This is a genomic window from Nocardia wallacei (assembly GCF_014466955.1).
GTDB lineage: Bacteria > Actinomycetota > Actinomycetes > Mycobacteriales > Mycobacteriaceae > Nocardia > Nocardia wallacei.
Map to the genome: position 1 here is coordinate 1,984,359 of NZ_AP023396.1, position 112,821 is coordinate 2,097,179.

107 protein-coding genes and 1 pseudogene (2 of these 108 running past the window's edge) are annotated in these 112,821 nt (G+C 69.9%); 59 read left to right on the forward strand and 49 right to left on the reverse strand.

Translation table 11 applies throughout. The annotated features are described in order from the left end of the window. A protein-coding gene (locus NWFMUON74_RS08920; protein WP_187687362.1) for a TetR/AcrR family transcriptional regulator crosses the window boundary here: on the forward strand, positions 1-248 show its 3' end. It extends 376 nt beyond the left edge of the window; the window shows 248 of its 624 coding nt (coding positions 377-624); its start codon lies off the left edge, out of view; its stop codon occupies positions 246-248. On the opposite strand, the gene NWFMUON74_RS08925 is transcribed toward NWFMUON74_RS08920, so the two are convergent. Continuing rightward, positions 249-800 (reverse strand): hypothetical protein, encoded by a 552-nt coding sequence (locus tag NWFMUON74_RS08925; protein WP_187687363.1) that lies wholly within the window; start codon positions 798-800, stop codon positions 249-251. A gap of 134 nt (positions 801-934) precedes the next feature. On the opposite strand from NWFMUON74_RS08925, the gene NWFMUON74_RS08930 reads away from it, so the two are divergent. From NWFMUON74_RS08930 to NWFMUON74_RS08940, 3 genes are all read left to right on the forward strand, one after another. Continuing rightward, the gene (locus tag NWFMUON74_RS08930) at positions 935-1,867 is read left to right on the forward strand and encodes a D-alanyl-D-alanine carboxypeptidase family protein (protein WP_187687364.1); all 933 of its coding nucleotides are present in this window, start codon (positions 935-937) and stop codon (positions 1,865-1,867) included. A 4-nt stretch (positions 1,868-1,871) separates the two neighbouring features. Beyond that, positions 1,872-3,236 carry an NAD(P)/FAD-dependent oxidoreductase gene (locus tag NWFMUON74_RS08935; RefSeq protein WP_187687365.1) on the forward strand — a complete coding sequence of 455 codons (1,365 nt, stop codon included), beginning with the start codon at positions 1,872-1,874 and terminating at the stop codon, positions 3,234-3,236. 105 nt (positions 3,237-3,341) lie between these two features. Beyond that, complete coding sequence (locus NWFMUON74_RS08940; protein WP_187687366.1) at positions 3,342-3,926, forward strand: hypothetical protein; 585 nt, start codon at positions 3,342-3,344, stop codon at positions 3,924-3,926. Between the two features lie 7 nt (positions 3,927-3,933). Here the strand turns inward: NWFMUON74_RS08940 and NWFMUON74_RS08945 are convergent, their stop codons facing one another. Continuing rightward, complete coding sequence (locus NWFMUON74_RS08945) at positions 3,934-4,605, reverse strand: TetR/AcrR family transcriptional regulator (protein WP_187687367.1); 672 nt, start codon at positions 4,603-4,605, stop codon at positions 3,934-3,936. Positions 4,606-4,892: 287 nt separating this feature from the next. On the opposite strand from NWFMUON74_RS08945, the gene NWFMUON74_RS08950 reads away from it, so the two are divergent. Then, positions 4,893-5,999, forward strand: coding sequence for a baeRF11 domain-containing protein (locus tag NWFMUON74_RS08950; RefSeq protein WP_187687368.1), 1,107 nt, complete (start codon positions 4,893-4,895; stop codon positions 5,997-5,999). A gap of 47 nt (positions 6,000-6,046) precedes the next feature. On the opposite strand, the gene NWFMUON74_RS35940 is transcribed toward NWFMUON74_RS08950, so the two are convergent. After that, on the reverse strand, positions 6,047-6,436 hold the full coding sequence (locus tag NWFMUON74_RS35940; protein WP_187687369.1) for a hypothetical protein: 390 nt from the start codon (positions 6,434-6,436) through the stop codon (positions 6,047-6,049). Positions 6,437-6,520: 84 nt separating this feature from the next. On the opposite strand from NWFMUON74_RS35940, the gene NWFMUON74_RS08960 reads away from it, so the two are divergent. From NWFMUON74_RS08960 to NWFMUON74_RS08970, 4 genes are all read left to right on the forward strand, one after another. Further along, a complete protein-coding gene (locus NWFMUON74_RS08960) occupies positions 6,521-7,102 on the forward strand; it encodes a hypothetical protein (protein ID WP_232110919.1) in 582 nt (193 codons plus the stop codon). A gap of 3 nt (positions 7,103-7,105) precedes the next feature. Next, the gene (locus NWFMUON74_RS35945; RefSeq protein ID WP_232111131.1) at positions 7,106-7,369 is read left to right on the forward strand and encodes a helix-turn-helix domain-containing protein; all 264 of its coding nucleotides are present in this window, start codon (positions 7,106-7,108) and stop codon (positions 7,367-7,369) included. A 132-nt stretch (positions 7,370-7,501) separates the two neighbouring features. After that, the gene (locus NWFMUON74_RS08965; RefSeq protein WP_197986992.1) at positions 7,502-9,313 is read left to right on the forward strand and encodes an ABC transporter ATP-binding protein; all 1,812 of its coding nucleotides are present in this window, start codon (positions 7,502-7,504) and stop codon (positions 9,311-9,313) included. Continuing rightward, a complete protein-coding gene (locus NWFMUON74_RS08970; protein WP_187687370.1) occupies positions 9,310-11,025 on the forward strand; it encodes an ABC transporter ATP-binding protein in 1,716 nt (571 codons plus the stop codon). Before NWFMUON74_RS08965 ends, NWFMUON74_RS08970 begins: the two co-directional genes overlap by 4 nt. A 31-nt stretch (positions 11,026-11,056) precedes the next feature. On the opposite strand, the gene NWFMUON74_RS08975 is transcribed toward NWFMUON74_RS08970, so the two are convergent. Beyond that, a complete protein-coding gene (locus NWFMUON74_RS08975; RefSeq protein WP_187687371.1) occupies positions 11,057-11,851 on the reverse strand; it encodes an SDR family oxidoreductase in 795 nt (264 codons plus the stop codon). Positions 11,852-12,174: 323 nt separating this feature from the next. On the opposite strand from NWFMUON74_RS08975, the gene NWFMUON74_RS35950 reads away from it, so the two are divergent. From NWFMUON74_RS35950 to NWFMUON74_RS08990, 4 genes are all read left to right on the forward strand, one after another. Then, on the forward strand, positions 12,175-12,423 hold the full coding sequence (locus tag NWFMUON74_RS35950; protein ID WP_232110920.1) for a hypothetical protein: 249 nt from the start codon (positions 12,175-12,177) through the stop codon (positions 12,421-12,423). A 63-nt stretch (positions 12,424-12,486) separates the two neighbouring features. Continuing rightward, a complete protein-coding gene (locus NWFMUON74_RS35955) occupies positions 12,487-12,945 on the forward strand; it encodes a hotdog family protein (RefSeq protein ID WP_232110921.1) in 459 nt (152 codons plus the stop codon). A 289-nt stretch (positions 12,946-13,234) separates the two neighbouring features. After that, positions 13,235-14,011 (forward strand): PRC and DUF2382 domain-containing protein, encoded by a 777-nt coding sequence (locus tag NWFMUON74_RS08985; protein ID WP_187687372.1) that lies wholly within the window; start codon positions 13,235-13,237, stop codon positions 14,009-14,011. A gap of 132 nt (positions 14,012-14,143) precedes the next feature. Next, a complete protein-coding gene (locus NWFMUON74_RS08990; RefSeq protein ID WP_232110922.1) occupies positions 14,144-15,217 on the forward strand; it encodes an alpha/beta hydrolase in 1,074 nt (357 codons plus the stop codon). 10 nt (positions 15,218-15,227) lie between these two features. On the opposite strand, the gene NWFMUON74_RS08995 is transcribed toward NWFMUON74_RS08990, so the two are convergent. Next, complete coding sequence (locus NWFMUON74_RS08995; protein ID WP_187689029.1) at positions 15,228-16,385, reverse strand: alpha/beta hydrolase; 1,158 nt, start codon at positions 16,383-16,385, stop codon at positions 15,228-15,230. Between the two features lie 178 nt (positions 16,386-16,563). Here NWFMUON74_RS08995 and NWFMUON74_RS09000 point away from each other — a divergent pair, with 178 nt between their 5' ends. Continuing rightward, positions 16,564-17,067 (forward strand): hypothetical protein, encoded by a 504-nt coding sequence (locus tag NWFMUON74_RS09000; protein ID WP_187687373.1) that lies wholly within the window; start codon positions 16,564-16,566, stop codon positions 17,065-17,067. Here NWFMUON74_RS09000 and NWFMUON74_RS09005 read toward each other — a convergent pair. Further along, positions 17,048-18,328 carry a glycosyltransferase 87 family protein gene (locus NWFMUON74_RS09005; protein ID WP_232110924.1) on the reverse strand — a complete coding sequence of 427 codons (1,281 nt, stop codon included), beginning with the start codon at positions 18,326-18,328 and terminating at the stop codon, positions 17,048-17,050. The genes NWFMUON74_RS09000 and NWFMUON74_RS09005 overlap by 20 nt on opposite strands. Positions 18,329-18,456: 128 nt before the next feature. Next, a complete protein-coding gene (locus NWFMUON74_RS09010; protein ID WP_187687374.1) occupies positions 18,457-19,038 on the reverse strand; it encodes a TetR/AcrR family transcriptional regulator in 582 nt (193 codons plus the stop codon). 71 nt (positions 19,039-19,109) lie between these two features. On the opposite strand from NWFMUON74_RS09010, the gene NWFMUON74_RS09015 reads away from it, so the two are divergent. From NWFMUON74_RS09015 to NWFMUON74_RS09045, 7 genes are all read left to right on the forward strand, one after another. Beyond that, positions 19,110-19,937, forward strand: coding sequence for a class I SAM-dependent methyltransferase (locus NWFMUON74_RS09015; RefSeq protein WP_187687375.1), 828 nt, complete (start codon positions 19,110-19,112; stop codon positions 19,935-19,937). 88 nt (positions 19,938-20,025) lie between these two features. Next, a complete protein-coding gene (locus tag NWFMUON74_RS09020; RefSeq protein WP_187687376.1) occupies positions 20,026-21,021 on the forward strand; it encodes an alpha/beta hydrolase in 996 nt (331 codons plus the stop codon). A gap of 2 nt (positions 21,022-21,023) precedes the next feature. Further along, positions 21,024-21,932, forward strand: coding sequence for an SDR family NAD(P)-dependent oxidoreductase (locus tag NWFMUON74_RS09025; RefSeq protein WP_187687377.1), 909 nt, complete (start codon positions 21,024-21,026; stop codon positions 21,930-21,932). 1 nt (position 21,933) lies between these two features. Further along, positions 21,934-22,854 (forward strand): ferritin family protein, encoded by a 921-nt coding sequence (locus tag NWFMUON74_RS09030; RefSeq protein ID WP_187687378.1) that lies wholly within the window; start codon positions 21,934-21,936, stop codon positions 22,852-22,854. Beyond that, entirely contained in the window at positions 22,851-24,374 is a 1,524-nt protein-coding gene (locus NWFMUON74_RS09035; protein WP_187687379.1) for a flavin-containing monooxygenase, read from the forward strand. The genes NWFMUON74_RS09030 and NWFMUON74_RS09035 overlap by 4 nt, the downstream gene beginning before the upstream one ends. Further along, positions 24,374-25,252 carry a MerR family transcriptional regulator gene (locus NWFMUON74_RS09040; RefSeq protein ID WP_342212935.1) on the forward strand — a complete coding sequence of 293 codons (879 nt, stop codon included), beginning with the start codon at positions 24,374-24,376 and terminating at the stop codon, positions 25,250-25,252. The genes NWFMUON74_RS09035 and NWFMUON74_RS09040 overlap by 1 nt, the downstream gene beginning before the upstream one ends. Before the next feature lie 56 nt (positions 25,253-25,308). Next, positions 25,309-26,991, forward strand: a complete 1,683-nt coding sequence (locus NWFMUON74_RS09045) for an ABC-F family ATP-binding cassette domain-containing protein (protein ID WP_187687380.1) — start codon at positions 25,309-25,311, stop codon at positions 26,989-26,991. Between the two features lie 52 nt (positions 26,992-27,043). Here NWFMUON74_RS09045 and NWFMUON74_RS09050 read toward each other — a convergent pair whose 3' ends face one another. From NWFMUON74_RS09050 to NWFMUON74_RS09070, 5 genes are all read right to left on the reverse strand, one after another. Further along, positions 27,044-27,385 (reverse strand): hypothetical protein, encoded by a 342-nt coding sequence (locus tag NWFMUON74_RS09050; RefSeq protein ID WP_187687381.1) that lies wholly within the window; start codon positions 27,383-27,385, stop codon positions 27,044-27,046. Continuing rightward, positions 27,376-28,011, reverse strand: a complete 636-nt coding sequence (locus NWFMUON74_RS09055) for an MspA family porin (RefSeq protein WP_232110925.1) — start codon at positions 28,009-28,011, stop codon at positions 27,376-27,378. The genes NWFMUON74_RS09050 and NWFMUON74_RS09055 overlap by 10 nt, the downstream gene beginning before the upstream one ends. Before the next feature lie 114 nt (positions 28,012-28,125). Beyond that, positions 28,126-29,496, reverse strand: coding sequence for a dihydrolipoyl dehydrogenase family protein (locus tag NWFMUON74_RS09060; RefSeq protein ID WP_187687382.1), 1,371 nt, complete (start codon positions 29,494-29,496; stop codon positions 28,126-28,128). A gap of 279 nt (positions 29,497-29,775) precedes the next feature. Further along, positions 29,776-30,951 (reverse strand): Cmx/CmrA family chloramphenicol efflux MFS transporter, encoded by a 1,176-nt coding sequence (locus NWFMUON74_RS09065; RefSeq protein ID WP_187687383.1) that lies wholly within the window; start codon positions 30,949-30,951, stop codon positions 29,776-29,778. Between the two features lie 239 nt (positions 30,952-31,190). Next, on the reverse strand, positions 31,191-33,521 hold the full coding sequence (locus tag NWFMUON74_RS09070; RefSeq protein WP_187687384.1) for a galactose oxidase-like domain-containing protein: 2,331 nt from the start codon (positions 33,519-33,521) through the stop codon (positions 31,191-31,193). A 187-nt stretch (positions 33,522-33,708) separates the two neighbouring features. Between NWFMUON74_RS09070 and NWFMUON74_RS09075 the strand changes: the two genes are divergently transcribed. Continuing rightward, positions 33,709-34,932 carry a cytochrome P450 family protein gene (locus NWFMUON74_RS09075; RefSeq protein WP_187687385.1) on the forward strand — a complete coding sequence of 408 codons (1,224 nt, stop codon included), beginning with the start codon at positions 33,709-33,711 and terminating at the stop codon, positions 34,930-34,932. Between the two features lie 101 nt (positions 34,933-35,033). Further along, positions 35,034-36,530 (forward strand): carboxylesterase/lipase family protein, encoded by a 1,497-nt coding sequence (locus tag NWFMUON74_RS09080; protein WP_187687386.1) that lies wholly within the window; start codon positions 35,034-35,036, stop codon positions 36,528-36,530. Positions 36,531-36,661: 131 nt separating this feature from the next. Here NWFMUON74_RS09080 and NWFMUON74_RS09085 read toward each other — a convergent pair whose 3' ends face one another. Further along, positions 36,662-38,188 (reverse strand): bifunctional phosphatase PAP2/diacylglycerol kinase family protein, encoded by a 1,527-nt coding sequence (locus NWFMUON74_RS09085; RefSeq protein WP_232110926.1) that lies wholly within the window; start codon positions 38,186-38,188, stop codon positions 36,662-36,664. A 222-nt stretch (positions 38,189-38,410) separates the two neighbouring features. On the opposite strand from NWFMUON74_RS09085, the gene NWFMUON74_RS09090 reads away from it, so the two are divergent. From NWFMUON74_RS09090 to NWFMUON74_RS09105, 4 genes are all read left to right on the forward strand, one after another. Beyond that, positions 38,411-39,994, forward strand: a complete 1,584-nt coding sequence (locus tag NWFMUON74_RS09090; protein WP_187687388.1) for an alkaline phosphatase D family protein — start codon at positions 38,411-38,413, stop codon at positions 39,992-39,994. A gap of 132 nt (positions 39,995-40,126) precedes the next feature. Beyond that, on the forward strand, positions 40,127-40,528 hold the full coding sequence (locus NWFMUON74_RS09095; protein ID WP_187687389.1) for a hypothetical protein: 402 nt from the start codon (positions 40,127-40,129) through the stop codon (positions 40,526-40,528). A gap of 111 nt (positions 40,529-40,639) precedes the next feature. Continuing rightward, a complete protein-coding gene (locus tag NWFMUON74_RS09100; RefSeq protein ID WP_187687390.1) occupies positions 40,640-40,990 on the forward strand; it encodes a hypothetical protein in 351 nt (116 codons plus the stop codon). 220 nt (positions 40,991-41,210) lie between these two features. Next, a complete protein-coding gene (locus tag NWFMUON74_RS09105; protein ID WP_187687391.1) occupies positions 41,211-42,428 on the forward strand; it encodes a hypothetical protein in 1,218 nt (405 codons plus the stop codon). Between the two features lie 36 nt (positions 42,429-42,464). Here NWFMUON74_RS09105 and NWFMUON74_RS09110 read toward each other — a convergent pair whose 3' ends face one another. The 7 genes from NWFMUON74_RS09110 to NWFMUON74_RS09140 form a co-directional block, all read right to left on the reverse strand. Continuing rightward, the gene (locus NWFMUON74_RS09110) at positions 42,465-43,508 is read right to left on the reverse strand and encodes a fused (3R)-hydroxyacyl-ACP dehydratase subunits HadA/HadB (protein ID WP_187687392.1); all 1,044 of its coding nucleotides are present in this window, start codon (positions 43,506-43,508) and stop codon (positions 42,465-42,467) included. Positions 43,509-43,515: 7 nt separating this feature from the next. Further along, positions 43,516-43,743, reverse strand: a complete 228-nt coding sequence (locus NWFMUON74_RS09115) for a hypothetical protein (protein ID WP_187687393.1) — start codon at positions 43,741-43,743, stop codon at positions 43,516-43,518. A 158-nt stretch (positions 43,744-43,901) separates the two neighbouring features. Further along, positions 43,902-44,714: an MBL fold metallo-hydrolase gene (locus NWFMUON74_RS09120; protein WP_187687394.1), complete on the reverse strand. Its 813-nt coding sequence runs from the start codon at positions 44,712-44,714 to the stop codon at positions 43,902-43,904. A 13-nt stretch (positions 44,715-44,727) separates the two neighbouring features. Continuing rightward, entirely contained in the window at positions 44,728-45,627 is a 900-nt protein-coding gene (gene murQ, locus NWFMUON74_RS09125; RefSeq protein ID WP_232110927.1) for an N-acetylmuramic acid 6-phosphate etherase, read from the reverse strand. Positions 45,628-45,652: 25 nt separating this feature from the next. Beyond that, the gene (locus NWFMUON74_RS09130) at positions 45,653-46,519 is read right to left on the reverse strand and encodes a MurR/RpiR family transcriptional regulator (protein WP_187687396.1); all 867 of its coding nucleotides are present in this window, start codon (positions 46,517-46,519) and stop codon (positions 45,653-45,655) included. 121 nt (positions 46,520-46,640) lie between these two features. Next, complete coding sequence (locus NWFMUON74_RS09135; RefSeq protein WP_187687397.1) at positions 46,641-48,173, reverse strand: sodium:solute symporter; 1,533 nt, start codon at positions 48,171-48,173, stop codon at positions 46,641-46,643. A gap of 72 nt (positions 48,174-48,245) precedes the next feature. Next, positions 48,246-49,169: an N-acetylglucosamine kinase gene (locus NWFMUON74_RS09140; protein WP_187687398.1), complete on the reverse strand. Its 924-nt coding sequence runs from the start codon at positions 49,167-49,169 to the stop codon at positions 48,246-48,248. Between the two features lie 132 nt (positions 49,170-49,301). Here NWFMUON74_RS09140 and NWFMUON74_RS09145 point away from each other — a divergent pair, with 132 nt between their 5' ends. Together NWFMUON74_RS09145 and NWFMUON74_RS09150 are read left to right on the forward strand one after the other, a co-directional pair. Further along, positions 49,302-50,366, forward strand: coding sequence for a CHAP domain-containing protein (locus NWFMUON74_RS09145; protein WP_187687399.1), 1,065 nt, complete (start codon positions 49,302-49,304; stop codon positions 50,364-50,366). A 154-nt stretch (positions 50,367-50,520) separates the two neighbouring features. Further along, positions 50,521-51,570 carry an MCE family protein gene (locus NWFMUON74_RS09150; RefSeq protein ID WP_187687400.1) on the forward strand — a complete coding sequence of 350 codons (1,050 nt, stop codon included), beginning with the start codon at positions 50,521-50,523 and terminating at the stop codon, positions 51,568-51,570. Between the two features lie 41 nt (positions 51,571-51,611). Here NWFMUON74_RS09150 and NWFMUON74_RS09155 read toward each other — a convergent pair whose 3' ends face one another. Both NWFMUON74_RS09155 and NWFMUON74_RS09160 read right to left on the reverse strand, forming a co-directional pair. After that, on the reverse strand, positions 51,612-53,885 hold the full coding sequence (locus NWFMUON74_RS09155; protein WP_187687401.1) for an ATP-binding protein: 2,274 nt from the start codon (positions 53,883-53,885) through the stop codon (positions 51,612-51,614). Positions 53,886-53,898: 13 nt separating this feature from the next. After that, positions 53,899-55,278, reverse strand: coding sequence for a cytochrome P450 (locus NWFMUON74_RS09160; protein WP_187687402.1), 1,380 nt, complete (start codon positions 55,276-55,278; stop codon positions 53,899-53,901). Between the two features lie 318 nt (positions 55,279-55,596). On the opposite strand from NWFMUON74_RS09160, the gene NWFMUON74_RS09165 reads away from it, so the two are divergent. Both NWFMUON74_RS09165 and NWFMUON74_RS09170 read left to right on the forward strand, forming a co-directional pair. Then, complete coding sequence (locus NWFMUON74_RS09165) at positions 55,597-57,054, forward strand: hypothetical protein (protein ID WP_232110928.1); 1,458 nt, start codon at positions 55,597-55,599, stop codon at positions 57,052-57,054. After that, positions 57,054-57,671, forward strand: coding sequence for a TetR family transcriptional regulator (locus tag NWFMUON74_RS09170; RefSeq protein ID WP_232111132.1), 618 nt, complete (start codon positions 57,054-57,056; stop codon positions 57,669-57,671). The genes NWFMUON74_RS09165 and NWFMUON74_RS09170 overlap by 1 nt, the downstream gene beginning before the upstream one ends. Positions 57,672-57,753: 82 nt before the next feature. Here the strand turns inward: NWFMUON74_RS09170 and NWFMUON74_RS09175 are convergent, their stop codons facing one another. Then, positions 57,754-58,344 carry an HdeD family acid-resistance protein gene (locus NWFMUON74_RS09175; protein ID WP_187687404.1) on the reverse strand — a complete coding sequence of 197 codons (591 nt, stop codon included), beginning with the start codon at positions 58,342-58,344 and terminating at the stop codon, positions 57,754-57,756. Between the two features lie 65 nt (positions 58,345-58,409). Continuing rightward, positions 58,410-59,441 (reverse strand): AraC family transcriptional regulator, encoded by a 1,032-nt coding sequence (locus NWFMUON74_RS09180; protein WP_187687405.1) that lies wholly within the window; start codon positions 59,439-59,441, stop codon positions 58,410-58,412. A gap of 259 nt (positions 59,442-59,700) precedes the next feature. Between NWFMUON74_RS09180 and NWFMUON74_RS09185 the strand changes: the two are divergent. Beyond that, positions 59,701-60,989: pseudogene (locus NWFMUON74_RS09185) on the forward strand (aldehyde dehydrogenase family protein). A gap of 103 nt (positions 60,990-61,092) precedes the next feature. Next, positions 61,093-61,413, forward strand: coding sequence for a hypothetical protein (locus tag NWFMUON74_RS09195; protein ID WP_187687408.1), 321 nt, complete (start codon positions 61,093-61,095; stop codon positions 61,411-61,413). A 10-nt stretch (positions 61,414-61,423) separates the two neighbouring features. On the opposite strand, the gene NWFMUON74_RS09200 is transcribed toward NWFMUON74_RS09195, so the two are convergent. After that, on the reverse strand, positions 61,424-61,807 hold the full coding sequence (locus NWFMUON74_RS09200) for an ArsR/SmtB family transcription factor (RefSeq protein ID WP_187687409.1): 384 nt from the start codon (positions 61,805-61,807) through the stop codon (positions 61,424-61,426). Between the two features lie 87 nt (positions 61,808-61,894). On the opposite strand from NWFMUON74_RS09200, the gene NWFMUON74_RS09205 reads away from it, so the two are divergent. Together NWFMUON74_RS09205 and NWFMUON74_RS09210 are read left to right on the forward strand one after the other, a co-directional pair. Next, positions 61,895-63,109, forward strand: a complete 1,215-nt coding sequence (locus NWFMUON74_RS09205; protein ID WP_187687410.1) for an MFS transporter — start codon at positions 61,895-61,897, stop codon at positions 63,107-63,109. Between the two features lie 489 nt (positions 63,110-63,598). Continuing rightward, positions 63,599-64,771 (forward strand): permease, encoded by a 1,173-nt coding sequence (locus NWFMUON74_RS09210; RefSeq protein WP_187687411.1) that lies wholly within the window; start codon positions 63,599-63,601, stop codon positions 64,769-64,771. A 69-nt stretch (positions 64,772-64,840) separates the two neighbouring features. Here the strand turns inward: NWFMUON74_RS09210 and NWFMUON74_RS09215 are convergent, their stop codons facing one another. Continuing rightward, positions 64,841-65,548, reverse strand: a complete 708-nt coding sequence (locus NWFMUON74_RS09215; RefSeq protein WP_187687412.1) for a TIGR04282 family arsenosugar biosynthesis glycosyltransferase — start codon at positions 65,546-65,548, stop codon at positions 64,841-64,843. Continuing rightward, positions 65,545-66,210 carry a glycosyltransferase family 2 protein gene (locus NWFMUON74_RS09220; RefSeq protein ID WP_232110929.1) on the reverse strand — a complete coding sequence of 222 codons (666 nt, stop codon included), beginning with the start codon at positions 66,208-66,210 and terminating at the stop codon, positions 65,545-65,547. Before NWFMUON74_RS09220 ends, NWFMUON74_RS09215 begins: the two co-directional genes overlap by 4 nt. A 124-nt stretch (positions 66,211-66,334) precedes the next feature. Between NWFMUON74_RS09220 and NWFMUON74_RS09225 the strand changes: the two genes are divergently transcribed. From NWFMUON74_RS09225 to NWFMUON74_RS09235, 3 genes are read left to right on the forward strand one after another with little or no spacing between them, the layout of a single operon-like run. Next, positions 66,335-67,792, forward strand: a complete 1,458-nt coding sequence (locus NWFMUON74_RS09225) for a hypothetical protein (protein ID WP_187687414.1) — start codon at positions 66,335-66,337, stop codon at positions 67,790-67,792. A gap of 5 nt (positions 67,793-67,797) precedes the next feature. Further along, the gene (locus tag NWFMUON74_RS09230; protein ID WP_187687415.1) at positions 67,798-68,490 is read left to right on the forward strand and encodes a response regulator transcription factor; all 693 of its coding nucleotides are present in this window, start codon (positions 67,798-67,800) and stop codon (positions 68,488-68,490) included. Continuing rightward, positions 68,480-69,511: a sensor histidine kinase gene (locus tag NWFMUON74_RS09235; RefSeq protein WP_187687416.1), complete on the forward strand. Its 1,032-nt coding sequence runs from the start codon at positions 68,480-68,482 to the stop codon at positions 69,509-69,511. Before NWFMUON74_RS09230 ends, NWFMUON74_RS09235 begins: the two co-directional genes overlap by 11 nt. Positions 69,512-69,756: 245 nt before the next feature. Here the strand turns inward: NWFMUON74_RS09235 and NWFMUON74_RS09240 are convergent, their stop codons facing one another. The 8 genes from NWFMUON74_RS09240 to NWFMUON74_RS09275 form a co-directional block, all read right to left on the reverse strand. Next, the gene (locus NWFMUON74_RS09240; RefSeq protein ID WP_187687417.1) at positions 69,757-70,818 is read right to left on the reverse strand and encodes an NAD-dependent epimerase/dehydratase family protein; all 1,062 of its coding nucleotides are present in this window, start codon (positions 70,816-70,818) and stop codon (positions 69,757-69,759) included. A 135-nt stretch (positions 70,819-70,953) separates the two neighbouring features. Further along, entirely contained in the window at positions 70,954-71,355 is a 402-nt protein-coding gene (locus tag NWFMUON74_RS09245; RefSeq protein WP_187687418.1) for a PaaI family thioesterase, read from the reverse strand. A 59-nt stretch (positions 71,356-71,414) separates the two neighbouring features. Next, positions 71,415-72,086 (reverse strand): hypothetical protein, encoded by a 672-nt coding sequence (locus tag NWFMUON74_RS09250; protein WP_187687419.1) that lies wholly within the window; start codon positions 72,084-72,086, stop codon positions 71,415-71,417. Between the two features lie 84 nt (positions 72,087-72,170). Further along, a complete protein-coding gene (locus NWFMUON74_RS09255; RefSeq protein ID WP_187687420.1) occupies positions 72,171-72,920 on the reverse strand; it encodes an SDR family oxidoreductase in 750 nt (249 codons plus the stop codon). A 39-nt stretch (positions 72,921-72,959) separates the two neighbouring features. Then, positions 72,960-73,190 (reverse strand): DUF397 domain-containing protein, encoded by a 231-nt coding sequence (locus NWFMUON74_RS09260; RefSeq protein ID WP_187687421.1) that lies wholly within the window; start codon positions 73,188-73,190, stop codon positions 72,960-72,962. A gap of 496 nt (positions 73,191-73,686) precedes the next feature. Further along, complete coding sequence (gene galK, locus NWFMUON74_RS09265; protein ID WP_187687422.1) at positions 73,687-74,805, reverse strand: galactokinase; 1,119 nt, start codon at positions 74,803-74,805, stop codon at positions 73,687-73,689. After that, positions 74,802-75,872 carry a galactose-1-phosphate uridylyltransferase gene (galT, locus tag NWFMUON74_RS09270; protein ID WP_187689034.1) on the reverse strand — a complete coding sequence of 357 codons (1,071 nt, stop codon included), beginning with the start codon at positions 75,870-75,872 and terminating at the stop codon, positions 74,802-74,804. Before galT ends, galK begins: the two co-directional genes overlap by 4 nt. Positions 75,873-76,059: 187 nt before the next feature. Then, complete coding sequence (locus NWFMUON74_RS09275) at positions 76,060-76,461, reverse strand: Rv1352/Rv1906c domain-containing protein (RefSeq protein ID WP_187687423.1); 402 nt, start codon at positions 76,459-76,461, stop codon at positions 76,060-76,062. A gap of 214 nt (positions 76,462-76,675) precedes the next feature. Here NWFMUON74_RS09275 and NWFMUON74_RS09280 point away from each other — a divergent pair, with 214 nt between their 5' ends. After that, complete coding sequence (locus NWFMUON74_RS09280; RefSeq protein ID WP_187687424.1) at positions 76,676-77,245, forward strand: sigma-70 family RNA polymerase sigma factor; 570 nt, start codon at positions 76,676-76,678, stop codon at positions 77,243-77,245. Between the two features lie 126 nt (positions 77,246-77,371). Then, positions 77,372-79,387, forward strand: a complete 2,016-nt coding sequence (locus tag NWFMUON74_RS36710) for an N-acetylmuramoyl-L-alanine amidase (RefSeq protein ID WP_187687425.1) — start codon at positions 77,372-77,374, stop codon at positions 79,385-79,387. Positions 79,388-79,592: 205 nt separating this feature from the next. Here the strand turns inward: NWFMUON74_RS36710 and NWFMUON74_RS09290 are convergent, their stop codons facing one another. After that, positions 79,593-80,072: an ankyrin repeat domain-containing protein gene (locus NWFMUON74_RS09290; protein WP_187687426.1), complete on the reverse strand. Its 480-nt coding sequence runs from the start codon at positions 80,070-80,072 to the stop codon at positions 79,593-79,595. Positions 80,073-80,202: 130 nt separating this feature from the next. On the opposite strand from NWFMUON74_RS09290, the gene NWFMUON74_RS09295 reads away from it, so the two are divergent. After that, the gene (locus NWFMUON74_RS09295) at positions 80,203-81,324 is read left to right on the forward strand and encodes a CobW family GTP-binding protein (RefSeq protein ID WP_187689035.1); all 1,122 of its coding nucleotides are present in this window, start codon (positions 80,203-80,205) and stop codon (positions 81,322-81,324) included. A gap of 49 nt (positions 81,325-81,373) precedes the next feature. On the opposite strand, the gene pucL is transcribed toward NWFMUON74_RS09295, so the two are convergent. From pucL to NWFMUON74_RS09320, 5 genes are all read right to left on the reverse strand, one after another. After that, positions 81,374-82,294: a factor-independent urate hydroxylase gene (pucL, locus tag NWFMUON74_RS09300; RefSeq protein ID WP_187687427.1), complete on the reverse strand. Its 921-nt coding sequence runs from the start codon at positions 82,292-82,294 to the stop codon at positions 81,374-81,376. An 86-nt stretch (positions 82,295-82,380) separates the two neighbouring features. Next, the gene (locus NWFMUON74_RS09305; protein ID WP_187687428.1) at positions 82,381-82,812 is read right to left on the reverse strand and encodes a Clp protease N-terminal domain-containing protein; all 432 of its coding nucleotides are present in this window, start codon (positions 82,810-82,812) and stop codon (positions 82,381-82,383) included. A 48-nt stretch (positions 82,813-82,860) separates the two neighbouring features. Beyond that, positions 82,861-83,286: a molybdenum cofactor biosynthesis protein MoaE gene (locus NWFMUON74_RS09310; protein WP_187687429.1), complete on the reverse strand. Its 426-nt coding sequence runs from the start codon at positions 83,284-83,286 to the stop codon at positions 82,861-82,863. Further along, positions 83,279-84,400, reverse strand: coding sequence for a bifunctional molybdenum cofactor biosynthesis protein MoaC/MoaB (gene moaCB, locus NWFMUON74_RS09315; protein WP_187687430.1), 1,122 nt, complete (start codon positions 84,398-84,400; stop codon positions 83,279-83,281). Before moaCB ends, NWFMUON74_RS09310 begins: the two co-directional genes overlap by 8 nt. Next, complete coding sequence (locus tag NWFMUON74_RS09320; protein WP_187687431.1) at positions 84,397-85,602, reverse strand: molybdopterin molybdotransferase MoeA; 1,206 nt, start codon at positions 85,600-85,602, stop codon at positions 84,397-84,399. The genes moaCB and NWFMUON74_RS09320 overlap by 4 nt, the downstream gene beginning before the upstream one ends. A gap of 214 nt (positions 85,603-85,816) precedes the next feature. Here NWFMUON74_RS09320 and moaA point away from each other — a divergent pair, with 214 nt between their 5' ends. From moaA to NWFMUON74_RS09345, 5 genes are all read left to right on the forward strand, one after another. After that, a complete protein-coding gene (gene moaA, locus NWFMUON74_RS09325; RefSeq protein ID WP_187687432.1) occupies positions 85,817-86,875 on the forward strand; it encodes a GTP 3',8-cyclase MoaA in 1,059 nt (352 codons plus the stop codon). After that, complete coding sequence (locus NWFMUON74_RS09330) at positions 86,868-87,110, forward strand: MoaD/ThiS family protein (RefSeq protein WP_187687433.1); 243 nt, start codon at positions 86,868-86,870, stop codon at positions 87,108-87,110. The genes moaA and NWFMUON74_RS09330 overlap by 8 nt, the downstream gene beginning before the upstream one ends. An 84-nt stretch (positions 87,111-87,194) precedes the next feature. Further along, positions 87,195-87,632, forward strand: a complete 438-nt coding sequence (locus tag NWFMUON74_RS09335; protein WP_187687434.1) for a Uma2 family endonuclease — start codon at positions 87,195-87,197, stop codon at positions 87,630-87,632. A 97-nt stretch (positions 87,633-87,729) separates the two neighbouring features. Continuing rightward, positions 87,730-88,437, forward strand: a complete 708-nt coding sequence (locus NWFMUON74_RS09340) for a YciI family protein (protein WP_342212950.1) — start codon at positions 87,730-87,732, stop codon at positions 88,435-88,437. 5 nt (positions 88,438-88,442) lie between these two features. Next, complete coding sequence (locus NWFMUON74_RS09345; RefSeq protein ID WP_187687435.1) at positions 88,443-89,678, forward strand: RNA polymerase sigma factor; 1,236 nt, start codon at positions 88,443-88,445, stop codon at positions 89,676-89,678. A gap of 4 nt (positions 89,679-89,682) precedes the next feature. Here the strand turns inward: NWFMUON74_RS09345 and nadE are convergent, their stop codons facing one another. Together nadE and NWFMUON74_RS09355 are read right to left on the reverse strand one after the other, a co-directional pair. Further along, positions 89,683-90,525, reverse strand: coding sequence for an ammonia-dependent NAD(+) synthetase (gene nadE / locus NWFMUON74_RS09350; protein ID WP_187687436.1), 843 nt, complete (start codon positions 90,523-90,525; stop codon positions 89,683-89,685). Positions 90,526-90,535: 10 nt separating this feature from the next. After that, complete coding sequence (locus NWFMUON74_RS09355; protein ID WP_187689037.1) at positions 90,536-91,153, reverse strand: TetR/AcrR family transcriptional regulator; 618 nt, start codon at positions 91,151-91,153, stop codon at positions 90,536-90,538. 168 nt (positions 91,154-91,321) lie between these two features. On the opposite strand from NWFMUON74_RS09355, the gene NWFMUON74_RS09360 reads away from it, so the two are divergent. The 9 genes from NWFMUON74_RS09360 (at position 91,322) to mgtE (ending at position 100,095) form a co-directional block, all read left to right on the forward strand. Next, entirely contained in the window at positions 91,322-91,888 is a 567-nt protein-coding gene (locus tag NWFMUON74_RS09360) for an NAD(P)H-dependent oxidoreductase (RefSeq protein ID WP_187687437.1), read from the forward strand. A 60-nt stretch (positions 91,889-91,948) separates the two neighbouring features. Further along, complete coding sequence (gene ykgO, locus NWFMUON74_RS09365; RefSeq protein ID WP_036504093.1) at positions 91,949-92,071, forward strand: type B 50S ribosomal protein L36; 123 nt, start codon at positions 91,949-91,951, stop codon at positions 92,069-92,071. Positions 92,072-92,494: 423 nt separating this feature from the next. Next, positions 92,495-92,728 (forward strand): redoxin NrdH, encoded by a 234-nt coding sequence (locus NWFMUON74_RS09370; RefSeq protein ID WP_187687438.1) that lies wholly within the window; start codon positions 92,495-92,497, stop codon positions 92,726-92,728. Positions 92,729-92,742: 14 nt separating this feature from the next. After that, positions 92,743-93,192, forward strand: a complete 450-nt coding sequence (gene nrdI, locus NWFMUON74_RS09375) for a class Ib ribonucleoside-diphosphate reductase assembly flavoprotein NrdI (protein ID WP_187687439.1) — start codon at positions 92,743-92,745, stop codon at positions 93,190-93,192. Between the two features lie 8 nt (positions 93,193-93,200). Next, on the forward strand, positions 93,201-95,333 hold the full coding sequence (gene nrdE / locus NWFMUON74_RS09380) for a class 1b ribonucleoside-diphosphate reductase subunit alpha (protein WP_187687440.1): 2,133 nt from the start codon (positions 93,201-93,203) through the stop codon (positions 95,331-95,333). Positions 95,334-95,343: 10 nt separating this feature from the next. Continuing rightward, positions 95,344-96,111 carry a PIG-L deacetylase family protein gene (locus NWFMUON74_RS09385; protein WP_187687441.1) on the forward strand — a complete coding sequence of 256 codons (768 nt, stop codon included), beginning with the start codon at positions 95,344-95,346 and terminating at the stop codon, positions 96,109-96,111. 5 nt (positions 96,112-96,116) lie between these two features. Beyond that, a complete protein-coding gene (locus NWFMUON74_RS09390; RefSeq protein ID WP_187687442.1) occupies positions 96,117-96,950 on the forward strand; it encodes an alpha/beta fold hydrolase in 834 nt (277 codons plus the stop codon). A gap of 154 nt (positions 96,951-97,104) precedes the next feature. Further along, positions 97,105-98,325, forward strand: coding sequence for an FAD-dependent monooxygenase (locus NWFMUON74_RS09395; RefSeq protein WP_187687443.1), 1,221 nt, complete (start codon positions 97,105-97,107; stop codon positions 98,323-98,325). A gap of 366 nt (positions 98,326-98,691) precedes the next feature. Beyond that, entirely contained in the window at positions 98,692-100,095 is a 1,404-nt protein-coding gene (gene mgtE / locus NWFMUON74_RS09400) for a magnesium transporter (RefSeq protein WP_187687444.1), read from the forward strand. A gap of 14 nt (positions 100,096-100,109) precedes the next feature. Here the strand turns inward: mgtE and NWFMUON74_RS09405 are convergent, their stop codons facing one another. Further along, entirely contained in the window at positions 100,110-101,393 is a 1,284-nt protein-coding gene (locus NWFMUON74_RS09405; protein ID WP_187687445.1) for a beta-ketoacyl [acyl carrier protein] synthase domain-containing protein, read from the reverse strand. Positions 101,394-101,851: 458 nt separating this feature from the next. Between NWFMUON74_RS09405 and nrdF the strand changes: the two genes are divergently transcribed. Further along, complete coding sequence (nrdF, locus tag NWFMUON74_RS09410; RefSeq protein ID WP_187689038.1) at positions 101,852-102,814, forward strand: class 1b ribonucleoside-diphosphate reductase subunit beta; 963 nt, start codon at positions 101,852-101,854, stop codon at positions 102,812-102,814. 1 nt (position 102,815) lies between these two features. Here the strand turns inward: nrdF and NWFMUON74_RS09415 are convergent, their stop codons facing one another. The 4 genes from NWFMUON74_RS09415 to NWFMUON74_RS09430 form a co-directional block, all read right to left on the reverse strand. Further along, entirely contained in the window at positions 102,816-105,311 is a 2,496-nt protein-coding gene (locus NWFMUON74_RS09415; protein ID WP_425301967.1) for a GNAT family N-acetyltransferase, read from the reverse strand. A gap of 454 nt (positions 105,312-105,765) precedes the next feature. After that, positions 105,766-107,040, reverse strand: coding sequence for a WXG100 family type VII secretion target (locus NWFMUON74_RS09420; protein WP_187687447.1), 1,275 nt, complete (start codon positions 107,038-107,040; stop codon positions 105,766-105,768). A 12-nt stretch (positions 107,041-107,052) separates the two neighbouring features. Further along, the gene (locus tag NWFMUON74_RS09425; RefSeq protein ID WP_187687448.1) at positions 107,053-107,493 is read right to left on the reverse strand and encodes a YbaB/EbfC family nucleoid-associated protein; all 441 of its coding nucleotides are present in this window, start codon (positions 107,491-107,493) and stop codon (positions 107,053-107,055) included. Between the two features lie 104 nt (positions 107,494-107,597). Further along, complete coding sequence (locus tag NWFMUON74_RS09430) at positions 107,598-109,157, reverse strand: alkaline phosphatase D family protein (protein ID WP_187687449.1); 1,560 nt, start codon at positions 109,155-109,157, stop codon at positions 107,598-107,600. 99 nt (positions 109,158-109,256) lie between these two features. Between NWFMUON74_RS09430 and NWFMUON74_RS09435 the strand changes: the two genes are divergently transcribed. Beyond that, the gene (locus tag NWFMUON74_RS09435; protein WP_187687450.1) at positions 109,257-110,408 is read left to right on the forward strand and encodes a damage-control phosphatase ARMT1 family protein; all 1,152 of its coding nucleotides are present in this window, start codon (positions 109,257-109,259) and stop codon (positions 110,406-110,408) included. A 76-nt stretch (positions 110,409-110,484) separates the two neighbouring features. Continuing rightward, positions 110,485-110,862, forward strand: a complete 378-nt coding sequence (locus NWFMUON74_RS09440) for a hypothetical protein (protein WP_187687451.1) — start codon at positions 110,485-110,487, stop codon at positions 110,860-110,862. A gap of 3 nt (positions 110,863-110,865) precedes the next feature. Here the strand turns inward: NWFMUON74_RS09440 and NWFMUON74_RS09445 are convergent, their stop codons facing one another. After that, positions 110,866-111,951 (reverse strand): ABC transporter substrate-binding protein, encoded by a 1,086-nt coding sequence (locus NWFMUON74_RS09445; RefSeq protein WP_187687452.1) that lies wholly within the window; start codon positions 111,949-111,951, stop codon positions 110,866-110,868. Between the two features lie 171 nt (positions 111,952-112,122). Here NWFMUON74_RS09445 and ctaD point away from each other — a divergent pair, with 171 nt between their 5' ends. Next, positions 112,123-112,821, forward strand: the beginning of a protein-coding gene (ctaD, locus tag NWFMUON74_RS09450; RefSeq protein WP_187687453.1) for an aa3-type cytochrome oxidase subunit I. The gene runs 1,038 nt beyond the window's last position; the window shows 699 of its 1,737 coding nt (coding positions 1-699); it begins with the start codon at positions 112,123-112,125; its stop codon lies beyond the right edge, outside the window.

Here is a 112,821-nt window from a genome sequence, read left to right on the forward strand (position 1 = left end):
AGGCCGCGACCATCTGCACCGACACCCTCGAGCAGGCGCTGGCGCCGTATCGGCTGCCGCGCGCCGAGCAGGGCTGGCTGATCACGACGGAGTTGGTGGCGATCGCGCAGTCGTGTGCGCGGGACTGGGTGGTCACCGGTAAGGCACTGCCCAAACACGAGGCCGTGGCCACGACGGCCGGGCTGTGCTGGACCGGCCTGGCCGGTGTCAGGTTGGCGCCGCGCGCTCGCCTGGACCGGATGCCGTAGTCAGAACGCGATACCGCCGCCGATCGAGTGCAGCGGTGACCAGTCGTCCTGGCGTGGTCGATGCGCGTGGATCCGGTGCAGCGTGCCGGCGGCGGTCGACAGGAACGGCGCCAGCCGATCGCCGGTGCACACCGGAAAGGTGCCGGGGTGCTCGGCGTAGAGGGTGACCACGCCTTCGATGTCGGTGTCGGTGTCGGTGTCCGGGATCAGCGGGTGGCAGTACAGCGACCGCACGCCCAGCATCAGCATCTCGTCTCGGTATGCGGCGTCCCACTGCGATTCCAGGGCCAGGTCGGCGACCAGCACGGGACGACGGTGCGCGGCCACGTCGTGCCCGGGGCTGCGGAGGTGGACCAGCTGTACTTCTTCGAGCAGGTGAGCACGGTGACTGGAGGCCACGGCCGCGTACAGGATGCCGCCCTCGATCGAGGCGATCCCCACCATCGGCTGCCCCGGCACGGTGTCGCAGACCGCCGCGGCCAGTCGCAGGCACACGCCGCACAGCTCGGGGTGGGAGTCCGGCGAGCCTTCGGGATGCATGGTGTTCGACATCGGACACGCTCCGTGGGACGGTTACGGGGACGCCGCGCCGGTCACATAGTTCATGACCCACCCCACGATAACACCGACCGGTCGGCATGCCGGAAATCCCGCCGGTCGGCCGATCGCGGCGGCACAATGTCGCGATGCGAATATTTGCCCGGGTGTTGCAGGCTGTCGTTGCCGGTGTGCTGGTGGTGGCCGGTGGCCACGCCGCCGCCGTGGCCGTGCCGATCACGAGCGTCGCGAGTAGTGGACTGCCTTCCTGGTCGGCGCCCGAGCCGGAGGGGGTACAAGCGGCGGGGGCGGCGTTGGCCGACGGGTTCACCGGGGCGATGCGGTGGTCGCGGGAGGTGCACACCCCGGCGCCGATCGGCAGCATCGCGAAGGTGATGACGGCGTTGGTGGTGATCGACTCCGGCGACCTCGAGCGCCCCGTCGAGGTGCCGGAGGGAATCATCCCCTACGACAACAAGTTCGGGGCGAGTACGGCGGATCTGGTTCCGGGCGAGACGCTCTCGGCGCGGCAGCTGCTGTACGCACTGATGTTGCCCTCCGGTTGCGACGCCGCTTACGCGCTGGCCGAGGCGTACGGTCCCGGGCAGGCGGCGTTCGTCGACAGGATGAACGACAAGGCGCGGCAATTGGGCTTGGGTGGTACGCATTTCAGCGATCCCAGCGGGCTGCCGTACCCGACCGGCCACTCCACCTTCGCCACTCCGGCGGATCTGATCAGGCTCGGCATGCACGCGATGACGCTGCCCGTGTTCCGCGAGATCGTCGGGTCCGCGACCTACCACGTTCCGGCCGGGCCGGACAACCGCGAGCACTTCTGGGAGACAACCAATCTGCTGTTGGGTGACTACCCCGGCACCGTCGGCATCAAGACCGGCTCCACCGACGCCGCGGGGACGTGCCTGCTGTTCGAGGCGGTCCGCGCCGGAGTGCCGTTGATAGGTGTGGTGCTGCACAGCTCGCCCGACAGTGCGGCGGCCGCGGCGGAGGACGCCGAGCGAATGTTGAACTGGGGCTACGGGCCGATCGCGGGTGCGCTGCCGTTCAGTTGGTCGCTAGGGTGATGCCATGGGTCCCGCGAAGATCGTGATCGTCGGCGGTGGTTTCTCGGGTGTCGAGTGCGCCCGCTATCTGGAACGTCATCTGCGTCCGGAAGAAGCGTTCGTCCAGCTCGTCACCCCCGATGCCGGTCTGCTCTATCTGCCGCTGCTACCGCAGGTCGCGTCGGGGGTGCTCAATCCGCGGTCGATCTCGGTGTCGTTGCGGCGGGTGCTGCGCCGCACCGAGGTGGTGCCCGGCATGGCGATCGGGGTGGATGCGCGGAAACGGCAGGTCGTGGTGCGGCGCTCGGCGGGCGCCGAATGTGCGCTGGACTACGACCATCTGGTGCTGGTGCCGGGCAGTATCACGCGGGTGCTCGATGTGCCCGGATTGCACGAGCACGGCTTCGGCATGAAGACCCTCGCGCAGGCGATGTTCCTGCGGGACCACGTATTACAGCAGTTGGATGTGGCGGCGATGCGCGGCGAGGAGGACGAGGACCGCGAACGGCTGCACTTCGTCACCATCGGCGCGGGCTACGCCGGCACCGAGACCACCGCGGTGCTCAACAAGGTCACGCAGGCCGCCGCGCGCCGCTACTTCCCGAAACTCGAATCCGGCATGGTGCGCTGGCATCTGGTCACTCGCGGCGACCGGATCATGCCCGAACTCGGTGAGCGGCTCGGCGAGGAGGTCAAGCAGAACCTGGCCGAGCGCGGCGTCGAACTGATCTGCGGCGCCTCCGCGAAAGAGGTTACGGCGCACGGGGTCCGGCTCACCAACGGACGATTCATCCCGTCGCGCACGGTGTTGTGGACGGCCGGGGTCGAACCCAGCCCGCTCGCAGGGCATTTGGGTGCGGCCACCGACAAGGGCCGCATCGTCGCGGCCGCCGATCTCACCGTGCCGGGCCTCACCGGCGTGTGGGCGTGCGGGGACGCGGCCGCGGTACCCGACCTGACCGCCGAGGACGGCGCCATCTGCGCGCCCACCGCCCAGCACGCCATGCGACAGGGCCGCCACCTGGGCAAGAATCTGGTGACCGAGCTCCGCGGCCGGGGGCGCACGCCGTACCGGCATCCGGATCTCGGCCTGGTCGTCGACCTCGGGGGCAAGGACGCGGTGGCGCGGCCGCTGAAGATCGGATTGCACGGTATTCCCGCGCAGGCGGTGACCCGCGGCTACCACCTGTTGGCGCTGCGCACCATCGTCGCGCGTGCCCGGGTGGCCTTCGACTGGACCGTCCACGGCCTCAGCGGGGACGACTTCCTGCGAATCGGCTACGGCGACTACGACACTCACACCATCCGGGGCTTCGAGCAGACCGACTGCTATCTGCCCGCCGAGGAGATTCCGGCGGCGCTGGAGGCACTCGGGGACGCGGCCAACTGAGCGTTAAGTTTCTCGTAAGCCCCGCTGGATACAAGTATGAGGCGGTACGGGCGTGGGATCGCTCCGGCCTCAACAGTCTTGTGACACCGGAGAGAACAGGAAATCATGTCGTACCCGTACCACCAGCAGGGGCACTATCCTCAGGTGCCGCCGGGCGGCCATCCCCAGCACTACGGTTATCCGCCTGCGCCATATGGTTATCCGTCCCCGCCTCCCGGATATCCGCAACCCGTCGCCAGCGCGGTGCCCGCGGTGTGCGCCGGCCTGCTGTTCGGGCTGTGCTCGGTGCTGTGCTTCGTGTTCGCGGTTCCCGGATTCGACGGTGCCAAGGTCAGCAGTATGACCCGACTGATGGCGCTCATCGGTCAGGCGTTCTCCGAACATACGACGCGCAATATCGATTTCGGCGTTTCCGTGACGATGACGATCGGTGGCATAACGGCCCTGCTGGCGGTGCTGTTGATGTGCAGACTCGGCTTCGCTCGCTGGTTGCTGATCGTGCTGAGCGTCCTGGTCGCCGCGTACTACATCTACGCGCTGGTGCGGCTGGCCGACCTGGGCGCGCCGTCGAAGTTCTACACCTGGATCGTGGTGGCCCTGATCGGCTGGACCTCGGCCGGAATTCTCGCCGCCCTGCCCGCCACCGGCCGCGCCATGCGCGGCTATCGCCCGCCCGTCGCCCGGTGGTGATCGAAGGTCAGGCGCGGGCCTCGCGGGTGCGCTCGGTCCGCCGCGCCCCGATCCGCCGACTCGCGTGCTCGAGAATGCAGTCGAGGCCGTACTCGAAATCGTGATCGTCGGGCGCGCTGCTCTCGTAGAAGGCGCCGGCCCCGGTCGCCGCCTCCTTGTTCTTGTCGTAAAGGCGTTGGAGCACAACGGTTCCGCGGATGTGTAACTGCACGGCGGAATAGGTGTCGACCGCATCCTCCGACGGCAACCCGGCCTCGACCAAGCTGTCGATCACCCGCTCGGTCTGCTGGGCGCCGACCTTCGCGGCGGCGGGGCTCAGGGCCGACCTGATCAGAATGAGGTCGCACAGAATCGGGTTGTCCCGGAACGCCTTGCGCATCGTGCGGGCGTGGCGGCGCATCGACTCCTGCCAGTCGGCGGCCTGGACGAACGGGGTGACGAGGTCGGCGAACTGCTCCAGCGCCCGGTCGGTCATGGCGTCGAGCAGGTCGTCCTTCTTGCGGAAATACCAGTAGATGCTCGTCACCCCGACATCCAGATGCTTGCCCAGCATCGGCATGCTCAGATTGTCCAGCGAGACCTGCTCCGCGAGTTGGAAAGCCCCGTCGAGAATGTCCTCGGGATTGAGGGACCCGCGCTCGCGCCGCGGACGCTTCTCGACGGTTGCCCGCTTGGCCATGTCTGCGACTACCTCCGTGAAATTCTCTCGGCGCGACCGGTTGCCGATTCCGGTGTGAACAGGCGACGAAGATGATCGTTTCCCCAACTGTAAACCATGCCGCTAGGCATTCGCGAACGCTGTCCCGACGATTGCCGGAGCTGGGCACAGATAGTTGCTGTCGATTCGCTGATTCGGGGATCGACGGTATTCTCGGGAGGGCGGAGCGGTCCGGGTACCTCTCGGGGGATGCCGACCGACCCGCGCAGCAGTGGACCTGGGCGTGACGGCACGAGCTTGGAGGGCTGATGTTGCACACCGATATTCCCACGCGCGGCGAGGTGCGGCGGCTGGTGGCGGAGACCGACCCCTGGAGTGTGTCGATCTACACGCCGACCGAGGGCGACCCGGCGTCGCCGGACGGTAGCCGGATCGCCTTCACGAATCAGGCGCGGGAGGCGCTGGAGCGGATCTCCGACCGGGCGGCGCAGGAGGCGCTGCGCGAGGAGCTGGACGACCTGGCCGACGACGCGGACTTCTGGCGCTTCCAGTCGAATTCCCTTGTGGTACTGGGTACTCCGCAGCGCGTGCGGACCTATCGGGTGCCCAATCGGCTGCCCGCGGGCGTATTCGTCGGGGATCGGTTCCACACCAAGCCGCTGTTGCGGGCCACGACGTTCCCGCAGACGGCGTTCGTGCTCGCGCTCTCCGAAGGGGCGGTACGGCTGATCGAGGTGGCGGCGGACGGTGGCGCCGAGGAGGTGCGGGTACCGGGATTGCCGGCGAGCGCGGCCGACCACGCGCGCAAGGCCTCGCTCAGCGGCCGCGCGCCGAAGGGCCGGATTCAAGGGACCGAGGGCCGCAAACTGCGGGTCCGGCAGTACGCGCGAGCCGTCGACCGGCAGTTGCGCGATGTGCTGGCGGGCCGGGACGTCCCGCTGATCCTGGCCGCGACCGAGCCGATCGATGCGCTGTACCGATCGGTCAACAGCTACCCGGTGCTGCTCGACGAATCCCTGACCGGCAATCCGGAGCAACTCTCCGACGCCGAACTCGGGACGCGCGCCCGTGAGATCCTGGACGAGTACTACGCCGCGGAAATCGCCGAGCTGCGGGACCTGTTCGAGCGGCGGCGCGGCGAGGGCCGGGCCGCCACCGATCTCGCCGACATCGCCCGCGCGGCCACCTTCGGCATGGTGGACACGCTCCTGGCGGATATCGATGTCACCGTGGCGGGTTCGATTTCCGACGGCGGCGAGGTCACCTTCGCCGACCGGTCCGAGGTGGGCGCGCCCGGCGTGGTGGACGAGATCTGCCGCCGCGTGCTGCAGGCCGACGGCCGGGTATTCGCGGTGCGCGCCGCGGACATGCCCGAGAGCGCCGCGGCCGCGGCCATTCTCCGTTACGCGCCGTGATCACGCCACGTCGTGCGGCGGGAGCGCGAATTGCCAACTGCCGCAACCTAGTCCGTGACGCGGTTGCCGGTGTACTGCCGCACCAGCATGGTGAGGCCGGTGATCAACAGGACCGCCAGCGGCGCCAGCGGCAGGTAGGAGACCGCGACGATCGGTTCCGGTAGTGCCAGCGCGACGATGGTGGCGAGCACGGTCGCGGTGAACACCGCGGCAGACCACCGGTGCGTCGTGCGGATCCCACCCGCCCGCCGCCCGCTCGCGTACCGCACCAGCAGCACGAGTCCGGACAGCAGCAGCAGGATCAGTGGCGGTAGCGGCACATAGGACAGCCAGACCGGGCCCCGCAGGGCGAGGCCGACGACGGTGACGACGAGGGTCGCGACGAAGGTCAGGGCCAGGCCGCGGTGCCATTGCCGAATTCGCGTGTTCCAGCTCATGGCGACGACGCTAGCCACGGGCGGTGACCAGGACTTCTCGATTCCTGATCGGTTCGCGAAACCCGACGCTCGTACCATGACGGCATGCGATCCGCCGACCCGCTTCGTGACGCCGCGGCGTTGTGGGACATCGCGCTGCCGTCTCGGCCGGATCGTCTCCCGGGAATCAGCATGGCCGGGTTCCGCGGCCGGACCGGCGACCACATCGATATCCGGGTCGTGCCGTATCCCGCTGTCACCGTGTTCGTCGATTTCGGAGACGCGCTGCTGATCGACGCCGGTGGTGGGCGACACCAGCGCGGCACCGTGGTGGTCGGGCTCGCGCCCACCGGGGTGTGGGGCCGCGGCCGCGACATCGACTGTCTGCAGATACGCCTGTCACCGGTGGTCGCGCACGCGGCGCTGGGCGCGGCCACCGAACTGAACGCAACGGTGACCGCTTTGGACGACTTCTGGGGCACCGACGCCGCGCGGGTCCGGGAGCAGTTGCACGCCGCGCGCGGCTGGGACGAGCGGTTCGCGGTCGCCGCGGCAGCGGTCGTTCGGCGGTACCGGGCGGGCCGCCGGGTCGATCCGGAGATCGCCTTCGCCTGGGACCGCATGGTTGCCAGCCGCGGGCAGATCCGAATGGACCGGCTCGCAACCGAATTGGGGTGGAGCCGCTAGCGGCTGTGGTCCCGGTTCCGGGCACAGGTCGGTCTCACCCCCAAGCACGCGGCTCAGCTCGTCCGCTTCGACCACGCGGCGCACCGTCTCGCCGGTGGCGTCAGCGCCGCGGCCGTGGCGGCGGAGAGCGGTTATGCCGACCAGTCCCATCTGCACCGCGACGTCATGACCTTCGCCGGGGTGACTCCGGCGGCCGTCGCCGTCGCGCCCTGGCTCGCGGTGGACGATGTCGAGTGGAGCGCTCCGGAACGGTCGTTCGCACGCTGATCCGGCCCGGCCGGTGACGTCGGCCACAGGGAACATTTGTCCAAGACGCCTCGCGTCGCGCCGGTGATGCTTCCAGTCATCTGGAAGCGCGCCCTGCCCGGTGGGCCGGCGCGATGTGGTCGAGGAGGAGTCATGGACGCGGAGGTCGAATCTCTCGCGGGGCAGCGCATGGCGGCGTTGGTGCGACCGCACCTGCCCGGTTTCGCCGCCGTGGTGGTGTTCCAGGTGATCGCAGCGGTCGCGGGCCTGGCGCCGCTGCTGGCGGTGGTCGAGCTGGGCCGGAACCTGTTGTCGCCCGGCCCGATCGACCACGCCCGCGTCTGGTTCGCGGTCGGCGCCGGTGCGGCCGGACTACTGGTGAAGTTGCTCGGCACGGCCGCGTCCTCGGGTATCGGGCATCTGCTCGACGGCCGGATACAGCTGTCGTTCCGTCGGCAGCTGGCCGATCGGCTGGGCCGGGTGCCGATCGGCTGGTTGTCCCGGCGCCGGACCGGAGAGCTGACCAAGGTGGTGGGGGAGGACGTGAGCGCGGTGCACCCGTTCATCGCCCACACGCCCGGCGAACTGGTCTCGGCGTTCGTGGTGCCGCTGGTGTCGCTGGTCTACCTGTTCACCGTCGACTGGCGGCTCACTCTCGTGACGCTGATCCCGGTCGTACTGGCGGTGGCGGTGGTGCCGTTGATGATGACCCCGCGGCGGCTGCGCGAACAGCGCGAGTTCGATGCGGCGATGGGCCGGATCGCGAACTCGGTGGTGGAGTTCGTGCAGGGCATCTCGGTGGTCAAGGCGTTCGGCGGCGCCGGGCGCGCGCATCGCCGATTCATCACGGCCGCAGACGATTTCGCCGACATCTTCCTGCGGATGGTGCGCGGGCTGGCCGCGCCCGCCGCCGCCATGCAGGTGGTGTTGTCGCCGCCGTTCGTGCTGCTGGCGGTGTTGACCGGGGGTGCGGTGCTGATCACCGGCGGCAGCCTGGCGCCCGCCGATCTGCTGCCGTTCCTCCTGTTGGGGCTGGGACTGACGGCGCCGGTGGCGGCGCTGGGCCACGGCTTCGACGACATGCAGGCCGCGCGCCGCGCCGTCGGCCGCATCCGCGACGTGCTGGCGCAACCGCCGCTGCCCCAACCCGCGCGACCCGTTGTGCCACAGGGGCATCGGGTCGAGCTGCGCGATGTCTGGTTCGGTTACGACGCCGATCGCCCGGTGCTGCGCGGGGTCGACCTGGCGCTGGAGCCGGGCACGGTCACCGCGCTGGTCGGGCCGTCGGGCAGCGGGAAATCCACATTGGTCCAGCTGCTGCCGCGATTCTTCGACCCGGACCGCGGCGCGGTCACCCTGGGCGGGGTCGACCTGCGCGACATCGATCCCGGCGAGCTGTACCGGCGGGTGTCGTTCGTATTCCAGGACGTTCGCCTGCTGCGCGCCTCGGTGGCCGACAACATCGCGCTGGCCGTGCCGCACGCCGACCGTGACGACGTGGTCCGCGCCGCCCGGCTGGCCGGCATCCACGACCGGATTCTGCGACTGCCCGACGGCTACGACACTGTGCTCGGCACCGGGATCGGCCTGTCCGGCGGTGAGGCGCAACGTATTTCGCTCGCCCGCGCCCTACTGGCCGACACGCCCGTGCTGGTGCTCGACGAGGCGACCGCCTTCGCCGACCCGCAGACCGAACAAGCCGTGCGCCGGGCCCTGTCGTCGCTGTCCGGCGACCGGACGATCCTGGTGATCGCCCACCGGCTGGAGACGGTCGCCGACGCCGACACGATCGTGGTGCTCGCGGACGGTGCCGTCGCCGAACAGGGCACACCCGCCGAATTGCTCTCGCGCGACGGCAGATTCGCCGCGTTCTGGCAGTCGCACCGGGCGGCCCGCGCCGACGACATCGACACCTACGCGGTCCTCGCGACCGCATCCGACGATTCGGGAGACGAACTCCGATGATCCGAATGCTGCTGCGCGTGCTGGGCCCCGAGTACGCCCGGCCGGTGCGCCGCACCGTCGCCCTGATGACGGCGGCCGCGATCGCCGAGGGCCTGTCCTACGCCCTGCTGGTCCCCGTGCTGCGCGCCCTGTTCGGTGCCACGCCCGGTGACGCCCGCCCCTGGCTGTTCGCCTTCGCGGGCGCGGTCGCCGGGTACGCGATCCTGCGCTACCGCAGCGATCTGTCCGGCTTCCGGGTCGGGACCACGCTGCTGCGCGGTGTCTATCGCCGCCTGGGCGACCATCTGGCGCGGCTGCCGCTGGGGTGGTACACCGCCGGACGGGTCGGTGAGGTGTCGGTGCTGGCCAGTCGCGGTGTGCTGCAGGCGATGAGCGTGATCGCGCACCTGCTGGCGCCGCTCGTCGCCGCCTCGGTGACGCCCGCGACGATCGTCGTCGTGCTGTTCGCCTTCGACTGGCGGATGGGGTTGGCGGCGGTGGCGGCCGCGCCCGTCGTGGTGGCGATCCAGATCCGGGCCGGGCGCTCGACGGCCGCCACGGACGCCGAGCGGCACGAACGCGAACAGGACGCCACCGGCCGCGTCATCGAGTATCTCCAGGCGCAGCCGGTGCTGCGGGCGGGCGGCCGGACCGTCGAGGGGTTCCGGTCGCTCGACGATTCGCTGCGCGGGCTGCGGCGGGCGTCGCGGCGTTCGACGCTGGCGGCGCTGCCCGGCATCCTGGGCCTGACCCTCACGGTGCAGACGATGTTCACCGTGCTGCTGATCCTCGGCGCCGCCCTGGCGCTCGGCGGAAACATCGGGGCCGCGGAGGTATTGGCGATTCTGGTGCTCGCCGCGCGCTGCGCCGACCCGCTGCTGTCGCTGGCGGAGATCGGCGGCCGGGTCCGCGCCGCACGAGCCGAGCTGATCAGGCTCGACGCGGTGTTGCGCACCGAGCCGCTGCCCGAGCCGACCGAGCCGATCCGGCCCGAGCGCTACGACCTGGCGTTCGAGTCGGTCGCCTTCCGCCACGGTGACCGCGCGGTACTGGACGGTGTGTCGCTGACCGTGCCGCAGGGGCAGCGGCTGGCCGTGGTCGGGCCGTCGGGCGCGGGCAAGAGCACGCTGTTGCAGCTGCTCGCCCGGTTCTACGACGTCGACGCCGGTGCCGTCCGCCTGGGCGGGGTGGACGTGCGCTCGATCGACACCGAGAGCCTGATGGCGCGGATCGCCGTGGTGTTCCAGGACGTCTACCTGTTCGACGGGACGATCGAGGACAACGTGCGGCTCGGCCGTCCCGGCGCCACCGCCGCCGAGGTGCGTGCGGCCGCCGCGGCGGCACGGCTCGACGAGGTGGTCGACCGGCTGCCCGACGGCTGGGCCACCAAGGTGGGGGAGGGTGGCGCACTCCTGTCCGGCGGTGAGCGCCAGCGTGTTTCGGTCGCGCGGGCGCTGCTGAAGGACGCCCCCGTCGTCCTGCTGGACGAGGTCACCTCGGCGCTCGACCCGATCAACGAGACCGCCGTCCACGAAGGCATCGAACAGCTGATGGCGGGCCGCACCGTGGTCCTGGTCGCGCACCGGCTGCGCACCGTGCGCCGCGCCGACCGCATCGTCTTCCTCGACGGCGGCCGCATCGTGGAGGACGGCAGCCACGACGACCTGATCCGCCGCGGTGGCCGCTATGCCGAATTCTGGAACCTGTCGACGGCGGCGGCCCACGGCGACTGAGAACCGTGCCCGTGTCGTCCCGGCACGGTTCTCAGCGCCAGTGCCGGTCGCCGACCGCGCCCGCCTCGGCACCGCCGTCGGCGAAGACGATCTGGCCGGTGACGAAGTGGTTGTCCGCCCCGGCGAGCCAGCAGACGAGTTCGGCGACCCACTCGGGCCGTCCGGGAAATCCGCCGAAGGGCTGAGGCATGCCGGTCTCGATCGAGGCGCGCACGGCGTCGTCGGCGAAAATCCATGCGGCAGCGGGAGTATCGACGACGCCGGGCGCCACCGCGTTCAGGGCGATACCGGCGCCCGCCCACTCGGCGGTGGGCGCGGTCCGGCGCACCCAGCTGTTCAGCGCGCGCTTCGCGGCCCCGTAGCCACCGGCGGGGCCGCCCAGCGCCGGGTCGGCCGCGAGACAGGCGACGGCGCCGGCCTCGTCGCCGTCGAGACACGCCCGCAGAACGCGCTCGTCGACCGGCGCCAGCGACGAGCTGGAGGAGACGGCCACGGCGCGGGGTGCGGGGCTGCGGGCCAGCAGCGGCCGCAGGCCCGCGAGCGTCGCCACGGCGCCGAAGTAGTTCGTCTCCAGCAGACCGGTTCTGCCGCCGCCCGCGATGGCGAGCACCGCGTCGACGGACCCGTATCCGGCGACTTGATCGACCAGCGACCGCCGCCCGGCGGGGGTGGACAGATCGGCTCGGATCTCGGCGTCGTCCAGGTCGCATCCGATCACGGTGGCGCCGCGGTCCCGCAGCAGCGCCGCCGTGGCGGCGCCGATCCCGGAGGCGGACCCGGTGACGACATACGTCCGTCCAGCGGTTCCCTTGTGCGACTGGGTCATTGCGTCCTCTCCCGGCGCGGCTCACGCGGCCACCGGTCGTCCAGCTTATGCGCGGCGGGCGCGAGTCGGGAGCCAGCCGGTCACCGTCGTCGTCTCGAACGAATACCTGCCGGGATCGAAAGTCGAAGCGCCCGAGCCTTTCCGGTCATCGGAGGACGACTCCGGCTCGCACGCGGCGACGCGACAAGCATCGCGGGGGAGCCGAATCGGCGCTGTGGCCGGTATCACGGGCCGAGTCGCGTCGGCGCGCGGCTCGGGGCGGCTACCTTCGGAAGTGATGTTCTCTATTTTCGAGAATGTTCTACGGGAGTGGAGGGAAGACCGTGACTACCTTACCGAGCGGTCTCGCGGATCGCGGTCGCATCCTGCGCGAGATGGGTTTCGGGACCTGGCGGGTGGGCGACGAGCTGCACGGCTCCGCCGAGATCACCCCCGAGATGCACGTTCCCGGCGCCGCGGTGCTGCGCACCTCCGTGCTGGCGACCTGGGCGGACACCGTGTCGGGACTGCTGGCGTCGCTGGTCATGGGTCCCCGGGTGCCCGTGACGCTCGAACTCGATGTGCACCTGTAACGGCCGGCGCCCGCCGCGGGCGAGGTGCGGGCGGTCGGCCGCACGGTGAAGGTCGGCCGTTCGGTGTTCGTGGCCGAGTGCGAGTTCAGCGTGGACGACGAGCCGATCGGTTTCAGCGGCGCCTCGTTCATGGTGGCCCCGGATCCGGATGTGCAACTGCCGTCGTGGCTCAGTGTCGACCTGCCGCGCTCGGCGCAGCGTTTGCCCGTGCCGCTGGCCGAGCGGGCCCGGTGCGAACGTGTCGGCCCCGGAACGGTGTTGTTGCCGCGTACGCCGGAGGGGCTCAACGCGTCCGGCACGGTCAACGGCGGACTGCTCGCGCTGGCCGCCGAGGAGTCGGTGCTCTCGCTGGCCCCGGGCGCGAGCCTGAGCTTCCTCGGCCTGCGTTACCTGCTCGGCGCCCGGGTCGGTCCGGTGATCGCCCGGGCTCGCTCGCACGGCGGCCTCGCGCGGGTGGAAGTGCGCGATTCCGGCAACGAACACCGGCTCACCACGCTCGCCACCGCACGCACCTTTGGCTGATCGACGCCTCCGCCCGGGTCGGCGCCCGGTTTTTGCCAATGCGCCGACAGGCGGCCGGTGAACTGTTTGCCAGCTGGAGCAACGGGTACTTGCCGTGATGTAGCTGTTGACGTTGTCGAACCCGCGGAACTACCGCCGGGCAGCGAGTGGAGACAACGGCTACGGACCGTTCGGGCGGCAGCGGTGTAGCGCCGTGGCCGAACGGCTCGACAACTGTTCCACGAATCATGCGGTGCGCGCCGCCGCCTTCTCTGCGTGGCATGGGCACCGATGCACATGAGGAGGAGCTATGACACACGCGACGTTGGAATCGGTGATCGGTAATACCGTTTACGACTCCGCCGGCGACAAGATCGGCAAGGTGAAGCAGATCTATCTCGACAACGCCTCGGGAGCGCCGACGTGGGCGGCGGTGTCCACCGGACTGTTCAGCGGTGACTCGATGGTCCCGCTGGCCGGTGCCAAGCACCGGCCCGACAATGAGACCTTGCAGGTCGCAGTGGACAAGGAGCACGTCAAGTCGGCGCCCTACCTGGACGACGACGGCCACATCAGCCGTGAGAACGAGCAGGAGTTGTTCCGCCACTACGGCATCAACCCGCAGCAGGCGGGCTGGACCGCCTACGGGCGGCAGCAGATCCGGCCGGGACCCGAGGAGCCGATGACCTACGGCCACGGCAACGACGAGATGATCCGCTCGGAGGAGCGGCTCGAGATCGGCACCGAACGGCAGGAGTCCGGCCACGCGCGGCTGCGCAAGTACGTGGTGACCGAGAACCAGTCCGTCGATGTGCCGACCACCCACGAGGAGGTGCACATCGAGCGGGAGCCCATCACCGACCCCTCGCAGGTGCGCTCGGCCGACATGGGTGAGCAGGAACAAGAGGTCACCCTGCACGAGGACCGGGTGACCGTGCACAAGGAATCGGTCCCGGTGGAACGGGTCCGGCTCGCCGTGGACGAGGTGGAGGACCATCAGACGGTTTCCGAGAACGTCCGCAAGGAACGGATCGACACCGAGGGCGTCGAGACCGACAAGCGGCCCCGCAACAAGGGCGATCGCTGACACCAACCGCGCGGGAGACCGGGGACGACCCCGGTCTCCCGCCGTGTGACAGGCCCCCGAGCCGTGTGCGACAGTGATAGCTTGTGCATCCGGTCGGGGCCGGATCGGGTTGGCTACGGGGAGTTTCGGGTTTTGACAACGAAATACAGGGTGCGCGCCGTGGTGATCGCGGCCGTCACCGCGGTCTCGGCCGCACTGTGCGCGGCGATCGGAGCGCCGTCGGGAGCGGCGCCGGTGGATCCGGTCACCACCGCCGGGCGGCTGGCCGCCTCGCCGGTCACCGCCGACGGGTCGCGCATCGCGAGTTTCACCGTCCACGATCCGCGCCATCTGACGCTGCGGGTGTTCTCGGGGGCGATGAACAAGCAGATCACCGTCGACGTGCAGCGGCCCGCCGACACCTCCGCGCCGCGCCCGGTGCTGTACCTGCTCAACGGATCCGGCGGCGGGGAGGACCACGACACCTGGAACTCCATGACCGATACGCTGCGTTTCCTCGGCGACAAGAACGCCAATATCGTGCAGCCGATCGGCGGCGCCTGGAGCCTCTACACCGACTGGGTGGCCGACGATCCCGTGCTCGGCCGCAACAAGTGGAGCACCTTCCTCACCGAGGAACTCCCGCCGCTGATCGACGCGGCGCTGGCCGCCGACGGCCGCAACGCGATCGTCGGCCTGTCCATGGCGGGTGACTCGGTGCTGGCGCTGGCGATCGGCAAACCCGGCCTGTACCGCAGCGTGGCCTCCTACAGCGGTTGCGCGCAGACCAGCGACCCGCTCGGGCAGCGCGTGGTCAAGACGATGGTCGAGGTCTGGGGCCACGGCGACCCGGCCAATATGTGGGGCCCGGACAACAGCCCGCTGTGGGCGGCCAACGACCCCTATGTGCACGCCGAACGGTTGCGCGGGGTGAATCTGTTCATCTCGGCGGGCAACGGTCTGCCCGGCCCGCACGACACCCTGGACAGCCCTTTCCTGACCTACGGCAGCACCCGCAGCCCCGAGACGCTGGCGAACCAGATCCTGCTCGGCGGCCTCATCGAGGCGGGGGTGAACGCCTGTACCCGCAATCTGCAGAATCGCTTGAACGACTTGGGAATTCCCGCGACCTACGACTTCACCGCCAACGGGACACACTCCTGGGGTTACTGGCAGGACGCCTTCAAGCAGTCCTGGCCCGTGCTCGCCGACGGCCTGGGACTGTGATCGCGGTTGCTCATCCGCGCCCGGGCGGCAGGAGTTCGCGGACGAACGCCAGGGAGTCGGGCAGCGACGCGCCCAGCGTCGCGCTGTGGTCGGACGGATAGGTGCGCAGGGTGACCGGCTGACCGTCGGCCCGCATCACCGCCGCGACGGCCAGGGTGCCGGGCGCGGGCGACAAGGTGTCGAACAGTCCCTGTCCGATGAACACCGGCCGGTCGTAGCCGCTGACCGGAATGCCCATGTGGCCGCTCAGCAGCGCGGGCGCGTTCGGCAAGGCGGCCAACGGTTTCGCGAGCAGATCGCCGAGAACGACCGGGGGAGAAGCGACTTCGGCGGCCAGTTCGCTCTCGCAGAGCTGCTCGGCCCGGTCCAGCCAGTGGCGTCCCGCGTCGGTCAGGTAGGAGTCGATGTCCAAGTGCGGGAAGGAACTTCGCAGACCGGACAGGGAGAACAGGGCGACCGCGGTGGTCTCGGCGGGAAGCGGCACCGGCGGCAGGTGCGGGCCCAGCGCCAGCAGCGCGTTCTCGAGCAGTCCGGGCACGCCGGTCGCGACCGCGCCGCGATAGTCGAGCTCGGCCCCGCGCCGGGTGGCCGCCCGCGCCGTCCACAGTGCCGCCGCGCCGCCCTGCGACTGGCCGACCACCACCCAGCGATTCGACAGGACGCCCGGGAAGGCTCGCCCGCTCGCGGTCACGGCGTCGACCACACTGGCGGCCGCGATCGCGCCGCTGTCCTTCGGATGCGGGCCGGGCGTGCCGAGGCCGACGTAGTCGCTGGCCACGATGGCGTAACCCGCGCGCTGCCACGCGCCGAGATAACTCCAATCACGGTCGCGCAGGGACGGTCCCGCGACGCTGTAGGCACAGCGGTCGGCGACACCGACGGTGCCGTGCGCCCAGGCCACGATCGGCCAGCCGCCGGCGGGTGGGTCCCCGGCGGGGAAATACACCGCCGCGCTGCTCAACGCGGGGTGGTCGCCGACGCCGGTCGACCAGTGCACCACGCGGTGCGCGGCGGCCGAGCCGGGCAGCGTGGCTTCGGGCGCGAGCTCGGTCACCGAGACGAGCTGCCCGGGCCCGCCGGGCGGACCGGCCGTCGCGGCGGGCGCGGCGCATACCGCCGCTCCCGCACCGATCGAGACGGACGCGAGGACGGCGACGGTCGTTCGCACGCGGTCGTACCAGGCCACGCCGACGAGGATAACCACTCCGCCGACCACCCGGATGTTCCATATCGTGGGATTCTCGGCGGCTTCCGATAGACATCGCCTCTGATAGCTGGGAGTATGCCCGCGTCAGAATCGGGACGACGCCGACCTCCACCGGGAGGCCGGACGACGAGGGGTTCGTGTGGCGACGACTGCGCAATTGCGAGCGGTGCTGGCGGTTCTGCAGGTGGGCGCGGAGGACGCGGCCGCCGACGGTATCGCGCGGGATCCGTCGGTCGAGCACGCCGAGCTGACGGGTTTGCTGCACCGCCTGATCAGTAACGAGTTGCGCGAGGCGATCGTGGCGGCCCCACTGGGTGAGACCGGTCGCCGGTGGTCGGCCGCCGCGGCGGTGTCGCCGGAGCCGCCCGGCGAGGCGACGTTGTCCGAGCAGGCGCAGTTCGACGCGCGCTGGCTGCGCGACCGGATCGCCACCCTGGTGTCCCGCAGCGGTCCGGAGCCGATCCCGGCGTTGCTGGCCGCCGCCGTGCAGGCCGTCGACGCCGCGACCGCGTTGCTGGCGCTGGCCCGCGATCCGTTCGGCGACGGCAGCGAGAGCGCCTGGCAGTCCGTGATCGACGATCTCGCGACCGCGTTCCATCTCGTCAACGACGAGCACAACAGCGTTACTCAGCCGATTCGCTAGGGGCCCAGCGGATTCCGGACTTGCGCAGAGAGACGAAGGCGGCCGCGAACAGCGCGAGGGTCAGCCAGATGTAGGCGTTGTGGTAAAAGACGCCGAGGTGGGCGCGGGGCGGCAGATTCAGCACGCTCGCGAGCATGGGGTCGTAGAAGGCCAGCACCCCGCCGGAGGCGATCACCAGCGCGGCCGCCAGCCCGAGTGGCGCGGCGAGGCCGCGGCGGCGCACCGCCAGGTCGGTCAGGTAGATCAGCAACGGCGCCAGCCACACCCAGTGATGTACCCAGCTGTAGGGCGACACCGCGGTCGTGGTGAGCCCGACCAGTACCACCGCGGGCAGCTCCCGACCGCTCAGCGCGAGTTGCCGGGCCAGCGCCAGGCACAGCACGGCGATGGCGATCGCGCCCGCCAGCCACAGCAGCTGATGTTCGCCGCCGACGCCGAGGGTGCGGGCGATCATGCCGCGCAGCGATTCGTTCTGCGGATTCTCGGGCACGCCCACCCGGGTCGGGTCGGCGAACGCGCCGCTCCAGTACGTCAGCGAGTCCTTCGGCAGCACCGCCAGCCCGATCAGCACGGTCGCGACGAAGGCGGCGGCCGATGTCGCGGCGGCCCGGAATCGGCGCGTGACAAGGAAATACACCACGAAGAACGCGGGCGTCAGCTTGATCCCGGCGGCGATTCCGGTCAGCGCGCCCTTCCAGCGCGAGGAGTCGGGCAGTGCCGTATCGGCCAGCACGAGCAGCAGCAGGAAGATGTTGATCTGGCCGAACGCCATGGTCTCGCGCACCGGCTCGCACCACAGCAGCAGTCCGGCGATCGGCAGGCTCACCACCGCGAGCCGCAGGTCGCGGCGGTAGCCGAGCATCGACAGGGCGGCCCAGCAGGAGGCGGCCAGCATGGCGAAGTTGCCCAGCGCGCCGGCATAGCGGAACGAGTCGCCGCTGAGCGCGACGAGCGGCGTGAACAGCAGCGCGGCGAACGGCGTGTACACGAATTCCCAGACGCCGCGGGTATTGCCCAGCAGCGGAGTGTCGTACACGGACGCGTCGTCGACCGCGCGTTGCCCGGCGATCTGATAGACCTTCAGATCCATCAGATGCATCATCACCTGCGGAGTCTCGACCACCTGCTTGACCCAGTACCCGCCCGCCACCGCACCGAGCGCGAGCACGGTCCAGAAGACGGCGGCGGGCAGCGTCCGCCGCTGCGGTGCTGTTCGTTTCGAGGACGGCGCAACCGCTTCCTCGATCGTCGCCAGCGACACACACCCTCCCAACGATCGGGCTCCGGACCGGCCCCACGGTAGTGGTAGTAGGGTGGCGCCCGCCAACCGCGCACCACGCACGGCAGGTCGCGGGGCATCCCACGGCCACCGCTCCCGGCCGATCTCGCTCAGACCGTGCCTATCACCGTCGTGACCACCCGGCGGACGGCTCGCGCGTCCGGGCGGTCGCCGGTGCGGTCGGCGAAGAGGAGGTGTGCGGCGCCGACCAGCATGGGGGCGAGGCCCTCGGGGGCGGTGCCGGGTGGGATGCGACCGAGGTCCTGTTCGGCGGACAGGTAGGTGGCGATCATGGTGGCGGCGTCGGTCAGGACGGGGATGCCCGCGGGCCAGGTGTCGCGCAGGCGGGCGCGCAGCGCGTCGCGGAAGGTGATGAGCGGGACGATCGCCACCGCGACCGATTCGAAGACGGCGGTCAGCGCACCGGTCAGATTGTCGACGACTGTCCCGCTCCCGGCCGATTCCAGCAGCGCGGCGGCCTGCGGGTCCATCCGGCGGGCCCGGTCCAGCACGAATTCGGCCAGGAACTCGTCGAAGTCGGCGAAATGCCGGTGCAGCACGCCCTTGGCGCACCCGGCCTCGGCGGTGACCGCCCGGCTGGTCAGCGCGCTGGGTCCGGACCGCAGCAGAATGCGCTCGGCCGCGTCGAACAACTGCTCACGCACATCGCGCAGGGCGACACCGGTCGGCATGGCGGACGAATCTCCTTCAGCTGTGGGCGAACTCGACCTCGAGTGGGCATGCGCCCACTTAAGGTGGGCGCATGCCCACTCTATCTTCTCGCCACCCTGATCCCGCCGACCCCCAGCCGCACCGCCAGCGCCACATCGCCGAGTCGTTCGGTGCGGACGCCGACCGCTACGACCGCGCCCGCCCGCGCTACCCGCAGGCCCTGATCGACCGGATCGCCACCCGCCCCGGACTCGAGGTGCTCGATGTCGGCACCGGCACCGGCATCGCGGCCCGCCAACTCCGCGACGCGGGCTGCCGCGTCCTCGGCGTCGAACCCGATGAGCGCATGGCCGACCACGCCCGCCGCACCGGCATCGACACCGAGGTGGCGACGTTCGAGGAGTGGGATCCGGCGGGTCGCGTCTTCGACGCGGTGACCGCCGCGCAGTCCTGGCACTGGGTCGATCCCGTGGCGGGCGCGGGCAAGGCGGCGCGGATCCTGCGTCCGCGTGGTCGGCTGGCGGTGTTCGCGCACGTGATCGCGCCACCGCAGCCCATCGCGCGGGCGCAGTTGAACGCGCTACGGCGGGTGATGCCCGAGTCGCCGTTCGCGCAGCAGAGCGACGCCTCGCCCGAGCGTGCGGCCGAGTTGTACCGGACCGGAATGGAGAAATTCGCCGACGGCATCCGGGACTCGGGTGGATTCGGCCACCCGGAACAGTGGCGATTCGATTGGCAGCGTCCTTACACCCGAGCCGAATGGCTCGACCTCGCGCCCACCACCGGCGCCCTGACCCGATTGCCGCAGGACGAGCTCGCGGAGTTGCTGGCGGAGGTCGGCGCGGCCATCGACGGCCTCGGCGGCAGCTTCACCATGCATTACGTCACCCTCGCGGTCGCCGCCGTCCGCACCGAGTGATCCGCAACCGCCCCGGTCACGGGCCGATCAACCCGGGATCTCGAATGTGCCATTGACAACTGGCACTATCGTGACTGATGCTTTCGGCATGGCTGAAACAAGGTCAACGGTGACCTCCCCGGCCGTCCCCGCGTCGGCCTCGCCGCAGGCCCGTCTCGCGGCGGCGGCGTCGGTGCTCGGGATCCGGCAGTTCAACGCACTGCTGCCGCGCAACCGGGCGGGCATCTGGGCGGGCCGCGGTCTGATGGCGACGATCATGGCGGCCTTCGGTCCCACCCTCCCCGGAACCCGAGTGCGGCAAGTGCGTTCGGGTTCGGTGCGCGGCGAATGGGTGCGGGCCGCGGGCGTGCCGCACGGCGATCGCGCCATCTATTACGTGCACGGCAGCGGTTACGTGGTGTGCTCCGCGCGGACCCACCGGGGGCTGGCCTCGCGCCTGTCGAAGGCCACCGGCTTGCCGGTCTTCGTGCTCGAGTACCGGCTCGCACCCGAACACCGGTTCCCGGCGGCCGCCGAGGACGTGGCCGCCGGGTACCGCTGGTTGCTCGGAAACGGTTATCGCCCAGCGGATCTGGTGATCGGCGGGGATTCCGCGGGCTGCCATCTCGGTCTCGATCTGCTGTTGCAGAACATCGACGCCGGCCTTCCGCAACCGGCCGGAATGTTCATGTTCTCCCCGCTCATGGACCTGACCCTCACGCTGGCCGAACGTCTGGACCGCGAGCGACCGGACCCGATGGCGCCTGCCACGGTCGGGCGGCGGCTGATCGAGCTGTACACCGCCGACGAGCCCGCCCATTCGTCCCGGCTGCGTCTGACCGTGCCGCGCGGCGCGGCGCTGCCGCCGCTGTTCGTACAGGCCAGTGCGGGGGAGATGTTGAGCGACGACGCCCGGCACCTGCGCGACATGGCCGTCGCCGCCGGCGCCCGCTGCGAACTCGAACTGTGGCCGGGCCGCATCCACGTCTTCCAGGCGCTGCCGTTGCTGGTCCCGGAGGCCGCACCGGCGCTGCGCCGCACCGCCGATTTCGTCGCGTCCGCGCTCGCGGAGGCGAATTCCGAACTGCGAGAACGGGTGAGCTGACCATGTGGATCCTCGACAACCTGCGAGCGGCGCTCGGTGGCGCCCGCCGCAGCCACGACGCCCGGGCGGTCGTCACCGGCGCGGGCAGCGGCATCGGCCGCGCCTTCGCGCTCGAACTGGCCGCCCGCGGCGGCGAGGTGCTGTGCGCCGACATCGACATCGACCGCGCCGAGGAGACCGTGCGGCTGATCCGCCGCACCCACGGCGCGACCGCGCACGCGTTCCGCTGCGACGTGTCCCGGCGCGAGGAGGTGGAGAGCCTCGCCCTGCACGCCGAACTGATCTTCGGCGGCCCGCCCACCCTGGTGATCAACAACGCCGGCGTCGGCATCGGCGGAAAACCGGTGGGCGACATCGGATTCGATGACTGGCAGTGGGCGCTGGGCATCAATCTGTGGGGCGTCGTGCACGGCTGCGAGGTCTTCGCGCCCCAACTGCGCGCCGCCGGGCGCGGCGGCATCGTCAATGTCGCGTCGGCGGCCGGATTCGCGGCCGCGCCGGGCATGGCCGTCTACAACGTGTCCAAGGCCGGTGTGCTGTCGCTGTCGGAGACCCTGGCCGCCGAAATGTCCGGCAGCGGAGTCGCCGTCACCGTGCTGTGCCCGACCTTCGTGCGCACCAATGTGGTCGCCGACGGCCGGATCACCTCGGCGTCGACCCGACTGGCGGACACGCTCATGCGCCTGACCGGATTCTCCCCCGAACGCGTCGCGGGCCTGACCCTCGACGCCCACGATCTCGGCCGGCTCTACGTGCTGCCGCAACTGGACGCGCAGGTGGTGTGGCATCTCAAGCGGCACTTCCCGGCCCTCTACACCCACGCCCTAGGCGTCCTGAACCGCGTTCTGCCGCAGGACGATCCGGCATCCGGCTCCGCCGCGGGCGCACATATCGAGAAGACAGGAGTGTGACATGGCCTTCGATTTCGACGCCATGCTCGGCAAGATCAAGGCCCGGCAGTGGGCGCTGGCCGACATCGAGTGGGACGCACCGGGAGCCGAGCTGATCGACCCCGAACTGCACGCCAAACTGAAGCCGTTCATGGCCGATCTGATGTGGATCGAGAACGTCGGCGCGCGCGGTTTCGCCGCCATGGCGAAGAAGGCGCCGACCGAGACGCTCAAGGAGATCTACCGCTACTTCCACGCCGAGGAGCAGCGCCACGCCAACGCCGAGCTGGCGCTGATGCGGCGGTGGGGCATGCTCGACGGCGACGCCATCCCGGAGCCGAACATCAACGTCAAGCTGGTGATCGACTTCCTGGACAAGCATTCCGACGAGATGTCACTGTCGTTTCTGGGCACCGTCATCCCGATGCTGGAGGTGGCGCTGGACGGCGCGCTGATCAAATTCGTCACCGACGAGATCGCCGACCCGGTCGCGCAGGAGGTCTTCAAGAAGATCAATGCCGACGAATCCCGGCACCTGGCCACCGATTACGCCGTCATGGAGCTGCTCGGCCACGCCACCGCGCGCAAGCTGTTCATCGACCTGGTCGGCGGCTGGGCCAAGCCGTCGTTCCTGGTCGGCGTGCTCAGCTACGTGCCGCTGCTGAACAAGATGCGCGACAACATCGTGGAGATGGGCGTCGACGAGGAGAAGCTGTACGCGGCCATGCGCAAGTTCAAGGCCGTCGGCGAGCGCACGCCGATCGCCAACCGGGTGCCGATGTATCGCATCGTGAAGATGCACAGCGGCTGGGTGATCAACCGCGGCCACCCGTACCACCTGTTCGCCGACGCCATGGTCAAGGTGACCGCGCGCATTCCCGACCGCTTCCTCGGACCGCAGCCGACGTGGTCGAAGGAACTGACCTACGAGCCGGTCGCATGAGCGCGGCGAGCCTGCCCCTGGACGTGGCGATCATCGGCGCCGGATTCGCCGGGATCGGCGCGGCGATCCGATTGCGGCAGAAGGGCATCGGCAACTTCGCCGTGTTCGAGCGGGGCGACCGGGTGGGCGGCACCTGGCGCGACAACACCTATCCCGGTGCGGCCTGCGATATTCCGTCGCGGTTGTACTCCTACAGCTTCGCGCCGAATCCCGAATGGTCGCAGACGTATTCGGGCAGCGCGGAGATTCTCGGCTACATCGACTCGATGGTCCGCGAGTTCGGGGTCGGGCCGCACATCCGCTTCGGGCACACCGTGACCGGACTGGTCTTCGACGAGGACCACGGCGTGTGGGAGGTCTCGTTCGCGGGCGGTCGGCGGAAGGTGAAGGCCCGCACGGTGGTGCTGGCCTCCGGGCCGCTGTCCAATGCCGGATTCCCGGACATCCGCGGTATCGACACCTACGAGGGCCACAAGATCCACAGTGCCCGTTGGGATCACGACTACGACTTCACCGGTAAGAAGGTGGCGGTGGTCGGCACCGGCGCCAGCGCCGTGCAGATCATCCCCGAACTGGTGCGGCGGGCCGGGTCGGTGAAGGTCTTCCAGCGCACGCCGGGCTGGGTGCTGCCGCGGGTCAACCGGCACACCAACGCCCTGACCAAGCAGCTGTACCGGCAGGTGCCGGCCGCCCAGGCGCTGGCGCGGGAGGCGTGGTTCTGGGGGCACGAGTCGGTGGCGCTGGGCGTGGTGTGGAATTCGCCGCTGACCCGGGTGGTGGAGTCGGTGGCGTTGCTGCACTTGCGTTCCCAGGTGCGCGACCCGTGGCTGCGCCGCCAGCTGACGCCCGATTTCCGGGCCGGGTGCAAACGCCTGCTGATGAGCAGCGACTACTACCCGGCGCTGCAGCGCGACAACTGCAAGCTGATCACCTGGCCGATCGCGGAGATCTCCCCGCACGGCATCCGCACCGCCGAGGGCATCGAGCACCGCTTCGACTGCATCGTGTTCGCCACCGGTTTCGAGGTGTCCAAACAGGGCGCGCCGGTGCCGGTGACCGGTCGCGACGGCCGCCGCCTCGCCGACGAATGGCACAGGGGCGCTTACGCTTACAAGAGCGTCACGGTGGCCGGGTATCCGAATCTGTTCCTGACCTTCGGCCCGAATTCCGGGCCCGGGCACAATTCGGCGCTGGTGTACATGGAAGCCCAGATCGAGTACCTGACCGACGCCATCGGCCTACTACTCGAACGCGACCTGCGCATGCTGGAGGTGCGCCGCGACCGGCAGGACCGCTACAACGAGCGATTGCAGCGGCGGTTGACGGCCACCACCTGGAATTCCGGTTGCCGCAGCTGGTATCTGACGGAGGACGGTTTCAACGCCACCATGTATCCCGGATTCGGCTCCCAGTACACCCGCCAACTGGCTCGCGTCGAGCCCGGCGACTACGTGCTGACGCCGCGTGATCCCGCGCGCTCGGCGGGTGTCGAGGACCGGATGACGGTCCCGCTCGGCTAATGTCGACACGAGGCGTGCTGCCCGTGCCCGAGGTGCTGACGCGTACCCGGGCATGGGCGCTGCGCGTGGTCGGCGAGCGGCTGGGAGAAGGGACGGGCGAGGCAGAGATGGCGGAATACCGCATCGACGAACTCGCTCACGCGGCCGGCACCACCAGCCGTAACGTCCGCGCCTACCAGGAACGGGGCCTGCTGCCGCCGCCCACGCGGCGCAGCGGCCGGGCGCTGATCTACGACGACACGCACCTGGCGCGGTTGAAGATCATCGACGCGCTGCTGCAACGCGGCTTCACCACCGCGCACATCGCCGACTTCATCACCAGCTGGGAAACCGGTAAGGACCTCACCGAGATCCTCGGACTCCAACACGCCGTCACCGCGACGTGGGGGAAAGCCGAGGAGCCGCTCGAGGTGCCGCGAGAACTGGTCGACACCTTCCTCGGCGGCGCCGACGGCGTTGCGGTCGAGGTCGGCCAGCTGGAGCGGCTCGCCAAGCTCGGGCTGGTCCGCCTGCACGGGGAAACGGTCGAGTTCGTCCGGCCCGAACTGCTGGAAACCTTTGCGGAGCTGAGCAATTACGGATTCGACCTGTCCGGTGTCATCGATCTGCACGCCGCGGTGGTCGAGCGGCTCGAGGACATCGCCCGGCTGATGGTGACGGCCGCCAAGGACCGCATCGTCGACGAGCACGGCCCCGGCTGGCTCCCCGACTCCGACGCCGAGATCGGCGAAACCGCGAAGATGCTGAATCATCTGCGCGATCTGGGCACCACCGCGGTCCGCAGCAGCCTGGATCAGGCATTGGACCGGGTGCTGCAGGCCGAACTGAGCGACTATCTCGCGACGGCGGCGTCCAAGCGCCGCGATGGCGCCGACTGAGCGGGCCCCGGAAACTCGGTTGCGCCCGTCCGCGCCGGTGCGGTTGCCTGATCGCCATGGCGCACATCGATATCGCCGACATCGACTACTTCCTCCCGGACGGCCGGCAACTGCTCGACGGGGTGAGTTTTCGGCTCGGCGAGGGCGTCAAGGCCGCGCTGATCGGCCCGAACGGCGCGGGGAAGACGACGCTGTTCGGGATCATCGCGGGGGACCTGCCCGCCGACGCCGGGACCGTCACACGGTCGGGGACGCTCGGGGTGATGCGCCAGTTCATCGGCCGGGTCGATGACGAATCGACGGTCCGAGACCTGCTCGTCTCGATCGCGCCCGAGGCCGTGCGAGCAGCGGCGCGAGCGCTCGAAGCCGCCGAGGACGCGCTGCTCGAGCGGGACGAGGAACCGGTGCAACTGGCCTACGCCCACGCCCTGGCGGACTGGGCCGATGTGGGCGGCTACGAGTTCGAGGCGTTCTGGGACGACGTGAGCACCGCGGCGCTCGGCGTCCCGTTCGACCGCGCGAAGTGGCGTGCGGTGCGCTCGCTCAGCGGCGGCGAGCAGAAGCGCGTGGTGCTCGAGGCGCTGTTCGCGGGCCCGGATCAGCTGCTGCTGCTCGACGAACCCGACAACTACCTGGATGTGCCCGGCAAGCGGTGGCTGGAACGCAAGATCGCGGAGTCGGCCAAATCGGTGCTGTTCATCAGCCACGACCGGGAGCTGATCGCGCACGCGGCCACCCGGATCGTCACACTGGAACCCGGCGCGAGCGGCGCCACGGCCTGGATTCACGGCGGCGGCTTCGACAGCTATCACCGGGCGCGCGAGGACCGCAACGCCCGGCTCGACGAACTGCGCCGGCGCTGGGACGAGGAGCACGCCAAGCTGCGGGCCCTGGTGCTGCGCCTGCGGGAGAAGGCGAAATTCAACGACGGGATGGCCGCCCGCTACCACGCCGCTCAGACCAGGCTGGCGAAGTTCGAGGAGGCGGGGCCGCCCGAGGCGGTGCCGCTGCGCCAGCACGTCTCGGTGCGGCTGCCCGGCGGCCGGACCGGCAAACGCGCGCTGGTCTGCACGGGCCTCGAACTCACCGGTCTGATGCGGCCGTTCGACGCCGAGATCTGGTACGGCGACCGCGTTGCGGTGTTGGGCGCCAACGGATCCGGCAAATCACATTTCCTGCGGCTGCTCGCCGTCGGCGGCACCGACCCGGACGCCACGCAGCTGCCGATCCAGGACCTGCACCTCGCGCCGGTGCCGCACACCGGCACCGCCACCCTCGGCGCTCGCGTCCGCCCCGGCTATTTCGCGCAAACCCACGCGCGTCCGGATCTGGCGGGCAAGACCCTGCTGGATATCCTGCACCGCGGCAACGAACATCGCGACGGCATGGGCCGCGAGGCGGCGAGCCGCGTCCTGGACCGCTACGGCCTGGCCCGCGCCGCCGAAGGGCGCTACGACGACCTCTCCGGCGGCCAGCAGGCGCGCCTGCAGATCCTCCTGCTCGAATTGTCCGGCGTCACAATGCTGCTGCTCGACGAGCCCACCGACAACCTCGACCTGCACTCCGCCGACGCCCTGGAGCGGGCCGTCACCGAGTTCGACGGCACCGTCGTCACGGTCACCCACGACCGCTGGTTCGCCCGCACCTTCGACCGCTTCCTGATCTTCGGCGCCGACGGCACCGTCTACGAAAGCCCCGCCCCGGTCTGGGACGAGTCGCGAGTGCAGCGGGCGCGCTGAGGTATTCGGACCTGTGCCGATTCGGTGCGCGTTCCGCACTCGCGCACGGCTGTTACCGGGCGGGGACGATCGGTGTGTCCCCGGCGGGGCCCGGCGCGGGCGGAACGAGTGCGCCGGCGGGCGTATTCGTACCGGGCGCGGAGCGGGCGGGCGGTGGCGCCAGCATCTGCAGCGGCAGGGGTGGCGCGGACCCGCCAGGCGGCTTGCGGTCGGAGTCGCCGCCGCCGCATTCGGTAGTCGTTGCCGCACTACGTGATTCGGTGCAGTTTCCCGGCGAGCCCGCGGGGAGGACGGGCTCGGCCGCGACTCCGGCCGCCGCGATGATCGGCCACACGGCGGCGCCCGTGACCGTCGCCGCCCAGCGCCGCCGCGCCGATGCCCGGTTCACAGCCATATCGGGTCACCGTAGGCGGCGACCGAATTGTCGGCCGTGTCGGTCGATATCGAGACCATCGCGAACGAGCGCAGGCTGACCGCGCCCGCGCAGGCGTCGATCTTGATCTGTGCCTGATCGACCGAGATCGAGGCATGCGACCCGGCCAGCGCTTTCGTGCCGAGCGTGATGGTGCTGACGGTGCCCGGCTTGATGGTGGCCGAGATGTTCGGCAGCGCCAGCGCACTCGCCCCGACGGCGAGGCCCGGGGACGGAACGACGGTCACCGTGGCATTCGGGCCGATCGCCGCGGACAACCCGGCCGTCAGGCCGTTCGACACGTCTGCCTGGCAGCCGATCTGATAGCCGAGCTGCATCGTGCCCGAGTTCACCGCGGCCCGGCCCTCGCCGCCGATCTCGGCCGTGGCGGACAAGGTGACGAACCCTTCGCGGGTGAACGGTGTCGCGGCGAGATTGGGCACTCGCTGGACATCCTCCGCGGTCTTGCTGATGGTCAGCTCCCAGCCGTCCTCGGTGCCGACAGCACGAGACTTGTCCGCGACCGGATCGGCAGCCGCGGGCCCGGCGGTCGTCCCGAGCACGGTGGTGGCAGCGATGCCGAACATCGCGAAAATCGAGCGTTTCATAGAAATCCTTGCGCAGCGGTGACCCCGAGGCTCACCAGTTACCAGCGCGGTGACCTTACCTGAAACGTGTTGCGGAACGGGCACCGATGCCGCCAGCCGCACATCCCGGCGGCGCTACCCCAAGTCGTTCAGGGCGGCTTCGATGGCTCGGTGGAAGGTGGGGTAGGCGTAGATCATCCGGCGGAGGGTTCGGGTGGGGACTTCGGCGTGGACGGCCACGGACAGGGCGCTGAGTACTTCGCCGCCGACCGGGCCTACCGAGGTGGCACCGACCAGGACGCCACGGTCGGCGTCTTCGACCAGTTTGATCAGGCCCTCGTTGCCCGCCTTGTGGATCCAGCCGCGGGTCGAGGCGGCGGCGTCGGTGGTGCCGGTGCGGACGTGCAGGCCGGCGTCGCGGGCCTGGGACTCGGTGAGTCCGACCGCGCCCACCTCCGGATCGGTGAAGGTGACGCGGGGGACGGCGTGGTAGCGCGCGGATTCCGAAGTGTCGCCCAAAATGTCGTTGGCGGCGATGCGGGCCTGGTACATCGACATGTGGGTGAAGGCGCCGTGGCCGGTGATGTCGCCGATGGCCCAGACGCCGTCGGCGGCGCGGAGGTGGTCGTCTACTTCGATGCCGCGGGCGGACTCGTCCAGGCCGATCGCGCCGACGCCCAGTGCCGCCAGGTCGGTGCGGCGTCCGGTGGAGACCAGCAACTGCTCGGCCCGCAACGGCTCTCCGTCCCGCAGCCGCACGGTGAAGTGGCCGCCGTCGTGTTCCACCCGGGTCGCCTCGGCTCCGGTGTGGATCGTAATGCCCTCCCGGGCAAAGACTTCCGCGATCAGATCGGCCGCTTCGGGCTCTTCCCTGGGGAGGACGCGGTGCGGCACGATCATGGCGACGTCCGCACCGAAGCGCGCGAAGATCTGCGCGAACTCCATGCCCACCGGGCCACCGCCGAGCACGATCAGCGACTCGGGCACGGTGGTGGTGGTGACGGCTTCCCGATTCGTCCAGTACGGCGTCCCGGCCAAACCCTCGAGGGACGGAATCGCCGGTGCGGTACCGGGATTCAGTACGATCGCCCGCTTCGCGTGAAACACCCGGGGCCCATCGGCGGTGGTGACGGTGACCTCGCCGGGCGCGGTGATGCGGCCCCACCCGCGCACGAACCGGCCACCCGCCTTCTCGAATCGCTCGACGGCGGCCGTGTCGTCCCAGTTGTCGGTGGCCTCGTCGCGGATGCGCTCGGCCACGGGCCGCCAGTCCGGCCGCACCTGCGCCGAGCCCGCCAGCGCACCGATCCGCCGTCCCTCGGCGAGCGCACCCGCCGCGCGCACCATCATCTTGGTGGGCACGCACGCGTAGTACGGGCACTCGCCGCCGACCAGCCGTCCCTCGACGCCGACGACGGCCAGCCCCGCGGTGGCCAGCCGGGTCGCGACGTCCTCGCCACCCGGCCCCATCCCGACCACCACGGCATCCACGGTCTCGATCGACATACGCGCTCTCCCTCGGTTCGGCGGCTGTCCGGCACTTCGCGGCGCGGACCCCGTCCACACCCGATTCCAGGCTCCCACGCTGCGCACCGCCGATGCGTACCGGCCCGCTGACGAACCGGTGACGGCGATCGGCTCCGGCCCCGCGGTGCGATGATGGAAGGGGGCGAACGACAACTGCCCCGGCCCCACGCGTGCGGGCGCCGGGGCGTCACGCCGCCGCCGAGGAGGTAGCGAGCCTCACCCTGAGATGTCCCGCGAGAATTCGAATTCGGTTGGCAGTCAGCGAATTTCGGCGTGTGTCGGTTCGGCGGTGGAGCGGCGGCGCTCGACCGCCGGCACCACGATGATCGCTGCGGCTGTGCAGGCGGCGGCGCACCACCAGGCGGCTTGGGCGTGGTCGAGGCGGTCGACGGCCAGGCCCGCGGCGACCGGGCCGAGGACCGCGCCGAGGTTGAACGCCGTGGTGGCCGCGGCCCCGGCGAGGCGCGGTGCGGTGGGTGCGGCGGTCTGGACGATCGTCGCGATCAGCGTCGAACCCACGCCGAAGGCGACCGCGCCCGTGACCGCCGACATGACCAGAACGCCGAGGGTGGTGTGCGCGGTCGCCGCGGCCAGCAGCCAAATCCCGGTCAGCACAACGGTTCCTGCGGTGACGATACGCCGCCGGTACCGGTCGCTGTATCGTCCGGTGAGGGTGACACCGGCGAAGGACCCGACGCCGAACAGGGCCAGCGCGAGCGGGACCGCCCGGTCACTTCCGGAGACGCCCGCGATGATCGTGCCGAGGTAGGTGAAACCGGCGAAGGTGGCGGCATTCACCAGGATCCCCGCGACCACGGGCACCAGGACCGGCCGTCGCCACAGCGCCGCTCCTTCCCGCCGCAGCGACGACGCCTGCCGCTCGCCGCGCACGTCCCGGCCGAGCAACACCCACACCGGCACGAGCACCACCGCGCTGACGACGGCAACCGCCCAGAACGCCGACCGCCAGCCCCACGCCTGCCCCAGCAACGTCCCCGCGGGAACTCCCGCGATGCAGGCCACCGTCACCCCCGACACCACCACCGACGTGGCGCGCCCGACCGACGCCGCACCGACGAGCCCCGGCAGCGCCGCCAGCGTAATCGCCAGGAACCCGGCATTGGCGGCGGCGGCGATCACGCGGGTCACCAGCAACAGCGCGAACCCGGTCGTGACCGCGCCCACGACATGGGCCGCGCAGAACAGCACCAGGAACCCCGTCACCGCATGCCTGACCGGCAATCGCCCCGCCGCGACCGCCATGACCGGCGCTCCCACCACCATGCCGGCGGCGAACAACGAGGTCAGCAGCCCCGCCGCGCCGAGCGACACCCCGAGGTCGCGCGCGATCGGCGCCAGCAACCCCGACACCATGAACTCCGATGTGCCCTGCGCGAAAACCGCGACAGCCAGCACGAATACCACAATGGGCATGAACAGACCACTCTCCGGAGACAGGGCGCCGCCCGTGCGGCACCCGAGATGATCGCCGAAGCGGGCCTGCGCCCGTCGGCGGGAAGGACGTCGTCGGGCGTCGCGAGATACCGAATCACCGGTCGTAGGACCGGCGGAACGCACTCACCACGCCGCCCGGCACACCGGCCGAGCGGCTACCGTCTGGACGCCTCCGGAGAATTCACGCCGTCACCCTACAACGCCCCGCCCCGCGGCGGCTACGACAAATGCACCCAGCGCCCGATCGACGGCACACCCGCGGTACTCACGACGAACACCAGGTACCAGCCCGGCGGCGCGAGTGCGGCCGCCGACGGCATGGTCAGCGAGACCTTCCCGGGCCCGGTGGCCGTGACGGGCAGGTCGATCAGCCGCTGATCGTTGTTCGCGGAGTGGGTACAGGAGGTGGGGTGCACCAGGCAGGCGTCGCGCAACTCGGCGGACGTGGTGGCCGCGAGCATCGAGCCGTAACCCGCGGTGTCGCCGGACAGCCGCAGTTCCGGCCGCGCACCTCGGAAAAGATATGGCGGCCAGAACGTCTCGATCCGCAGTTCCTCGGTCTTGCGCTGCGGATTGGAGCCCGCGGTGATCACCTTGCCGTCCGGGGTCAGCAGCGCGACCGAATGGTAAAGGCGCGGTACGCGTTCCGGCGCGGTAGGCGTCCAGACACCGGTGTCGGGGTCGAGCAGTTCCGCGTGAGCGGGGGCCATATCGGCCATCTCCTCCATCGCCGAACCGCCCGCGACCAGGACGGTCCGGTCCGGCAGCAGCACCGCGCTCAGGTGCATCCGGGGGTGGTGCATCGTCGGTCCGGGCTCGTACGCCGGTTCGGGCACGCTGAGGTCGACGATCCGGGTGTCGTCCAGAACCGCTGCTGCGGAATGCATGTCGTAACCACCGCCACCGAGGATCAGCACCCGCTGCCGCTGGGCGGGCGGCAGCAGCACGCTGCTGGACTGATTGCGTGCCTCCGGATCGGTCAGGCCGGGCACCACGGTGACCGCTCCGGTGGCGGGATCCCAGATCGACGGGCGCATGCCGTTGTTGCCGCCCATCTGCCCGCCGGTGTAGAACAGCCGCCCGTCGGCCAGCAGGACCAGATGCCCGTACATCGGGATCGGTCCGGGCACCGGGAGCTGCGACCAGCTCTGGGTGGCGGTATCGAACAGTTCGGGTACCTGGGACAGGAAATTGTCGGTGCCCAGCCCCGACGTGGTCACCACATTGCCGTCGGGTAGCTTCGCCAGCGTCGGGTACCAGCGTCCGAACGCCATGTCCGGCAACCGGTTCCAGGCCAGCGACAGCGGGTCGAAGACGAGCGCGTCGGGGATCCCGTAGAACGGGTCGTAGCGCCCGGTGCCGCCCACGGCAAGCAACCGTCCGTCCGGCAGCAGGGTGTGGCCCGCGCAGAACAGGTCGATGGGCGTATCCGGCGCCGCCAGTCCAGGATTCGGGTAATGCCACACCCGGGTGCGGAATTCGTGCGCGTCCAGCCGGTCCGGATCGTTGCCGGAACCGGCGAAGAACAACACGTCGCCGGTGTGCAGCAGTGCCGCGTGCACGGGATTGATCTCCGTGCCGAAATCCAGTATGCGCCACAGCCCTTCGTCGGCGGCGCGGTCCAGATCGGTTTCCAGCGCCACCACGCGCAGATATCCGGCGTCGCCGCCCTCCCGATGGTCGACGGTGGCGACGACGAGTTCCGGGCCGTCCGCTCCGGCGAGCAAGCCTGCTGCGGCGCCTCGGTTCTCGGTGAATCGCCAGTCGGGCACCGCGGACCAGCGGCTCCACCCGTCGACGCAGTGCCCGCTGCCGTCGAGCCCCCAGCCGACGGTGTACAGCCCGGAGTTGCCCTGCTGCGCATGGTCGATGGTGAGCACGATCAGTTCCGGTCGCCCGTCGCCATCGAGATCGGCGGCGGTGACCGCGGCGCCCTGGTTCTCCGCGCCCTGCCAATCCGGCACCGCCACCCACGGTGTCCACTCGGCGACCGTGCCGTCCGCGGTCAGTCCCCGGGCCAGCCGGAACTGCCCCGAATTGCGGCCCGCCGGATTGTCCACGGTGAGCAGCACCAGCGTGGACTGCCCGTCGACGGTGGTCACGCAGAGGTCGGCGCCCTGGTTCTCCCAGCCGTACCAGTCGGGCACCTGCTGCCACGGCGTCCAGCCGCCCGTGACGGTGCCGTCGGGCCCGAGATCGCGGCCGACGCGGAAGTAGCCCTGGTTCTGGCCGGGCGGATCGTCGACCAGGAAGACCACGAGATCCTGCCGCCCGTTCCCGCTGAGGTCGGCGAGCGCGATGCCCGCGCCCTGGTTCTGCCAGCCCCACCATTCGGGTACGGAAAGCCAAGGCCCCCAGCTCTTTACGGTGCCGTCCGGTTGCAGGGCGGTACCCATCCGATACAGCCCGGCATTCTGGCCGTCGGGATCGTCGACCCGCAGCACCACCACATCCGCCGCGCCGTCGCCGTCGATATCGGCGATCGCGATCCCGCAGTCCTGGTCGCGCCCGGACCGCCAGTCGGGGATCGGCACGAATTCTCCTGCCACATCGACAGTTTGGTCTCCGGATCGCCCGCCGTCGAGGGATCGGGCCGAATCCGTCCGGAGAGGTCCGGAATCCGCGAGTGTGCCCGGTCGCCGGCGTACCGGTCCGGAGCTGCGAAAGCGGCGGATCCGCAGGGATTTCGGTAGCGTTGCGGCCGTACCGAGCGTGTGGGAGACAGCGAGGACGAGCATGGCCGAAACCGAGATCTCGAACCGGATCGAAGAGGTGGGCGACGATTTCCACACCGACCCGCACCGGTACTACGCCCGCTGGCGCGAACGCGGACCGGTCCACCGGGTGCGGCTCGCCGACGGTCTCACCGGGTGGGTGATCATCTCCTACGCCGAGGCCCGGGCCGCGCTCACCGACTCGCGGCTGCGCAAGAACGTCACCGGCATGTACGAGATCTTCCGGCGGCAACAGCGGTCGTCGGTGGTCGTGAACGCCGACACCGAGGCACTGGGTTCGCACATGCTCAACAGCGATCCGCCGGACCACACCCGGCTGCGCAAGCTGGTCACCAAGGCATTCACGCCACGCCGGGTGGCGGCGCTGCGCCCGCGCATCGAGGAGATCACCGCCGGCCTGCTCGACGGGATGGCCCGCCACGACCGGGTCGATCTGCTGGCGGCCTTCGCGAATCCGCTTCCGGTCGTCGTGATCTGCGAACTGCTCGGCGTGCCCTACGACGACCGCACCGATTTCCAGTCCTGGTCCCGGGTGCTGGTCGGTTCGGTGGGCGGCGTCGCGGAACGCAACGTGGCGTCGGTGGCGATGTCGGAGTACCTGCGGGCGCTGATCGCCGACAAGCGCCGCGAACCGGGCGACGACCTGCTGTCGGGCCTGGTGCACGTGCGCGACGACGGCGACCGGCTGTCCGAGTCCGAACTGGTGGCGATGGCGTTCCTGCTGCTGGTCGCCGGTCACGAGACGACGGTGAATCTGATCGGCAACGGCACCTACGCCTTGCTGCGCAACAGATCTCAGTTCGACGCGCTGCGCGCCGACCCGGCCGGTATCCCGGCGGCGGTGGAGGAGTTCCTGCGCTACGACGGCCCGGTCGGCTGGGCGACGGTGCGCTACACCGAGGAGCCGGTGGAGATCGGCGGCGTGCGCATCGACGCGGGCGAGCTGGTATACGTCGCGCTGGCCGCCGCCAACCACGACCCGGCTCGCTACGCCGATCCGGAACAACTCGACATCACCGCGGATGTGGCCGGGCACTTGGCCTTCGGCCATGGCATCCACTTCTGTGTCGGCGCGCCGCTGGCGCGCCTGGAGGCGGAGGTGGCGTTCACCCGGCTGCTCGGCCGTTTCCCGAACCTCGAACTGGCGCGGCCGTTCACTCCCCGGTGGCATCACGGCGCCCTCATCCGCGGACTGACCGAACTCCCGGTGCTGGTGGGCGGCTGAGCGGAGTCCGGGCGAATGCCCCGCGGGGCTCCCGCGGTTCGGGCAGGATCGGCTGTCGTATGGCGGTCCATACGGGAGAATGAGCCGACGAAGGAGTCCATATGGAAACGATCGTGTCCGTCACCGGAGGCAAGGTTCGGGGCCGCACCGAGGACGGGATCAGCAGCTTCCTCGGCATCCCGTACGCGGCCGCGCCGGTCGGCCCGGCCCGCTTCGACGTGCCGCGGCCGGTGCGGGAGTGGCAGGGGGTGCGCGATGCCGTCGAATACGGCCCCACCTGCGTACAGTCGCCGTATCCGGCGCCGATTCACGCGCTGATCGGTAGCGACGGCATTCCCGGTGACGAGTATCTGAACGTCAACGTGTGGACGCCGGACAGTGGCGGCGCCGGGCTGCCGGTGCTGGTGTGGATTCACGGCGGCGCGTTCGTGCGCGGGTCGAACGCGCGCGCGATCTACGACGGCAGCGCGTTCGCCCGCGACGGTGTGGTCGTGGTGTCGATCAACTACCGGCTCGGCATCTCCGGTTTCGCGGCCGTGCCGGGCGCCCCCCTGAACCGGGGGCTGCGCGATCAGATCTTCGCGTTGCAGTGGGTACAGGAGAATGTCGCGGCCTTCGGCGGCGATCCGGGCAATGTCACCGTCTTCGGGGAATCGGCGGGCGGCATGAGCGTGGTGAACCTGATCGCGTCGCCGCGGGCGCGGGGGCTGTTCCGGCGGGCGATCGCGCAGAGCGCCAACGGATCCGCGGTCGCCGAGGAAGACGACGCGCGCAAGGTCATGGAGAATCTGGCGACCGTCCTCGGAATCGGGCCCACCACAGCGGAATTCGGTGCGCTCGAACCGGAACAGATACGCACGGCGCAGGATTCGATCGCGCTGGAGCTGATGACAGGTCCCGATCCCGCCCGGTGGGGCGCCTCGATCATCCGTAACGGACTCGGCATCCTGAGCTTCTTCCCGGTGATCGACGGTGACCTGATCACCGCGCGGCCGACGGATGTCATTGCCGCGCAACCGGACCGCACCGTCCCGCTGATCGCGGGCTGGACCGCCGAGGAGTTCCGCTTCTTCACCTTCCCGACCGGCATCGCCGCGGGGATCACCGCCGACACCCTGCCGTACGTGTTGAGCCGTTACGGCCTCGACGCGGCCGTGGCCGAGCGTTATGCCGCCAACCGGCCGGGCGCCTCCGCCGCCGACGTGTTCGCGGCGATCATCACCGATCTGGTGTTCCGGGACGACGTCACGCGCATCGCGGAATGCACCGCGACGGCGGGAAACCCGGCCTATGTCTACGAATTCGCCTGGCGCTCCGGCATTCCCGACCTCGGCGCCGCCCACGTCATGGAAGTCCCCTTCGTCTTCGACCAGCTGCCCCACGCCCACACCCTCACCGGTCCGAATCCGCCCCAGCACCTGGCCGACGAGATCCACCGGGCCTGGGTCCGCTTCGCCACCCACGGCGACCCCGGCTGGTCCCGCTTCGACCCCGCCACCCGCACCGTCCGCATCTTCGACGCCCCCGAGTCCTACGAGGTAGCCGACCCGCGCGCCGACGAACTCCGCGCCCTGCACAGAGCGCAGGCGCACGGGTAGTCCATGTCGATCGAACTCCGCCCCCTGCCGAGGGTGCGGGCGCACGGATAGTTCACGTCGATCGAACTCCGCCCCCTGCCGAGAGCGCGGGCGCACGGATAGCTCACGTCACCTCGGGCGACGACCAGCCGCTACTGGCGGTGATGTGGGCGGGGCCGGTCCTCCCACTGCGGGTTGTTCTCGTCCCGGCGGTAGACCGCGATCTGCCCCGGCACCGTGAAACGCAGCCGGGTCGCCTCCCCGACCACCTCGCCGTCGGTGGCCAGCGCCTGGGGTTTCGGGAGGCGCACGGTCAGGGCGGCCACCATCTGCTCGCCGTAGACCTTGCTGTGCCCGATGGCGGCCAGCAGCAGCGCCCCCGCGGCCCGGGTGCGGGAGAATTTCAGGTCGGCGCGCAGCCAGCGCACGTCGAGCAGGCCGGAATCCAGCCGGGAACGGAACGCCGGGACCGCGCCGGGCGGATCGTAGGAACCGTTGCCCACGAACACGAACCACACCTCGCGGCGGCGACCGTTCAGCTCGACCCGGATCGGTTCCGCCCGGCGCAGCGTGACCACCAGCGCCGCCGCGAAGGCCGGCCACTTGCCCCAGCGCTCCTGCCACTTCTCGCGCAACCGCACCAGGTCCGAGTAGGCGCCGAGGCTGGCGGTGTTGATCCAGTACTGGGTGTGCGACTCGCCGGTGTCGCTGTACTCGACGCTCGCCACGTCGACCGACACGGCCTCGCCCGCGCCGGTGGCGTCCACGACCTCGCGCAGGTCGTACACGCCGACGTCGCGGGCGAAGTGGTTCAGGGTGCCGGTGGGGATGACCACCAGCGGCAGCCCGTGCCGTAGCGCCACCGTCGCGATCGAGGCGACCGTGCCGTCACCGCCCGCGACGCCCACCGCGGCGGGCCGGTCGTCGCTGTCGGCGATCACCCGTTCGATCTGCGCGACGCAGTCGACGCCCGGCTCGGTGCGCAGCACGGTCGCCATGGGCAGCGCGCGGGCCACGTCGTCGGTGGGGTCGTAGCCGGGTGTACCCGAGGCCGGATTCACCACCACCACAAGGCCTTTGCCGTCGACGAGGACGGGCGCCTCGCGGACCGGCCGGGCCTGCGCCTCGTCCGAGTGCCGCACCGGCCACCAGCGCCGGGTGGCCAGCGCGATGCCGCTGCCGATCGCCGCGCCGACCAGTACATCGGAGGTCCAGTGCACGCCGGTGTGGATGCGCGAATACGCGACCGTCGCCGCCAGCGGGGCCACCACGCGCGCGCTGCGCGGGCTCTCCATCGCGACGGCGGTGGCGAACGCGGCGGCCGAGGCACTGTGCCCTGACGGGAAGGACGAGGAGATCGGCCGCCGCACCAGCCGCCGGTCCAGCGGCAGCAGCTCGGGCGCCGGGCGGTGCCGCCCCACGACCGTCTTGAACGTGTTGGCGCTGAGCGTGGCGCCTCCGAGCGCGACCACGCCGCGCAGCGCGGCCCGGCGGCTCGCCCCCTTGCGAGTAGCCAGGACACCGGCGATGACCAGCCACAGCAACCCGTTGTCGGCAGACCTGGTCAACCGCAGCATGCCGCGGTCGGCGGCCGACATGGGCAGCATCGCCACCGCCGCGCTCACGGCCCGATCGAAGCGGCTGACCGGACCGGACTTACGACGCAACCACTTCCTCACCAGGTCGACAGTACCGGCGGCGCCTCCGGCGAACCCACCCGCACCACGAGATGAGCTGCCCCGCACAGTGTTCGAGGTGAGTACGTCCCTCCCGGGGGGAGTGCCCCGCGCGGTCGCTGGTCGTCCGGAGTGCCGCTCGCCCGGCTGTCGTGTCGGCCGGGTACGGGGCGCACCCCTCGGCATGAACCGGAGGCCGGGTCTCCGGACGGGTTACGCTGATTCATGCCGCTGTCGCGTCGGGAGTTGTTGAGGTTCGGAACCGCCGGGTCCGTGGCGCTGCTGGCCGGTGTGTCGGCGGCGGGTAGTGCGCGGTTCGCCGCGCCGCGCCGGTTGGGGGACGATCCGTTCACGCTCGGGGTCGCGTCGGGGGATCCGACGCCCGACGGCGTGGTGTTGTGGACTCGCCTGGCGCCCGATCCGCTCGCGCCGGACGGGCTGGGCGGGATGGCGCTGGCCCCGGTGACCGTGGACTACGAGGTCGCCGCCGACGAGCATTTCCGGCGGGTGGTTGCCCGCGGTTCGGCGGTCGCCACCCGGGAGCTCGCGCACAGCGTGCACCCGGAGGTGCACGGCCTGGCGCCGGACCGCTGGTACTTCTATCGGTTCCGCGCGGGCTCGGCCGTCTCACCGGTCGGCCGGACCCGCACCGCCCCGGCGCCCGGCAGTCCCACCGCGCGGCTGCGGTTCGCGTTCGCCTCCTGCCAGTCCTGGAGTGCCGGCCACTTCACCGCCTACGAGCACATGAGCGCCGAGGACCTGGACCTCGTGGTGCACCTGGGCGACTACATCTACGAGCGGGCGTGGCTGCTGGGCCGGGCCGGAATGTCGATGGACCGGCAGTTCTGGGCCGAGGCCGTCGACCTGGCGGGCTACCGGCTGCGCTACGCGCAGAACAAGACCGAACTTCCGCTGCGGGCCGCGCACGCGGCGTTTCCCTGGCTGGTCACCATGGACGACCACGAGGTCGACAACAACTGGGCCGGCGACTCGCCCGGCTCGGGTATCGACATCTACCGCGTCCCCGCCCTGTTCCGCCGCCGCCGGGCGGCCGCGTTCCAGGCAATGTACGAGCATCAGCCGCTGCGGCTGGCGCAGCTGCCGTCCGGCCCGGACATGCGGCTGCACCGCCGCTACCGGTTCGGCGACCTCGCCGAGATCACCATGCTCGACACCCGGCAGTACCGGACCCGGCAGGCCTGCGGCGACGGCGGCCTGGTCACCGACTGCGACGAGCGGTTCGCCGCCGACCGCACGATACTCGGTGCGCGGCAACGGGACTGGCTGCTCGAGGGCTTCGGCGCCTCGCCCGCCCGCTGGCAGGTCATCGGCAACCAGGTGGCCATGGCCCAGTCCGACTACGACCCGGGCCCGGCCACCGCGGTCGGCACCGACTCGTGGGACGGATACGTCGCCGACCGCAATGCCGTGCTGGGCGCGGCGGCCGACCGCGGCGTGCGCAACCTGGTCGTGATCACCGGCGACCGGCACGAGAACTACGCCGCCGATCTGCGCCGCGACTACACCCGTGCCGAATCACCGGTGGTGGCCACGGAATTCACCGGCACCTCGATCACCACCGGCGGCGACGGCGCGGATCTGCCCGGCCGCGGCCGCCAGCTGCTCGACGCCAACCCCGACCTGAAATTCTTCAACGGTCAGCGCGGCTACGTGCGAGTCGACCTGGATCATGGGCTGTGGCGCAGCGACTTCCGGGTCGTGCCCTACATCCGGAAGCCGGGCGCCCCGATCGCCACCCGGGCCGGTTTCGTTGTGCGGGACGGTGTTCCGGGTACCGTGGCCGCGTAGCACAGCCCGGGCCGCGCCGCCCGCCGCTTCCCGCCACCAGTGGGAACCGGCCTCGCCCGGTGAAATGGCCGAATTACCTGTATCGTCTGCTGTCGCTACGACGTTACGACTCTCTCCCGCCGGTATCGAGGAATGACTGAACTCACCACAGCCCAGGCCTATGCGCTCGAGGTTCTGACCGAAAGCCGAGCGGCCCGCACCGCAGAAGAACTGGCACGACTGCTGGACGAGCCCGCCTACGAGGTCGAGGACACCCTGGCCTGGCTGAAGCGGCATCGTTACATCGTGGGGGTGACCGCGTGGCAGCTCGCCGTCGGCGCGACCTACATGCTCAGCTCACACCACCAGCTCACCGAATTCGAGCTGTACGTCCTGCACGAGATCCGCGAGGCGGACGGAGTGCGCACCATCGACGAGCTGGCGCGCGATTCCGGCCTTCCCGCAGATGATCTCGCGGAGACCGTGCAGTGGCTGAGCCGCAACGGCTATCTGCAGCCGGTGACGGCGTGGCGTCGCCCGTCGGCGTACTCCTGAGCCCGGATCCCCGGAATCTGAGAAAACTCATAGGAACGACTCAGACTCACGTCAGCCACGGTGCGCATGCTGGGAGATGACCAGTTCATCTCGGTGAGAGGCAGGTGCACGATGGTCGACATCGAGGTCACGGGAAACACTGTGACGATCCATGTCCGCGGCGCACACCGCTTCCTGGGCCTGCGCGAGCAGCTCAGCTTTCCGCTGTCCGCCGTGGCCGCGGTCGGCCCCGCGCCGGTGGACAGCCGTCCGCCGTGGGTGCGCACCCCGGGCACCTTCTTCCCCGGTGTGATCGCCGCCGGAACGTTCCGCGGCAAGGGCCGGAAGGAGTTCTGGGATACCCTGTTCGACGGCCGCGCGATCCGTATCGACTTGACCGGAAGCGATTTCACCCGGCTCGTGGTCGACGTCGCCGACCCCGACGGCGTGCGCCGCATGCTCACCACCGCGGCCGCCGCCTGATAGAGTCCGCCGCCATTCGGCGCGAAGCCGACGAATTGTCCTGCTCTGCAAGAACACTCTGTCAACCGTTCTCGGCGTGTCGCGCGCGGCACGCCGAGGAACTTTCAATTTCGGCAAATCTACAGTTTCGCGGACGGCGGTCGATCGACTATTAATGTCCTGTGCCGTTCCCACACGTGATCACTTGTCGGCCATCGTTTGTCACCGGGCGGTGGTCGCGTTGACCCTCGAACGCCCTCAAGGAGACGAGGTCGCGCAGCTGGCGAAGCGTGTCGAGAGGGCTCGCGGGCGGCTGGCGTACCAGTTCGACCCCGCGCTGACCGACGCGCTCTCGGAGGACGAACTCCAAGCCGAGCGCGAACTCGCCGAGAAGATTCGCGAGCAGGAACGCGACCAGCGCTGGAAGAACGTCCAGGCGGCGGCCTCCGCATCGGACCGCGCCCGGCAGACCTCAGAGGCGATCGCGAAGGCCGATATGCGAGATCTGTTGATGGCCCGCAAGGCCATTGCCGCGCAGCGGCGCGAGTCCAGCCCGCACGCCAAGCTGGCCTCGCTGTACCGGCACCGAGCCTGGTCACAGCGCGGACTGGCCGCCGTGGTGGCCGCTGGCATGTTGTGGTCGGCGGTCAACGTGCAGCACAACATCGCGCCCGGCGGCGCGACCGATCCGCTGTTCTGGTTCAGCTACCTGCTCGAAGGGATGATCAGCGTCTGCCTGATCATCATCATGATCGGCACCAACAAGGTCGCCGAGTGGGGCATCCTGGACAGTGCCCGTCAGGTCGCCCTGGCCGAGTTGGGGCTGCTGTCCCTGACGGTGATCCTCAACACCTACCCGTATCTGCGTTCCGCCCAGTGGTACGAGGTGGGCGTGCACGCGGTCGCCCCGGTGATGATCGGCGTCTCGCTACTCATCCACAACGCCGCCAGCCACCGTTACGGCCAGGCCATCGTCCGCGCCACCGAACAGGTGCGCGAGCTGCCCGATCCGGCCGAGCAGATCCGCCGCACGCTGCCCACCTTCGTGAGCTTCATCCGGCAGGCCGCGCCCGACACCCGTCCGCCGGTGCCGCAGCCCGCCCTGCCGGGCGCCGCCGAGGCCAAGGCCGAGGGCAACGCCCAGACCGGCGATGTGCTGGATCCCGTCGAGGAGCCCGACATCTGGACCGCGAAGACGTCCAGCAGCGCCACCACCGCCAAGAGCTGGCGGCTCGACGACGCCAAGGACGAGGTCAACGGCTCGAACGGGGCGAGCAAGCCCAAGAAGAGCGCCGAGGGCAAGGCGGCCGACGACAGCGACCCGCTGAGCGTCTACGACACCGGCCAGTTCCGCATCGCCGAGACCCTCGAGCAGGAACTCGCCGAACTGCGGGCCGAACGCCGCCGCGCCCGCAATGCCAAGCAGCGGGTCAACGGCGGCGGTTACGACGACGACTAGGCCCACGCCGCAGCCCTCGTTCAGCGCGGCCCTCGTTCAGCGCAGCGCGACCACCGCGGTCGCGCGGCTGAACAGCTTGCGGCCGTTGCCGATCGCGGTGAGTGCGATCGTCGCGGTCCGCTGCCGATGATCGACAGATTTCACCGTGCCGCCGAATTCGACGGAGCTGGGTGCCTCGGTGCCGACGGGCAGCGTGCCCGCGAATCGCACGCCGTACTTCGTCAGCGCCGCCGGGTCGCCCAGCCAGTCGGTCAGGTATCCGGCGCCCAGCCCCATGGTGAGCATGCCGTGCGCGACGACAGCCGGTAGTCCCGCGGCCGCGGCGACGGCGTCGCTGAAATGGATCGGATTGGCGTCGCCGGTCACGCCCGCGAAGTTGGCGAGGTCGCCGCGTGTCAATCGCACCGGGCGCGTGGGCAATTGGTCTCCGGGCGCGAGATCGCCCGCGGTGCAGGCGGTGCGCGGTCGCCGGCCGAGCGGCGTCACCGCGATGGCGTCGCCGGAGATCGGCAGCAGCGTGCCGGTGCTGTCCGCGTACCGGCCCTTACGGTCGGCGGTGCCCAGGCCGCTCATGATGATCCCGTCCACCAGCTCGGCCAGGTCGGAGCCGACACCGCCAGCGCGGGCCACCAGGGTGGTGGTTCCGGACTGCACCGGCACGCCGTGCCGGTCGGTGAGGACGTTCTTGGTGGTGAGCAGGTCGAGGTCGCGGACCTGGCGGAAGGACTGGAAGTACACGTCCGCGGTGAGGACGTCACCGGCCACCAGCGGCCGGGCGAACTCGAGCAGCTGATCGGACTGCAGCACCTGGCCGAGGTCGTAGTCGTAGAGCTGGGTGCGCAAGACCTCCTCCTGCACCCGCATCCACGGCAGCGTCGCGAAGGTCGCCGGGGCGATCACGGCGTCGAAACCCAGTTCCGCCGCGGCCAATTCGCTGCGGTGCGCGGGGTGCGAGTCCTGTAGCGCCCGCGCGAATTCGCGAATCTTCTCGCGGCCCACCTCGTAGTGGTCGGCGAGGCGGTAGCGATGTCCGACCAGCCGGCGGGCCTGATCGGCCGGGGTGCGGGTCAGTGTGTCCATAATCCTCCTACTGTTGCCGCGGCATCACGCCGGTCCACGTGACCCGCGCGGGCGGCACCACGGCCGGTGTCGTGGTTTCGGCCGGGAACGCACCGGCGACCAGTGCGTAGCAGCCCGCGGCCACCACCGCGAGGGCTCCGAGCGCCAGCACGACCCGCACCACGGTCACCCGATTGCGGTGCACGGTGGTTCTCCGGTCGGGCGCTGCCTGGGGCCACGACGACTGCGTACTCATTGCGGCTCACTTCTCACATCGCGGGGATCCGGGGCGCCGATGCCCCGTCGAACGGAGAAGGTAATCCGGCGGGAACGTGAAAAGTATTACGCCGCAATTGTTTTGTTTCCGCTCACCACCGGCGGTGCGGCGCGCGGTGACGCCGCCCAATCGCCGTGTCAGGTGAGGTGGTCGAAATCGCCCCGGACCCAGGCGATATAGCGGTCGGCCGAGCGGCGGATCGCCGCGCGGGCGTCGCAGTCGAGGGTCTTGCCGAAGTTGTCGTAGAGCCGGTCGAACTCGAACTCCGCGGCCGTCCGCGCGACCCGGTCGACGACCGCCGGTGACAACGGGATTCGATTCGGGTAGCTGCGCAGGAACGCCACCGAGGTGCGATCCGGGTTCGCCTGCATGGTGTCGGCGCTGAACAGCACGCCCCGCCCACCCGCGCCCGCGGCCCAGTGCAGCACCGCGCTGCCCGGGAAATGACCGCCCAGCTGCCGCAGCGTGAGCCCCGGCAGCAACTCGACCCGGTCCGTCCACGGCCGGATCACCGGGTCCGGGCGCGCCACCCATTCCAGGTCGGGCTCGGCGACCAGCACCGGGACACCGCCGAGCGCCCGGCTCCACTCCACCTGGACGCCGTAGTGGTGCGGGTGGCTGGGCACGATGGCGACGATGTCACCGAGTTCGCGCACCTGCCGGGCGGCCTGGTCGTCGACGTAACCGGTCACGTCCCAGAGCACCGCGCCCGCGGGGGTGCGGATCAAATGCGACTCCTGGCCGATGCCGATGCCCGGGTCGACGGTCAGGCCGAACAGGTCGGGTTCGAGTTCGCGGATCCGCACGGCGTGGCCCGCGGCGGCGAGTTCGGGCAGGGTGGTCCATTGCTGGCCGGCCGCGGGCACCCACTGCCGCTCGTCCGAGCAGATCCGGCAGAGTTCGGCGGCGGCCTCGTGTTCCACCGCGCAGGTCTTGCAGATTTTCCACATCGGCGCCTCCTCCTCAGCGTTCGCGCACCGCCCGGCGCACGAAACCGTCGGTGGCCGTGAGCATCTGCCGCGCTCGGGTGGCGTCGACACCGGCCAGTTGCATGACGATGGCCGTCTTGGCGTGCCCGCCCGCCGCGTCGAGCAGGGCGGCCGCGGCGCGCGGGTCGACACCGGTGGCCTCGGCGACGATACGCCGCGCCCGATCGACCAGCTTGGTGTTGGACGGGTGCATGTCGACCATCAGATTGCCGTATACCTTGCCCGAGTAGACCATGACCGCGGTCGAGAGCATGTTGCACACCATCTTCTGCGCGGTGCCCGCCTTCAACCGGGTGGAACCGGTGAGTACCTCGGGGCCGGTGTCGATTTCGATGGCGATGTCGGCGTGCGCGCTGAGTTCGGCCGGGCGGTTGCAGGATACGGCGACGGTGGCGGACCCGATCGACCGCGCGTAGTCCAGGGCGCCGATCGCGTAGGGGGTGCGGCCGCTGGCCGCGAGCGCGACCACCACATCTGCCGGGCCCAGCCCGATGGCCGCGAGATCGTGTCCGGCGGCGGCACGGTCGTCCTCGGCGCCCTCCACCGCCTGGGTGAGCGCCCGCGGCCCGCCCGCGATGATCCCCACGACCTCACCGGGATCGGTGCCGAAGGTGGGCGGGCATTCGGCGGCGTCCAGCACGCCCAGCCGCCCGCTGGTGCCCGCACCGGCGTAGATCAGCCGCCCGCCGTGCGCGCGTGCCGTGACGACCTGTTCGACCACGCGCGTGAGCTGCGGAATCGCCAGGGACACAGCGGAAGCCACGTGCGAGTCCTCGGCGTTCATGGTGCGCAGCAGGGTGTCGGGCGGCATGGAGTCGAGCCCCGCGCTGCGCGGATTGGGCGCCTCCGTGGTCAGTGCTCCGATATCGTCCACTACGCCTCCCGCCCGGCCATCAGGACTACTTCGGCCGCCGGGGGATCCGGCGGTCGGCGACCGCGTCGTAGGTGCGGTGCAGTGCCTGCGCCGCGGCCGGAGTGCGTTGCAGCACACCGACATACAGAGCATCGACGATGAGCAGCTGGCTCATCCGGCTGGCCATCGCCGCCGAGCGGAAGCCGTCCTCGCGTCCGGCGGCGAGAATGGTGCGGGCGGCGGTGGCCGCCAGGGTGGAACCAGCGCCCGCGGTCACCGCGACGGTCGCGGCGCCGGCGCGGGCGGCACGGCGCACCGCCTCGACGACGCCGACGGTCTCCCCGGAATGCGAGAACGCGATCATGATGTCGTCGGCGCCGAGCAGGCTGGCCTGCACGAGCGCGTCGTCCTCCGACGTACAGGCGCCGCACCACCGGCCGATGCGGGTCAGCTTCTGCGTCATGTCCATCGCCACCAGCCCGGACGCGCCGATACCGATCAGCTGGACCCGGCGTGCCCGCGCCAGCTGATCGGCGACCGCGGCCATCGTCGCGGCGTCGGCGCGTTCGGCGGTGGCGAGCAGACCCTCGGTCTCGAAGGCGGCCAGCTTGTGCAGCACCTTCGGCGGAGTGTCGTCGGGGTCGATGTCGGTGGCGAGCACCGGGGTGCGGTCCTCGGTGCCGGTGGCCGCGAGGGCCAGCCGCAGTTGCGGGTAGCCTTCGTAGCCAAGGGTTTTCGCGAGCCGCACCACCGCCGAGGTGCTGGTTTCGGCGCGTTCGGCGAGCTGATTGACCGTCAGCTGCGCCGTGCCCGCCGGATCGTCGCGGATCACCTGGGCGACCCGGCGCGCGGTCGGCGTGAGCCGGGGGAGGGCCGCCAGCAGGCGGGTGCGGACATCGTCACCGTCGTTCATCGCGTCATCCGTCCAGCGTGGAGGGTCGGGGTGGGGCAGCGGGCGGTCGACACGGTCACGAGGGCGACGATATCGCCGGAGGGTTGCCTCCATCGCATCAACACACGTTCCGGGTAGCGCACTAGACCACCGCCCGCACCGATTCGGGTGGCGGAGCGGGCTCGGGCGCCGGATGGAACCGGCTGCTGACCCCGCCGACGACCAGGGTGACCGCGACGCCGAGCGGCACCAGCCACTGCGCGGCGATTCCCCTCTCGGTCACCGTGCCCGCCACGGTGACCTCGATCGCGACGACCCGGACCACGAACGCCATCACGATCACCGTGGCGAGGAAGGCCACGATCGCGTCGAACTGATTGGCGCGCCGCACCAGCCTGCCGAGCAGGAAGGCGCCGAGCAGCGCGCCGTAGGTGTACCCCGCGATCGCCAGCGCGGTCAGGTACACGTTGCCGGTGGTGGTGCTGAATCCCATGGCGAACAGAGCCATCAGCACCGCCCACACCAGCGTCATGCCCCGGCCCAGGCGCAGCATCGCCGCGTCGGACACCGGGCGGCGGGCGAAGCCGCGCACGATGTCGGCGACGGTGGAATTGGCCATCGAATTCAATGCCGCGGACAGCGAACCCATGGCGGCGCCGAGGATTCCGGCGACCAGCAGCCCGGAGATCACCACCGGCAGGCCGTGCAGCATGAAGTCCGGATACAGCCCGTCGGCGCTGGACAGTCCCAGCTGGGCGGGAGACCTGCCGCCGTTGTAGGCCCACAGCAGCGCGCCGACGAGTGAGAAGGCGGCGAACTGCACCGCGACGAACACGCCCGAGGCGATCATGGCCCGTCGGCTGTCGCGGATCGACCGGGTGGCGAGAATGCGTTGCACGATCAGCTGATCCGAGCCGTGCGAGGCCATCGTGAACAGCGCTCCGCCGATGATCGCGGTCGGCAGCGCGAAGCTGCTCGTGAGGATGTGGGCCAGGCCGAAGTCGGTGTCGAAGAGGCGGAACTTGCCGTGCCGCAACGCATCCGACCAACCGGCGGCGCCGACGTGCCCGGTCAGTACGCCGATCGCGATCAGCGCACCGAGCAGGTACAGGCCCAGCTGCAGCACGTCGGTCCAGATCACGGCCCGAATCCCGCCGAGATGGGTGTAGACGACGGTCAGCAGCGTGAGCGTCACGATGATCACGTCGTAGCCGAGGGTTACGCCGAACTCGCTCAGCAGCAGCTTGATCGGTATCGCGGAGGCGAACAGCCGCACCCCCTCGGCGAGCAGCCGGGTGATCACGAAGGTCACCGCGGCGACACCCTGCAGGTACCGGCCGAACCGCTGCCGCAGATACTCGTAGGCGCTGACGAATCCGCCGCGCTTGTACAGCGGAATCAGGGCGAGGGCCACCACGGTGCGGCCGATGATGTATCCGAAGGCCAGTTCGACATTGCCGAAACCCTGATCGGTGTAGGCTCCACCCGGAATCGAAATGACCGTCAGCACACTGGTTTCGGTGGCGACGACCGAGAAACACACGGTCCACCAGGGCATTCGGCCCGCGCCGACGAAATACTCGGCGGTGGACCGTTGCCTTCCGGACAATCGCAGGCCGATCCAGGCGACGACTACCAGGTACACGACGATGACACCGACATTCAGTGCGTGCATCGCGACTCCCGGTAACGCAGCGGGCGGGCTGCAAGTAAGTGTCAGCCGAATTGGTTAATAGGTCAACTAATCTCACGAAATCCTGGTGATCAACGGTTCCAGTACCGTCGTGGTATCGGCGCCCAGCAGCGCGGCGCCATCGATCGGCCGGCCGTGGGCGGTTCGGTATTCGACTCTGCCCGCGAGCATGTGTTCCACCGGCGTCCACAGCGCCGCGCCGAGTTCGAGCAGGCCGCCGGTCGCCGCATACGGTACCGGTGCGGGCAGTGCGCTGCGATCGATCGCCGCCAGCACCGCGCGTCCCAGGGCGCGTCCGGCCGTGCTCACGATGTCCGCGGCGACCTCGTCGGTCCGGGCGGCCGCCGCGACCGCGGGGGCGAAGGCCGCGGCGAACAGGGCCGGATTCTCGTGGTCGCCGAACAGTTTCGGCAACATGTCGAGCGGGCCGTAGTGTTCGGCGGCCGCGACGGCCAGGGCGGTGTCCGGCCCGCGTCCGTCGTGGCAGCGCAGCGCCGCCCGCAGGGCTTGCGCGCCGATCCAGCCGCCGCTGCCCTCGTCGCCGAGCAGCGGTCCCCAGCCGTCGATCCGGGCGAATCGGCCGGTCGGGTCGATCGCGGTCACCACTGCGCCGGTGCCCGCCGACAGCACGACGCCCGCGTCGCCGCCGAGCGCCCCGGCGTGTGCGGTCACGGCATCGGAGGTGACCGCGACCGCCGTGACCGCCGGTGTCCCCGCCAGCAGCCGGGCGAATTCGGTGCGTGCCCGCGGTGCGGATGCCGCTCCGGCCGCGCCGACCGACAGCACGAAAGGCATTGCCCGCGTATCTATTTCACGTAGGACGCCGCGCACGGCGCGCTGTGCGGCCGCCACGCCGTCGCGGGTGGCCAGTCCCGGGGCGCCGGGGCCGTCGGCGCGGGCCCGCTCGGTCCCGTCGATCCGCAGCGACGCGCGACAGCGGGTCTTGCCGAGATCGACGGCGAGGATCGCGGTGCTCATGACGAGCATCATGGCGAACCATCCCAATTCTGGGAATGGTTGATACTCGAACCACGTCGGTCCCTGGGTGAATAGAGGATTCCCGATGGCGCTGTTGGTGAGTGCGCTGCCAGGCTGTGGGTGGGAGCTGCGATGACCGATCACTACAAGGTCATCCCGGAATTCGACGTGCCCGCCTACGCGTCCGGCAGGTTGAAGGGCACGATGACCGCCACGCACGCGGCGATCCAGTCCAACGTCGACAATCTGGGCGCGGGTACGCCGTGGGCGGGACCCGAACTGACCGACCTGATGTACGACGCGAAGCTCATCGATGATCAGAACCGGTCGATCACCACCACCAACCACAACGACGCCGTTACCGCGCTGCAAACCATCGAACGGCAGATCGAGCGCGACAACGAGTCCGTCGACAGCTCCTCCTACGGCGCCTACACCGCCGCCGGGGAGGCTTACAACGACATCCACCAGGCGGTGGAACGGCTGCGGGGCCTGTTGAAAGACTCGGTGGCGCTCGGGCCGAGTTACAACGAGAAGGGCGAGGCGTACTGGCCCGAGTCGGTGGAAGGCCCGCTCATCTCCGCCTGCGCCTCCACGATGGAGGTGGTCGAGCAGCGCATGCAACAGGCCACGAACGATATCCAGCGCCACGCCGACCACATCGACCGCTCGGCGCCCGGCAACCCGATCAGCAGCGCCTACGGCGGTACCACCGCGCCGCTGACCCAGACCTGGTCCGGCACCAGTTATGTGCCGCCCGCCGACGCGAGCCTGGTCGAGAAGATCAAGGGCTTCGCCGAGAACGAGCTGGGTGTCGTCGAGCAGGGCACCAACCACGTGAACCGGCCGTACAACATCGACGACGCGTGGTGCGCGTCGTTCGCGACGTGGGTATGGAAGCAGTCCGGTATCGACGTGGACTGGTCCAACAAGAACCTGGTCCGCGCGGTCTGGTCGGATGCGGCGGGCCAGGGTCTCGCCGACAGCAACATGGGTGCGGCACGTCCCGGGGACCTCGTCGTCTTCGGCGGCCAGAACCACATCGGCGTGGTGGTGGCACGCGACGGCAACACCATCACCACCATCGAGGGCAACTCCGGCGACGCCGTGCGGCAGCGCACCTACAACATCAACAGCGGGAACTTCACCGGCGTGATCCATCCGCCGGCGAACGACCGGACGCCCGCGCCGGTATAAGCCGCTCGGCGTGTCGACCGGCCGCCGCCGCGCCGCCCGGTACTCTCCTCCCCGGTAGCTCAATCGTTGCCGATGAGTCGGGTTCTGGAGGGTTCGCGAGGAGGCGTGAGTTGCTCGTGGCGGGGTCGATGACGCTCGGAACGGACGGCTCGGCGTGACTCGCGGCCTCCGCAAGCCCCTGCTCGGCTTCGGTGCGTTCGCCGTCGTCGCCGTGCTGGTGACACTGATCATCTGGAATACGCTGTCGCGCAACGTCACCGGGCCCACTACCGGGTACACGGCCACCTTCGGTGACGTGCTCGGGCTGCGCGTGGACGACGACGTGCGGATGGCCGGTGTGCGGGTCGGCAAGGTGACCGCGATCGGACTGGCCCGGGACCCGGTGACCCGCAAGCATGTCGCCCGGGTGCGTTTCGAGGTGCAGCGCAACCAGCGGCTGTACTCCGACACCAAGGCCCTGGTCCGCTACCAGAATCTGATCGGCCAGCGGTATGTGGCGCTGGCGCCGGGCAACCAGCCCGACAGCACGCCGTTGCGCGCCGGGGGAGAGATCCCGCTCGCGCGGACCGAGCCCTCGTTCGACATCTCGGCCCTGCTGGGCGGGTTCCAGCCGATCTTCGAGACCCTGCGGCCCGAGCAGGTGAACGACCTGTCCAACACACTCGTCCTGGCGCTGCAGGGTGATCGAGTGTCCTTGAGCACGTTCATCGTTCAGGCCGCCGCCGTCGCGACGGACTTCCAGCGCCGGGACGCGATCCTCGCCGATGTCATCGCCAACCTCAGCGGCATCATGCAGGGGCTGGCCGCGCGCGGCACCGAACTGGAGACGCTGGTGACGCAGACCCGCGCCCTCATCGGTGGCCTGTACGAACAGGGCCGGTCGCTGCTGTCGTCGACCGAGCAGATCGCCGTCGCGTCGGAAGCGTTGGTGCACACCGTCGATCGAGTACGCCCGACCCTGGACCCGGCCCAGCGCTCGGTTCGCGAGGCCTTCACGCTGCTGCTCGAGCACGGCGCGACATTGGATCGGGCGGCGCTGGACATGCCCGCCCTCCTCGCCGCACTCGGCCGCTTCACCCAGAACGGCGCCTACGCATCGGCCTACCTCTGCACCCTGGACATCTCCCTGTACAACATCCTCCTGCCCCGCGGCCTCCTCCCCTTGATCGGCGGCAATTCCCATTCCGCGGTCTGCCGCCCCTGACACCGCGCGGGCGGTACCGCGACGGCCAGGGTGAGTGAGTGCTAGCCGTGGTCGATGAGGGTGCGGGTGCTGCCGTCGTGGTCGATTTCGATGCGGCGGAGTTCGGGCGGGGCGTCGACCAGGATGGTGGCCAGGACATGGCGGCCGGGCGGGAGGATGCGGACGGTGACGGTGCCGGAGTTGGCCTTGTCCAACTGCTGGGTCACCTCGGCGACGATGGTGGCGACCAGGGTTTCCGGTGCGTCGGCGAGACCGCCATCGTCCAGCAGCAGGACTTCGACGCCGCGCCCGCGCGCGCCGCGCGTGGCGGCGGCCAGGCTCGCGGTGGTGAGCGCGGGCGCGCGCAGGCCGTCGCGCAATTCCGCTTCCAGCAGTCGGGATTCGTAGCGTTCGGCGTCGGTGAGGCCCGCGCCGGCGGCGATCCGCTCCAGCATCGGGCGCGCGCGTTCGTCCAGTCGCTCGAGTTGGCGGGCGCGTTCCTCGCCCTGTGCGCGCAGCGTGGCGCGGGCCGCGGCCCCCGCGGCGGACTCGTCGGCCAGGCGGCGCAGCGCGCGCAGGGTGGAGCGGGCGATCGCGGCGATCAGGATTCCGGTCACGACGATGATGAGCGGCGTCATCGACAGCGAGATGCCCTGGCTGCCGAGCCCGATGTCGAACACCGCCACCAGCGTCGTCGCGACGATGCCGAGCATCGCGTAACCGCTGCGCCCGCGAACCGCCAGGAAGCACAGCACCACGGAGGTGGCGTAGACGGTCCAGACGAACTCGTGCACCTGCGCCGCCGCCACCTGGTGGTAGGCGATACCGGTCGCGACCGGCCCGGCCACGGCCACCGCCGCCGCGATCGGCCGGGGGAACGGCTCGAGGTCGACGGCCAACGTCGCCACCGCGGCGAGCGCGATCATGCTGTACGCCACCAGGATTCCCGGTCGATGGTCGGGGAAGGCACGGATGTTCGACAGCGCCATCGACGCGATCGTCGCGAGCAGCACCACCGTCACCAGCGCGCCCTGCCGCCCGCGCAGGCCGAGCAGACCGCGCAGGTCCCAGCGCTCGGGCTCGGCGGAGATCGGCGTCTCCGGCCCGGTCGCCGGCTCGCGGGCGCCGGTGCTGGGGTGTACCCACACCAGGGTGACCGTCGTCCCCTGGCCCGGCGCGGACTCCACGAAGGCCGCGCCGCCGGGCAGATCGGCCATCCGCGCGAGAATGCTGCGCCGCACGCCGAGCCGGTGCGCCGGTACCTCCTCGGTATCGAAACCCGCACCGTCGTCGCGCATTTCGACCCGCAGCGCGCCGGTGCCCACCGTCACGGTGACCTCGCGGCGCACCCGCCGCCCGGTGCCGCCGCCGTGCCGCAGGCTGTTGCGCACCGCCTCCGCCAGCGCCGCCGCGATGGTGTCGCAGACGTCGGCGGGCACCCGCAGCCGCGCGAACCCGCTGAGCCGCTTCGATCGGAAGGTGATGCCCGGGTTGATCGCCGACACCGTCGCCCGCAGCATCCCGATCGTGCGCAGCGCGTCCAGTTCCCCGCCGCGCTCACCGATCCGCCGGAACTCGTCGAACCGGCCCAGTGTCTTGCGGGCCAGCCGGCCCAGCGCGGTGGCGTCGCGCCCACGCGAGGCGTCCAGCAGCGTCGACATCACGTCGTCGTGGATGATCGCCGAGAATCGCGCGCGCTCACGGCTTTTCGCGTCGGCGGCCGCCACCTGGGCGGCGTCGCGCTCGGCGCGCGCGGACTCCTCGTCGAGGGTGCCCGCGGCCCGCAGCACCGTGACCAGCCCCCAGGTGAGCAGGCCCGCGATGCCGAAGTTCCGGCTGAAGTCCAGCAGCAGGGTCAGCCCCCGCACCCCACCCTGAATCAAGCCGTTGGCCACCGCGCCGCCGCCGATCACCACCACCAGCGCCGCGGCAGCTACCCGCGGCCGCCACACCAGCGCGCCCGCCGCCGCGCCCGGCGCCACGGTGCGCAGCAGCCAGAACGGATCGTCGCGCAGTTCGGGATGGCGAATCGCGAACGGCAGCAAGACGATCGCCGTCAGCGTCGCGAAAACCGTCGCGCCGCACATGCCCCGGACCACCCGCAGCGGCGCGACGAACGCCAGCACGGCCAATGCCAGGCAACTGCCGAACACGACCACGGCGGCCACCGGCGTCCACCACGGCGCCAGGTACCGCGCCTGCTGCCAGGCCTCGCGCGCCACCGCCGGCCCGAGCAGTACCCCGACCGCCCCGACCAGCAGCGCCGCCGAGCGGGTGATCCGCGCCGTCGCCGGACCCGCCTGCGCACCGATGGTTTCGCCCGGGGCAGCGGTCACGGCGACGTCCGGCTCAGGCGCATGCGGGCGCACCACCCACCGGGGCCGGATCGCGCAGGGCGTACGCGGCGTGCACGCGGTCGCGCGGGCGCAGGTTGGTCTGCAGATGCGGCCGCACCGCGTCGCCGTCGCGAATGCTCAGCGTGCCGGAGTTGAGCAGCACGGCGGTGAAGATCTGGCCCTCCAGCAGTGCCAGCGCGGAACCGACGCAGACGTGCCGCCCCGCCCCGAACGGCAGATAGGCGTGCCGCGGCATTCTCCGGTCGGGTGCGAAGCGGTCCGGGTCGAACGTCAGCGGGTTCGGGAACCACTCCGGCGAGCGGTGCATGACATACGGGGCGACGAACACGACCGTGCCGCGCCGGACGTGATAGCCGCCGATCGTGGTGTCGCGCACCGCCTGTCGCAGGAAGGCCGGGGCGGGCGAGTACAGCCGCATGGTCTCCTTGAACACCTGCAGGCAGTACGGCAGATTCGGCAGGTCCGCGGCCGTCGGCAGGCGGCCGCCGAGCACGCGGTCGGTCTCCGCGCGCGCCCGCTCGGCCACCTCCGGATGCCGCGACAGTGCGTACGCGGTCCAGAACTGGGCGTCGGAGGAGGTCTCGATCCCGGACGCCCACAGGTTGATCGTCTCGTCCACGAGCTGGTCGAACGCCATCGCGCCGTCGGCGTCCCGCACCTCGACGAGGGCCTGCAGAATGTCGGTGCCGGACGCGGCGCCGCTGCGGCGGGCCTCGACGAGTTCGCCGACGCGCCCCCGGATGTAGGCGATGTCGCGAACGAAGGCGCGGTTGCGGCGGGTCGGCACGAACAGCGGTGCCACGATCGGGCGGCTCAGTAACCGGATCTCCCAGTCGAAGATGCGGGTGATCGCCGCCAGCGCCTCCTCGTCGTCGGCGAGGGCCTCGCCCGCGAACAGCTCGCCCATGATGTCGTGGGTCAGCCGCTGCATGGCGTCGAGCGCGTCGAATTGCCCGGAGGCCGACCAGCGTTCCAAGTGAGTGCGCACATGCTCGGCGATGGCGTCGACGTATGCGGTCATGCGGCGCGGTGTGAACAGCGGGCCGATCAGGCCGCGCTGGCGCTGGTGCAGTTCGCCCTCCGAGACGACCAGCCCGTTGCGCAGGGCGGGCCACAGCCCGAGCACCATCGCCCGCGCACGGCCGAAGTCGGCGGCGTTGGTGACGAGCACCTCGTGTATCGGATCCGGCGCGGCGACCAGGACGCCGCGTGCGGGGCCGAGCCGGAACTCGGTGATCGGCCCGCACTCTCGTGCCAGCCGCTGCATCACGGCCAGTGGGTCGCGCATCATCGACACCATCTCGCCGAGCGGTGCGAATCTGCTGCTGCGTGGTGGCTGCGTCGGGTATGCGGCGCTGCTCCGGTCCATCATCGACAATCCTCCCGTGTTGTCGGCGTGCACAGCACCGCATCCACCCCGAATACAGTGTCGGCCGAATGACGACATGCCCTCCCGACAGAAAAGCCACGGCCGGCGTGCGAGTGCTGCTGATCATCTACCCCCGAGTATTGATCATCGACCAGTCTGACCGCGCGCGGAAGCGCTGCGAAGCCCCGAGATGTGGGGGCGCGTCCGCCGTAACCGGCTGACCTCGGCATGGTCGAAAATAGCAGCCGGAAGGCGCACGCCGCAGGCATTCGGCGATGCTCCGCCGGGGCCGTTTAACGCAAGTGCGTTAATCTCGCGGACATGCGAATGCGTGGACGCGGTGGCCGCTCGGTGGCGTGGCTGGCCGCCGCTGCCGTCACGGCGGTACTGACCGGCGGCACGGCGGCTGCCGACGACTTCGGCCCCCGGCCGCCGGCGCACGACCGGCTGGGCCCGGCGGGGACGGCGACGATGCACGGCGACGCCGAGGCGTCGGACACCACCCCCAACCCCGGTCCGGGCATCGGCCCGATCCGGGCGCGGTTCGTCGAGCTGGGTGCGGCGTGCCCCACCATCCTGATCGGTGCGGACGGGCTGCCGCAGGCACTGTGCACCAGCATCACCACTCGCGCGCCCGTGCTGTACCTGCTGGACCCGGCGACCGGCACGCCGCTGGCCGCGCTGCCGCTGACGGCGGGCAGCCTGCTCGGTGGCGTCTACGGATACCTCGACGCCACCGGCGATTTCGTGGCCGCGGCGGGCGGCGACTCGATCACCTGGATCGGCCACGAGCGGGCCCCCGACGGCGGCTGGCGGCTGTTCGCGCGCCGCACCGTGCCGGTCGCGTCCGCGGTCACCGAGCCGTGTGGCGGGCCGGGGTGCGATGCCCTGGAATCGCTGGTGCCCGACCGGGCGGGCCGCGTCTGGTTCGCCACCGAGCACGGCCGGGTGGGCTATCTCGATCCGGAAAATGGTGCGGCCCAGTCGATTACGCTGGGCGCCGGAGAAACGGTCGCCAACGGCATCGCCGCCGCGACGACGGGTGTCGCGGTGGCCGGAGATCACGCGCTGTACCTGGTCCGCGCGGGCGAATCCGGTGTGCCACAGGTGATCTGGCGGCAGGACTACGATCGTGGCCCGGCCCGTAAACCAGGCCAGTTGAGCTGGGGGACGGGTGCGACGCCGACCTTCTTCGGCCCGCGTACCGGTTCGGACTACGTGGCGATCACCGACAACGCCACCCCCCGAGAACATCTTCTGGTGTTCGACGCCGACACCGGCCGCCGGGTGTGTACGGTCGAGGTGCTCCCGCCCGGCGCGAGCGGGACGGAGAACTCGCCGATCGGCGCGGGCCGCAGCGTCTTCGTCGCGAGTACCTACGGTTACCCGTACCCCGCGGGCGCCACCGGCCCCAGCGACCCGCCCACGGCCGCCTTCGCCGGCGGGATGACCCGCGTGGATCTCGACCCGGCGGGATCCGGTTGCGCGGTGACGTGGACCAATGCCGTTGCGTCCGCGGCTGTTCCGCGACTGTCGCTGGCCGACAACGACATCTACACCCTCGACCGGGTACCGGCGTTGCCCGGCGGGACCACCACGCCCGCGGATGCCTTCGGCTATACGGTGATCGACGCCGCGACCGGCGCGGTGCGGACCCGGCAGCCGCTCGGCGCGAGCGCGATCATGGACCCGTTGCAGATGGTGGGCTCCCTCGCGCCCGACGGCACCCAGTACCAGGGCGCCACCACGGGACTGTTCCGTATCGCGCCCGGCCCGTGATGGCCGCGGCGGCGCAGCGGATTCTGGCCGCGGCCGAGCGGTTGTTCGGCGAGTTCGGCATCGATGCCGTCTCGCTGCGCCAGATCGCGGCCGCGGCCGGGCAGCGCAACACCTCGGCCGTCGCGTACCACTACGGCGGCAAGCATGAGCTGGTCGCGGCGATCTACGCCTGGCGGATGGCCGATGTGAACGCCCGCCGGCTGCGGCTGCTCGACGAATTGCACCGCACCGGTGGCGACGGCGACGCGGCGCGTCTGGTCGCGGCCCTGATCGACCCGCTGGCCGAAACCCTGACGGGCCCCGGCGAACCCGGCTCGTACCTGCGATTCATGGCCGAGACCATGCGCAACCCCCGCTACGATCCCGCCGCCACCGCGGCCGCCCACCCGCACGCCGACAGCATCCGGCTGCTCACCGCCCGCCTGCGTGCGGCGTTGCCGGAGCTACCGGACAGCGTGTTCGCCGAGCGGCTGCGGCTGGTATCGATGCTCATGGTGACCGCACTCGCCGACCGGGAGCGCCTGCTGCGGGAACCGGACGCGCACGAGCGGTCGGCCATCGGCACGGCCGCCCTGCGATCCGCCTGCCTGGCGATCCTCACCGGCACCTCGGCATAGTCCCGAAAAGACCCGCGCCCCGGACGAATTCGCCGGGGCGCAGGCTCATGGTGCCCGGCGCGTCCCGGGCGGCGGGCCGGGCTCAGACCTGAGCGGGAGTGCGCTTGGCGGCCCCGCGTACCTGGAAGGCATAGACGAACTCCATGATGCCCATGAAGATCAGCCACCACCCGGCCACCAGCGTCAGCGTCACGATCGAGCTGATCGGCCACACCACCAGCACGATGCCGCCGATCAGCAGCACGATGCCGTAGAAGATCGACCACCCGCGCCCGGGCACGCCGGACGGCGCCTCGGTGCCGGCGATCAGCACCGCGATCCCGCGGAACAGCCAGCTGATCCCGATCCACAAGGCCAGCAACACGATCGCGTCACCGATGTGCCGGAAACTGAAGAACGCCAGGATGAACGACAGGATGCCGCTGAGGATCGACAACACCCGCCAGCCCGTGCCGACGTGCGCACCGAAGGCCGCCACCAGCTGGAAGACTCCCGAGACCAGCAGATAGATGCCGAAGAGAATGCCGGCGACGACCAGCGTCGGCCCGGGCCACACCAGGACCAGGATGCCCACCACCACCGACAGCAGACCGATAACCACCAGGGACTGCCACGCGCCACGGGCCAGTTGATGCAGCGGCCCTTCGAGTACTCCTTCTTTGCTGGTTGTCATTTGGGAAGGATAAGTCCAGCTGAGTGGATAGCGTGCAATTAGCCAGTATCGAACTCATTACGGCGCTATACGCGAGCGATGGCCCGCCCGCGATGGACGCGGGCGAAATGCCCCGGTGGCTGCCCCTTCCAGGACCGGAACGCGGAGGTGAATGCCGAGACGCTGGAGTAGCCGAGCCGTTCGGCGACGTTCTCCACGGTCAGCCCGGCCACGAGCAACTCCTCGGCCAGCATGCCGACGGTCTCGTTGCTCAGTTCGCGGAAGGTGGTGCCCTCGTCGGCGAGGCGGCGGCGCAGCGTGCGCACACTGACATCGAGGTCCGCGGCGACCCGGGACTGGTCGGTCACCCCGCCGTGCCGGATCAGCAACTCGCGCACCCGGCCGCTGACCCCACCGCGGCTGCGGCGGCGCTGCATGATGTCGGCGCATTGCTGTTCGTAGAAGCGCGCCGTCGCCGCATTCGATTGCGGGAGCGCCACATCCAGGGTACTGCGATGCCAGGCCATGAGCGAGCGCGGCGCACCGAAGGTGATCTTGTCGACGCCGAGCATCGTCGCGAACATCTCGTACACCGGATGCGGCTCCACGGTCACCTCGACGCGCAGTGTCGGCACCCGCATCGGGACCAGGTCCTGCTGGATCGTGGCGATCGCCGAGAAGTCGCGTTCCAGGGTGAAGCGGCGCAGCTCCGGCGGGACGCCGCTGTCGTCGCGCACCAGCCACAGTTCCTCGCCGTGCTCGACCAGGGCGTGCCGGGCGATGGTGAACCACAGGTCGGCGTAGCGCACCCCGATATCCGCGGCATGGCGCAGGGTGGGGCTGCTCATCACCGCGAAGCCGAGCACGCCGAACGACGGCGGGTGACACAGCAAACCGGCCATCAGGCCCAGGCCGGGCTCGTTCTGCACGCCGTCGACCACGTTGCGCAACAGCGTGAGTTCCTGGGCGAGGGTGATCTCACCGCCCGGATCCTGCAGCTGCTGTTCTCCAATTCCGGTGCCCCGCAGGATGTCCGGCATCCGCAAACCCCGCGTGACCGCGTAGTCCACCAGTAGGGCCACACCGTTGATCGACCGCACCTGCGCAGGCTCGTCCACCTATGCATCGTCGCAGATATTCGCGCTCCGGTGGCCCGAATCCGCGGACTACTCCGCGGTAGGTTTGCTGGATCCGGCCGATATTAGCCGGTATCTGGCCCATTGCCCGCTGGTTGCGGAATAGGCTGGGTCATAACGTTTCTGACATGCCGCACCGCAACCGGCGCATTCTTCTCCATCCGGACAATCGTCCCGTCCTTCGCTGCGCCCGCGGCCGCGGTGTTGTTCGTGTCGCAGCCACCAGCCCGGAGTGAACCGAATGCTGTCCACCTATCCGAATACCGCCGGGAATACCCGGATCTCCGTAACCGCGCCCGGCGACGGCCGGGCTCTGGGTACCTTGCCATCGCACGGTCCCGATCACGTCCGCGCGGCGGTGGCCGCGCTGCGCAGTGCCCAGACGTCCTGGCGGGCAATGGGTGTCGTGCGTCGCGTGTACTGGCTCACGCGATTCCGGGAATGGCTGTCCGGCAACGAGGAAATGCTGGTCGAATTGCTCGCGTCGGAAACCGGGAAGTCGGTTGCCGCCGCTTTGCGGGAACTCCGCCTCGGCATCGATGTCATCGATTACCATCGCACGCATGGTGCCGACTTCCTCGGGGCACCGTGGCAGCGTACGCACGGCAACCCGAGTGTCGCGTTGCAACTGGCGATCACCTACCGCCCGTGCGCGGTGGTCGGTGTCCTGTCGCCCTGGACCTACCCGCTGGCGTCGACCTTGCTCGACGCGGTGCCGGCTCTGATGGCCGGCTCGGCGGTGCTGGTGAAGCCCTCGGCGGTAACCCCTTTGACGGTCCGCGCGGCGGTCGACGGCTGGGCCGGGCTCGGGGCGCCGCCGGTGCTGGAATTCGCGGTCGGTCCCGAGGCGGGTCCGGCGGTCGTGGACACCGTCGACTACGTGCATTTCACCGGCTCGCCGGAGACGGGCAAGATCGTCGCGCTGCGCGCGGCCGCCCGGCTGGTCCCGTGCCGGTTGGGGCTCGGCGGGAAGTCGTCGGCGATCGTGCTGGCCGACGCCGATATCGGCGCGGCGGCCGCGGGCATCGCGCTGGGCGGGCTCACCGATGCCGGGCAGAGTTGTCACAGCGTCGAGCGGGTGTTCGTCGAAGCGCCGGTATACGACGAATTCGTGGATCGGCTCGTCACCGAGGTCGCCGCGTTCGGCGCCGCCGACCCCGCGTCGAGCCGATGACCTCGGGGGCGCATGTGCGGCACCTCCGTCACCAGGTGCACGACGCGCTGTCCAAGGGCGCCACGCTGCACATCGGCGGGACGGCCGACGGCCAGGTCTTCGCGCCTACCGTGCTGGGCGACGCCGATCCGGCGATGATCGTGCTGACCCAGCAGACGCTGGGCCCGATCCTGCCGGTCGTCCGGGTCGCCGACGCGGCAGCGGCCGCGACGATGGCCAACGATCCGTGCGGTCCGTGCGCGAGCATCTGGACCGACGATGACGCGGCCGGCCGGTACCTCGCCGGTCGGCTGCTGGCGGCACGAGTGGGACGCAACGACGTCTCGATCCATCTGGCGCCGCCGGGGTACATGTAATGCCCACTGCATCAAGGTAATTCGGAATCCATGAGAGAGTCATGAACACCTGTTGCGAATATCTTTCCGATACGGACACTTTCGGGTCTGGGGAGGTGAGGTGATGGGCGGCTGGCAGGTTTTCGCCGCGACCATGGTCCTGGTCGGCGCGATGGCCGTCGTGGTGCTGAACGTGCGCCCGCAGCGCCTCCCGACCGGCCGCACCTCCGTCGCCGAGATTCGCCGGCGAGTGCTGGCCGAATCCGCGCCACCCGCGATGCCGGTCGCCGCCGCGCCGTCCCATCGCGCGCCCGACCACGGTTTCGAGGTGCCGGAGGCCCACCGCACCATGCAGGAACACCTCGATTGCTCGGTCGCCGCCTGCCCTCGCAAGGCAGCCGCCTACCGGGTCCTGGTCGAGGCGGGCCGCATCAAGCCGCGCTGACTCCGGCCGATCAGTGCGGCTGCTGCGGCGGGGTCCACGCGGCGACCAGCTGCAGCAGGCCGGGGAAGCGCTGCTGCAGATCATCGATGCGGACCTGGCTGCGGCGCTCCAGGCCGTACTGCCGCTGCCGCAGGACGCCGGCCTCGCGCAGGGCCCGGAAGTGATGTGTCAGTGAGGATTTCGGGCGCGGAATGCCGAACCACCCGCACGGGTGGTCGAAGGCCTCGGCATCCAGCAGGAGCTTTCGCACGATACCCATGCGCAGGGGATCGCTGAGCGCACCCATCACCGTCTCGAGCCGGATCTCGGCCGCGGGCGGCTCGGGCAGCGGCTGCGGTGTGCCGGGCGGTTCGGGATGCCGCGCCCAGGCGGCGCGGGTCGCGGTCGTGGCCATGTCCACACTGTACGACTTTTCTCGTAGTGGTGCTACAGTACGAATTCGCTCGTACTTATACGAGATTTGTCGTACAAGGAGGATCGGATGGCTACCCCTACGCTGCGCGCTCCCGCACCTGCCGAACCCGTGCGAACCGGACGTATCTGGCTCGCCGCCTGGCCGGTGTTCGCGGTATTCGTGCTGTCCAACGCCGTCACCCCCCTGTACCCGCTGTGGCAGCAGCGGCTCGGGTTCTCGGCCGGGACGATGACGGTGATCTTCGCCGGATACATCGTGGGTTTGATCGGCGCGCTGCTGGTGGCGGGCGTGCTGTCCGATCGGATCGGGCGGCGGCCGGTGCTGTTGCCGGGGCTGCTGCTCGCGCTGGTGGCGTGCGCGCTGTTCATGACGGCGGGTTCGGTGCCGATGCTGGTCGCCGCGCGGCTGCTGACCGGTCTGGCGGTCGGCGCGACCGTCTCGGCCGGGATGGCGGCCGTCGCGGACGTGGCCGGTGCGGACCGGCAGGGCACGGCGGCGCTGGCCTCGTCCGCGGCGATGGTGTCCGGGGCCGGGACGGGACCGTTGCTCGCGGGGGTGTTGTCGCAACTGCTCCCGATGCCCACCGTGCTCGTCTTCGCCGTCGAGACCGGGCTCTTGGTCTCCGCGGGCGCGGTGGTCGCCGGACTGCCGGCCACGGGCTCGAAAACCGGTGCCCGACTGCGTATTCCCACCGTACCGGCGAGAAATCGCCGACAGCTGGCGGCCGGGATCGCGGTATTCGCGCCCGGCATCACCGCCACCTCGTTCGTACTCTCACTGGGCCCGGCACTCCTGGTGGAGTTGCTCGGCTCGAACAACCGGATCGTCGCGGGCGCCATGGCCTTCGTGATGTTCGCCGCGGCGACCGCGGCCCAGTTCGCCGCGCGGCCGCTCCCCACTCGTTCGGTACTGACGGCCGGTGCGGCGGCCACGGTCGCGGCCATGCTGGCACTGGCGACAGCCCTGCTCGCACATTCCCTGGCAGCGCTGGTGGCGGCCGCGATGCTGGCGGGCGCGGGACAGGGGCTCGGGCAGCTCGGCGGCCTGACCCTCCTGCTCGCCGCGGTCGCGGAAACCCGCCGTGCCGAAGCCAACTCCGCCCTGAACATCGGCGGCTACATCCCGGCCGCCGCGCTCCCGACCGCGGCCGGATACCTGGGCGACACCCTCGGCTTGGCATGGAGCGCAGGCATTTTCGCCGTCTTGCTCGGCTCGCTCGCCGTGGCGGGCGCCGGGGTAGCCCGCTGGGCGACCAGGGCGCACGGGGGACCGGGCGCGTAGCCGCCTGCGGCATCATGCCGGGTGTGCCCCCGGGTCGGGGGACCTGCGTAGTGGCCTGTGGCATGGCGCTGGGTGTGGCCTGGTTGGGAGGGACCTGTGTAGTGGCCTGTCCGCATGGCGCTGGGTGTGGCCTGGTTGGGAGGGACCTGTGTAGTGGCCTGTGGCATGGCGCTGGGTGTGGCCTGGTTGGGAGGGACCTGTGTAGTGGCCTGTGGCATGGCGCTGGGTGTGGCCTGGTTGGGAGGGACCCGCGTAGTGGCCTGCGGCATGGCACCGGGCGTGACCCGGGTCGGATGGACTGCGTAGTGGCGTGCGGCATGGTGTCGGGTGTGCCCCGGGTCGGAGGGAGCTGCGTGGTGGCCTGCCTGGACTTCCCGGGTCGGCTCCGACGTGTGGGTCCACGCCGGGCGCGTCGCGTTGATTCGTGGCCGGGGCGGGCATAGCTTCGGCGGGGAAACGGTGCCGACGTGGGGGTGAACGGAGGGCGCGGTGGATGCGATCGTTCATGCCCTGACGCTGACCGGGACGATGACCTGGGAGATTCTCTGGGCGTTGATTCTCGGGTTCGCGCTGTCGGCCGTGGTGCAGGCGGTGGTGCGCAGGTCGACGGTCGTGCGGGTGCTCGGCGACGATCGCCCGCGGACGTTGGCGATCGCGTCGGCGCTGGGCGCTGCCTCGTCGTCGTGTTCGTACGCCGCGGTCGCGCTGGCTCGTTCACTGTTCCGCAAGGGCGCGAACTTCACGGCCGCGATGGCCTTCGAGATCGGGTCCACCAATCTGGTCGTCGAACTCGGCATCATTCTGGCGCTGCTGCTGGGCTGGCAGTTCACGGCGGCCGAATTCATCGGCGGGCCGGTCATGATCGTGCTGGTGGCGGTGCTCTTCCGGCTGTTCGTGCGCTCCCGGCTGATCGAGCAGGCCCGTCGCCAGGCCGACCGCGGGCTCGCCGGATCGATGGAAGGCCATGCGGCCATGGACATGTCGGTGACCGGCGGCGGATCGTTCGTGCGGCGGCTGGCCTCGGGACGCGGCTACACCGCGGTGGCGCACGTGTTCGTGATGGAGTGGGCGGCCATCCTGCGCGATCTGATCATCGGCCTGCTCGTCGCCGGTGCGATCGGCGCCTGGGTGCCGGATTCGTTCTGGCAGAACTTCTTCCTGACCGAACACCCGGTGCTCTCGGCGGTGTGGGGGCCGCTGGTGGGTCCCGTGGTGGCGATGCTGGCGTTCGTGTGCTCGATCGGGAACGTGCCGCTGGCCGCGGTGTTGTGGAACGGCGGCATCAGCTTCGGCGGAGTCACCGCCTTCGTCTTCGCCGACCTGCTGATCCTGCCGATCCTCAATATCTACCGGAAGTACTACGGGACTCGGATGATGCTGACTCTGCTCGGCACCTTCTACGCCGCCATGGTCGGGGCGGGATACTTCGTCGAAATCCTGTTCGGCGCGGTAGGTCTCGTGCCGTCCGAACGGAATGCCATGGTCATGGCGGAGGGCATTCGCTGGAACTACACCACGTGGCTGAACATCGGGTTCCTGTCGCTGGCCGCCGTGCTGCTGTTCCGGTTCGCTCGCACCGGCGGACTGCCCATGTTGCGCATGATGGGCGGTAAGCCGGAGGCCGAGCACGATTCGCATTCGGGCGGTGTGCACAGCGAGTAGCTCGTTATCGAGAGCGCTTGCTGCTCAACGCTTTACAGCGAAGTAATGTCTCACCATACAGCGACAGACCTAACCGTGCGGGGCGGGTGTCGCGGTTTCCTTGTCCGCCGGCAGCTTCGGTCGCAGCCGCGCCAAGGTGTGCGGGAAACGACCGTGATACTCCGCGGCCACCACGACGGCATCCGCCACCGTGTCCACATCCGACAGCGTCGGCAGGCGATGTACCCGGCATCCGCACTCGCGCAACGCCGCTCGGGTGCGCTCGCCGGTGCCGGAAGTGGACATCGGCACCTCGGTCAGCACGCGCGCCGGGGCCGGGTCGGTCAGGCCCAGCGCCCACCAGCCGCCGTCGGTCGCGGGGCCGAGCACCGTATCGCCGCTGTCGAGCAGCCGGGCGGCGCCCGCGGTCAGCACGGCCGGACCGGCCTGCGGCGTGTCCATGCCGATCTGCAGCACCGGCACACCCAGTTCGGCGGCATCGTGGTGCGCGTTGGCGAGCCGCTGCCCGAACGTGTCGCCGCGCTGCGGAATCAGGGTGAAACCGGCCAGCGCCGCGGCGAGTTCCGCGGCGTCTTCCGCCAGATCCAGGTCTCCGGTCCACGCGACCACGCGATGCCGCAGGCCGCTGTGCCGCACGGCCGCCAGCGTGTCCAGCAGCGCGGCGGCCGCCAGCTGCGCGGCCTCGCACGGCGAGAACGGTGGTGTGAGACGGGTTTTGGCGAATCCCGCGATGGGCGCCTTGGCAACCACCAGGGCGGTGGCGTCGAGTGATTTCATCGCACACTCCAGAAGTCCCGCACGGCACGCACGGTGCCCCGCACCGAACCGGAGATCTTGGACACGCCGTGGGTGCGTGGCCGATAGCTGACGTCGCGCTCGACGATTCGCCACTGCGCCCGGGCCGCGCGGATCAGCAGCGCCAGTGGGTAGCCCGAGCGCGGATGCAGCGGGCCCAGCGCCAGCAGCCGGTCCCGGCGGGCGACCCGCATGGCCGCGATGTCGTGTACCGGCAGTCCGTGGCGGCGGCGCAGTAATCCGGCGATCAGCATATTGCCCAGCCGGGCATGCCACGGCCAGGCGCCCGCACCGACCGGACGCCGCCGCCCGACCACCATGTCGACACCGGGATCCAGATGTGCGAACAACTCCGGCAACTCTCCAGCATCCATCGAACCGTCCCCGTCCAGCACGGCGACCACGTCGGTTTCGGCGGCGCACACACCGGCGTGCACGGCCGAGCCGTAGCCCGGATTCGGCTCGCCGATCACCGTCGCGCCGGCGGCCCGGGCCACCGCGGCGGTGTCGTCGGTGGAGGCGTTGTCGACCACGATCACGCGATATCCGGTCGGCACCGCGGCCAGTACCGCGGGCAGTGCTCCGGCTTCGTTGTGGCACGGAATCACCACGGTGATATCGCGTGCGCTGCGAGTATCGGTCACAGGGGAACCGTAGGCCAGAGTCGGGCATCCGCGGGTCAGCGAACCGGTGACGAAAGTATGACGCTGCGGGCCACGGGTGCTGATCGGCGGGTTCGCGCGGTCGCCACGGCCTAGGGTGAACGCTGTGCGACAGGCGACCCTTCCCCGCGTCCGGCATGCCGACGTCCGAGCCGACCTGGTGTGCGCCGGAGTGGCCGCCGCGCTCGTTGCGGCCGCGTTCATCGTCCCGCGAATGCACAGCGAACAATGGCGGGACCGGGTCTACGCCGCCGCCGCGCCCATCTTCGGCGGGTGGCTCCCGCACGTCGGCTGGGGGACGGGCCCGGCGATCGCGGTCGCGGCGCTGGTCGTCGTGGCGGGTCCCACCGCCGCGCGACAGCTCCCGTGGCGTCGGTTGTTGGCGCTGACCTGGGTGACCGCTGTGGTGTGGGCCTTCTCGCTGGCCATGGTCGACGGCTGGCAGCGCGGTTTCGCCGGACGGTTGACCAGCGGGCACGAATACCTGCACGAAGTAGGCGGCGTCGGTGACATCGGGGTGATGCTGCGCGGTTTCGCCGGTCGCATCCTCGACTTCCAGCCGGACTCGTGGACGACGCACGTGTCCGGCCACCCGCCCGGCGCGCTGCTGGTGTTCGTGCTGCTGGATCGGGTCGGGCTCGGCGGCGGCGCGTGGGCGGCGGTGCTGTGCGTGCTGGCCGGATGTAGTGCGGCGGTGGCCGTCCCGGTCGCGCTGAATGCCCTCGGCGCGCCCGAACGAGCCAGGGCCGCAACGCCTTTCCTCGCCTTGACCCCCGCGGCGATCTGGCTCGCGGTATCGGCCGACGCGCTGTTCGCGGGCGTCGCGGCCTGGGCGGTGGCATTGCTGGCGGTCGCGACCCGTCCGGGGGCGGGCCGGACAGCGGCCGCCGTCGGATCCGGTCTGCTGTTCGGATTCGGTCTGTACCTGAACTATGGCCTGGTGCTGATGATCGTCCCGGCGGCGGCCGTCGTCGCCGCGCGAGGATTGCGGCCGGTGCTGCCCGCCCTGTTCGGTGTCGCCCTGGTGGTGGCGGCGTTCACCGTGAGCGGATTCTGGTGGCTGGATGGCTATCACCTTGTGGTGCAACGGTATTACCAAGGCATCGCCAGCGAGCGGCCGTATTCCTACTGGGTGTGGGGCAACCTGGCCGCGACGGTGTGCGCCGTGGGCCTGGCGACCGCGGCGGCCGGGCCGCGCGCGGCGCGAGCACTGGCGCTCGGCGCTTCCGCATCGCCGACCGCCGTGCTCGGTGAGCGGGTGCCCGGCACCGGGGTCTCCGGTGCCGTACGGAGTGCGTGGTCTTCGAAAGCTGCTGTCTACCTGCATAATTGGCGTGTGGCTGTCGATCCCGCCGCACTGCTCGCCGCGGCGGCGCTGATCGCGATCATCGCCGCGGACCTGAGCGGGCTGAGCAAGGCGGAGACCGAGCGGATCTGGTTGCCGTTCGACATGTGGTTGCTGGCGGCGACCGCTTTGCTTCCGCCGCGCTGGATGCGGCTCTGGCTGGCGGTCCAAGCGGTGGGGGCGCTGCTGCTCGTTCATCTCCTCCTCACGAATTGGTAAGTCCTATGCGCATTCTGGTGGCCGACGACGACGCGGTGGTGCGGGAGGTGGTGCGCCGATACCTGGAACGCGACGGGCTCACCGTCGTAGAGACCGCCGACGGCCCCGCGACCGCGGCGGTGCTGGCGCGCGACGACATCGACCTGGCGGTGCTCGACGTCATGATGCCGCCGCCGGACGGCATCGACCTGTGCCGCGCGGTGCGCGCCGGGCGGCACCCCGACATGCCTATCATCCTGCTCACCGCGCTCGGCGAAGAGGAAGACCGGGTGTTGGGACTGCAATCGGGCGCCGACGACTACCTTGTCAAGCCGTTCAGCCCGCGCGAACTCGCGCTGCGGGTGGCCTCGGTGCTGCGACGTGCCCACCGGCCGCCGCCCGTCGCCGAACAGGTGCTGCGCAGCGGCGCGATAGAGGTCCGCCCCGGCGCCCGCTCGGTGCTCGTCGACGGCCGCCGGGTGGACCTGACCGCCCGCGAGTTCGACCTGCTGACCTTCCTGCTCGCTCACCCGCAGCGCGTGTTCGGCCGCACCGAACTGCTGGAACGGGTGTGGGGGTGGACATTCGGCGATCAGTCCACCGTCACCGTGCACATCAAACGCCTGCGCGCCAAACTCGGTGCCGCGCACCGGATCGAGACGATCTGGGGCCGCGGCTACGCGTGGGGCCGGCCCGGAGAGGACACCGATGCCGACTGACCTGGTGGCCCTCATCGGGTACGCGCTGGCCGGATCGGTGCCCGTGGTGGCCCTGGGCGCCGTGGCGATCCGGCTCACCCACAACCGCAGCCTCACCACCAGCATGGTGGTGCTGGTGCTGATCCCGACTCTGGCCACCCTGGTCGGTGTGGTCTCGGTGAGCGGCATGATGTTCACCGACGAGCTGCGCCGGATCGGCGTGGTGCTCGCGGTGGTGACGCTCGTCGGCGTGTCCACGGCCATCGTGCTCGGCCGCATCCAGGCCCGGAAGACGGTGTGGGAGAGGCAGATGATCGAACAGGAGCGAGCCGCCGAGCGATCGCGCCGCGAACTGGTGGCCTGGGTCAGCCACGATCTGCGCACTCCGCTGGCGGGCATCCGGGCCATGGGGGAGGCCCTGGTCGACGGCGTGATCGACCGCCCGGAAACCGTCGAACGGTACGCGCGGCAGATCGTGCGCGAGACCCATCGGCTCTCGGCCATGGTGGACGACCTGTTCGAAATGTCGAAGATCAACTCCGGTGCGCTGCGGCTCGAACTCGAACCGGTGGACCTGCGCGAACTCATCGACGAGGTGACCGCCGCCAACCAGCCGACCGCGGCCCGCGCCCGAGTGGAACTCACCGCGCGGCAACCGGATTCGCCCATCATGGTGTCCGCCAGCGACCGCGCGCTGACCCGTGCGCTCGCCAACCTGGTCACCAACGCCATCGAGCACACCCCGCCCGGCGGCCGCATCGAGGTCTCCGCCGGTAGCTCCGGCGACAGCGCCTGGGCTCGCGTCGACGACAGCGGCCCCGGTATCGACCCGGTCGATCTGCCCCGCATCTTCGAAATCGCCTACCGAGGCACCGCCGCCCGCTCCCCGGCCGCCGACACCGGCACCAACAGCGGCATGGGCCTGGCGATCACCGCGGGCCTGGTCCGGGCCCACCACGGCACCGTCACCGCCGCCAACCGAGAACCGGGCTGCCGCTTCGAGATTCGCCTACCGCTCGCGGCGGCTGCGAGCGGTGGGTGATCGGCCAGGTGGCAATTCACCACTTGGTCGGCCTCACCATCGGACCCTGGGACGTATCAGGTCGTTCTCATCGGTGGTCCGGCTGAGCGGCGGGTCCGCTTTGCCGGGTGGGGTGCCGGTACGTGTGGGGCCCTGCTGCCGCCGCCAGGTGGGAGTGCCGGTGTCCGCGGCGGGTGCGCACCGCCGGTCGGGTGCGGGTGCCTGCGGCGGCTGCTGCCGCCAGGTGGGGTGCGTGGGTGGGTCTGCTACTGCCAGGTGGGGGCGCCGGTGGCTGCGGCGGAACGGAGTGGGGCGGTGGCGAATTCGGTGAGACCTTCGGCGGGGGTGACCGCGGCGTGGAAGTCGAGGATCTCGGCCGCGCGTTGCGGACTTGCCACGATGTGGCGCACGTCGCCGGGGCGGTACTCGCCGGTGATCACGGGTGGTTTGCCGTTGGCGGCGCGGGCGAGCAGTTCGGCGACGGTGCGGATGTCGATGGGGGTGCCGGAGGAGATGTTGAGGGGCACGAAACCCGACGGCGGCTTCCGGATCGCGGCGACATTGGCGGCGGCGACATCACGCACGTGCACGAAATCCCGCATCTGGCCGCCGTCCTCGAACACGCGCGGCGCCTCGCCCGCCTCCAGCGCCGAACGGAAGATCGCCGCCACCCCGGAATACGGTGTGTCCCGGGGCATTCCGTCGCCGTAGACGTTGTGGTACCGCAATGCGGTCACCGTGCCGCCGGTCGCCGCCGCCCAGGCGCACGCGTAATTCTCCTGCGCCACCTTGCTCGCCGCGTACAGGCTGCGCGGGCGCAGCGGGCTGTCCTCCGCGATCGGGGCCCAGTCCAGTGGTTCGCCGCTCACCGGATCGCGATGGTCGAACCGGCCGCGGTCGAGGTCCTCGCGGCGGCGCGGGGGCGGGTCGGCGGTCTCGTGGCCCGCGCCGCGATAGCACCCCTCGCCGTACACCACCATCGACGACGCCAGCACCAGCCGCCGCACCCCGGCCCGCGCCATGGCCGCGAGCAGGACGGCGGTGCCCAGATCGTTGTGGCTGGCATAGGCGGGAGCGTCGGTGGCGCTGACCCCCGCGCCCACCACCGCGGCCTGGTGGCACACCACATCCACTCCGGCCAGCAGCGCCGCCACCGCGTCGGGATCGCGGACATCGGCGCGGCGCACCCCGCCGGGCGGCGCGGCGTCGCGGCCATGGGCAGCGGCGAGCATGAGATCGGCCGCGACCACCTCCGCGCCCGCCTCGGCCAGGGCCTTGTGAACGTGCGAACCGATGAACCCGGCGGCGCCGGTCAGCAGAACCCGCATCGGCTCAGGCGGGCAGGGCGGTCGAAGGCATCATGCCCACGATCTTCGCCGCTACGAGCCGCCGGAGCCGGGAACGCGGCGGGTGCGTCACGGATCGGTAAGAAATTCAGGCGACGGCACAGTCGCCGAGGTTCGTCAGAGCACCGCCTGGGTCTGGGTCACCTTGGCGACGAGTTTTCCGGCGTCGTCGTGAATCTCGGTCTCGACCACGATGAAGCTGCGGCCCGCGTGCAGGGCCCGCGCGGTGGCCACGGCGTACCCGGACCGGACCGCGCGCACGAAGTTCGTCTTCGACTCCACGGTCGTCGTCCCCTGCTTGCCCTCGGGCAGGTTCAGGAACGCGCACACCGCGCCGGTTGCGTCCGCCAGCGACATCAGCACGCCACCGTGCAGCGCCCCGCCCAGCGTGCACAGGCTCTCGTCCCAGGCCAGCCGGCTGCGCACCACATCGCGCCCGTGCTCGAGCACCTCCACCCCGAGTCGCTCGGTGAACGGCATGGTTCGGTGGAACAATCGCGTGCCCTCGGTATCGGTCATGCGACGAGCATGCCGGGTGGCTACCGGCACGTCGATTACCCGCGGGGTAATGACCGGCGCTATGCGGCGGCGACCGTGGGCCGCACGCGCGGAACCCGGTGTGCCCGCGCCCGCACCGCCAGTGCCACCACCAACACGATCGGCGCGAAAAGCGGTGGCGCACCGAGCGTTATGCCGAGCACGAGGTCGGCGAGCGGCCCGGCGACCGCCAGATTCATCAACCAGGCCGGAGCGTTCCGGAGCCGCGGGCCGCGGTCGCCGAAGGCGGTTCTGCCCCACGGCTTCGCGAACGACACCCAGGCTTGGAAGGCCAGCCCGCCGCCCATCACCACCGCACCGATGATGGCGATCGCCACCGGACCCTGCCGCCCGGCGTCCGCGGCGGCGACGATCTCGGGCATGCGCGGGCTCAGCACGAAGATGCCCACGCCGAGTTGGAACAGGGTGAGCACGAATTTCGCTGTCACCCAACGTCGTTGGAAATAGCCGAAGCTGGTACAGGCCGCCAGCAGGAATCCGGTGAACGCGGCGGCGTTGGCCGAGTACACCAGCACGGCCCGATCGAGCAGATCGGCGGCGTGCGCCGGTCCGGACTTACCCGGCCCGGGCGGGCTCACCGCACCGGCCGACATCAGCACCCCCAGCGCCACCGCCATGCTGGCCCATCCGACCGACGTCACTACGTGCAGCCACACCAGCAACTGCCGGGCTCGGCGACTCGACAATCCCATGCCGACATGATGACCGGGGGAAGCCCGCCGCACATCCGGGATCGACCCTGAAATCTCCCCGAGGCGAGTGGGTCGAAACGCCGCTCAGCCCATGCGTCCCACGACGCCGCGCGGCAGCAGCGGCAGCACGATGTTCAAAGCGCGCCAAGGCCATTGCGGCACGCAGGCGCGCACGGTCTCACGTTCGATGGCGGCGACCATCGAGGCGACCCCTCGCTCCAGCGGCACGGCCAGCTTGTTGTCACCGGCTCGCGCCACCATCTCGGTGGCGATGAAGCCGGGCTGCACGGTGGTCACCGCGATCGGGCTGCCACGCAACTCGGTGGTCAGCGCGTCGCCGAGAGCGGACAGGCCCGCCTTGCTGGCCGAGTAGGCGGCCTTCCTGCCCGGAAATCCGCGCACCGCGCTCATCGAGGAGATGAGCACCAGATGCCCCGAATCCTGTGCCCGGAAGATCTGCAGCGCGGCCTCGGCCTGCGCCAGCGCGCCGACGAGGTTGGTGGTCACGGTCGCGATATTGGCGTCGGCGCGGCCGGTGCCGACGGGCGCGCCCTTGCCCAGACCGGCATTGACGATCACCCGGTCCAGTCCGCCGAGTTCGTCGCGGAGTTCGGTGAACACCGTGGGCACGGCCTCGTGATCGTTGACGTCGAGCCCGCGCACCGCGACGGTGATGCCGGGGTGCGCGGCCGACAATTCGGTGCGCAACTGCTCGAGATTGTCGACTCGGCGCGCGCAGAGTGCGAGGTCCCGCCCTCGTCGTGCGAATTCGCGAGCCATGCCCGCGCCGAGTCCCGAGCTCGCGCCCGTGATGAGAATCTTGCGCCTGGTCATGCGCCAACCCTATGGGATCACGGCACGACCGGCCCGCGCTCACATGAGATCGTCGAATTCCCCTGCGCTGCAGCCTCGAATCCAGGCGGCGAGTTCGGCGCGGGTGAAGATGAGCGCTCCGTCTTCGGGGTGGTTGCTGTTGCGCACGGCCACCGTGGTGTCGGGTAGCGCGGCGCATTCGACACAGTTGCCGTCCGGTCCGCTGAAACTGGACTTGCGCCAGCTGCTCGCGGGCAGCCCGGCGATCAGGGCGGCGTCCGATCTGGTCATGACTTCCTCCAAGACATGGGTTCCGATGGGTCGGCGACATTGCCATGCGGCGGAGGCCGGTAATGCGTTGTGACGGCCTCGATCCCCCGTGCCCGGCTGCGCCCTGGGGTGCGTAACCATTGGCAGCCGCGCTAATCCCGTGACTACGGTACTTTCCACCGTGCGATTGCTGTAGTGCATTCGCCGAATTCGCAGATTCGCTGCGGGGCAGGTAGGGGTGTGTTCAGGGGTATTTGCCGGAGTTCAACCCTGCTATTCGGGCGTTATCGGGCCGCCACCACCCGGCTTCGCGTCATCGTAGCTGCGTAGATGCTGCTCACAGCCCATCTTGCGGGCTGTGCGGGACCGTCCTGCGGGTACCGATGCATATGCAGGTGTGGTTGCACCTGCTCGTGCACGCAGAAGGCGGGAATTCGCTGGATTCGCAAGATAATTCGCTTGTCGCGATACAAAAAGCGCGCGATCGATTTTCGGAAAACGATGCGAATTCGTTTCGTCAGGACACGCGGTGCGCACCCGCGGAAGGCACCGCGACAAAGGTGCGCGGCTCGGCGAACCCGTCGGCGCGGAATCGCTGTTCGATGGCTCGTGCGGTCCGCTCGGTGCGGTCGGCGGCGGTCAGCGCGATGATGCTGCCGCCGAAACCGCCGCCGACCATCCGGGCGCCGTAGGCCCCCGCCGCCACCGCGGAGTCGACCGCGGCGTCCAGTTGCGGTGTGGAGATCTCGAAGTCGTCGCGCAGCGAGGCGTGCCCGGCATCGAGGATGGGCCCGATCGCGCGCGGATCCCCGCCGCCGCGCAGCGCCTCGACCACCGCCAGTACCCGGGCGTTCTCGGAGACGATGTGGCGGGCCCGCCGGCGCAGCACCGGATCGGCGAGCCGGTCGACCTCACCGACGTCGGTGACATCACGCAGGCTGCGCACGCCGAGAGCCGCGGCGGCCTGCTCGCATTCGGTGCGCCGCCGCCCGTAGCCGCCGTCGGCGAGCCGGTGCGGCGTGTTGGTGTCGACCACCAGCAATGCCAGTCCGGTCGCGGCCAGATCGAAGGGCACCTGGGCGTGCTCGCCCTTGCCGAAATCGAGGAACAACGCGTGCCCGGCGGTGCACAGCACCGACGCGGACTGGTCCAGGGTGCCGGTGGCCGCGCCGACGTACGAGTTCTCCGCGGCCCGGCCGACATCGATGAGATCGGCGTCGGTCACCGGGAGCGCGAACAGGTCGCGCAGCGCGATCGCCACCGAGCATTCCACCGCCGCCGAGGACGACAGCCCGGCGCCGACGGGAACCGCGCCGTCCAGTACCAGTTCCACGCCCGCGATGGCGTGCCCGCGCCGGACGTATTCGTGCACCACGCCGAGCGGGTAGCGGGCCCACCCGGCCACCCGCGACCCGTCGAGTTCGGCGATCGGCTCGTCCACCGTGTCGCCGGGGTGCTGGCGCGAGGACACCCGGACCCGGCCGTCGCCGGTGGCGCGGGCCGCGCAGGTGACCGTCTGCGGCAACGCGATCGGCAGGGCGTAGCCGTCGTTGTAGTCGGTGTGCTCGCCGATGATGTTGACGCGGCCCGGTGCGGCCCAAACCCCTTGCCGCACCGGCGTTCCGCTCGCGCTCATCGCACCTCCCGCAGTTCGGCCGCGACCGTCTCCGGCGTGGTGTCGCTGATGAACACGCTCATCCCGGACTCCGATCCGGCCAGGTACTTCAATTTCCCGGCCGCCCGGCGGATCGAGAAGAGCTGTAAGTGCAGCCACCAATCAGCGCGCGGCACACCGGATTTCGGCGTCGGCGCCTGATTCCAGGCGGCTATGTAAGGCATGGGGGTGTCGAAGCGGTGGGCGAAGCGGCGCAGCACGTCCAGATACAGCGCCGCGAAACCGTCGCGCTGCGCCTCGTCGAGGTCGGGCAGGTCGGCGACGCGGCGATGCGGATACAGCTGCACCTCGTACGGCCAGCGCGCGAACGGCGGGACGAAGGCGGTCCACTCCTCGTTGGCGGCCACCACCCGCGACTCGGCCGCGCGTTCCGCGGCGAGCAGATCGCCGAACAGGTTGGCGTCGTGCGACTTCCGGTATCGCGCTACGTTCTCGGCGATCTTGGCCACGCGCGGAGTGACGAACGGGTAGGCGTAGATCTGACCGTGCGGGTGCGACAGCGTCACCCCGATCTCCTCGCCGTGGTTCTCGAAGCAGAACACCTGGCCGATGCCGTCGAGTTCGCCGAGTTCGGCGCTGCGGTGCGCCCACACGTCCAGCACCAGCCGGGCCCGCCGCGAATCCAGCTCCGCGAACGAGGAATCGTGAATGCTGGTGAAGCACACCACTTCACAGCGGCCGAAGCCGTCGCGCAGGGGAGTCAGCGGCGAACCCGTCACGGTGTCGGGGAGTTCCGCGTGGTCGGCCGACAGCGAGGGGAAGCGGTTCTCGAAAACCGCTACCTGGTAATCGGATTCGGGGATCTCGGTGGACCGGTGCGGAGTCGACGGGCACAGCGGGCACAGATCGGCCGGCGGCAGGAAGGTACGGGTCTGCCGGTGCGAGGCGATCACGACCCACTCGCTCAGCAGCGGGTCGAAGCGGCGCTGGGAATGGGTGTGGGTCCGCGGCAGATCGCGGGTGTCGGTCGCGGTGCGCGCTACCCCCGGGTCGGCGTCGAAGTACAGGATCTCCCTGCCGTCGGCCAGTTCGCGGCGGGTGGTGATCACCGCGGCACCGGGGCCGGGGTGGGTGTGCGGTCGGGTGGCAGCGGTGCCATGACAACCTCCGAGGGAAGCTCGACAGACTCAGCCGGACACTACACCGGACGATTGTGAGCGCTCACATCGGGTGCGGAGAGTACCGCGGCACTGCGAGTCGCGGTGCCGCGGTAGGTCAGAACTCGCTGCCGAACAGACCGCCCGGTCCGTAGGAACCGGTGGGCGGCGGTGCGGGCACCATCACCCAGGGGCCGCAGTTGGTCGTCTGGAAGGCGACATCGCCCGGCTTGATCAGCACCCGGACCGGGGTGGTCCGGGTCAGGTCGCTGGCGATGATGAACTGGTTCGGATCGGGGTCACTCGCCTCCGGCACCTTGCGCAAGCGCTGCCAGTAGCAGGCGTGGACCGGGTCGGTGGTCCCGGGCGCCTGGTAGATGCCGGGCTGGATGTCGACACCCACCCGGTACAGCCCGTCACCGGGGACGTTCGTCGCCGGGTCGGCGGCGGCGGTTCCGGATCCGAGCACGGTCACCGCGGCGGCCACGGCTCCCGCGATCACAAGCGTGCGTCCACGCACGGCGTTCCTCCTCGACTTCATGTGCGGGCCGCCGATCGGTCCGGACGGCCGCGGAAGTTCCCCGTGACTTCCGGGGGTCCGGTCTATCAGAGTTCGCGAGATCGATTGGCCGGAATGATGAAATTCGGTGGCGCGCCACAGCCGCCCGGTGGACTCGCGAAAATTGATGTGCGCGCGGCGATGCCTTCCGTGCGCTTCTCGCGATATTCCAGGCATGAGTGGTCTCCGGTCTGTTTCCCCCGACAGTGACATCGCCTGCGGCCCGCGGTGCGCCCGACTGTGTACCCGAGCCGGGCTGGCCGCGGTGCTCGCCGCCGATCAGGGACTATTGCATTGGCGGGCGATGCGGAGGCTGGGCGACACCGGTCTGGCCGAGCACGCGGTGCAGGACACGCTGCTGCGGGCGTGGCGCGGCTGCGGGACCTACGATCCCGACAAGAGCAGCGTGCGCACCTGGTTGTTGTCGATCGAGCGCAATGTGCTCACCGATCTCGCGCGGATGCGTGCCGTGCGGCCGGCCGAGGCGAGCTGGGACGACTTCGCCGAGACCGCCGACCGGCGTGGGGCTCGCCCCGACTTCGCCGACACGCTGGCGGACGGTCTGCTCGTTTCCGAACTGCTGGCCCGGCTGCCCGATCCCCAGCGACACGCCGTGGTGCAGGTGATTCTGCACGATCGCGCTTACCGAGATGTTGCTGAGGACCTCGGCGTGCCGGTCGGGACCGTCAAGACCCGGGTGCATTACGCACTAAGGTCACTGCGTCAGCTCCCTCGAAGCGCCTGAGTGTGGCAGTAACGGTTCGGTAACTGTGCTTGCGTGACGGGACCTCTGTTGCCAGAGTGAACCACTGGGTTTGGTGTTACTAGTGGGAAGGGAGGGGCGACCCGCTACTGGGTGCGCCGTCCGCACATGAAGCCAAGCATCGTCAAGGCCGGTCTCTGCCTCGCCGTCACGGCCGCGGCCCTCGCTCCATCCGCCGGGATGCTCCCGGCGGTCGCAGTCGCCGCCCCCGCGGATCCGGACATGTCGAGCAAGCTCGCCGGCAAAACGGTGTTCCTCGACCCGGGTCACCAGGGCTCCGACCACAACCAGGACATCAGCCGTCCGGTCGGAGACGGCCGCGGCGGCACCAAGGAATGCCAGACGACGGGCATGACCACGGTGAACGGCGTGCCCGAGCACACCATCACCTGGAATGTGTCGCAGTTGGTGAAGCAGTCGCTGGAGGCGATGGGCGCCCGCGTGGTGCTCAGCCGCCAGGACGACACCGGGTGGGGCAGCTGCATCGACGAGCGCGCCGCCGCGGCGAACGACTCCGGAGCGGATGTCGCGATCAGCATCCACGCCGACGGCGCGCCCGCCTCCGAACGCGGCTTCCATCTGATCGTGCCGCAACTGCCGATCCCGGACCCCACGGCCAACCAGGTGCAGTCGGGCGCCGGGCTGGCCGCGACCAAGGTCGTGCGCGACGCCTACCTGCAAGCCGGCTTCCCCGCGGCGACCTACGGCGGCGCGGTAGACGGTCTGCAGACCCGCGCCGATATCGCCGGGCCCGCGCTGACCCGCGTCCCGGACGTGTTCCTGGAGATGGGCAACGGCGCCAACGCGGAGGACGCCGCCGAACTCGAGTCCCGCGAAGGGCAACTCGAACACGCCGTCGCCATTGCCACCGGCCTGACCGGCTACCTGCTCGGATTCGGTGCGCCGCCGCTGCCCTCCGGTTCCGCGGACGGGCGTGCGTCGGCGAATACTCCACCGGGACAAGAGAATCCGCTCACGAACGATGGCCCCGCCGATGCGGGGCAGGGCACTGCGCCCGGCCGCTCCTCGACCGCCGCGCCCGGGGCAGCCCAATCCGCGCCCGACGGATCCGCCCGGTCCGCACCGGACGCGTCCACACCGGGAGCGGACCAAACCAGCTCCGGCGCAACGCCTCCGGGCGCCTCCGCGCACTCCGCGCCGGGAGCGGGCCAGGCCCGCCCGGATGCGTCCGCACAGTCCGTCCCGGGAACGGAGCAGACAGCGCCGGATGCGTCCGCGCAGACCGGGCCGGGAGCGGATCAGATCGCGCCGGGTGGTGTGGCTCCGGGTGCGTCGGCACAGGCCGTGCCGGGAGCCGAGCAGACTGCGCCGGGTGTTTCGGCGTCGGGTGCGTCGGCGCAGGCTGTGCCGGGAACGGAGCAGACTGCGCCGGGTGTTTCGGCGTCGGGTGCGTCGGCGCAGGCTGTGCCGGGAGCGGAGCAGACTGCGCCGGGTGGTGGGGCCTCGGGTTCGTCCGCGCACGCCGCTCCGGGAACGGGACAGAGCGCGGCGGGGGCCGAGACTCCGGGAGTGTCCGCGCAGACCGGGCCGGGAGCGGATCGGTCAGGGCGGAGTGCGGCGTCAGCGTCGGCTGATCCGGGGGCGGGTCAGGTCGCGCCGGGAGCGGCTGCGCAGGGAAGTGGTGAGTCGGCATCCGGTGCCGCGCCGCCGAATGCGAACGCGCAGCACGTGCCTGGCAGTTATACCCCGGGCACACCGGACGGCAACGCCCAGGCGCCGGGACCGGGTTCGCCCAACGCGTACACCACGCCGAACGCGTACACCTCCCCCGATGCGTACGCCCCAGGCGCGCCGCGGGCGACCGCTCCCGGTAATTCCGCGACAGCGCCACCATCCGCTCCGGGCACCGCGCCGGGCTCCGACCCGTCCACCACCTCGGACTCGGCCGCCAGCTCGCTCGTCACCACCGCGATGCAACTCCTCCTCCCCCTGGCGAAGTCGCTGGGAATGGACGACGCCGCGGTCAACTCCGAATTGATCAACCTGGCCTACACCCTGGCCGCCACCCTGCTCGGCCCGGGCAGCTCGGAAAGCTCCGGCGCACAGGGTTCTCCGGGGGCGAAAAGCATCCCGGGCACGCACAGCGGTCCCGCCGCGCGCTGATCCGAGCACAACCGAGCGAAGCGTTCACCGCGCGCCCCGTCCGATTCGGCGGGGCGCGCGGTGCCTTCGTGTTCCGGGTCCGCGAGCGGTCACCCGGTTGTCCGCCGAACCTCGCGTGGCGCGGCGCCACCATGCGTGCGGCATCGCGATCATCGCCGAGATCGGGCCTTCCCAGCGGCCGGCTCTCTGGAAGCGGTCCGCCGATCTACTGGGCGAGAAGCCGGAGTATCTCCGCTGTGTCGTCCGACGGCCGCATCATGGCCAGCTCCGCGGGGGTCTTCCCGGACCAGCGGCCCGCCTGCGGACCCGTCCGTCCATCGGTCCGTGCTCCGGCTTGCAGAAGAACGCGGACGCACGCGAGAGAACCACGGTCCGCCGCCGCGCACAGTGGCGGCCAGTCGGCGGGCAGGTCCGGATGCATGCCGTGGTCGAGTAGTAGCCGCACGGCCTCGGCATGGTCCTTGTGCGCGGCCTTGGACAGGGCGTTCGGCGGCACTTCGATGCCTTGGGCCAGCAGGTAGGTGAGAATCTCGGTCCGGCCCCACTCAGCCGCCCAGCCGAGCAGCGAGTCTCCCGGCACTGTGACGCTCGTCAGGTCGACACCGGCTTCGTGGGCACGGCGTACTTCGGCGGCGTCGGCGCGGACGACCGCCATGACGAGATCGAACTCTTCCGCACCGGACACGGCATCAGTATGCCGTCCCGGTCCGGGTCAGGGGCCACGGAATGTGGTCGACGGACAACCGTGGCGGGGCGGCACACGCTCGTCGGGCACGGCTAATATTGCCGGGATGCGTGCGGAGGACGAGCTGGGTATGGCGGATCGGCGCATTCCGGTGCTGGTCGTGGCGGGGTATCTGGGGGCCGGGAAGACGACGCTGCTCAATCATCTGCTGCGGCAGCGCGAGGCGCGGATCGGTGTGGTGGTCAACGACTTCGGGGCCGTCAATATCGACGCCATGCTGGTGGCGGGGCAGGTCGACGCCATGGTGTCGCTCGGCAACGGATGTGTCTGCTGCGCGGTCGATGTCACCGAACTCGACGGCCTGTTCGCGCGACTGGCGGAGCCGCGCAATCGCATCGACGTGATCGTGGTGGAGGCGAGTGGACTGGCCGAACCCCGCAACCTGATTCGCATGGTGGTCGGCAGCGACAATCCGCGCATCCGCTACGGCGGCCTGGTCGAGGTGGTCGACGCCGAGCATTTCGACGCCAGCCGCGACCGCCACCCCGAACTGGCGACGCACCTGCGGCTGGCCGATCTGGTGGTGCTGAACAAGGCCGATCGAGTACCCGTCGAGCGGCTGACCAGGCTGCGGCAGGAGATCACCGAACTGGTGGGCGCGGTGCCCGTGTACGCGACCACTCGCGGCCGCATCGACCCGCGATTGCTGTTCGACCCGCCGCGCTCCGGGACGGCACCGGTGGCCGAGCAGCTCAGCTTCGACGAACTACTGGCCGAGGACCACGACCACGACGTCCCCGGCCACCACCACCTGCACGACGACTACGACAGCGTATCCTTCACCAGTACAACAGATCTCGACCCGCGCCGCCTGGTCGACTTTCTCGAGGACCCGCCCCCGGGCCTGTTCCGCGCCAAGGGCTGCACCGCATTCGGTGTCCGAGACGAACGACGCAAGTTCGTGCTGCACGTCGTCGGCCGCCACGTGGTCTTCGAACCCGCGCCCTGGGAACGCGGCGAAACCCGCGAAACCCACTTGGTATTGATAGGTTCCGGCATGGACACCGCCACGGCCACCGCCCGCCTGCACGACACGGTCCACGCCGCCCCCGAACCCCTCGACAACCAAGCGATGCTCCCGGTCTGGCGCTACGTCTCCCGCGACCTCGACGCCGCCGACCCCAGCGACCCCGAAGACATCGAGAACGCCTGGGCCGCTACCGCTTTCGGCTTGCCGGACGATCCCGAGTAGCGTCCGCCCATGCGCCGCGACAGCGATCGGCGGCGTGGCCGCGCTCCTGTCACATCGCCCCGGTGAAGCCATCCCAGGCGCTCCCCGCGTCGGGGGCGTCATCGCGCTGGGCGGTTGCCTGGATGAGGCCGTAGGGGCGGTCGGCGGCGTGGAAGACCTCGTTGGAGTTGTCGATGCCGAATCGTTCGAGGTCGTAGGAGAAGTGGTGTCTGTTCGGCGCCGACAGCCGGATCTCGGCCAGGCACGGATATGCCCGCAGTGCCGCGCTGCCCATGTCGAACAGCGTCTGCTGCAACGCTTTCGACTGCAGTAGTGCGAACCGCTCGATGAGCACGGCCTTGATTCCCGCGTAGGCGGCGTCCCAATCCGCTGGTGGCGCGGCGAATCGCCACCGTGCCACCAGGCTGGTGGCCATCATCCGGTCGTGCGTCGGCTCCAGCACGGTGAACTCGTCGGTGTGGAAGCCCGCGAACTCCGACCCCGTCGACTTCAGCAGCACCAGATCCTTGATGCCGCCGATCACCCATTCGCGTCGCCGGGATCCCTTGCCCTGCACGGTGATCGCCGCAGTACGCACCTCCGGGCCGCGACGTGTCCAGGTGTGGTCGTGGGGGCGGCCGTCGGCGTGCGCGCGCTCCCAGGCGTACTCCTCGATCTCGAGGCGCGCCGACTCGACGGGCTCGATGTCGTCGACGAAATGCCGTGCGAGCGCCAGCCCGTAGTCCTCGATGCTGCCCGCTCCATGGGTTTTCGCGTACGCGTAGATGGTCTGCTTCTGCGAGTCGGTGGGCAGCACCGTGCCCTGATCGCCCGCGGTGTGCGCGGGCTCGAACGCGCCGCGCAGGCACGAGGACACGTTGAGGTCGCGAATCTCGTGCCGGGCGGTGTCGCGGTAGATGCGTACCACGCGGTTCTCGGCCTTACCGTACTGATGGGGCCCCAGCACGATCCTGCCGGTCAGATCGGTCATGGTCACTCCTGTGTCGTGCGGTGGTTTCCCACAGTGGACCATTGCCGCCGGCCGCGTGCCCGGCGACGGGCCGGTATCACAGTGACCTAGGAGCGCATCTGCTCGGTGAGCGCCGCCTCGAATTCGTCCAGGCACACGCCCGCCCCGGCCAGCTCGCGGATCGCCAGGCACTCGCGGTTGCGCAGCAGTGCCAGCTGCAGATGTTCGACGCCGATGTAGTCGTGGCCGAAGCGCCGGGCCAGATCGCCGGCCGCGCCGACGATCCGGTTCCGGTTGGCCGCGGGCTCATAGGCATCGGACCGCATCGCCGAGCGCAACGTCTCGGCGATCTCGCGGGGCTCGCCGCCGAGGCTGCCGAGCACATGCACCGGTACCGCGTCCGGATTGTCGAGAATGGCCAGCTGGAGATGCTCCGGGCCGATGTAGTCGTGGCCGCGTTCGCGCGCGACGGCTTGGGCGTAGCCGAACACCCAGTTGGTCCGCGGGGTGAGGGTCAGGGCTGCGTCCGGCTGCGTCATCCGTTGATCATTACGGTGAGCGCGGATTCCGGACAAGCACTTTCACATTCAGCCGCAGGCGTCGACCCACTCGGACATGCCGTCGGCGAACAACTGGCGTTTCCAGATGGGCACCTCGTGCTTGATCCGGTCCACCAATTCGGCGCAGGTGGCGAAGGCCTCGGCGCGGTGCGGGGCGGCCACCGCGACGGCGATGGCGAGATCGCCGATGGTGAGCGATCCGACCCGGTGGACCGCCGCGACCGGCAGGCCCGCCGTGGCCGCGACATCGGCGCAGACCCGGCGCAGGAAGGTCTCGGCCTGCGGGTGCGCGGAGTACTCCAGGGCCGAAACCGCCTGGCCGCCATCATGATTGCGCACCATGCCGGTGAACACGACGACCGCGCCGTGTTCGGGACCGATCACCGCCCGCTCCACCTCGGCCGGGTCCAGTGGCCGGTCGCTGATCGCGGTGAGCCGAACCTCGTCACTCATGACTGCCTCCTCCGGCCACCTGGGCCAGCAGATGATCCAGCAGCGGTTCCAGAACGCCGATGCCGTCGCGTACGCCGCCGGGGGAGCCGGGCAGATTCACGATCACCGACCGCCCCGCGAGCCCCGCGACGCCGCGACTCAGCGCGGCCAGCGGGAAGGTCGCGGTGCCCGCCAGCCGGACCGCCTCGGCCACCCCGGGCAGTTGCCGGTCCAGCACGGCCAGGGTCGCTTCGGGCGTCGCGTCGGTGGGGGAGGCGCCGGTGCCGCCCGTCGTGATCACCAGGCCCGGCTCGCCGGACAGCGCGTCCGCCAGCCCGGCCGCGATCTCGGCATCCGCGTACACCAGCGGCCCGCGCACCGAGAACCCTTTGCCCGCAAGCCATTCCACCAGCACCGGCCCGGTCTTGTCGACGCGCGTCCCGCCCGCCACCCCGGTCGAGGCCACCACAACCACCGCCGTCCGCGTGCCCTCGATGGAGGTGCCGCCACTCACGCGCTGTGGATCGTGACTGCCGGACCCGGACTCCGAGAACGGCGACGGAAACGTTGGGGACGAGCCGGATTTCGCGCCATGGACGGATGCCGCGGCGGCCCGGTCCGGAGGTCCGGGGCGTGCTGCGTGGTCCGCCCGTTCCCAATGGCCGTGCTTGCCGCCGTCTTTGGTCAGCAGCCGCACGCCGGTGAGTACCGCTGCCGGGTCGACGGCCTTCACCATGTCGTGCAGGGTCAGCCCGGCGACGGCGACGGCGGTGAGCGCTTCCATCTCGACTCCGGTGGGGCCCTTGGTCTTCGCGGTCGCCTCGATGGTGATGGCGTCGGCGGTGAAGCCGAAGTGCACGTCCACGGATGACAGCGCCAGCTGATGACACAGCGGGATCAGCTCGGAGGTCTTCTTCGCGCCCCCGATACCGGCGATGCGCGCGGTCGCCAGTACGTCGGCCTTCGGCATGTCGTCGGCCCGCACCAGTCGCACCACCTCGGCCGTGGTGCGCAACTCGCCCGCCGCGACCGCGGTGCGGGCGGTGTCGCGCTTGGCGCTCACGTCGACCATCCGCGCGCGACCTTCGGAATCGACATGCGACAGCGCGGAATCGGGCGATGACTGCTCGCTCATAGCTCCCAGACTTTCACGGTCGAACCCGCCGCCAGCTCGGTGACCTCGGCGGGAATTTCGATCAGCACATCGGCCTGCGCCATCGCCGCGATGAGATGAGATCCGGGCCCCGAGGTCGGCGCCACCCCGCCGGGCTCGAGCCGGCCGCGCAGGAACTGCCGCCGCCCCGCCGGGGACCGCACCGAATCACGCAGCGGCACATCATGTTTCGGTACGGGTGGCAGACCGGACAGCTCACGCAGAATGGGCCGGGCGAACACCTCGAACGACACCATGGTGCTCACCGGATTGCCGGGAAAACTCAGCACCGGCACACCCTCCACCACCGAGAGTCCTTGCGGCCCACCGGGCTGCATCGCTACCGAGCCGAATTCGCCGCCGATACCGGCCAATACGTCCTTGACGACCTCGAAATCGCCCTTGGACACCCCACCCGAGGTGAACACGACATCCGCCGCCCGGGTCGCCGCACCCAGCTTGCGGCGGAATTCGCCGGGATCGTCGGTACTGTGCTCGATCGACACCACCTCGACGCCGTTGGCGGCCAGCGCCGCGCCCAGCGCGATGCCGTTGGAGTTGTAGATCTGCCCGGGCCGCAACGGTTTTCCCGCGGGCATCAACTCGTCGCCCGTGGTCAGTACCGCGGCGGCGACCCGCCGGAACACCGGCAGCGTCGCCAGCCCGACCGCCGCCAGCGCCGCGATGTGCCGCGGCGCCAGCAGCGTCCCGGCAGGCACGAGCAGATCCCCGGCGTGCACGTCGGTGCCGGGCTCTCGCACGAAATCGCCTGTCTTGCGGCCACGTTCGATCGTCACCGTGCCGTCACCGGCGCGGGTGTCCTCCACCGGCACCACGCAGTCCGCGCCGGGCGGGATCGGCGCTCCCGTCATGACCTTCATCGCCGCACCCGGGGGCAGTGGGGCCTGGCCCGGCTGGCCGGCCGCGACGATCCCGGCCAGCGGCAGCGTCACGGGCGTCACCGCCACCGACTCGGCGCGGACCGCGTAGCCGTCCATCCCGGAATTGCGGAACACCGGCAGGTCCACCGGCGCCCGCACCTCCTCGGCGAGCCGCCGCCCGAGCGCCTCGGCCGTGCCCGCGTCCTCGACGTCGCGGGCCGCGAGCGGGCGCAGCAACTGCTCCACGCGGTCGCGGTGCTCCTCGACGGACCGGGCCGAGGTGGTGGCGGGCCGGGCAGTCACGCGGCCACCTTGGTGCTGATTCGCTCGGTCACAGCCGCAAGCCTAGTCGGGACCGGTTCGGCCGCCCGTTCGTACGTTCCTCCGAAAGGGCTTCGACGGCCACCGCGCCGGGTTCCGCGATCGTCCAGCGCGGACCTGGGCAGACCCGGGTTCGGAAAGCTCACCACGGGTGACCGTACGGGCGTGAGACGGATACGGCAGCCATAATGGTCGCGTGACCGTCGTTCTCATGGGGATTCCCGCCGTGCGGAGCGGGCGTCCCGCGCGGGAGGGACGGCCCGACACCCCGTTGCTGGTGGACAAATTCGGGCGGGTGGCGCGTGACCTGCGCGTCTCCATCACCGAGAAGTGCTCGCTGCGCTGCACCTACTGCATGCCGGAGGAGGGCCTGCCCGCGATCCCGGTCGAGGAGTTGCTGTCGGCGGAGGAGATCGTGCGGCTGGTCGCGCTGTCGGTGCGCGAACTCGGAGTGCGGGAGGTCCGCTTCACCGGCGGTGAGCCACTCATGCGCCGCGATCTCGAACGCATCGTCGCGGGCTGCCACGCGGCCGTCCCCGAGATCCCACTCGCCATGACCACCAACGGTGTCGGCCTCGAACACCGCGCCGCCGCGCTCGCGCGGGCCGGGCTGCACCGCGTCAACGTCTCGCTGGACACCGTCGACCGCACCGGATTCACCCGCCTCACCCGCCGCGATCGGCTCGGTTCGGTCCTCGCCGGAATCCGCGCCGCCCAGCGCGAGGGCCTGGCCCCGGTCAAGGTGAATGCGGTGCTGATGCGCGAAACGCTTTCCGGCGCAGCCGATCTGCTGCAATGGTGCCTGGACGAGGGTTGCGAGCTGCGGTTCATCGAGGAGATGCCGCTGGACGCCGACCACGAGTGGGCGCGCGCCAACATGATCACCGCCGCCGAACTCCTCGACGCGCTGGGCACCCGGTTCACCCTGACCGAGGCGGGTCGCCCCGATCCCGCCGCCCCGGCCGAGAATTGGCTGGTGGACGGCGGCCCGGCCCGGGTCGGCATCATCGCCTCGGTGACGCGCACCTTCTGCTCCGACTGCGACCGCACCCGGCTGACCGCCGACGGCCGGATCCGCTCCTGCCTGTTCAGCGACCAGGAATACGATGTGCGTGCGCTGCTGCGCGCGGGCGCCGGCGACGACGAGATCGCCGACCTGTGGCGCGGCGCGATGTGGAACAAATGGGCCGGGCACGGCATCGACGCCGAGGGCTTCGTGCCGCCGGAACGGACGATGGGAGCCATCGGTGGTTGAGGTCCGCTATTTCGCCGCCATCGCCGACGCGGTCGGCAAGAGCAGCGAGCGACTCGACCTCCCACCCGAGGCCACCGTCGCCGACCTGCGCCGCGCCCTCACCACCACCTACGGCCCCACCCTCGACCCCATGCTGAAGGTCTGCGCCTATCTCATCGGCGACGAACTGACCCGCGACGAAACCACCCCGCTGGCTTCCCAGGTCGACGTCCTTCCCCCGTTCGCGGGCGGCTGACCGGTCCGGCGTGAACTTCCCGGTCACCCCGAGGACGCGAACTATGTTGGTTGGGTCCTTTCGACAAGGGATTCGGAGTGGTCGGTGACAGTTCCCGCGCTGCACCCGCGCCCCGGTAACCTGCGCGCGGTCGCCGAGGAAATCGAGCGTGCCACGGGGCTGCGTGCCGAGATTCTGCGCGGGACTCTCGTGATGTCACCACCGCCGCGCGGAAAGCACGTCGGCACCGTCCGGCGGTTGCGGCAGCAACTCGAGCCTCGGATGCCCGAGGGCCTCGCTCCCTACGAGGTCTCCTCGATCTCGATGCCGGACGATGAGGACGACTACTGCACCCCCGATCTGGTCGTGCTATCCGAGAGCTGGAATGACGACGACAACTGGCTGGCCGATCCGGCGGACGCGGAACTCGCGGTCGAAGTGATTTCAAATCCGAGATCTTCCGGACCCCTTCGGCATCGCCCTGGACACCGGTTGCCTGCCGCGATACGCCGACTGACTATCGGCGTTGTCCGCCGCGGGTGACGCGGGGCGAAAGTTTCCTCCCGCGTGTGTAGAGGAATGCGGGGGTTGTTCGTCGTCTTGGTGAGAGGGGTATCGGGCTCCTCCGCGGCGAGGAAGGATGGCGGACATGCATTATCTGGCGTTGATGGCGGGGCCGGTGGATGGCGGGCCGGAGCCGGGCACGGCCGAGTTCGATGCCGAGGTCGGGCGGTATGCGGAGTTCGAGGAGAAGGCGCGGGCGGTGATCGCGGGTGGGGCCGCGTTGTATCCGGCGGACGGTACGGGGGTGCGCGGCGCGGCGGTGGTGTCCGACGGGCCGTTCGCCGAGCAGGCCGAGGTGGTCGGGGGCTTCTACGTCTTCGACTGCCCGAACCTGGACGACGTGGTCGAGCTGGTCCGGCAACTGCCCGCAGCGGAACAGGGCCGGATCGAGGTGCGGCCGATGGCGCAGTGGAACGCGCCGGAAAAGCTCGGGTCCGACAGCTGGCTGGCGTTGCTGTGGGAACCGGCCGAGACGGTGATCGCGCCCGGCACGCCCGCGTGGGAGGCGGCGCTCGTGGAGCACCAGCGGTTCGCCGAGCGGGTGGGCACGGCCATTCGCGGTGGGGGAGCGTTGCAGCCGCCGTCCACCGCCACCACCGTGCGGGTGCGCGCGGGTGAACTGCTGCTCAGCGACGGCCCGTTCGCCGAAGGCGCGGAGGTGGTCGACGGGCTCTACATCCTGGCCGCGCCCGATGAAGCCCGGGCGGTCGAATACGCGGCGCACATTCCGCTGGGCCCGGCCGGACGAACCGAGGTGCGCCGGATCGTCGACCTCGACGGCTGATCGCGATGGGTTCGGCCGATCGCATCGACGTCGTCTACCGCGCCGAGTTCGGCCACGCCCTCGCCACCGTCGCCCGCCTGGTCGGTGACATCGGCCTGGCGGAGGACGCGGTGCAGGAGGCGTTCGCCGATGCGTTACGCAGCTGGCCCGCGTCCGGCGCACCGGCGAACCCGGGCGCCTGGATCACCACCGCGGCCCGCAAGCGCGCCCTGGACCGCTTGCGCCGTGAATCCGCCCGGGCGGCAAAGGAACACGTCGCCCTGCTGAGTGCCGCGCCGTGGGAGGAACCGGAGATGTCCCCGATCCCGGACGACCAGTTGCGGATGATCTTCACCTGCTGCCACCCCGCCCTGTCGCCGGAATCGCGGGTCGCGCTGACCCTGCGCCTGGTGTGCGGCCTGCGCACGGCGGAGATCGCCCGCGCCTTCCTGCAATCCGAGCACACCGTGGCCCAGCGCCTGAGCCGCGCGAAGGCGAAGATCCGTCAGGCCGCGATCCCGCTGCGGGTGCCTCCGGCCGACCTGCTGCCCGAACGGATGCCGAGCGTGCTGGCGTGCGTCTACCTGGTGTTCAGCGAGGGTTACTTCGCGACGTCGGGGTCGGCGGCGGTGCGGGACGAGCTGTGCGACGAGGCGATTCGGCTGGGGCGGCTGGTGTGCGGCCTGCTGCCCGCCGAGCCCGAGGCCCGTGCCCTGCTCGCCCTCATGCTGCTGCAGGACAGCCGCCGGGCCCAGCGCCGCGCGCCGGACGGCAGCCTGGTGCCGCTGGAGGAACAGGACCGCGCCCGCTGGAATCGGGAGGCCATCCGCACCGGCCTGAGCTGCCTGGTGGCGGCCGCCGAAACGGGCGGCGGCGGGCCCTACCTGGCGCAGGCCCGGATCGCCGGAGCGCACGCGGTCGCACCGAGCTGGGCGGAAACGGACTGGCACGCCATCGTCTCCGCGTACGACGAATTGCTCCGCTACACCGAATCGCCCGCGGTCCGCGTGCATCGCGCCGTGGCGGTCGGATTCCTCCGCGGCTTCGAGCATGGCTTGGCGGACCTCGACGAGATCGCGGCTCACCCCCGGCTCGCGGATACGAACCTGGTCGCCGCCACCCGCGCCGACCTTCTGCGCCGCGCCGGACGCCGCGCCGAAGCGGCCGCGCAGTACCGGCTGGCGATCGAGCGGACGGACAACGATCAGGCCCGCCGGTTCCTGCGGCGGCGGCTCACCGAGATCGAGCGGGGCTCGTCGTGAAAGATCAGTCCCGCCACCAGGTATCGAAGGGTGTGACGGGAACCGTCCGCTTGTGGCGGGTGCCGAGGAAGATCGACTCGATGCGGTCGGCCGTCTCCGCGGTGACGTCCTTGCCCTCCAGATAGTCGTCGATCTGCGCATACTTCAAGCCCAGGGCGACCTCGTCGGGCAGGGCGGGCCGGTCGTCCTCCAGGTCGGCGGTCGGCACCTTCTGCCAGGCGCTCGGCGGCGCGCCCAACTCCTGCAGCAGGGCCGCGCCCTGGCGCTTGGTCAGTCCGGTCAGCGGGGTGACGTCCACGCCGCCGTCGCCGTACTTGGTGAAGAAGCCGGTGACCGCCTCGGCGGCATGATCGGTACCGGCGACCAGCAAATTCAGCTGTCCGGCGATCGAATACTGGATCACCATGCGCTCGCGGGCCTTGATGTTGCCGCGCACGAAGTCTCGCAGCTGCGGCTCGCCGCCCAGCAGCTCCCGCAACCCCGCGGCGGATTCCGCCGCCACGGCGTCGGCGCTCGGCTTGACGTTCACCGAGATCGAGCGATCCGGCCGGATGAACCGCAGCGCGATCTGCGCGTCCTCCTCGTCGGCCTGCACGCCGTAGGGCAGCCGCACCGCTACGAAGGTGGCCTCCCGGCCCTCCGCCCGCAGTTCCTCGGCCGCCAGCTGGCACAACCGCCCGGTGAGCGTCGAATCCTGCCCGCCGCTGATGCCCAGCACGAAACCCCTTGCGGGCGTGGCCTTCAGATAGTCCTTGAGGAAATCGACACGGCGGCGCACCTCCACCTTCGGTTCGATCACCGGCCGCACACCCAGTTCGGCGACGATACGTTCACGCAGGTTGCCCATGCCGCTCACTCTACTGAGGCCCCGGGACGACCGCGCGGACCAGCCGCTCCCAGTGGTCGCCGATCTGCTCCAGGGAGTAACCGAGCACTCCGGTCTGGTGCAGGACGAGTCCGGCGTCCAGCGCGGCCAGCAGCGTGTCTGCCAGCAACGGGATGTCCGCGTCCGTTCCGGCCTGCCGAAGCAGCAGCGCCACATGGGTTTTCATGACGTTGTAGGGCGGGGTGGAGTACCGGCCCGGATCGTCGGCGGCGCGGCGCATCTCGCCCTCGACCTCGAGCCCCGCCAGCCGGGCCCGCCCGAAGGCCACCAGCCGCTCCACCGCCGGTGCTCCGGGCCCCAGCGGCGGCGGCCCGAACATGTACGCTGCCTGGAGTTTTCGCTCGGACTGGTCCAGCAGGGCCAGCATCAGCCCGGCCCGATTGCCGAACCGCCGGAACACGGTCCCCTTCCCGACACCCGCGCGCCGGGCCACGGCGTCCATGGTGACCCCGTCGGCGCCGTGCTCGTGCACCAGCTGTTCGGCGGCGTCGAGCAGCAACTGCCGGTTGCGGGCGGCGTCGCTGCGTTCCGGATGCTCCTCCGCGACCGGCAGCGTGTCCGGCGGGACCGGCGCGGCGACCGCCTCGATGGGCAGCGCGGCCGGGCCGTCGCCGGGCTGCGCTGCGGGCGCGGCGGCAGGCTCTCGTGTGTCGTAGTTCACAGCGGGGACCTCGGGCTCGGGGAATGAAAGCGGACTGCGGTCCGGTTATCGTGCAGTGAAAGCGTAACCCGCCGCAACACCGCACAAGGAGTGATCATGTCTCAGACCCGTCTACTCGCGCTGGTCGGCAGCCTGCGTGCCGCATCGTTCAACCGGCAGCTGGCCGAGGCCGCCGCGCAGACCGCGTCGGAAGGTGTCGAGGTCACCATCTTCGAGGGTCTCGGAGACATCCCCTTCTACAACGAGGACATCGACGTGCCCGGCCGGGTGCCCGCCGCCGCGGTCGCGTTGCGTGAGGCGGTGGCCGAGGCCGACGGATTGCTGTTCTTCGTCCCCGAATACAACGGGACCATTCCGGCCGCGCTGAAGAACGCCATCGACTGGGCCTCCCGTCCGTTCGGCGACGGCTCGATCAAGGGTAGGCCTTCCGCGGTCATCAGCGCCTCGATCAGCGCGAACGCCGCCAAATGGTCGCACGGCGATACCGTCAAGGCCCTGAACGTGGCCGGTGCGGCCGTGGTGGAGAGCGCTCATCTGCACTTCGGCACCATCGGTCAGCGGTTCGGCGAGGCGCATCCGCGCGACGACGCCGAGGCCCTGACCCAGCTCGCGGCCGCGGTCGGCGACCTGGTCGGTGCCGTGCGGGCACGGGTCGACGCCTGAGTTCACGACAGTTCCGTGCCGCCTATAGAATGTGAAAATCATTTTCGTTTTGGAGGTGGCATGAAGGTCCGCAACTCGCTGCGTTCGCTGAAGGACAAGCCGGGCGCGCAGGTCGTGCGTCGTCGCGGCAAGACGTACGTGATCAACAAGAAGGAGCCGCGGTTCAAGGCCCGGCAGGGCTGACCCCGCACGCGCCGGGAAAGGGCCGCTTCGTCCTGCGGGACGGGGCGGCCCTTTCGCTGTCCGGCGGGTCGGAGGAGGCGGATGGGACGGCTGTTGCCAATGGGGGAGATGGGTTTGCTGGGAGGGAGCTGCGACGCGAAATCGTGATCTGCACCACTGCCATGTCGGGTTGCGAATCGACTGTGCAGGTACTTGCGTCGAGGGAATTCCATCTTTGTGACTCGCAAGATGTCGTGTTGTAGGAATCTGTCGGCCACTAGGTGTAGTGTCTACGGCACTGGAGGACGACGCGAGCTCGAGTGTCGGGGTGGTACCTGCGACCTGGGTTTCCGGACCCGCTTCCAGGGGTTTGCGCAGTAACCACGTGGATCTTTGTGAGTCGTGCACTGCAGACGGATTCAAGGCAAGGAGAGAGGGACACTCATGACCATCACCGTGTACACCAAGCCCGCTTGTGTCCAGTGCAATGCCACCTACCGCGCTCTCGACAAGGCGGGTATCGACTACACCGTCGTCGACATCTCCGAGAACCCCGAGGCTCGCGACTACGTGATGGCCCTGGGCTACCTGCAGGCTCCCGTCGTCGTCGCCGGCGACGAGCACTGGTCGGGCTTCCGCCCCGACCGCATCAAGTCGCTGCTGACCCAGGCGGCCTGATTCCGGGAGTGGCCGTGCCCGACCTGGTCTACTTCTCGAGCGCGTCGGAGAACACGCACCGTTTCGTCGAGCGGCTGGGCCTCCCGGCCGTTCGCATTCCGCTCCACACCGCCGAATCGCTTCGCGTCGACGAGCCCTACGTGCTGATCTGCCCCACCTACGGGGGCGGTCGGCACGTGCTGGGCGGCAACCGATCCGACAAGGAATTCGTGCCCCGTCAGGTGGCCAAGTTCCTCAACGATCCGCACAATCGTGCGTTGCTGCGCGGCGTCATCGCGGCCGGCAACACGAACTTCGGCGATACGTATTGCTATGCGGGAGAGGTGATCTCGCGCAAGGCCGGGGTGCCGTACCTGTATCGCTTCGAACTCATGGGAACCGCCGAGGACGTCGAACGCGTCCGAGAGGGATTGGGATTGTTTTGGCAACGACAACAGCACCGGCCGGAAAGACGGCCCGCCTAGAGCGCCCGGTGACGAGCGACCCGTCGACCGAGGGCTTGGACTACCACGCCCTCAACGCGATGCTGAATCTCTACGGCCCCAACGGCGAGATTCAGTTCGACAAGGACCGCGAGGCCGCCAACCAGTACTTCCTGCAGCACGTCAACCAGAACACGGTCTTCTTCCACAACCTCGACGAGAAGCTCGACTACCTCGTCGAGGAGAACTATTACGAGGCCGAGGTGCTCGAGCAGTACAGCCGGTCGTTCGTGAAGAAGCTGTTCCAGCAGGCGTACGCCAAGAAGTTCCGGTTCCCGACCTTCCTCGGCGCATTCAAGTACTACACCTCGTACACGCTGAAGACCTTCGACGGCAAGCGCTACCTGGAGCGCTTCGAGGACCGCGTCTGCATGGTCGCCCTGACCCTCGCCGCCGGTGACGAGACCCTGGCGTCGGAACTGGTCGAGGAAATCATCGACGGCCGCTTCCAACCCGCCACCCCCACCTTCCTCAACTCGGGCAAGAAACAGCGCGGCGAGCCGGTGAGCTGTTTCCTCCTTCGCATCGAGGACAACATGGAGTCCATCGGGCGCTCCATCAACTCGGCGTTGCAGCTGTCCAAGCGGGGTGGCGGGGTCGCGTTGCTGCTCAGCAATATTCGTGAGCACGGTGCGCCGATCAAGAAGATCGAGAACCAGTCCTCGGGCGTTATTCCGATCATGAAGCTGCTGGAGGATTCGTTCTCCTACGCCAACCAGCTCGGGGCGCGGCAGGGGGCGGGTGCGGTGTATCTGCATGCGCACCATCCGGATATCTACCGCTTCCTCGACACCAAGCGTGAGAACGCGGACGAGAAGATCCGTATCAAGACGCTGTCGCTGGGCGTGGTGATTCCCGACATCACCTTCGAGCTGGCGAAGAAGAACGAGGACATGTACCTGTTCTCGCCCTACGACGTCGAGCGCATCTACGGCGTGCCGTTCGCCGACATCAATGTCACCGAGAAGTACCACGAGATGGTCGACGACAAGCGCATTCGCAAGTCGAAGATCAACGCGCGCGAGTTCTTCCAGACCATCGCCGAGTTGCAGTTCGAATCGGGCTACCCGTACATCATGTACGAGGACACGGTGAACCGGGCCAACCCGATCGCCGGCAAGATCACCCACTCCAACCTGTGCTCGGAGATCCTGCAGGTCTCCACGCCGTCGGTATTCAACGACGATCTGTCCTATGCCGTTGTGGGCAAGGATATTTCGTGCAATCTGGGTTCGCTGAACATCGCCAAGACGATGGACTCGCCGGATTTCGGCAAGACCGTGGAGACGGCGATCCGCGCGCTGACCGCGGTCTCGGACCAGACCCATATCCACTCGGTGCCCTCGATCGAGCAGGGCAACAACCAATCCCACGCCATCGGCCTGGGGCAGATGAACCTGCACGGGTACCTGGCGCGGGAGCGGGTGCACTACGGGTCCGAAGAAGGTGTGGATTTCACCAACATCTACTTCTATACGGTCGCCTATCACGCGATTCGGGCGTCGAACAAGCTGGCCATCGAACGCGGGCAGTACTTCGGCGGCTTCCCGGAGTCGAAATACGCCAGCGGCGAATACTTCGACAAGTACACCGAGCAGGTGTGGGAACCGGCGACCGAGCGGGTGCGGCAGATCTTCGCCGACGCCGGCGTGCACATCCCGACGCAGGACGACTGGCGCGAACTGAAGTCCTCGGTGATGGCCCACGGTCTCTACAACCAGAATCTGCAGGCCGTGCCGCCCACGGGCTCGATCTCCTACATCAACCACTCCACCAGCTCGATCCACCCGGTGGCGTCGAAGATCGAGATCCGCAAGGAAGGCAAGATCGGCCGCGTCTACTACCCGGCGCCCTATCTCGACAACGACAACCTCGACTATTTCGAGGACGCCTACGAGATCGGCTACGAGAAGATCATCGACACCTACGCCGCCGCCACCCAGCACGTGGACCAGGGCCTGTCGCTGACCTTGTTCTTCAAGGACACCGCCACCACCCGCGACGTCAACCGCGCCCAGATCTATGCCTGGCGCAAGGGCATCAAGACGCTGTACTACATCCGTATCCGCCAAATGGCCTTGGAGGGTACGGAAGTCGAGGGATGTGTCAGTTGCATGCTGTAAGGGTGTAGGCATGACATTGCCCGCACTCCCCGAGGAGTCCTTCCGGCGCGTGCTCTGTGTCGTCGCGCATCCCGACGACATGGAGTACGGCACGTCCGCTGCGGTCGCGCGCTGGACCGCCCGCGGCATCGAGGTCGGTTATCTGCTGCTCACGCGCGGCGAGGCCGGTATGCCGAACCCGCCCGAGGAGACCGCGCGCCTGCGGGTCGCCGAGCAGCGGGCCGCCTGCGCCGCCGTCGGTGTCGAGCACCTGACCGTCCTCGAACATCCGGACGGTGTGCTCGTCTACGGGCTGGACCTGCGCCGGGACATCTGCCGCGAGATCCGCCGGTTCCAGCCCGACGTCGTGCTCGGCGCGAGTTTCGATGTCGAGACGCCTTACGGTTTCGATCAGGCCGACCACCGCGCGGCCGGGCTCGCGACGCTCGACGCGCTGCGCGACGCGGGCAACCGGTGGGTCTTCCCGGAACAGATCGACGAGGAGGACCTCGAACCGCATTCCGTGCGCTGGTATCTCGTTCCCGGGCTGGGGGACTCGGTGACCCACGGCGTCGACGTCACGGGCGAGCCGCTGCGCCGCGGCGTCGCCTCGCTCGAGGCGCACGCCGCCTATCTCGCCGCGCTCCCGGACCATCCCGCCCCCGCCGACTTCATCCCGCAGTTCACCGCGATGAGCGGCAAGGCCATGGGCGTCGCGCATGCCGTCCTGTTCCGCGCTCACGACCTGCAGGCACCGCCGGATTTCGGCACCGGCGACGCGCGGGACGACTCGCAGTGACGGCGATGACGCCCACGCGCAGCGGTCACTTGCCGCTCAACGGCCTGAACATCTATTACGAGGTGTACGGCGGCGAGTCGAAAACGTTTCCGCTGCTGCTGATTCCGGGCGGGTTCATGGCCACCGGCTCGATGGCGTCGTGGGTGTCCGCCTTCGCGGGCACGCGCACCGTGATCGTGTTCGATCAGCAAGGGCACGGCCGCACCCCGGACACCTCGCGCGAGATGTCCTTCGAGCAGTTCGCCGACGACGCCGCGGCGTTGCTGCGCGCGTTGGAAATCGAGCGCGCGGCTGTGCTGGGCTACTCCCAGGGCGGTGGGGTCGCGCTGCAACTCGCGCTCCGGCATCCGAGCCTGGTCGACAAGCTCGTCTCGTTGTCGGCTTCCTACCGCGCCGACGGCTGGTACCCGGCGGTGCTGGAGGGCATCCGGGGACTGAGCGTCGCGGACTTCGCCGGTACGGCGGTCGAGAAGGCATTCGAGGAGCACACTCCGGACCCCGCGGCGTTCGAGGTCTACCTCGAGAAGATGAAGGTCCTGAGCATCGACGACCAGAACGTCAGCGACGAGCAGCTGCGTTCGATCGCCGCGAAGACGATGGTCATCGCCGGCGACGCGGACGCGGTGCGGCCCGAGCACGCGCTATCGATGTTCACGCTGCGCGGTGGCGGCGACGAGGAAGCGGCCGCGACGGGGGCACTGCGGCGAATACCCGTCGCGCGCTTGGCAATTCTGCCCGCGATGTCGCATATCGGCATCTTCGGCGAGTCGGCGGTACTGGCGCCGATGGTGACCGCGTTCCTCGACGATGTGGTGCCGTCGACGCCGGATCTCTTCTAGGCCCCGGCCGGGACGCCGCACCGATGAATTTCCTGTCGGTCCGTAGTCGATACCCCTGGATGCACCCACAGCGGTGGGCGTGCGCCGGAACCGTTCCGGGGCAGGCGGAAAGACATGGAGGCAGCGGGATGCGGACGAGTGCGGAGGGGGAACTGTGAGTGGTATCAGGGTTCTGGTGGCGGGGGCGAGCATCGCGGGGCCGGCGCTGGCCCACTGGTTGCACCGGCGGGGCGCCGAGGTGACCGTGGTGGAGCGCGCCCCCGAGCTGCGTCCCGGCGGCCAGGCGGTGGACGCGCGCGGAGTCGCCAAGGACGTCATCGGGCGGATGGGGCTGGCCGCGGCGGTGCGCGCGGCCTGTACCGACACCGCGGGTGCGCACACCGTGGACGCGGACGGGAACGTGCTCGAGACCTATCGCGCGGAAGACCACGGCGGTGACGGGTACATCTCGGAGATCGAGATCCTGCGCGGGGACCTGTCGCGGGTGCTCTACGACGACACCCGCGACGATGTCGAGTACCTCTTCGGCGACCGCATCGCCGAACTCACGCAGGACGCCGACGGTGTCGACGTCACCTTCGCCGGTGGCGCCCGGCGGCGCTTCGATCTGGTGGTAGGGGCCGACGGGCTGCACTCGGCGTTGCGGGCGATGGTCTTCGGGCCGCACGAGCGGTTCGTCCGCCATCTCGGACTCGTACTGGCCTTCTACAGCGTGCCCAACGAGTTCGGGCTGGACCGCTGGATGCTCGACTTCCAGGAGTCCGGGCGCTCCGCCGGCCTGCGCCCGGTCCCCGACGCCGCCCGCGCGATAGCCATGCTCTCCTTCCCCGCGGCCGACTTCGACGTCGACTACCGCGACATCGAGGGCCAGAAGCGCCTGCTGCGCGAGCGGATGGCCGGGCTGGGCTGGCTGACCCCGGACATCCTCGCGCACCTGGACGACACCCCGGACTTCTATCTCGATCAAGTCGCCCAGGTAGTGATGGACCGCTGGTCCAACGGGCGGGTCGGGCTGATCGGAGACGCGGCGTTCAGCGCATCGCCGATGTCCGGCGCGGGCACCGGGATGGCCCTGATCGGCGCCTACCTGCTGGCCGGAGAACTGGCCGCCGCCGAATGGAACCCCCGGGCCGGATTCGCCGCCTACGAGGCGAGCATGCGCCCGTTCGTCGAGGCCAACCAGGAAATCGGCCGCCTCCACGTGCACAGCCTCGCCCCCGAGCCGGACGCCGAGCATACCGTCGATTTCGAAGGCGAATGGTTCGCCGCCCTCATCGATCGCGCACTCAACGGCGTCGAACTGCCCGACTACGCGAATCTGCCCGACTCCGGCATCCGGGCCCACCCGCCACTCACGCCGTCCGCCGGACGGTAGTTCGCACAGCGCCGATCGAGACGGACGTCACGTCGGCGGGAACTCGACGCGTCGACGTTGTGTCCCTGCTGGCGCGTCGAGTTGGACATGCGCGTATCCTGCTGTGGAATGCTTTGCGTCATCGGCGGATAGGCTGCCGGTGGCTGCGTTCGCCGCAGGCGGACGGCGCACATGACGAGAGCGGTATCGACCGAGGAGGTGGGTTGCTATGCGTAGCGAGCCCCCGAGTCGAAGGCCGCGCGGCGTCCCCCAGATGCACAGCCGGTAGTTCGACGGCAGTCCGGGGTGGCGCCCCGCGGTGTGATCCGGTGTCTTCCTTTCCGCTGCATGCCGTAGTGATGCATGCCGTTGTGCCGAGGTTCTGCCATGTCGCTGACCGATCTGTCCGTCGCTGCTCCCGTAACCGCCGCGGCCGAGCCCGCCGAAACCCACGAGACCCCGCGCGTGGAGTCGCTGCAGGATGTCGTGGACTGCGGCCGCGTCGAGGCCACCCAGGCGTGGCTGGACGAGCATGCCCCGCACCTGATCGCCGACCAGCTCGCCCGCATGGACGCGGTCCCGGCCGGGCTGGCGTTCCGGCTGCTCGACAAGGATCGGGCGCTGGCGGTTTTCGAGGAACTCGAACCCGTCGACCAGCAGCAGATCCTGTCCGGGCTGCGCGGCCAGGCGTTCCGTGAACTCGTCGAGGAGATGGATCCCGACGACCGCGCCCGCATGCTGCGCGAGGCCCCCGCCAAGGTCGCCAAGAAGGTGCTTGCCGGGCTGAGCCCGCACGAGCGCCGCATGACCGCCGCGCTGCTCGGCTATCCGGAGGGGTCCGTCGGCCGGTACATGACGCCGGAAGTCGTCGCGCTGCCGCGACAGTTGACCGTCGCGCAGGCGCTGCAGATGGTCCGGGTGAAGGGCGTCGGCGCGGAGACGGTCTACACGCTGCCCGTGGTCGATCTGGGCCGTCGGCTGATCGGCATTGTCGAGCTGCGTGAGCTGGTGCTCAGCGCGCCCGAGGCGATGGTGTCGGATCTGGTGGTCACCGAGCCGGTGTTCGCGCGCGCGACCGACGCGGCGGAGAAGGCCGCGCGGCTGATGCGGGAGACGAACCTGATCAACCTGCCGGTGGTCGACAGCGAGGACCGCCTGGTCGGGCTGCTGACCATCGACGACGCGGTGGAGGTCATCGAGGCGGCCGACAGCGAGGACGTGGCGCGCCAGGCCGGGGCCGCGCCCTGGGCCGGTCACTACATGGCCGCCGGGGTGTTCCAGCTGGCCCGCTACCGCGCGATGTGGCTGCTGTTGCTGCTGGTCGCGGCGACGCTGACGGTCTCGGTGACCGATGCCTTCGAGGCCACTCTCGCGCAGGCCGCCCACTTGGCGCTGTTCATCCCGCTGCTCATCGGCGCGGGCGGCAACGCGGGCGCGCAAGCGGCGACCTCCTGTGTCCGCGCCTTGGCCGTCGGTGAGGTACGGGTATCGGATCTGCTGCGGGTGATCTGGCGGGAATGCCGGGTCGGCCTGGTGCTCGGGTCGATGCTGGCCGCCGTCGGCATGGTGATCGGCGGGGTGTTCGTCAGCGCCGACATAGCCCTCGTCGTAGGCATCACCCTGATCATCATCTGCGGCTGGGCGGCCACCATCGGCGGCACCATGCCCCTGCTGGCCAAGAAACTCCGCATCGATCCAGCGGTGATCTCCGCCCCCATGGTGACCACTCTGGTCGACGCGACAGGGCTCGTCATCTACTTCACGACCGCCAAGGTCGTGCTGGGAATCTGAGGTCCCCGGCCGATTCACTGTTCCAACTCGGGCATGGCAAGCAGCAGGTGCGCGTTCGTTCCGGCCAGCCCGAACGATGAGATGGCTCCGTACCGTAGGCCGCCGTGGGGTTGCCAGGGCTCGAGCTCGGCCGCCAAGCGCAGGTTGCTGCCGGCCCAGTCCACCTTCGTGGTCGGGTTTTCGGAGAACACGCTCGGCGCGATCGCGCCCCGCGCACCGCACAGCAGCATCTTGACCAACCCGAGCATGCCCGCCGCGGCTTGCGTATGGCCGAGATTGGATTTCACCGAGCCGAGAACCGGGCCACCACGATGGTGGCGCTGCGCCGATCCGTATGTTTGCTGCAATGCCGTGATCTCGACACTGTCTCCGGCGCGAGTGGCCGCGCCATGTCCCTCGATGAGCCCCACGTCGCCGATTCCGATTCCGGCCCGCTCGATGGTCTGGTGGATCAGCCGTTCCTGTGCCGTGGCACTGGGCAGAATGATCCGCCGACCACTGCCGTTGTGGTTGACCTGCGAAGCCAAGATTCTCCCGTACACCCGATGCCCCAGCCGCCGGGCGCGGGATTCACGCTCGAGAACCACTACCGCCGCGCCTTCGGCCCAGACAGTTCCCGACGCTCCCTCCGCGAACGACCGGCAGTGGCCGTCGGTGGCCAGCCCGTTCACCTTCGCGGATTCGAAAAATGCCGACGGCTGACCCATCACGCACACAGCACCCGCCAGCGCCCACTCACAATCGCCGTCGCGGATCGCGGCCGCCGCCGAATGCAAAGCAGTCAAACCGGACGCACATGCCGTGTCCACGCTGATCGCGGGACCGTACAGACCCAGGCAGTGCGAAATTCGGCCCGAAATCGCCGCGAGTGTCATACCGGAACGGCCCCGATGCTCGTTATATGACGCTCCGACGAAGGAGCCACAAGCCTCGCCCTTCACTTTGCCCGGATTGACACCCGCGTTCTCCAGCGCCCGCCAGGCGACCCGGAGCGCCACCCATTGCTGCGGGTCCATCGCAACCCGCGCCTCCGACAACCTGATCCCGAAGAACTCCGGGTCGAATCTCGTTGCCTCGGAGAGGAATCCACCCGCATCCGGCACCACGGTGCTGCCGGCCGATGCCGCACCGACTCCGTCGAGCCGCCATCCTCGGTCACGCGGAAAAGGACCGATCAACTCACGCCCGCCGGCCAGCGCCTCCCAGAGGGATGGCAAATCGTCCACGTCCCCCGGAGCCTCCACACCTATTCCCGTGATGACGATGCGATCACTCTCTGCCTCTACCGACGCAGCCATCAATATCCTCCCCGACCAATGGTTGATCTGTCATTCGAATGACAGCTCTGTAGTTCCGCCGGCCGACACTAGCTTTCTGGATTCCGGCCGTGTTCCCAACGGTGCATAGGTATGTATTCGGATGGGATAGGCATGCCTTTGGACAGGGACGGTCGCCGGTATCGCTGATTTCGTCGGGTTCCGAGCACGGGGTGGCCTCCGGCCGAGTGGCTCAGGGGTCTGGCAAACTGCTGGCACTCCTCGGCGATGCGAGTTCGACCGGGATGCGTGGCACGATGTGCGGTGGCTCGGCGACGGTGCGGCCCGGGCTGAGTCGCCGCATACTCGCGGTGGACGTGCTGTACGGCACAAGACACAACTTGTTGTGTTACATGTTGTTTCGGTACCCCAGTAGTAGTGTTCCAGGGCGAGGGAAAACCCCGCGGTCCGGTGATGTGAGAAGGGTGAGTGAGCGGCGCGTGAAGCTGATCGACCGAGTGTCTGCGATCAACTGGAATCGGGTGCCCGACGAGAAGGATGCCGAGGTCTGGGACCGGTTGGTCGGCAACTTCTGGTTGCCGGAGAAGGTTCCGGTGTCCAACGACATTCCGTCGTGGGCCACGCTGACCGACCACGAAAAGCAGTTGACCATGCGGGTTTTCACCGGTCTGACGCTGCTGGACACCATCCAGGGCACGGTCGGCGCGGTGAGCCTGATCCCCGATGCGCTGACCCCGCACGAGGAAGCGGTGCTCACCAACATCGCCTTCATGGAATCGGTGCACGCCAAGAGCTACAGCTCGATCTTCTCCACGCTGTGCTCGACTCGCGATATCGACGACGCCTTCCGCTGGTCGGAGGAGAACCGCAACCTGCAGCGCAAGGCCGAGATCGTGCTCGACTACTACCGGGGCGACGAGCCGCTGAAGCGCAAGGTGGCGTCCACGCTGCTGGAGAGTTTTCTGTTCTACTCCGGCTTCTACCTGCCGATGTACTGGTCCTCGCGCGCCAAGCTCACCAACACCGCCGACCTGATCCGCCTGATCATCCGCGACGAGGCCGTGCACGGGTACTACATCGGCTACAAGTACCAGAAGGGCCTCGAGCAGCTGACGCAGGCCGAACAGGAAGAGCTGAAGAACTACACCTTCGAGTTGCTGTTCGAGCTGTACGAGAACGAGGTCGAGTACACCCAGGACCTCTACGACGAGGTCGGCCTGACCGAGGACGTCAAGAAGTTCCTGCGCTACAACGCCAACAAGGCGCTCATGAACCTCGGCTACGAGGGGCTGTTCCCCAAGGACGAGACGGAGGTCAACCCCGCCATCCTCTCCGCCCTGTCACCCAACGCCGACGAGAACCACGACTTCTTCTCCGGCTCGGGCTCGAGCTATGTGATCGGCAAGGCCGTGAACACCGAGGACGAGGACTGGGACTTCTGAATCACGGTTCGTCGTCGGGCTTTCCGGGCCACGCGCCCGGCGGAAGGGGCCTGTTCCTGGATCGGAGGTAGGCGATCCAGGTTTCCGGGGTCAACGCCATCTCCACTCGGGGCTGGCCGTCGCCGTAGATGTCGCCGTCGAGTTCGCGGCTGACTCGCAGGCCCATGGATTCGACCAGCGATCGCATTTCCGTATTGTTCGGTCGCATCGTCATCACGACCCTGGAGACTTCGCGGTCGACGAACAGGCTCCAGAAGGTCTGCTCGATGAGTCTGCGTGAGATGCCGAGGCCGCGGCACGCGGACGCCACACAGATCCCGCTGACATAACCCTCGTCGGGGGGAACGACATAGCCATGGTCCTGATGACCTACCTCGTATTCGCAGTAGCCGACCACGTCGTCCGGGTGCCATGGGCCCCCGTCGAGGGACGGCGCGGACGCGATGATGACCTGCTGCGGATTGTTCAGCAGAACGCTTTCGAGATAGTGGCTGTCGAGCGCGCGCACCGGGCCGAACGATTCGAGTTCCAGACGGGCTAAAGCCTGGGACAGGATATAGGCATCGGTGATGCTGAAGTGGTGCGGATCTGGGGACCAGGTGCTGACCCCTTCCTGCCGGATACGCTCCACAAGCGATCCGGCAGTGTGGTCGAGATGAGCCTGAAGGCGGGGCGCGTTACTGGTTTCGGTGGCGTCGGGTGGGGGATGGATCAGCAGCGGGCCAGGTATGCTGCCGGCGCCGAGTCCGGTGTCGGATATGGTCCGGGTGATCCGGCGGCCGAGTTCGGCGGGGTTGTGCGCGGCCGCTGTCTCCAGGGTGGCGGCTGTGTGTGCTTGATGGGCTGGATGCAGGGTCGGTCTCTGCGTGCTGAAGTCGATCCGGGTGAGGCCCGGGTTGTTCTCGAGGTGGCGGCCGAGGCTTTCCGTCAGAAGCCTTTTGGCCACGGCGGTTCTGGTCGCGGCCTCTTTGACTCCACCCAGTACGGAGCCGAGGTGGCGGTAGTCGCGCTGTCCGTGGAGGTGCTGGAGTACCCGGGAGAACTCGTCCGCTGTCACCGTGGCTCGCTGCGCTTCCAGCAGTATGTTCCGGACAATTTGTGCGTCGGCCATGGTGTAGGACGGGTTGGGGATGTGATTGCCGTTGCGAACTTCTGCGATAAGGTGATTCTGGAGTTCGTTCCGCCGCTCCACGTAATCGGAATTACTGCGCTCGTATTCGTCGATGCGGTCGAGCAGTTCGCGGTGGCCTGGGAATTCCGGGTCGGCGGCGAGTTCGCCGCGCAGTCGCGGTAGGGCGTCGGTCCAGGCTTCGAGCGCGGCCCTGCGGTGCCTGCCGAGGACTTCTACCGAGGTTTCGGTTGCCCTGGGATCGGTGATTCCGTGGTATTCCGCCGCGTTCAGCGTGTCGTACAGTTCGGTCCGTGCTCGCGCGGCCGGGTGGTCGGTCGGTGAATCGTGTTGTGTCGATGATGCGGATTCGTTGTGGTCCGGGGTCGCGGGTGTCTCCGTGTCCTGATGCCACATTCCGAGGCGGTCCAGTTCGGTGAGCACGGCGCGCGGATCCTCACCCGCGTGCAACATCCGGGCGATGATCGCTGTCCGCTCGTCCGGAGAGGCATCAGCGATACGCACCTCGTCGCCCGTGCCACGCGCGGGCACCCGATCGTGCGCCGACAGATTTTGTTCGAATCTGCCGGTGTCGAATTCGGGACCGACATCGCGCGCGATCACCCTGTTGATCTCGTGCACGGCGTCGACGTAGTCGTTGTCCTTGTACGCCGGATCTGCCGGGGAGAGATCGTTTTCCGCTGCGAACCGGTGGAAGGCGGGGCTGTCGAGGGCATTGGTCGACAGTTCGTTGAGGCTCGTTCTCAGCGCGCGGGTATCGGTTCCCGCGCTCCGCAGTGTGGCGAGTAGGTCTTCACTCTGTGTCGAGGTGGACCCCGGCCGCACCGAACCCGGCCGGGCGGCGTGGACGAAGACGCTGCCCGCACCGAGTACCGCGCTCGCCGCGCCGGTCGCGACACCGGCTTTGACCGTCTCCCACAGGCCCGCCCCCGAGTTGTGGTTGATGAAGCGTTCCCAGCCGTAGGCGCCGGCGCCGCCGAGTGCGCCGCCCGCCGCACCGCCCGCTCCGAGGCCGACGAGGTTTGCCTGTAGTTGCGCGGGGGCGAAAAGCATCGACGTGCCGGGCACTCGGACACGCCTGGCCAGCCGGTCGGCGCCGAGCCGGTTGGCGGCCCACTGCGACGCCCGGCTGCCGGCCTGATACCCGGCCCATCCGCCCACTACGCCGAGCGTCGTCGACTTCGCGATCGAGTTCCAGTTGATCTGGTCCACAGTTCGGGTGTGGTCGGCCAGCACTTGCCACAGCTGCGCCCCGCCGTCCACGACGAGCCCCTGCCCGCCGCCGAGCACCATCGCCCTCCGGGCGGCGGCCGCGGCTGCACCGTCGCCCGCGAGTTTCTCGACCAGCGCGCGCCAGGCCGCCTGCATCGTCCGCCGAGCCGCCTGCTGCTCGGCGATGGCCTTGATCGCCCCGACCCCAGACAACGACAAGGCCAGATCCACAGCGAGCTGAGCCGCGAGGGTGATAGCGGTGAGGGTCACGATGTGATGGCACAGCTGGACCTCGCGTTGCCCGTCCGCAACCTGTGTGCGTAGTGACTCGCAGACGCTCGCGAGCCGGCGCATGCCGTCCGCGAGCGTGGTCGATGCCTCGGACAGCTTGTTTCCGGCGACACTGTCCAGATTCGATGAGGTCGAGCGGCTCAGCGTGTCGATGTGATCGGCGAGTTCCCGTGAGTCCTTCGCCGCGGTCGACCAGGCCTCGCTGACCTGGCCCATCAAGTATTCGTCGCCCTCGGCCCAGTGTCCGACAGCGAGTTCGACCGCCTTGTTCGAAAGCAGCCCCTCCGGCAGCGAACTCATCGGGGCCTCCTACCCGGTGTCACCGTCTTCGTGCCTCCGCGGCAGACCGGGCCGCCAGATCGACTGCGGCGCGGCCGACTTCGTGCACTACCGCGTCATAGACCGGACCCGGACTCGCGCTCACCGCGGAGAGCCGCTGCGGGTCGGCAGCCCACCTGCGGTTGAGCACGATCGTCTCGACCGCCGTCGAGTCGCGAACCGCCAGCACCACATCGGTCTCCTCGAGTTCGGCGATGCGAACAGTACGAAGGCCGAGGGCGGGATACGCGTCCAGCAGGTCGTCGACGGCTGCCGCGAACTGCCGTACCGCGCCTTCGCCGACGTGTGGTGCGTCGAAGCCCATGACCGCGATCCCTCGTCGCGCCGCCAGCGCCTCGGCGATCAATACCCGTGGGTCTCGATTGGTGGATACCGCGACGTGTCTTCGGCGCTCCCGCCCGGACCGGTGGGGACGTCCCGCGGGAAGGCGAGACGACGGACGCGGCGGACTCTCGAACCCGGACCAGGGGGTGGAAGTACCCGGAGGCCCGGACCACGGGGTGCCCGCTGGGCCGCTCACCCGTGCTTGCCCGCCGCCACCCACTCTGGCGGCTGACCGCGGCGGCAGCGGCGCAGCCGGTGGCGGCTGGTCGCCGAAGGGCGGCGAGTCGTCAGCGGCGGGAGTCGGTGCCTGGATTCCCGGCCCCGGGCGCGGTTGGGTACCGCGGTCTTCGGGCCCGGCCGCGGCAGCATTCTGCGGAGGGCCCGCGGAGAACGGAGATCCCGAAGGTTCGAAGGCAGATTCGTCGGCGTGCCGTGTCGGTGCGCCGTCGGCTACCACCGTGCCGGTGGCGTCGTGCGTGCTCGGGGTGCCGGTGCTGTCCAGCGTGCTCGGCTTGCCGGGATCGACCGTTCCGGTCGGGTCGTCGTCGGCCTGGTCGTTCGCCGCGGCCGTCCGGTACCGAGGGGGCGGTTCGTCGTCGCGCGGGCGGCCCGACACGTCGCCCGTCTCGGTTATTCGGCCGGCGGAATCCACATCCGCGTCGTTGTAACTGGATGAGGAACCAGTGACGGCGTCACCCAGCTCACGCAGCGCTCGCGTGACTTCCCGGAATCCGGCGACGGTGCGATCGGCGTCCGGTGTGTAGTGCTCGGCGAACTGTTTCCCCGGCTCGTCGTCACCCCAGCAGGTGCCCGCCTCGGACAGGGCGTCCGTGAGGCGGTCGAAGATCTGCTGTGCCCGATCGGCGGCATCAAGGAATGCGGCCCCGTACGCGCGCAGGCCCTCGGGATCGACGTGCAGTGACTCTCCCATGACGGGCGTCGCTCATGAGCCCGCCCGGTCGGACCGCGGCTTCGGTAACTGCCACAACGATTCTCGAAGATCCCGCAGGCTCGCATTCGGTATCGGGTCGGGCAACTCGGCCAGGGCGTCGGCCGAATCGGCCATGACCGCCGAGACGTCCGCGACGTGTCGGAGGGCCTGCCACGTCGCCCGGTGAGCGGTGTCGGCGATGCTACGGCTCAGCGAGTCCGGGCTCCCGGTGCGGAAAGCATCCGCTGCCAGGCGGACATCGACCACGGACCCCGCGGCGTTGACCGTCACATCTACCGCACCGTCCGGCGAGGACGCCGTGGATCGGTAGACACCCAGCTGTTCGATGACATCGGGCAGCGCGGCTCGGATCTCGTCGTGCCGGTCCAAAGCGTCGGCGATCCGCCGCCGCAGCTGTTCGACGGACTCGGCAGTGCTGTCATCGAAGCTCATAGTGCCACTCCCCGTTCGGCGTGCGCCGAATTCGACTGATGTGCTGTCGGTTCTAGGGGTTAGACGGCGTCCCGCGGCGAGCGGTTCCGCCCGGCGTTCGGCAACTATGCCGGCGCGAGGCGCTGAGTGAACAGCGACGCCCCGGCGGCATTCCGGAGATCGACTGTCAATTCACGGCTGGCACCGTCGATGAACACCTCGCCGAAGTGCTGGTAGCCGTCCAGCGGTGAGGAGTTCTGGGTCGGCGGGGCGTGCACGAAAACCGCTGTGGGGCCGAAGGTTCCGTCTAGATCGTTGGGGCCGAACGCGCCGGCGTTGAGCGGTCCCGACACGAATTCCCAGAACGGATCGAAGTCGGTGAAGGCGGCGCGCTCCGGCGAATAGTGGTGTGCCGCTGTGTAATGCACGTCCGCGGTCAGCCACACCACGTTGGTGACCCGGTGCGCCCTGATCGACGACAGCACCCGGGCGATCTCGGTCTCGCGGCCCGCCGGGGCGCCCGGATCGGCGTTGGCCGGGCCCTCGAAGGCCGTGGTGCCCGGCTGCTCGCCGTCCTCGACCACCAGGCCGAGCGGCAGGTCGTTGGCGACGATCTTCCAGGTGGCGCGGGAATCTCGCAGTCCGTCGATCAGCCACCGGGTCTGCTCGGGGCCGAAGATCTTCCCGCCCGGGGCGCGGTCGGTGTCGTTGGCGTCCTTGTAGGTGCGCATATCGAGGACGAACACATCCAGCAGCGGGCCGTAGGAGATCTTGCGATAGAGGCGGCCGTCGGCGGCCTCGGCCGGATCCAGCGGCATCCACTCGCGGAAGGCTTGCCAGGAGCGCTGGGCGAGGACGTCCATGCTGCGCTCGGCGTAGCCCTTCGTCGCGGCGACCTGCCCGCCGGGGTACCAGTTGTTGACCGTCTCGTGGTCGTCCCACTGCACGACCTGGGCCACCGCGGCGTTGAAGCGGCGGTAGTTCTCGTCGAGCAGGTTGTAGGCGTACTGGCCGCGGAACTGCTCGAGGGTCTGTGCCACAGCGCTTTTCGGCTCGGTAACCACGTTGCGCCAGATCCGGCCGTCGGGCAGTGTCACCGTTTCCCGCAGGGGGCCGTCGGCGTAGACGGCGTCGCCGGAGTGCAGGAACAGATGCGGGTCGCGGGCGGCCATGGCCGAGAAGATGCGCATGCCGCCGAGGTCCGGGTTGCTGCCCCAGCCCTGGCCGACGACGTCGCCGGACCAGAGCAACCGCAGATCCGAGGCCGTGGCGGGCGCGGTGCGGAACATGCCCGTGACCGCCTCCGAGGTGGCGCCGTCGTCGCCTTCGAGCGTCACCCGATAGTGCACCCGTTGTCCGGCGGGCAGCCCGGCCAGGCGCAGGCGGCCGGTGCCGTCCGTCGCGGGCGTGAGCAGCGGTCCCTCGAAACGCCTTGCGTCGGTGAATGTTTCGGTGGCCGACGTCTCCACGATCAGTCTCGCCGGTCGATCGGACCGAGCCCACAGCAGCGCGCCGTCGCCGCGCGGATCGCCCACCGCCACGCCGTGGGTGAGGCTCGGCCGCTCCCGCACCAGCCCGGGTCCGGAGTCCGCCGAACACGCCACCAGTCCCGGCCCGGCGAGCAGCCCTACCGCACCGGAACGCAGCAGTGTCCGCCGGGAGAACCCGGCACGTTGCGCAGCCATACCTCAGCACCCTGGCCAATCAGCCGCAACGCAACCTGAACGTGGGGCGACGAGCGGGCCAACACTCCCGACTCGAGAGCGATGCGACAGTATCGAGGGATGACCGATGCGCCGATTCTCGCGGGAGTTCCGGGCTCGTTTCCCTACAGCGTGTTCCACGAGCGTCATCCGAAGCTGATCGAGCGGGTGATCGATGCGCACCCGTACGGGCAGGCCGAGCAGACGGCGCTGCGGAAACTGCTGGCCGAGAGCGTCGCGGGAGTGATCGAGCCGCTGCGGACCGATGCGGCCGACGGTCCGCGCTGGGCGGAGTGGGGCCGGGACCTGTGGGGCAGGCCGTGGGGCGAGGCCGAGTTCCTGTGGGCCGAGAGCTACTTCTACCGGCGGCTGCTCGAGGCGGTCGGATATTTCGGGCCCGGCGTGTGGCGCGGCATCGACCCGTTCGGGCCGACCAAAGCCGCCGAGCTGGCGAGCCCGGCCGTGGCCGACGAACTGCGCGCGCTCGCCGACCTGGCAGGCGTGCCGGAGGAGAAGAAGCGCGATGCCCTGCTGGTCTCCGCGCTCTGGGGCAACCAGGCCGACCTCGGTTTCCAGCTGGTCGCCGGTTCGGGCGCCCGGGACGAGCGGCTGCTGGTCGACGACAGTCCCGTGCTGTGGGCGACGCTGGCCGCCGCCACCGACCCCGACGTGTGCCTGATCGCCGACAATGCCGGGCGCGAACTCCTGCCCGATCTGATTCTCCTCGACTACCTGCTCACCAGCGGCGCGGCCGCCCGGGCGACGATCTACCTCAAACCGCGGCCGTACTATGTCTCCGACGCGACCACGGCCGATCTGTCGGCCGCGCTGCGCGTGCTGCGCGCAAGCGAGACGGCCGAGGCCCGCGGCGTGGGGGAGCGGCTGTGGCTGGCGATGAACGAGGGCCGCCTCGTGCCGCGCACCCACGAATTCTTCTGCGCCCCTTTGTCGTTCCACGAACTCCCCGAGGACCTGGCGGTCGAGTTCGCGTGCGCGTCGATGACCATCCTCAAGGGCGACCTGAACTACCGTCGCCTGGTCGGCGACCGCGACCGGACGCCGACGGCCTCCTTCGCCGACCTCACCGCCTACTTCCCGTCGCCGGTCACCGCGCTGCGAACCCTGAAGTCCGATGTCGTCGCCGGCCTGCCCGCCGACCGGGTGGCCGCCCTCGACGCCACCGGCCGCCCCTGGCGCACCAATGGCGAACATGCCCTCGTTCAAGCCCGCTGACCCCGCCCTGAACAGCAGATTCGGCGAATCCGGACCGTCGTAAGACATGTCATGAACCCCGGGTTAGTATTCGAATATGCGTTCGAACGAGGATGGTGAGTTACCTCGGACCGAAGGCACGGAACCCGAGCTGCAATACCCGAACGAGACCGGCTACTACTACCGGGCGCTCACCTATCCGCCGCGCCCGGTGTGGGTCCGGCTCGACGCGATCCTGCTCCGCGATCCGGGGATGCCGCGCCACATCAACGGCGCCGGGCTCGATATGTCCGGCGAGCGCCCCGGCACGCTCACGCACTGGGTGCCGACCCTCAACGGCGACTGGCTGGGCCGGGTCAACTTCTCCATCCCGTACGCCGACGGGCGTCCGGCCCTGCATCTGACCGATCAGCTCGTGCCCGCCTACGCGCTGCGGCCGCGGAAGAGTTCGCAAGCGGGTGGCACCCGCCGGTAGGAATCAGTCGGTGACGTACCCGTTGAGCGTCTTCTGCAGGTCGGTCAGGATCGCGCGGGCCGCGGTGACGCCGGTGCCGTGCCAGATCGGGTCCTCGACGGCGAATTCGCGGCGGTCGACGACGGCGCCCAGCTTCTCCCAGTACTTGCCGTCCATTACCTGCTTGCCGTGGCTCTCGCCGTCGGGGCCGTCGAACATCAGATAGATTATGTCGCCCTCGAGCTTGTTGCGCTCGTCCGGTTCGTCGAGGGCGCCGACGGTGAACGACGCGCCGCGCTGTGCGGTCGGCCGCTGCACACCCGCGTCGGCGAGCACTCCGGCGGCGAAGGTGTCGTCGCCCTGCACCTGGATGTCGTCGGCGGTGAATCGGATGACCGAGGCCTGCGAGAGGTTCGCTCCGATCGCCGCGCCGGTCTCGCGGGCGGCGGTCAGGTAGTCCTCGAGTACCTTCGCTCCGGCGTTGCTGCGGCCGAGGGCGTCGGCGTAGGCGCTGAAGACCGCCTGCCAGCTGCCCGCACCGGCGGTGACGGTCGGGGCGACCTGGCGCAGCGCGTCGACGTCGCCGCCGCCCGCCGCGCCGATGATCAGGTCGGGGCGCAGCGCCGTGATCGCCGCGACGTCGGGTGCGCCGACGCCGCCGACGCTCGGGATCTTCTGGATGCCGGTGCCCATGTAGGCGGGTCGCGGCGTCGGACCGGCCACCGTCACCGCGCCGACCACCCGCTCCCACAGTCCGAGCGCGCACACGGCATCCAGCGCCGCGGTGTCGAGGACGACGATGCGCTGCGGATCCGCGGGTACCTGGGTGGTACCCGCCGGTTGGGTCACGTTACGGGTGCCGGAGGTCCGGTCGGGCGCGGACGGCAGCGCGCAGGCGGTGCGGGTGTCGCGTTCGATGCCGACCACGGCGGCCCCGGCGATATTGGTGGTGGTGCGCACGATGCTGGCGTCGTCGTGGGACCCCTGGGCGCAGCCCGTCAGCAGCGTCACCGCGGCGATCGCCGCCAAGCTACCCGCGCGCAAACGCCGAGCGTGGCGGTGGTTGCGGGCAATGGTGTTTCGGGCGGAGTCGACCTCGCTCACCGGCATGCGGGAAGGGTACACAGAGCACCCGCGCGGCCCCAACGACGCCACCGCGACCAGTCGATTACGACAGAGAGTAGGACCGGGCGCGATGCGCTGTGACAGCACGGTTTACGATGCGTCGTAGCGCATTGTCGAGAGACAACCAGCTACAAGGCCATACCTAATGGAGGATCAGTGACTGCTGTAGAGCCCCAGCCAGTCCCGAAGTTGGAAGCGACTCGGCCGTACCCACCACGTCTGGGGCCGAAGGGGTCGTTCATCTACAAGGCGGTCACCACCACCGACCCCAAGGTGCTCGGTGTGATGTACCTGGTGACGGCGACGTCGTTCTTCATGATCGGCGGCGTGATGGCGCTGCTGATGCGTGGTGAGCTGGCGCGTCCGGGCCTGCAGTTCCTGTCTCCCGAGCAGTTCAACCAGCTGTTCACCATGCACGGCACGATCATGCTGCTGTTCTACGCGACCGCGATCGTGTTCGGCTTCGCCAACGTCGTGCTGCCGCTGCAGATCGGCGCGCCCGATGTCGCGTTCCCGCGCCTGAACGCCTTCAGCTACTGGCTGTACCTGTTCGGCGCCACCATGGCCACCGCGGGCTTCATCACCCCGGGCGGCGCGGCCGATTTCGGCTGGACCGCCTACACCCCGCTGTCGGACATCGTGCACGCCCCGGGCGTAGGCGCCGACCTGTGGATCATGGGTCTGGCCGTGTCCGGTCTGGGCACCATCCTCGGTGGCGTCAACATGCTCACCACCGTGGTCTGCCTGCGCTGCCCCGGCATGACGCTGTTCCGGATGCCGATCTTCACCTGGAACATCGCGGTCACGAGTGTCCTGGTGCTGCTGGCCTTCCCCATTCTCACCGCGGCGCTGATG

Excerpts from the sequence above, each read along its gene's own strand:
- NWFMUON74_RS08925 (WP_187687363.1), bottom strand. The coding sequence starts at position 800 with ATGTCGAACACCATGCATCCCGAAGGCTCGCCGGACTCCCACCCCGAG.
- NWFMUON74_RS09095 (WP_187687389.1), top strand. The coding sequence starts at position 40,127 with ATGACTGAACTCACCACAGCCCAGGCCTATGCGCTCGAGGTTCTGACC.
- NWFMUON74_RS09200 (WP_187687409.1), bottom strand. The coding sequence starts at position 61,807 with ATGGCCACGACCGCGACCCGCGCCGCCTGGGCGCGGCATCCCGAACCG.
- NWFMUON74_RS09030 (WP_187687378.1), top strand. The coding sequence starts at position 21,934 with ATGGCCTTCGATTTCGACGCCATGCTCGGCAAGATCAAGGCCCGGCAG.
- NWFMUON74_RS09255 (WP_187687420.1), bottom strand. The coding sequence starts at position 72,920 with ATGACCAGGCGCAAGATTCTCATCACGGGCGCGAGCTCGGGACTCGGC.
- NWFMUON74_RS09160 (WP_187687402.1), bottom strand. The coding sequence starts at position 55,278 with ATGATGGACCGGAGCAGCGCCGCATACCCGACGCAGCCACCACGCAGC.
- NWFMUON74_RS08960 (WP_232110919.1), top strand. The coding sequence starts at position 6,521 with ATGCGATCCGCCGACCCGCTTCGTGACGCCGCGGCGTTGTGGGACATC.
- NWFMUON74_RS09250 (WP_187687419.1), bottom strand. The coding sequence starts at position 72,086 with ATGGGATTGTCGAGTCGCCGAGCCCGGCAGTTGCTGGTGTGGCTGCAC.
- NWFMUON74_RS09015 (WP_187687375.1), top strand. The coding sequence starts at position 19,110 with ATGCCCACTCTATCTTCTCGCCACCCTGATCCCGCCGACCCCCAGCCG.
- NWFMUON74_RS08935 (WP_187687365.1), top strand. The coding sequence starts at position 1,872 with ATGGGTCCCGCGAAGATCGTGATCGTCGGCGGTGGTTTCTCGGGTGTC.
- NWFMUON74_RS09295 (WP_187689035.1), top strand. The coding sequence starts at position 80,203 with ATGGCGGATCGGCGCATTCCGGTGCTGGTCGTGGCGGGGTATCTGGGG.
- NWFMUON74_RS09405 (WP_187687445.1), bottom strand. The coding sequence starts at position 101,393 with ATGGCTGCGTCGGTAGAGGCAGAGAGTGATCGCATCGTCATCACGGGA.
- NWFMUON74_RS09035 (WP_187687379.1), top strand. The coding sequence starts at position 22,851 with ATGAGCGCGGCGAGCCTGCCCCTGGACGTGGCGATCATCGGCGCCGGA.
- NWFMUON74_RS09195 (WP_187687408.1), top strand. The coding sequence starts at position 61,093 with ATGGGCGGCTGGCAGGTTTTCGCCGCGACCATGGTCCTGGTCGGCGCG.
- ykgO (WP_036504093.1), top strand. The coding sequence starts at position 91,949 with ATGAAGGTCCGCAACTCGCTGCGTTCGCTGAAGGACAAGCCGGGCGCG.
- NWFMUON74_RS09145 (WP_187687399.1), top strand. The coding sequence starts at position 49,302 with ATGACCGATCACTACAAGGTCATCCCGGAATTCGACGTGCCCGCCTAC.
- NWFMUON74_RS08975 (WP_187687371.1), bottom strand. The coding sequence starts at position 11,851 with ATGACCCAGTCGCACAAGGGAACCGCTGGACGGACGTATGTCGTCACC.
- NWFMUON74_RS09170 (WP_232111132.1), top strand. The coding sequence starts at position 57,054 with ATGGCCGCGGCGGCGCAGCGGATTCTGGCCGCGGCCGAGCGGTTGTTC.
- nadE (WP_187687436.1), bottom strand. The coding sequence starts at position 90,525 with ATGGGCAACCTGCGTGAACGTATCGTCGCCGAACTGGGTGTGCGGCCG.
- NWFMUON74_RS08930 (WP_187687364.1), top strand. The coding sequence starts at position 935 with ATGCGAATATTTGCCCGGGTGTTGCAGGCTGTCGTTGCCGGTGTGCTG.
- NWFMUON74_RS09260 (WP_187687421.1), bottom strand. The coding sequence starts at position 73,190 with ATGACCAGATCGGACGCCGCCCTGATCGCCGGGCTGCCCGCGAGCAGC.
- pucL (WP_187687427.1), bottom strand. The coding sequence starts at position 82,294 with ATGACCGATCTGACCGGCAGGATCGTGCTGGGGCCCCATCAGTACGGT.
- NWFMUON74_RS09050 (WP_187687381.1), bottom strand. The coding sequence starts at position 27,385 with ATGGCTGTGAACCGGGCATCGGCGCGGCGGCGCTGGGCGGCGACGGTC.
- NWFMUON74_RS08970 (WP_187687370.1), top strand. The coding sequence starts at position 9,310 with ATGATCCGAATGCTGCTGCGCGTGCTGGGCCCCGAGTACGCCCGGCCG.
- NWFMUON74_RS09080 (WP_187687386.1), top strand. The coding sequence starts at position 35,034 with ATGGAAACGATCGTGTCCGTCACCGGAGGCAAGGTTCGGGGCCGCACC.
- NWFMUON74_RS09075 (WP_187687385.1), top strand. The coding sequence starts at position 33,709 with ATGGCCGAAACCGAGATCTCGAACCGGATCGAAGAGGTGGGCGACGAT.
- NWFMUON74_RS09340 (WP_342212950.1), top strand. The coding sequence starts at position 87,730 with ATGGCGGACATGCATTATCTGGCGTTGATGGCGGGGCCGGTGGATGGC.
- NWFMUON74_RS35940 (WP_187687369.1), bottom strand. The coding sequence starts at position 6,436 with ATGAGCTGGAACACGCGAATTCGGCAATGGCACCGCGGCCTGGCCCTG.
- NWFMUON74_RS09345 (WP_187687435.1), top strand. The coding sequence starts at position 88,443 with ATGGGTTCGGCCGATCGCATCGACGTCGTCTACCGCGCCGAGTTCGGC.
- NWFMUON74_RS09235 (WP_187687416.1), top strand. The coding sequence starts at position 68,480 with ATGCCGACTGACCTGGTGGCCCTCATCGGGTACGCGCTGGCCGGATCG.
- NWFMUON74_RS09370 (WP_187687438.1), top strand. The coding sequence starts at position 92,495 with ATGACCATCACCGTGTACACCAAGCCCGCTTGTGTCCAGTGCAATGCC.
- NWFMUON74_RS08945 (WP_187687367.1), bottom strand. The coding sequence starts at position 4,605 with ATGGCCAAGCGGGCAACCGTCGAGAAGCGTCCGCGGCGCGAGCGCGGG.
- NWFMUON74_RS09165 (WP_232110928.1), top strand. The coding sequence starts at position 55,597 with ATGCGAATGCGTGGACGCGGTGGCCGCTCGGTGGCGTGGCTGGCCGCC.
- NWFMUON74_RS09430 (WP_187687449.1), bottom strand. The coding sequence starts at position 109,157 with ATGGCTGCGCAACGTGCCGGGTTCTCCCGGCGGACACTGCTGCGTTCC.
- NWFMUON74_RS08940 (WP_187687366.1), top strand. The coding sequence starts at position 3,342 with ATGTCGTACCCGTACCACCAGCAGGGGCACTATCCTCAGGTGCCGCCG.
- NWFMUON74_RS08985 (WP_187687372.1), top strand. The coding sequence starts at position 13,235 with ATGACACACGCGACGTTGGAATCGGTGATCGGTAATACCGTTTACGAC.
- NWFMUON74_RS09120 (WP_187687394.1), bottom strand. The coding sequence starts at position 44,714 with ATGTGGAAAATCTGCAAGACCTGCGCGGTGGAACACGAGGCCGCCGCC.
- NWFMUON74_RS09090 (WP_187687388.1), top strand. The coding sequence starts at position 38,411 with ATGCCGCTGTCGCGTCGGGAGTTGTTGAGGTTCGGAACCGCCGGGTCC.
- NWFMUON74_RS36710 (WP_187687425.1), top strand. The coding sequence starts at position 77,372 with ATGAAGCCAAGCATCGTCAAGGCCGGTCTCTGCCTCGCCGTCACGGCC.
- NWFMUON74_RS09245 (WP_187687418.1), bottom strand. The coding sequence starts at position 71,355 with ATGACCGATACCGAGGGCACGCGATTGTTCCACCGAACCATGCCGTTC.
- NWFMUON74_RS09385 (WP_187687441.1), top strand. The coding sequence starts at position 95,344 with ATGACATTGCCCGCACTCCCCGAGGAGTCCTTCCGGCGCGTGCTCTGT.
- NWFMUON74_RS09360 (WP_187687437.1), top strand. The coding sequence starts at position 91,322 with ATGTCTCAGACCCGTCTACTCGCGCTGGTCGGCAGCCTGCGTGCCGCA.
- NWFMUON74_RS09280 (WP_187687424.1), top strand. The coding sequence starts at position 76,676 with ATGAGTGGTCTCCGGTCTGTTTCCCCCGACAGTGACATCGCCTGCGGC.
- NWFMUON74_RS09140 (WP_187687398.1), bottom strand. The coding sequence starts at position 49,169 with ATGAGCACCGCGATCCTCGCCGTCGATCTCGGCAAGACCCGCTGTCGC.
- NWFMUON74_RS09135 (WP_187687397.1), bottom strand. The coding sequence starts at position 48,173 with ATGCACGCACTGAATGTCGGTGTCATCGTCGTGTACCTGGTAGTCGTC.
- NWFMUON74_RS09435 (WP_187687450.1), top strand. The coding sequence starts at position 109,257 with ATGACCGATGCGCCGATTCTCGCGGGAGTTCCGGGCTCGTTTCCCTAC.
- NWFMUON74_RS09205 (WP_187687410.1), top strand. The coding sequence starts at position 61,895 with ATGGCTACCCCTACGCTGCGCGCTCCCGCACCTGCCGAACCCGTGCGA.
- NWFMUON74_RS09010 (WP_187687374.1), bottom strand. The coding sequence starts at position 19,038 with ATGCCGACCGGTGTCGCCCTGCGCGATGTGCGTGAGCAGTTGTTCGAC.
- NWFMUON74_RS09045 (WP_187687380.1), top strand. The coding sequence starts at position 25,309 with ATGGCGCACATCGATATCGCCGACATCGACTACTTCCTCCCGGACGGC.
- NWFMUON74_RS09215 (WP_187687412.1), bottom strand. The coding sequence starts at position 65,548 with ATGAAATCACTCGACGCCACCGCCCTGGTGGTTGCCAAGGCGCCCATC.
- galK (WP_187687422.1), bottom strand. The coding sequence starts at position 74,805 with ATGAGCGCGAGCGGAACGCCGGTGCGGCAAGGGGTTTGGGCCGCACCG.
- mgtE (WP_187687444.1), top strand. The coding sequence starts at position 98,692 with ATGTCGCTGACCGATCTGTCCGTCGCTGCTCCCGTAACCGCCGCGGCC.
- NWFMUON74_RS09415 (WP_425301967.1), bottom strand. The coding sequence starts at position 105,311 with ATGCAGGCGGCCTGGCGCGCGCTGGTCGAGAAACTCGCGGGCGACGGT.
- NWFMUON74_RS08965 (WP_197986992.1), top strand. The coding sequence starts at position 7,502 with ATGGACGCGGAGGTCGAATCTCTCGCGGGGCAGCGCATGGCGGCGTTG.
- NWFMUON74_RS09420 (WP_187687447.1), bottom strand. The coding sequence starts at position 107,040 with ATGGGAGAGTCACTGCACGTCGATCCCGAGGGCCTGCGCGCGTACGGG.
- NWFMUON74_RS09020 (WP_187687376.1), top strand. The coding sequence starts at position 20,026 with ATGGCTGAAACAAGGTCAACGGTGACCTCCCCGGCCGTCCCCGCGTCG.
- NWFMUON74_RS09230 (WP_187687415.1), top strand. The coding sequence starts at position 67,798 with ATGCGCATTCTGGTGGCCGACGACGACGCGGTGGTGCGGGAGGTGGTG.
- NWFMUON74_RS09175 (WP_187687404.1), bottom strand. The coding sequence starts at position 58,344 with ATGACAACCAGCAAAGAAGGAGTACTCGAAGGGCCGCTGCATCAACTG.
- NWFMUON74_RS09425 (WP_187687448.1), bottom strand. The coding sequence starts at position 107,493 with ATGAGCTTCGATGACAGCACTGCCGAGTCCGTCGAACAGCTGCGGCGG.
- NWFMUON74_RS08950 (WP_187687368.1), top strand. The coding sequence starts at position 4,893 with ATGTTGCACACCGATATTCCCACGCGCGGCGAGGTGCGGCGGCTGGTG.
- NWFMUON74_RS09445 (WP_187687452.1), bottom strand. The coding sequence starts at position 111,951 with ATGCCGGTGAGCGAGGTCGACTCCGCCCGAAACACCATTGCCCGCAAC.
- NWFMUON74_RS09310 (WP_187687429.1), bottom strand. The coding sequence starts at position 83,286 with ATGAGTGACGAGGTTCGGCTCACCGCGATCAGCGACCGGCCACTGGAC.
- moaCB (WP_187687430.1), bottom strand. The coding sequence starts at position 84,400 with ATGAGCGAGCAGTCATCGCCCGATTCCGCGCTGTCGCATGTCGATTCC.
- NWFMUON74_RS09025 (WP_187687377.1), top strand. The coding sequence starts at position 21,024 with ATGTGGATCCTCGACAACCTGCGAGCGGCGCTCGGTGGCGCCCGCCGC.
- NWFMUON74_RS09390 (WP_187687442.1), top strand. The coding sequence starts at position 96,117 with ATGACGCCCACGCGCAGCGGTCACTTGCCGCTCAACGGCCTGAACATC.
- NWFMUON74_RS09115 (WP_187687393.1), bottom strand. The coding sequence starts at position 43,743 with ATGAGTACGCAGTCGTCGTGGCCCCAGGCAGCGCCCGACCGGAGAACC.
- NWFMUON74_RS09055 (WP_232110925.1), bottom strand. The coding sequence starts at position 28,011 with ATGAAACGCTCGATTTTCGCGATGTTCGGCATCGCTGCCACCACCGTG.
- NWFMUON74_RS09040 (WP_342212935.1), top strand. The coding sequence starts at position 24,374 with ATGTCGACACGAGGCGTGCTGCCCGTGCCCGAGGTGCTGACGCGTACC.
- NWFMUON74_RS09305 (WP_187687428.1), bottom strand. The coding sequence starts at position 82,812 with ATGACGCAGCCGGACGCAGCCCTGACCCTCACCCCGCGGACCAACTGG.
- NWFMUON74_RS09060 (WP_187687382.1), bottom strand. The coding sequence starts at position 29,496 with ATGTCGATCGAGACCGTGGATGCCGTGGTGGTCGGGATGGGGCCGGGT.
- NWFMUON74_RS09110 (WP_187687392.1), bottom strand. The coding sequence starts at position 43,508 with ATGGACACACTGACCCGCACCCCGGCCGATCAGGCCCGCCGGCTGGTC.
- NWFMUON74_RS09065 (WP_187687383.1), bottom strand. The coding sequence starts at position 30,951 with ATGCCCATTGTGGTATTCGTGCTGGCTGTCGCGGTTTTCGCGCAGGGC.
- NWFMUON74_RS09130 (WP_187687396.1), bottom strand. The coding sequence starts at position 46,519 with ATGAACGACGGTGACGATGTCCGCACCCGCCTGCTGGCGGCCCTCCCC.
- NWFMUON74_RS09240 (WP_187687417.1), bottom strand. The coding sequence starts at position 70,818 with ATGCGGGTTCTGCTGACCGGCGCCGCCGGGTTCATCGGTTCGCACGTT.
- NWFMUON74_RS09100 (WP_187687390.1), top strand. The coding sequence starts at position 40,640 with ATGGTCGACATCGAGGTCACGGGAAACACTGTGACGATCCATGTCCGC.
- NWFMUON74_RS09440 (WP_187687451.1), top strand. The coding sequence starts at position 110,485 with ATGCGTTCGAACGAGGATGGTGAGTTACCTCGGACCGAAGGCACGGAA.